99 protein-coding genes, 1 tRNA gene, 2 rRNA genes and 1 pseudogene (2 of these 103 running past the window's edge) are annotated in these 115,343 nt (G+C 63.4%); 53 read left to right on the top strand and 50 right to left on the bottom strand.

The genetic code is table 11. The annotated features are described in order from the left end of the window. The 3 genes in view from SJY40_RS15605 to SJY40_RS15595 are tightly spaced (at most 14 nt apart) and all read right to left on the bottom strand, a layout consistent with a single transcriptional unit that may run on beyond the window. On the bottom strand, positions 1 to 856 hold the 5' portion of the coding sequence (locus tag SJY40_RS15605; protein WP_378948837.1) for a monovalent cation:proton antiporter-2 (CPA2) family protein. The gene continues 989 nt to the left of window position 1, outside the view; 856 of the gene's 1,845 nt are visible here — the first part of the coding sequence; its start codon is at positions 854 to 856; the stop codon falls past the left edge of the window. A 14-nt stretch (positions 857 to 870) separates the two neighbouring features. Beyond that, positions 871 to 4,044, bottom strand: a complete 3,174-nt coding sequence (locus SJY40_RS15600; RefSeq protein ID WP_378948834.1) for an efflux RND transporter permease subunit — start codon at positions 4,042 to 4,044, stop codon at positions 871 to 873. Beyond that, positions 4,041 to 5,174, bottom strand: coding sequence for an efflux RND transporter periplasmic adaptor subunit (locus SJY40_RS15595; protein ID WP_378948831.1), 1,134 nt, complete (start codon positions 5,172 to 5,174; stop codon positions 4,041 to 4,043). The genes SJY40_RS15600 and SJY40_RS15595 overlap by 4 nt, the downstream gene beginning before the upstream one ends. Before the next feature lie 191 nt (positions 5,175 to 5,365). Between SJY40_RS15595 and SJY40_RS15590 the strand changes: the two genes are divergently transcribed. After that, positions 5,366 to 5,839: a DUF421 domain-containing protein gene (locus SJY40_RS15590; protein WP_378948828.1), complete on the top strand. Its 474-nt coding sequence runs from the start codon at positions 5,366 to 5,368 to the stop codon at positions 5,837 to 5,839. Here the strand turns inward: SJY40_RS15590 and SJY40_RS15585 are convergent. The 6 genes from SJY40_RS15585 to SJY40_RS15560 are packed head-to-tail and all read right to left on the bottom strand — an operon-like array spanning position 5,836 to position 12,124. Further along, complete coding sequence (locus tag SJY40_RS15585; protein ID WP_378948825.1) at positions 5,836 to 7,245, bottom strand: amidase; 1,410 nt, start codon at positions 7,243 to 7,245, stop codon at positions 5,836 to 5,838. The two genes, SJY40_RS15590 and SJY40_RS15585, sit on opposite strands and share 4 nt — an antisense overlap. A gap of 27 nt (positions 7,246 to 7,272) precedes the next feature. Continuing rightward, the gene (locus SJY40_RS15580; RefSeq protein WP_378948822.1) at positions 7,273 to 8,076 is read right to left on the bottom strand and encodes an ATP-binding cassette domain-containing protein; all 804 of its coding nucleotides are present in this window, start codon (positions 8,074 to 8,076) and stop codon (positions 7,273 to 7,275) included. Continuing rightward, entirely contained in the window at positions 8,073 to 8,864 is a 792-nt protein-coding gene (locus tag SJY40_RS15575) for an ATP-binding cassette domain-containing protein (protein ID WP_378948819.1), read from the bottom strand. The genes SJY40_RS15580 and SJY40_RS15575 overlap by 4 nt, the downstream gene beginning before the upstream one ends. After that, entirely contained in the window at positions 8,861 to 9,679 is an 819-nt protein-coding gene (locus SJY40_RS15570) for an ABC transporter permease (RefSeq protein ID WP_378948816.1), read from the bottom strand. Before SJY40_RS15570 ends, SJY40_RS15575 begins: the two co-directional genes overlap by 4 nt. Next, positions 9,676 to 10,623: an ABC transporter permease gene (locus tag SJY40_RS15565; protein ID WP_378948813.1), complete on the bottom strand. Its 948-nt coding sequence runs from the start codon at positions 10,621 to 10,623 to the stop codon at positions 9,676 to 9,678. The genes SJY40_RS15570 and SJY40_RS15565 overlap by 4 nt, the downstream gene beginning before the upstream one ends. 7 nt (positions 10,624 to 10,630) lie before the next feature. Continuing rightward, positions 10,631 to 12,124, bottom strand: a complete 1,494-nt coding sequence (locus SJY40_RS15560) for an ABC transporter substrate-binding protein (RefSeq protein WP_378948810.1) — start codon at positions 12,122 to 12,124, stop codon at positions 10,631 to 10,633. A gap of 398 nt (positions 12,125 to 12,522) precedes the next feature. Here SJY40_RS15560 and SJY40_RS15555 point away from each other — a divergent pair, with 398 nt between their 5' ends. Further along, entirely contained in the window at positions 12,523 to 19,503 is a 6,981-nt protein-coding gene (locus SJY40_RS15555; protein ID WP_378948807.1) for an ExeM/NucH family extracellular endonuclease, read from the top strand. A 36-nt stretch (positions 19,504 to 19,539) separates the two neighbouring features. On the opposite strand, the gene SJY40_RS15550 is transcribed toward SJY40_RS15555, so the two are convergent. Continuing rightward, complete coding sequence (locus tag SJY40_RS15550) at positions 19,540 to 20,199, bottom strand: GntR family transcriptional regulator (protein WP_378948804.1); 660 nt, start codon at positions 20,197 to 20,199, stop codon at positions 19,540 to 19,542. A 211-nt stretch (positions 20,200 to 20,410) separates the two neighbouring features. On the opposite strand from SJY40_RS15550, the gene SJY40_RS15545 reads away from it, so the two are divergent. From SJY40_RS15545 to SJY40_RS15520, 6 genes are all read left to right on the top strand, one after another. Next, positions 20,411 to 21,637 (top strand): NRAMP family divalent metal transporter, encoded by a 1,227-nt coding sequence (locus SJY40_RS15545; protein ID WP_378948802.1) that lies wholly within the window; start codon positions 20,411 to 20,413, stop codon positions 21,635 to 21,637. A gap of 12 nt (positions 21,638 to 21,649) precedes the next feature. Continuing rightward, entirely contained in the window at positions 21,650 to 22,417 is a 768-nt protein-coding gene (locus tag SJY40_RS15540; RefSeq protein ID WP_378948799.1) for a LamB/YcsF family protein, read from the top strand. After that, positions 22,414 to 23,184 (top strand): putative hydro-lyase, encoded by a 771-nt coding sequence (locus SJY40_RS15535; RefSeq protein ID WP_378948796.1) that lies wholly within the window; start codon positions 22,414 to 22,416, stop codon positions 23,182 to 23,184. Before SJY40_RS15540 ends, SJY40_RS15535 begins: the two co-directional genes overlap by 4 nt. Beyond that, entirely contained in the window at positions 23,181 to 24,749 is a 1,569-nt protein-coding gene (locus tag SJY40_RS15530; RefSeq protein ID WP_378948793.1) for a carboxyltransferase domain-containing protein, read from the top strand. The genes SJY40_RS15535 and SJY40_RS15530 overlap by 4 nt, the downstream gene beginning before the upstream one ends. Beyond that, positions 24,746 to 26,515, top strand: coding sequence for an acetyl/propionyl/methylcrotonyl-CoA carboxylase subunit alpha (locus SJY40_RS15525; protein ID WP_378948790.1), 1,770 nt, complete (start codon positions 24,746 to 24,748; stop codon positions 26,513 to 26,515). Before SJY40_RS15530 ends, SJY40_RS15525 begins: the two co-directional genes overlap by 4 nt. A gap of 169 nt (positions 26,516 to 26,684) precedes the next feature. Next, a complete protein-coding gene (locus SJY40_RS15520) occupies positions 26,685 to 26,912 on the top strand; it encodes a hypothetical protein (protein WP_378948788.1) in 228 nt (75 codons plus the stop codon). Between the two features lie 3 nt (positions 26,913 to 26,915). On the opposite strand, the gene SJY40_RS15515 is transcribed toward SJY40_RS15520, so the two are convergent. From SJY40_RS15515 to SJY40_RS15485, 7 genes are all read right to left on the bottom strand, one after another. Then, entirely contained in the window at positions 26,916 to 28,385 is a 1,470-nt protein-coding gene (locus SJY40_RS15515) for a mannitol dehydrogenase family protein (RefSeq protein WP_378948785.1), read from the bottom strand. An 81-nt stretch (positions 28,386 to 28,466) separates the two neighbouring features. Then, complete coding sequence (locus SJY40_RS15510) at positions 28,467 to 29,471, bottom strand: ABC transporter ATP-binding protein (RefSeq protein WP_378948782.1); 1,005 nt, start codon at positions 29,469 to 29,471, stop codon at positions 28,467 to 28,469. Positions 29,472 to 29,480: 9 nt separating this feature from the next. Further along, on the bottom strand, positions 29,481 to 30,311 hold the full coding sequence (locus SJY40_RS15505; protein WP_378948779.1) for a carbohydrate ABC transporter permease: 831 nt from the start codon (positions 30,309 to 30,311) through the stop codon (positions 29,481 to 29,483). Positions 30,312 to 30,322: 11 nt separating this feature from the next. Further along, complete coding sequence (locus SJY40_RS15500; protein WP_378948776.1) at positions 30,323 to 31,195, bottom strand: carbohydrate ABC transporter permease; 873 nt, start codon at positions 31,193 to 31,195, stop codon at positions 30,323 to 30,325. 106 nt (positions 31,196 to 31,301) lie between these two features. Then, a complete protein-coding gene (locus tag SJY40_RS15495; protein ID WP_378948773.1) occupies positions 31,302 to 32,621 on the bottom strand; it encodes an ABC transporter substrate-binding protein in 1,320 nt (439 codons plus the stop codon). A 141-nt stretch (positions 32,622 to 32,762) separates the two neighbouring features. Beyond that, positions 32,763 to 33,719, bottom strand: coding sequence for a sugar-binding transcriptional regulator (locus SJY40_RS15490; protein WP_378948771.1), 957 nt, complete (start codon positions 33,717 to 33,719; stop codon positions 32,763 to 32,765). Continuing rightward, entirely contained in the window at positions 33,716 to 34,384 is a 669-nt protein-coding gene (locus SJY40_RS15485; RefSeq protein WP_378948768.1) for an HAD family hydrolase, read from the bottom strand. Before SJY40_RS15485 ends, SJY40_RS15490 begins: the two co-directional genes overlap by 4 nt. A gap of 175 nt (positions 34,385 to 34,559) precedes the next feature. On the opposite strand from SJY40_RS15485, the gene SJY40_RS15480 reads away from it, so the two are divergent. The 9 genes from SJY40_RS15480 (at position 34,560) to SJY40_RS15440 (ending at position 40,055) form a co-directional block, all read left to right on the top strand. Continuing rightward, on the top strand, positions 34,560 to 35,018 hold the full coding sequence (locus SJY40_RS15480) for an RrF2 family transcriptional regulator (RefSeq protein ID WP_378948765.1): 459 nt from the start codon (positions 34,560 to 34,562) through the stop codon (positions 35,016 to 35,018). Between the two features lie 154 nt (positions 35,019 to 35,172). Beyond that, positions 35,173 to 35,370, top strand: a complete 198-nt coding sequence (locus SJY40_RS15475) for a hypothetical protein (protein WP_378948762.1) — start codon at positions 35,173 to 35,175, stop codon at positions 35,368 to 35,370. Positions 35,371 to 35,395: 25 nt separating this feature from the next. Continuing rightward, positions 35,396 to 35,542 (top strand): hypothetical protein, encoded by a 147-nt coding sequence (locus tag SJY40_RS15470; protein ID WP_378948759.1) that lies wholly within the window; start codon positions 35,396 to 35,398, stop codon positions 35,540 to 35,542. Positions 35,543 to 35,563: 21 nt separating this feature from the next. After that, positions 35,564 to 36,544 carry a sulfate ABC transporter substrate-binding protein gene (locus tag SJY40_RS15465; protein ID WP_378948756.1) on the top strand — a complete coding sequence of 327 codons (981 nt, stop codon included), beginning with the start codon at positions 35,564 to 35,566 and terminating at the stop codon, positions 36,542 to 36,544. Then, positions 36,544 to 37,383, top strand: a complete 840-nt coding sequence (gene cysT / locus SJY40_RS15460) for a sulfate ABC transporter permease subunit CysT (protein WP_378948753.1) — start codon at positions 36,544 to 36,546, stop codon at positions 37,381 to 37,383. Before SJY40_RS15465 ends, cysT begins: the two co-directional genes overlap by 1 nt. Beyond that, positions 37,376 to 38,242 carry a sulfate ABC transporter permease subunit CysW gene (cysW, locus tag SJY40_RS15455; protein WP_378948750.1) on the top strand — a complete coding sequence of 289 codons (867 nt, stop codon included), beginning with the start codon at positions 37,376 to 37,378 and terminating at the stop codon, positions 38,240 to 38,242. Before cysT ends, cysW begins: the two co-directional genes overlap by 8 nt. A gap of 9 nt (positions 38,243 to 38,251) precedes the next feature. Beyond that, entirely contained in the window at positions 38,252 to 38,971 is a 720-nt protein-coding gene (locus SJY40_RS15450) for a sulfate/molybdate ABC transporter ATP-binding protein (protein ID WP_378948746.1), read from the top strand. Positions 38,972 to 39,040: 69 nt separating this feature from the next. Continuing rightward, positions 39,041 to 39,496, top strand: a complete 456-nt coding sequence (locus tag SJY40_RS15445) for a GSU2403 family nucleotidyltransferase fold protein (protein ID WP_378948743.1) — start codon at positions 39,041 to 39,043, stop codon at positions 39,494 to 39,496. Continuing rightward, positions 39,441 to 40,055, top strand: a complete 615-nt coding sequence (locus SJY40_RS15440) for a GSU2403 family nucleotidyltransferase fold protein (protein WP_378948741.1) — start codon at positions 39,441 to 39,443, stop codon at positions 40,053 to 40,055. The genes SJY40_RS15445 and SJY40_RS15440 overlap by 56 nt, the downstream gene beginning before the upstream one ends. On the opposite strand, the gene SJY40_RS15435 is transcribed toward SJY40_RS15440, so the two are convergent. Further along, positions 40,052 to 40,813, bottom strand: coding sequence for a DeoR/GlpR family DNA-binding transcription regulator (locus tag SJY40_RS15435; RefSeq protein WP_378948738.1), 762 nt, complete (start codon positions 40,811 to 40,813; stop codon positions 40,052 to 40,054). The two genes, SJY40_RS15440 and SJY40_RS15435, sit on opposite strands and share 4 nt — an antisense overlap. 269 nt (positions 40,814 to 41,082) lie before the next feature. Here SJY40_RS15435 and glpD point away from each other — a divergent pair, with 269 nt between their 5' ends. From glpD to SJY40_RS15390, 9 genes are all read left to right on the top strand, one after another. Continuing rightward, on the top strand, positions 41,083 to 42,678 hold the full coding sequence (gene glpD, locus SJY40_RS15430) for a glycerol-3-phosphate dehydrogenase (RefSeq protein WP_378948735.1): 1,596 nt from the start codon (positions 41,083 to 41,085) through the stop codon (positions 42,676 to 42,678). Positions 42,679 to 42,708: 30 nt separating this feature from the next. Continuing rightward, positions 42,709 to 43,794, top strand: a complete 1,086-nt coding sequence (locus tag SJY40_RS15425; RefSeq protein ID WP_378948732.1) for an ABC transporter ATP-binding protein — start codon at positions 42,709 to 42,711, stop codon at positions 43,792 to 43,794. 13 nt (positions 43,795 to 43,807) lie between these two features. Beyond that, positions 43,808 to 44,878 carry an ABC transporter ATP-binding protein gene (locus SJY40_RS15420; RefSeq protein WP_378948729.1) on the top strand — a complete coding sequence of 357 codons (1,071 nt, stop codon included), beginning with the start codon at positions 43,808 to 43,810 and terminating at the stop codon, positions 44,876 to 44,878. A 26-nt stretch (positions 44,879 to 44,904) separates the two neighbouring features. Continuing rightward, complete coding sequence (locus SJY40_RS15415) at positions 44,905 to 45,771, top strand: carbohydrate ABC transporter permease (RefSeq protein WP_378948726.1); 867 nt, start codon at positions 44,905 to 44,907, stop codon at positions 45,769 to 45,771. A 3-nt stretch (positions 45,772 to 45,774) separates the two neighbouring features. Continuing rightward, entirely contained in the window at positions 45,775 to 46,584 is an 810-nt protein-coding gene (locus tag SJY40_RS15410; protein ID WP_378948723.1) for a carbohydrate ABC transporter permease, read from the top strand. Positions 46,585 to 46,599: 15 nt separating this feature from the next. After that, positions 46,600 to 46,872, top strand: a complete 273-nt coding sequence (locus SJY40_RS15405) for a DUF2160 domain-containing protein (protein ID WP_108502990.1) — start codon at positions 46,600 to 46,602, stop codon at positions 46,870 to 46,872. 73 nt (positions 46,873 to 46,945) lie between these two features. Then, entirely contained in the window at positions 46,946 to 48,649 is a 1,704-nt protein-coding gene (locus tag SJY40_RS15400) for an ABC transporter substrate-binding protein (protein WP_378948719.1), read from the top strand. Between the two features lie 70 nt (positions 48,650 to 48,719). Beyond that, positions 48,720 to 50,198, top strand: coding sequence for a glycerol kinase GlpK (glpK, locus tag SJY40_RS15395; RefSeq protein WP_378948716.1), 1,479 nt, complete (start codon positions 48,720 to 48,722; stop codon positions 50,196 to 50,198). Positions 50,199 to 50,271: 73 nt separating this feature from the next. Continuing rightward, a complete protein-coding gene (locus SJY40_RS15390; RefSeq protein WP_378948713.1) occupies positions 50,272 to 51,348 on the top strand; it encodes an FAD-dependent oxidoreductase in 1,077 nt (358 codons plus the stop codon). On the opposite strand, the gene SJY40_RS15385 is transcribed toward SJY40_RS15390, so the two are convergent. Continuing rightward, entirely contained in the window at positions 51,345 to 52,262 is a 918-nt protein-coding gene (locus SJY40_RS15385) for an endonuclease/exonuclease/phosphatase family protein (RefSeq protein ID WP_378948711.1), read from the bottom strand. The genes SJY40_RS15390 and SJY40_RS15385 overlap by 4 nt on opposite strands. 126 nt (positions 52,263 to 52,388) lie before the next feature. On the opposite strand from SJY40_RS15385, the gene SJY40_RS15380 reads away from it, so the two are divergent. The 5 genes from SJY40_RS15380 (at position 52,389) to SJY40_RS15360 (ending at position 57,133) form a co-directional block, all read left to right on the top strand. Further along, complete coding sequence (locus SJY40_RS15380; protein ID WP_378948709.1) at positions 52,389 to 53,339, top strand: nucleoside hydrolase; 951 nt, start codon at positions 52,389 to 52,391, stop codon at positions 53,337 to 53,339. Positions 53,340 to 53,515: 176 nt separating this feature from the next. Continuing rightward, complete coding sequence (locus tag SJY40_RS15375; RefSeq protein WP_378948707.1) at positions 53,516 to 53,746, top strand: hypothetical protein; 231 nt, start codon at positions 53,516 to 53,518, stop codon at positions 53,744 to 53,746. A 137-nt stretch (positions 53,747 to 53,883) separates the two neighbouring features. Beyond that, positions 53,884 to 54,765, top strand: a complete 882-nt coding sequence (locus tag SJY40_RS15370) for a LysR family transcriptional regulator (protein WP_378948704.1) — start codon at positions 53,884 to 53,886, stop codon at positions 54,763 to 54,765. 84 nt (positions 54,766 to 54,849) lie between these two features. Next, on the top strand, positions 54,850 to 55,773 hold the full coding sequence (locus tag SJY40_RS15365) for an NAD(P)/FAD-dependent oxidoreductase (protein WP_378948701.1): 924 nt from the start codon (positions 54,850 to 54,852) through the stop codon (positions 55,771 to 55,773). Then, complete coding sequence (locus tag SJY40_RS15360; protein WP_378948698.1) at positions 55,766 to 57,133, top strand: ABC1 kinase family protein; 1,368 nt, start codon at positions 55,766 to 55,768, stop codon at positions 57,131 to 57,133. The genes SJY40_RS15365 and SJY40_RS15360 overlap by 8 nt, the downstream gene beginning before the upstream one ends. On the opposite strand, the gene SJY40_RS15355 is transcribed toward SJY40_RS15360, so the two are convergent. Next, positions 57,081 to 57,341: a hypothetical protein gene (locus SJY40_RS15355; RefSeq protein WP_378948695.1), complete on the bottom strand. Its 261-nt coding sequence runs from the start codon at positions 57,339 to 57,341 to the stop codon at positions 57,081 to 57,083. The genes SJY40_RS15360 and SJY40_RS15355 overlap by 53 nt on opposite strands. A 45-nt stretch (positions 57,342 to 57,386) precedes the next feature. Between SJY40_RS15355 and SJY40_RS15350 the strand changes: the two genes are divergently transcribed. After that, complete coding sequence (locus tag SJY40_RS15350) at positions 57,387 to 58,070, top strand: hypothetical protein (RefSeq protein WP_378948693.1); 684 nt, start codon at positions 57,387 to 57,389, stop codon at positions 58,068 to 58,070. Between the two features lie 3 nt (positions 58,071 to 58,073). Here the strand turns inward: SJY40_RS15350 and SJY40_RS15345 are convergent, their stop codons facing one another. Next, the gene (locus tag SJY40_RS15345; protein ID WP_378948691.1) at positions 58,074 to 59,249 is read right to left on the bottom strand and encodes a nucleotide sugar dehydrogenase; all 1,176 of its coding nucleotides are present in this window, start codon (positions 59,247 to 59,249) and stop codon (positions 58,074 to 58,076) included. 93 nt (positions 59,250 to 59,342) lie between these two features. Next, positions 59,343 to 61,484, bottom strand: coding sequence for a malate synthase G (locus tag SJY40_RS15340; protein ID WP_378948687.1), 2,142 nt, complete (start codon positions 61,482 to 61,484; stop codon positions 59,343 to 59,345). A gap of 207 nt (positions 61,485 to 61,691) precedes the next feature. Between SJY40_RS15340 and SJY40_RS15335 the strand changes: the two genes are divergently transcribed. The 4 genes from SJY40_RS15335 (at position 61,692) to SJY40_RS15320 (ending at position 65,916) form a co-directional block, all read left to right on the top strand. After that, positions 61,692 to 62,435: a hypothetical protein gene (locus SJY40_RS15335; RefSeq protein WP_378948684.1), complete on the top strand. Its 744-nt coding sequence runs from the start codon at positions 61,692 to 61,694 to the stop codon at positions 62,433 to 62,435. A gap of 119 nt (positions 62,436 to 62,554) precedes the next feature. Beyond that, positions 62,555 to 63,787: an aromatic ring-hydroxylating dioxygenase subunit alpha gene (locus tag SJY40_RS15330; protein ID WP_378948681.1), complete on the top strand. Its 1,233-nt coding sequence runs from the start codon at positions 62,555 to 62,557 to the stop codon at positions 63,785 to 63,787. A gap of 4 nt (positions 63,788 to 63,791) precedes the next feature. Continuing rightward, positions 63,792 to 64,868 carry a 2Fe-2S iron-sulfur cluster-binding protein gene (locus SJY40_RS15325; protein WP_378948678.1) on the top strand — a complete coding sequence of 359 codons (1,077 nt, stop codon included), beginning with the start codon at positions 63,792 to 63,794 and terminating at the stop codon, positions 64,866 to 64,868. 85 nt (positions 64,869 to 64,953) lie between these two features. Then, positions 64,954 to 65,916 carry a hypothetical protein gene (locus tag SJY40_RS15320; protein ID WP_378948675.1) on the top strand — a complete coding sequence of 321 codons (963 nt, stop codon included), beginning with the start codon at positions 64,954 to 64,956 and terminating at the stop codon, positions 65,914 to 65,916. A 60-nt stretch (positions 65,917 to 65,976) separates the two neighbouring features. Here the strand turns inward: SJY40_RS15320 and SJY40_RS15315 are convergent, their stop codons facing one another. From SJY40_RS15315 to SJY40_RS15240, 16 genes are all read right to left on the bottom strand, one after another. Beyond that, positions 65,977 to 66,741, bottom strand: a complete 765-nt coding sequence (locus tag SJY40_RS15315; RefSeq protein WP_378948672.1) for a calcium-binding protein — start codon at positions 66,739 to 66,741, stop codon at positions 65,977 to 65,979. Positions 66,742 to 67,162: 421 nt separating this feature from the next. Beyond that, positions 67,163 to 68,035, bottom strand: a complete 873-nt coding sequence (rfbA, locus tag SJY40_RS15310) for a glucose-1-phosphate thymidylyltransferase RfbA (RefSeq protein ID WP_378948669.1) — start codon at positions 68,033 to 68,035, stop codon at positions 67,163 to 67,165. Then, on the bottom strand, positions 68,032 to 68,880 hold the full coding sequence (rfbD, locus tag SJY40_RS15305; protein ID WP_378948666.1) for a dTDP-4-dehydrorhamnose reductase: 849 nt from the start codon (positions 68,878 to 68,880) through the stop codon (positions 68,032 to 68,034). The genes rfbA and rfbD overlap by 4 nt, the downstream gene beginning before the upstream one ends. Continuing rightward, positions 68,880 to 69,917: a dTDP-glucose 4,6-dehydratase gene (gene rfbB / locus SJY40_RS15300; protein ID WP_378948663.1), complete on the bottom strand. Its 1,038-nt coding sequence runs from the start codon at positions 69,915 to 69,917 to the stop codon at positions 68,880 to 68,882. The genes rfbD and rfbB overlap by 1 nt, the downstream gene beginning before the upstream one ends. Beyond that, on the bottom strand, positions 69,914 to 70,471 hold the full coding sequence (gene rfbC, locus SJY40_RS15295; RefSeq protein WP_378948661.1) for a dTDP-4-dehydrorhamnose 3,5-epimerase: 558 nt from the start codon (positions 70,469 to 70,471) through the stop codon (positions 69,914 to 69,916). Before rfbC ends, rfbB begins: the two co-directional genes overlap by 4 nt. A gap of 53 nt (positions 70,472 to 70,524) precedes the next feature. Continuing rightward, complete coding sequence (locus SJY40_RS15290; RefSeq protein WP_378948658.1) at positions 70,525 to 72,018, bottom strand: hypothetical protein; 1,494 nt, start codon at positions 72,016 to 72,018, stop codon at positions 70,525 to 70,527. Positions 72,019 to 72,061: 43 nt separating this feature from the next. Then, complete coding sequence (locus SJY40_RS15285; protein WP_378948655.1) at positions 72,062 to 74,287, bottom strand: tetratricopeptide repeat protein; 2,226 nt, start codon at positions 74,285 to 74,287, stop codon at positions 72,062 to 72,064. A 5-nt stretch (positions 74,288 to 74,292) separates the two neighbouring features. Beyond that, complete coding sequence (locus SJY40_RS15280) at positions 74,293 to 75,255, bottom strand: GDP-L-fucose synthase family protein (RefSeq protein ID WP_378948652.1); 963 nt, start codon at positions 75,253 to 75,255, stop codon at positions 74,293 to 74,295. Between the two features lie 8 nt (positions 75,256 to 75,263). Next, entirely contained in the window at positions 75,264 to 76,385 is a 1,122-nt protein-coding gene (gene gmd / locus SJY40_RS15275) for a GDP-mannose 4,6-dehydratase (RefSeq protein WP_378948649.1), read from the bottom strand. 230 nt (positions 76,386 to 76,615) lie between these two features. Next, positions 76,616 to 77,479 carry an SMP-30/gluconolactonase/LRE family protein gene (locus SJY40_RS15270; protein ID WP_378948646.1) on the bottom strand — a complete coding sequence of 288 codons (864 nt, stop codon included), beginning with the start codon at positions 77,477 to 77,479 and terminating at the stop codon, positions 76,616 to 76,618. Beyond that, complete coding sequence (locus SJY40_RS15265; RefSeq protein ID WP_378948643.1) at positions 77,458 to 78,063, bottom strand: 2-dehydro-3-deoxy-6-phosphogalactonate aldolase; 606 nt, start codon at positions 78,061 to 78,063, stop codon at positions 77,458 to 77,460. Before SJY40_RS15265 ends, SJY40_RS15270 begins: the two co-directional genes overlap by 22 nt. Positions 78,064 to 78,078: 15 nt before the next feature. Beyond that, positions 78,079 to 78,966 (bottom strand): 2-dehydro-3-deoxygalactonokinase, encoded by an 888-nt coding sequence (locus tag SJY40_RS15260; RefSeq protein ID WP_378948640.1) that lies wholly within the window; start codon positions 78,964 to 78,966, stop codon positions 78,079 to 78,081. Beyond that, positions 78,963 to 81,011 (bottom strand): alpha-galactosidase, encoded by a 2,049-nt coding sequence (locus tag SJY40_RS15255; RefSeq protein ID WP_378948637.1) that lies wholly within the window; start codon positions 81,009 to 81,011, stop codon positions 78,963 to 78,965. The genes SJY40_RS15260 and SJY40_RS15255 overlap by 4 nt, the downstream gene beginning before the upstream one ends. Further along, a complete protein-coding gene (locus SJY40_RS15250) occupies positions 81,008 to 81,853 on the bottom strand; it encodes a carbohydrate ABC transporter permease (protein WP_378948634.1) in 846 nt (281 codons plus the stop codon). Before SJY40_RS15250 ends, SJY40_RS15255 begins: the two co-directional genes overlap by 4 nt. 4 nt (positions 81,854 to 81,857) lie before the next feature. After that, complete coding sequence (locus tag SJY40_RS15245; protein ID WP_378948632.1) at positions 81,858 to 82,769, bottom strand: carbohydrate ABC transporter permease; 912 nt, start codon at positions 82,767 to 82,769, stop codon at positions 81,858 to 81,860. Positions 82,770 to 82,849: 80 nt separating this feature from the next. Further along, positions 82,850 to 84,082 (bottom strand): ABC transporter substrate-binding protein, encoded by a 1,233-nt coding sequence (locus tag SJY40_RS15240; RefSeq protein ID WP_378948629.1) that lies wholly within the window; start codon positions 84,080 to 84,082, stop codon positions 82,850 to 82,852. A 114-nt stretch (positions 84,083 to 84,196) separates the two neighbouring features. Here SJY40_RS15240 and SJY40_RS15235 point away from each other — a divergent pair, with 114 nt between their 5' ends. From SJY40_RS15235 to SJY40_RS15215, 5 genes are read left to right on the top strand one after another with little or no spacing between them, the layout of a single operon-like run. Beyond that, on the top strand, positions 84,197 to 84,994 hold the full coding sequence (locus SJY40_RS15235) for an IclR family transcriptional regulator (RefSeq protein WP_378948626.1): 798 nt from the start codon (positions 84,197 to 84,199) through the stop codon (positions 84,992 to 84,994). 7 nt (positions 84,995 to 85,001) lie between these two features. Next, the gene (locus tag SJY40_RS15230; protein WP_378948623.1) at positions 85,002 to 86,057 is read left to right on the top strand and encodes an ABC transporter ATP-binding protein; all 1,056 of its coding nucleotides are present in this window, start codon (positions 85,002 to 85,004) and stop codon (positions 86,055 to 86,057) included. Further along, a complete protein-coding gene (locus tag SJY40_RS15225; RefSeq protein WP_378948620.1) occupies positions 86,054 to 86,974 on the top strand; it encodes a Gfo/Idh/MocA family protein in 921 nt (306 codons plus the stop codon). Before SJY40_RS15230 ends, SJY40_RS15225 begins: the two co-directional genes overlap by 4 nt. Before the next feature lie 6 nt (positions 86,975 to 86,980). Continuing rightward, complete coding sequence (gene dgoD / locus SJY40_RS15220) at positions 86,981 to 88,129, top strand: galactonate dehydratase (protein ID WP_378948618.1); 1,149 nt, start codon at positions 86,981 to 86,983, stop codon at positions 88,127 to 88,129. 2 nt (positions 88,130 to 88,131) lie between these two features. Next, positions 88,132 to 90,333 (top strand): glycoside hydrolase family 2 TIM barrel-domain containing protein, encoded by a 2,202-nt coding sequence (locus SJY40_RS15215; protein WP_378948615.1) that lies wholly within the window; start codon positions 88,132 to 88,134, stop codon positions 90,331 to 90,333. Here SJY40_RS15215 and SJY40_RS15210 read toward each other — a convergent pair. The 5 genes from SJY40_RS15210 to SJY40_RS15190 all read right to left on the bottom strand — a co-directional run bounded on the left by SJY40_RS15210 (position 90,330) and on the right by SJY40_RS15190 (position 95,301). Continuing rightward, the gene (locus tag SJY40_RS15210; protein ID WP_378948612.1) at positions 90,330 to 91,088 is read right to left on the bottom strand and encodes a hypothetical protein; all 759 of its coding nucleotides are present in this window, start codon (positions 91,086 to 91,088) and stop codon (positions 90,330 to 90,332) included. The two genes, SJY40_RS15215 and SJY40_RS15210, sit on opposite strands and share 4 nt — an antisense overlap. 15 nt (positions 91,089 to 91,103) lie before the next feature. Continuing rightward, a complete protein-coding gene (locus SJY40_RS15205) occupies positions 91,104 to 92,519 on the bottom strand; it encodes a dihydrolipoyl dehydrogenase (protein ID WP_378948610.1) in 1,416 nt (471 codons plus the stop codon). Then, positions 92,516 to 93,895 (bottom strand): NAD-dependent succinate-semialdehyde dehydrogenase, encoded by a 1,380-nt coding sequence (locus tag SJY40_RS15200; RefSeq protein ID WP_378948607.1) that lies wholly within the window; start codon positions 93,893 to 93,895, stop codon positions 92,516 to 92,518. Before SJY40_RS15200 ends, SJY40_RS15205 begins: the two co-directional genes overlap by 4 nt. Positions 93,896 to 93,991: 96 nt before the next feature. After that, positions 93,992 to 94,741, bottom strand: a complete 750-nt coding sequence (locus tag SJY40_RS15195) for an anti-sigma factor domain-containing protein (RefSeq protein ID WP_378948604.1) — start codon at positions 94,739 to 94,741, stop codon at positions 93,992 to 93,994. Beyond that, positions 94,738 to 95,301, bottom strand: coding sequence for a sigma-70 family RNA polymerase sigma factor (locus tag SJY40_RS15190; RefSeq protein WP_378948601.1), 564 nt, complete (start codon positions 95,299 to 95,301; stop codon positions 94,738 to 94,740). The genes SJY40_RS15195 and SJY40_RS15190 overlap by 4 nt, the downstream gene beginning before the upstream one ends. Positions 95,302 to 95,624: 323 nt before the next feature. On the opposite strand from SJY40_RS15190, the gene SJY40_RS15185 reads away from it, so the two are divergent. The 3 genes from SJY40_RS15185 (at position 95,625) to SJY40_RS15175 (ending at position 98,632) form a co-directional block, all read left to right on the top strand. Beyond that, positions 95,625 to 96,620 carry an ABC transporter substrate-binding protein gene (locus tag SJY40_RS15185; protein ID WP_378948598.1) on the top strand — a complete coding sequence of 332 codons (996 nt, stop codon included), beginning with the start codon at positions 95,625 to 95,627 and terminating at the stop codon, positions 96,618 to 96,620. Between the two features lie 70 nt (positions 96,621 to 96,690). After that, complete coding sequence (locus tag SJY40_RS15180; RefSeq protein WP_378948595.1) at positions 96,691 to 97,575, top strand: ABC transporter permease; 885 nt, start codon at positions 96,691 to 96,693, stop codon at positions 97,573 to 97,575. Further along, complete coding sequence (locus SJY40_RS15175) at positions 97,568 to 98,632, top strand: glycine betaine/L-proline ABC transporter ATP-binding protein (protein WP_378948592.1); 1,065 nt, start codon at positions 97,568 to 97,570, stop codon at positions 98,630 to 98,632. The genes SJY40_RS15180 and SJY40_RS15175 overlap by 8 nt, the downstream gene beginning before the upstream one ends. 74 nt (positions 98,633 to 98,706) lie before the next feature. On the opposite strand, the gene SJY40_RS15170 is transcribed toward SJY40_RS15175, so the two are convergent. Continuing rightward, entirely contained in the window at positions 98,707 to 100,464 is a 1,758-nt protein-coding gene (locus SJY40_RS15170; RefSeq protein WP_378948589.1) for a choice-of-anchor L domain-containing protein, read from the bottom strand. A 316-nt stretch (positions 100,465 to 100,780) separates the two neighbouring features. Next, a complete protein-coding gene (locus SJY40_RS15165; RefSeq protein ID WP_378948587.1) occupies positions 100,781 to 102,358 on the bottom strand; it encodes an FAD-NAD(P)-binding protein in 1,578 nt (525 codons plus the stop codon). Positions 102,359 to 102,512: 154 nt separating this feature from the next. Between SJY40_RS15165 and SJY40_RS15160 the strand changes: the two genes are divergently transcribed. The 7 genes from SJY40_RS15160 to SJY40_RS15130 all read left to right on the top strand — a co-directional run bounded on the left by SJY40_RS15160 (position 102,513) and on the right by SJY40_RS15130 (position 108,079). After that, on the top strand, positions 102,513 to 102,929 hold the full coding sequence (locus SJY40_RS15160; protein ID WP_378948877.1) for a CopG family transcriptional regulator: 417 nt from the start codon (positions 102,513 to 102,515) through the stop codon (positions 102,927 to 102,929). Positions 102,930 to 102,950: 21 nt separating this feature from the next. Then, positions 102,951 to 104,006 carry an alpha/beta hydrolase family esterase gene (locus SJY40_RS15155; RefSeq protein WP_378948585.1) on the top strand — a complete coding sequence of 352 codons (1,056 nt, stop codon included), beginning with the start codon at positions 102,951 to 102,953 and terminating at the stop codon, positions 104,004 to 104,006. A 65-nt stretch (positions 104,007 to 104,071) separates the two neighbouring features. Next, positions 104,072 to 105,133, top strand: coding sequence for an NAD(P)H-dependent flavin oxidoreductase (locus SJY40_RS15150; protein ID WP_378948583.1), 1,062 nt, complete (start codon positions 104,072 to 104,074; stop codon positions 105,131 to 105,133). 105 nt (positions 105,134 to 105,238) lie between these two features. Continuing rightward, a complete protein-coding gene (locus SJY40_RS15145) occupies positions 105,239 to 105,532 on the top strand; it encodes a putative quinol monooxygenase (RefSeq protein ID WP_378948581.1) in 294 nt (97 codons plus the stop codon). A gap of 113 nt (positions 105,533 to 105,645) precedes the next feature. After that, a complete protein-coding gene (locus SJY40_RS15140) occupies positions 105,646 to 106,152 on the top strand; it encodes a cell wall hydrolase (protein WP_378948579.1) in 507 nt (168 codons plus the stop codon). Between the two features lie 71 nt (positions 106,153 to 106,223). Continuing rightward, positions 106,224 to 106,907 (top strand): gamma-glutamylcyclotransferase, encoded by a 684-nt coding sequence (locus tag SJY40_RS15135; RefSeq protein WP_378948576.1) that lies wholly within the window; start codon positions 106,224 to 106,226, stop codon positions 106,905 to 106,907. Between the two features lie 92 nt (positions 106,908 to 106,999). Then, entirely contained in the window at positions 107,000 to 108,079 is a 1,080-nt protein-coding gene (locus SJY40_RS15130) for a Hint domain-containing protein (RefSeq protein ID WP_378948574.1), read from the top strand. Between the two features lie 21 nt (positions 108,080 to 108,100). On the opposite strand, the gene SJY40_RS15125 is transcribed toward SJY40_RS15130, so the two are convergent. Then, a complete protein-coding gene (locus tag SJY40_RS15125) occupies positions 108,101 to 109,171 on the bottom strand; it encodes a DUF475 domain-containing protein (RefSeq protein WP_378948572.1) in 1,071 nt (356 codons plus the stop codon). A 592-nt stretch (positions 109,172 to 109,763) separates the two neighbouring features. On the opposite strand from SJY40_RS15125, the gene SJY40_RS15120 reads away from it, so the two are divergent. Next, positions 109,764 to 111,608, top strand: a complete 1,845-nt coding sequence (locus SJY40_RS15120; RefSeq protein ID WP_378948570.1) for a phosphatase PAP2 family protein — start codon at positions 109,764 to 109,766, stop codon at positions 111,606 to 111,608. A gap of 53 nt (positions 111,609 to 111,661) precedes the next feature. On the opposite strand, the gene SJY40_RS15115 is transcribed toward SJY40_RS15120, so the two are convergent. Further along, positions 111,662 to 112,748 (bottom strand): IS3 family transposase gene (locus SJY40_RS15115; protein ID WP_378946837.1). Its coding sequence is split into 2 segments (ribosomal slippage): positions 111,662 to 112,487 and positions 112,486 to 112,748, totalling 1,089 coding nucleotides; the frame shifts between segments, so codons are not numbered across the junction. 65 nt (positions 112,749 to 112,813) lie between these two features. Here SJY40_RS15115 and SJY40_RS15110 point away from each other — a divergent pair. Next, positions 112,814 to 113,437 (top strand): annotated as a pseudogene (locus SJY40_RS15110) (IS3 family transposase); the annotation flags it as partial. A gap of 81 nt (positions 113,438 to 113,518) precedes the next feature. On the opposite strand, the gene SJY40_RS15105 reads toward SJY40_RS15110, so the two are convergent. The 3 genes from SJY40_RS15105 to SJY40_RS15095 all read right to left on the bottom strand — a co-directional run. Further along, a tRNA-Met gene (locus tag SJY40_RS15105) sits at positions 113,519 to 113,595 on the bottom strand. A 59-nt stretch (positions 113,596 to 113,654) separates the two neighbouring features. Beyond that, positions 113,655 to 113,769 (bottom strand): 5S ribosomal RNA (rrf, locus tag SJY40_RS15100). A gap of 89 nt (positions 113,770 to 113,858) precedes the next feature. Further along, positions 113,859 to 115,343, bottom strand: a 23S ribosomal RNA gene (locus SJY40_RS15095); it runs 1,351 nt beyond the window's last position.

Raw genomic sequence — 115,343 nt, 5'->3', positions numbered from 1 at the left:
CCAGCAGCAGCCCCCGGAAGGGATCGATGTCGCTTTCCAGTTCATGGCGGTATTCGCTGTTGGCCAGCACCACCCCGGCCAGAAATGTCCCAAGCGCGGGCGACAGCCCCACCAGCGACATCAGCAGGGCCGTGCCGATCACGAAGGTCAGGGCGGCAGCGATGAAGATCTCGCGCAGGTTGGCCTGGGCAATGAAGCGGAAGACGGGTCGCGTCAGATAGGTGCCGCCCGCGATCACCAGCCCGATGGCCAGCAGCGTGACGATGCCGGTCTGCCAGCCCTGCAGCCCGTCGACCAGCGACATGCCGCCATCATGGGCATCCGTCTGATGGTGCGATCCGCCCGACATGGCCAGCAGGGGCAGGAAGGCCAGCATCGGAATGACGGCGATGTCCTGAAACAGCAGCACGGAAAACCCGGCCTGCCCGCCGTCGCTTTTCATCAGGCCCTTCTCGGTCAGGGTCTGCAGCACGATCGCGGTCGAGGACAGCGCAAAAATCAACCCGACCGCCACCGCCATTGGCCATGCCAGCCCAAGCGCCAGTGCGCCCGCCGCGATCAACCCGGCGCTGAGCGCGACCTGCAGCCCGCCCAGCCCCAGCAGGCGCATCCGCATGTCCCAGAGCAGCTTGGGCTCCAGTTCAAGACCCACAAGAAACAGCATCATCACCACGCCGAATTCCGCGAAATGCTGGATGGACAGCACATCGACCTTCAGCAGCGCCAGCACCGGGCTGAGGATGATCCCGGCGATCAGATAGCCTAGCACCGATCCCAGCCCAAGGCGTGATGCGATGGGCACGGACACGACACCCGCGATCAGGAACAGGAAAGCCAGCAGCAGGACATCGGTCATCGGTCAGTCCTTCGTCAATGGAAGCTGTCTTGCGACAATCGGGCAGGGCGGCGGGGATTGTCCACCCCCTTGCCGCGCCGCTGCCTGCGGGCACGCCGCCATGCGCCTGCCTGTTCGCCCAGCATCAGCATGGCGGGCGTGACGATCAGCGTCAGCACCGTCGCCACCATCAACCCGCCCGCGATGGCCGCGCTGAGTTCCGTCCACCACTGGGTCGAGGGCGCGCCATAGATGATCTCGCGGCGGAAGAAGTCGATGCTGACGCCGATCACCATCGGCATCAGCCCAAGCGCGGTCGTGACCGACGTCAGGATGACGGGCCGCAGGCGTTGCGCGCCGGTGCGCAGCGCGGCCTCCAGCGGGGGCATGCCCGACTTCTTGAGGTCGTTGTAGGTGTCAATCAGCACGATGTTGTTGTTCACCACGATGCCCGCCAGCGCGATGACCCCGATACCGCCCATAACGATGCCGAAGGGCCGCCCCGTGACCAACAGCCCCAGCAGGACGCCCGCCACCGAAAAGACGATGGCCGTCATGACCACGAAGGCCTGGAAGAAGCTGTTGAACTGCACGACCAGGATCACGATCATCATGCCGATGGCGGCGGCAAAGGCACCCGCCAGAAAGATCATCGCGTCCTGCTGATCCTCGGCCTCGCCCGCGAAGGACCAAGTGACGCCCTCGGGCAGATCCATCTGCGTCAGGGCCGATCGCAGCGCCACGATCTGGTCGTTGACCAGCAGACCCGGCGCGACATTGGCGGCGATGGTGGTCACACGACGTTCATCGACCCGCTTGATGGTGCCGCTGCGCGGGGCGGGGCTGAAGGTGACGAAATTGGTGACCGGCACCAGACCCGAGGTGGTCGGCACGCGCAGGCTCTCCAGTTCCGCCAGCGTGCGGTCGCCCGCCGGGAAACGGACGCGGATGTCAACCGTGCCCTCGGCATCGTCGGGGCGGTATTCGGCCACCGTGATGCCTTGGGTCAGCAGTTGCACCGCCTGTCCCAGCAGGGCGACATCGGCGCCGAAACGCGCGGCCTCGGACCGGTCCAGCGTAATGGCCCATTCGACGCCGGGCAGGGCGCGCGTGTCGGTGACGTCGGTAAAGCCGCCGATGCGGTCCATGCGGTCGCGGATGGCGGTGACCGCCTGCGCCTGCAGGTCACGGTCGCGGGCGGCGATTTCCAGACTGATCGGCTTGCCCGCCGCGGGACCATCCGCTTGGGTCTGGACCTGCACGTCGATGCCGGGGATCTGCGCCATGTCGCGGCGGATCTGGTCGGCGATCTGTTCGGCGGGGGGGCGGGTGTCCCATTCGGTCAATTCCAGCTGGATGGTGCCGATGACCTCCTTGTCGGCCTGCTGGCTGGACCCGCTGCGGGCATAGACGCTGTGGACGGCATCATAGGACAGCAAGCGGTCCTCGACCCGCCGGACCAGCGCATCCTTTTCATAGATCGAGAAATTGTCCCGCGCCCGCACCTCGACCTGCGCGAAATCCGGCTCGATCGAGGGGAAGAAGCTGATGCCGTTGCCGAACTGGCCATAGCCCAGGAACGCCGCGATCAGCAGCATGATCGAAAACAGCAGCGTCCGCCCGGGCCGCAGGATCGCCCATTCCAGCGCCCGGACATAGGCTCCCGCAGCCCCCGTCATGTCGCGCGGATCGCCGGTTTCGGCGGCGGCGATCTGACGCTTCTGGCGGGCCGATTGTGGCTGGCGGCGGCCGATGACGCCGCCGACGACCGGGATGAAGACCAGCGCCATGAACAGCGATGCCGTTAGCGTCAGGATCACCGTGATGGGCAGGAACTTCATGAATTCGCCCACCGTCCCCGACCAGAACAGCAGCGGAAAGAACACGCTGAGCGTCGTCGCGGTGGATGCGATGATCGGCCATGACATGCGCTTGGCGGCGCGGGCATAGGCGTCCTTGGGCGACAGGCCTTCGTGCAGCAGCCGGTCGGCCAGTTCCACGGTGACGATGGCGCCATCGACCAGCATGCCGACCACCAGGATCAGACTGAACAGCACGACGATGTTCATCGTCAGCCCCATGAAATAGAGCGCCGAGACCCCTGCCAGGAAGGCCCCCGGAATGGCCAGCCCCACCAGGATCGAGGATCGCAGTCCAAGTGCCCAGACAATCACGATCATCACCAGCAGCACCGCCGCGATGACGTTGGATTCCAGGTCGGACAGCATCGACTGGACCTGTTCGCTTTCGTCCTGCATGTCGTTGATGCGGACGCTGTCGGGCCAATCGGCCTGCGCCGCCTCGATCTCGGTGCGGATGGCGGCGACGGTCTCGATGATATTGGCACCGACGCGTTTCTTGATCTCCAATGCGAGCGCGGGCTGGCCGTTGATGCGCGCAAAACCTGACGGGTCCTCATAGGTGCGGCGCACGGTGGCCACGTCGGCAAAGGTCACGACCGTGTCGCCGCGCACCTTGACGGGCAGTTCCATCAGGTCGGTCAGATCCTCGATCAGGCCGGGGACCTTCAGCACGATGCGGCCCGCGCCGTTTTCGATGGCCCCCGCCGCGATCAGGCGGTTGTTGCGGTTGATCTGGCCGATCAGCTCGTCGAACGAGATGTCATAGGTCTCGAAGACGGTGGGGTCGATCAGCACCTCCAGCAGTTCGACCCGTTCCCCGCCGATATCGACCTCAAGGACGCCCTGAACCCCCTCCAGCCGGTCCTTCAGATCGTCGGCCAAGGCGTTCAGCGTGCGTTCGGGAACGGGGCCTGACAGGATGGTGGTCAGGATGGGAAAGAGCGCGGTGTTGATTTCCGTGACGACCGGATCGGTCGCATCCTCGGGCAGTTCGTTGCTGGCGCGGTCAACGGCCTCGCGGACCTTGTCCAATGCGGCATCGGCGTCGAAGCCCGGCTCGAATTCCAGTTGCACGCTGGCATAGCCTTCGGCGGCGGTGGCGGTCACGCCCTTCAGACCGGTCAGGGCCGACAGTTCGGTTTCCAGCGGTTCGACCAGCAGGCGTTCGGCGTCCTCGGGGGCGATGCCTTCCAGCGTGGTCGAGACATAGACGGTGGGGATCGGAATCTCGGGCGAGCTTTCCTTGGGGATCGCCACATAGGTTACGGCCCCGACCGTCAGGATCAGGGACAGCACCATGACCACCACGCGCGCGCGGTCGAAGGCGGCGTCGATCAACCCGTTCATTCTGCGGCCCCGGACTGATCCTCGGGGGTGGCGACGACGGGTTCGCCCGCGCCGACAAAGCCTTGGCCGATGGTGATGATGCGCGCCTCGTCGGGCAATCCGCTGACCCAGACACCGTCGGTCTGCGCCTGTTCCACCACGACCGGATGGAAGGCCACCGTGTCGTCGTCCTGAACCGTCTTGACGCCCAGCTGTCCGTCCGTCCCAAGCGACAGGATCGCCGGAGAGATAAAATGCGCCGACATCTGCCCCGTCGGGATCGCCACCGTCACCGACAACCCCGAGGCGATGTCGCCATCCGGGTTCGGCACGGCGATTTCGGCGCGGAAGGTGCGGGTCTGGGTCACGGCGTCCTTGCTGACATATTCGACGGTGCCTTCGATTTGCTGCCCGGTGATGAAGTTGACCGTGGCGCTGCTGCCTTCGCGGATGCGCGACAGGGCCTGCTGGGGCACCTGAATGACGATCTTCAAGGGGTCGATGTCCAGCATGGTGCCGACCTCGGTGCCGGCGGGGACATAGGCGCCCTCTTCAAGGTCCAGCGCGTCCAGCCTGCCGTCGAAGGGCGCGCGGATCACGGCGGCATCGACGCCTTCCTCGGCCTGCGCCAGTTCGGATTGCGCCCGCGCCAGCGCCGCCCGCGCCTGCGACACGCGATCCGTCGTCGCCACCCCCCGCGCCAGCAGCGTTTCGGCATTGTCGAAATCGCGCTGCGCGGCGGCCAGTTCCTGCTGGGCGCGGGCGAAGTCGGCCTCCTGTTCGCGGGTCCCCAGCCTTGCGATGATGTCGCCCTGCGCCAGGTATTGCCCGCGCCGGACCGACAGGACGGCCACGTCGCCGCCGATCTCGGCGCGCAGGACGGTCCGGCGGTCGGGTTGGGCCTGGCCCTCGGCGGTGAAGACCTGTGTGACGTCCTGCGCCTTGCTGTCGCGCACGGCGACGGTGATGGCCTTGACCGGCTCGACCGGGGTGTTGGCGTCTTGGGGCGGGGCGGGCAGGATATAGCCGCTGCCCATCCAGGCGATCAGCACCAGCGCCAGGATGCCCGCGACCCATTTGGACCGGGCCGCGCCGCGTTCATCCGCGAAATGCAGGGCGGCGGGGGAATGCGGATCGCGCAGTTCGTTCATCGGACACGTGGTTCCTGTGGCATGGGGGTCGGTCGTGCCACCTTGCGACATTCCGTCCTGCGGGCCAAGCGCACATGCGTTGCCCGTTCAATCCTTGCGCCAATAGGTCGCGTCGCAACGCCTTTGCAGGGAACGATGGCCCACCCTGTCGGTTGACCCCCGATGGCGAAAACCACAGGAAAGGCCCCGGCATGAGCGATCCGATCTTCTACGATACCTGGTTCGGGCTGTGGCGCGTTCTTGCCGTCGGCACCTTCGGCTATCTTGGTCTGGTGATCATGCTGCGGGTGTCGGGCAAACGCACCCTTAGCAAAATGAACGCCTTTGATCTGGTGGTGACAGTGGCGCTTGGGTCGATCCTGGCGACGGTGCTGCTTAGCGATAACGTCCCGCTGGCCGAAGGAATGCTGGCGCTGGCCCTGCTGATCGGGCTGCAATTCGTCATCACCAGCATCTCGGTTCGGTCCCAGAGGTTCCGTGACCTGATCAAATCCGAACCGACGCTGCTGGTGCATCGCGGTCAATATCTGGAAGACAGCATGCGGCGCCAACGCATCACCCCGGAAGAAATTCAGGCGGCTTTGCGTCAGGCCGGGCATGATGACGAAGCATCGGTGCAGTCCGTTGTTCTGGAAACCGACGGTTCGCTGTCGGTGGTGGCCTAGGCGTCGAAACGCGGCCAATCCGTCATCGGCCCGCGCCATGCCTCATAGGCGCGGGCGAGGGTCATGACGGCAACGTCATGAAAACGTGGTGCGATGATCTGCAACCCGATGGGAATGCCGGACGTTGACATGCCGCAGTTGATCGAGCAGGCAGGTTGTTCGCCCATGTTCCAAGGCACCGTAAAGCAGATGTGTTCGAAGGGCCGCGCGGGATCATTCGTGGGCGAGGCCCATTCCGCCGGATATGACACATCGGGATTGACCGGCGACAGGATGGCATCGACCTGCCGGAAGGCCTCGGCGGTGGCGCGGCGCATGGCGAAGGTCTGGTCAAAGCCCTCCGCGACCTGAAGCGGCGTTGGCTCGGCCCCCTTGGCCGCCCAGTCATGAATATAGGGCAGGATCTGCGCGCGTCTTTCCTTGGGCAAGGGCTGGATCATTGACCAAAAGCGCGCGCGCCATGCGCGATCCAGCCCGTCCAGCATCTGGCGCGTCAGCACTGGCGCGACGGGGATCACCGTCGCACCGTGCTGTTCGAACAGCATCGCCGCACGGGTCACAGCCTCGACCACCTCCGGATCGGCAGGATTGCCGCAACCCGCGTCCAGCATCAGCCCGATCCGCAAGCCGCGCACATCGGCGGGCGGCGCGTCCCAGTCCAGCGGCTGATAGGGCAGCGCCGTCGCGTCCCGCCAGTCGGGCCGCGTGATCGTCCCCATCAGCAGGGCCGCATCATCGACGGTTGGCGTCATCGGCCCCGCGCATCGTCCGGTATAATAGGGGTCGATCGGCACCCGCCCCTGCGTCGGCTTGAAGCCGAACAGCCCCGTCCAGCCCGCGGGCAGGCGCACCGAGCCCCCGATGTCGGTCCCGATATGCAGCGGCCCGTAACCCGCCGCCCCCGCCGAGGCCGCCCCCGCGCTGGACCCGCCGGGGTTCTGCGACAGATCCCACGGATTGCGCGACAGCGGGTGGAATGAGGACAGCCCCGACGACAGCATTCCGTAATCGGGGCAGGTGGTCTTGGCAAAGATGATGGCGCCGTCCTCGTTCAGGCGCGCGGCGGTGGGGGCATCCTGCGGCGCAGGCAGGGGATCGGTGGCGGCGGTGCCCATCGGCACCGGATCGCCCTTGGTGGCGATCAGTTCCTTTACGGTGACCGGCATGCCGTCTAACGGCCCCATCGGCGCGCCCTTGGCATAGCGTTCCTGCGCCGCACGGGCCTGCTGCAGAGCGCGTTCGGGGCGGAACAGGTACAGCGCGCCGACCTTGGGTTCGGATGCCTCGACCCTTGCGATCAGGGCCGTCATGTAGTTGACGGGCGACAGACTGCGGTTGCGGAAATCGGCCAGGATGCTGCGGGCCGGGCGATCCAGGATATGGGAGGTCTTGGCAGGGACGGGCATGGCGCGGACCTTCGTGTCGGGGTTGCTTCAGGTGGGGTGGCGGCGGGGCTTGCGACCGATCACGGCCAGACGCGGCTCGGCCGCCAGCAGGCGTCGGGTATAGTCATGGGCGGGGCTGTTCATGACCTGACGCATGGGGCCGGTCTCGACGATGCGGCCATCCTTCATGACGGCGACGCTGTCGCAGATTTCATCAACGACGCCCAGATTATGGGTGATGAACAGCACGGCGATGCCATGTTCGGCGCGCAGTTTCAGGATCAGGTCCAGGATCTGCCGCTGCACTGTCAGGTCCAGCGCCGAGGTCGCCTCATCCGCGACCAGCAGACGGGGGCGGGTGATCAGCGCCCGAGCGATGGCGATGCGCTGGCGCTGACCGCCGCTGAACTCATGCGGAAAGCGGTCCTGCGCGGCGGGCTCCAGCCCGACATCCTGCAGCAGGCTGCCGATCAGGTCGCGGCGGGCTGCCCCTTTGGGGGCGTCAGGATCCAGATGCAGCGGTTCGGCGATGATCCGACCGACGCGATGACGCGGGTCCAGCGAGCCATAGGGGTCCTGGAACACCATTTGGAAATCGCGCCGCGCCTTGCGCAGATCACGCGCCGAGATGGCAAAGATGTTGCGACCCGCGATGCGGACGCTGCCCGCCGACGGCCGGTCCAGCCCCATGACGATCCGCGCCAAAGTGGATTTGCCCGACCCCGATTCCCCGACGACCCCAAGGATGTGCCCGGCCTCCAGCGTCAGGGAAACCCCGTCCAGCGCCTTGACCACACCCTGACCCAGACCGAAATGCCGCGTCAGCCGATCGACCTGCAACAGGGGCCTCATGGCGCATCCCCCAAGGTTTCCCGCACCCGACGCGGCATCGCGTCCAGCAGGCTGCGGGTATAGTCGTGGCCGGGGCTGCGCAGAATGCGCTCGGTCGGGCCATGTTCGATCATCGTGCCGCGATACATGACCAGCGTGTCATCCGCGATCCGCGCGATCACCCCGGGATCATGCGAGATCAGCATCAACGCGATCCCCAGATCGGTCACCAGATCGTCCAGAATGTCCAGAATGCGCGCTTGAACGGTGACGTCCAGCGCGGTCGTCGGCTCATCCGCGATCAGCAGATCGGGTTTCATGGCCAGCGCCATGGCAATGCCGACACGCTGGCGTTGGCCGCCCGAAAGCTCGTGCGGAAAGCTGTCGATGCGCTCGGTCGCGCGGGCGATGCGGACCATCTGCATCAGCTCCAACGCGCGTTTGCGGGCGTCGCGGCGGGACATGCGCTGATGCAGGATCAACCCCTCGGCGATCTGCGCGCCGATGCGCATGGCGGGGTTCAGCGCGGTCATCGGTTCCTGAAAGATCATGCCGATGCGGTTGCCGCGCAGCCGGCACAGATCGCGTTCCGGCATCGTCAGGATGTCGCGCCCGTCGAAGCCGATGCGCCCCGTGGCCCGTGCGGTGCCGGGCAGCAACCCCATCACCGCCAGCGCCATCACCGATTTGCCCGATCCGGATTCGCCCACGACCCCAAGCGTGCGCCCCCGTGCCAGCGACAGGTCGATGCCATGCAGCACCTGTCGGGTGCCGAAGGTGACGCGCAGATCGCGGATGTCCAGCATCATGCGGGCTGCCCCCGTCTTGGATCGGTCAGGTCGCGCAACCCGTCACCCAACAGGTTCAGCCCCAGCACGGTGATCGCGATGGCCAGCCCCGGCGCCAGCACCAGATGGGGTGCGGTGCCAAGATAGGTCTGGCTTTCCGACAGCATCCGGCCCCAGCTGGGGGTGGGCGGCGACACGCCCATGCCCAGGAAGGACAGCCCCGCCTCGGACAGGATGCCAAGGCCGGTCTGGATGGCCAGCTGCACGATGATTTGCGGCAGGATGTTCGGCAGCACATGTTCCGCCGTGATGCGTGCGTCGGTCTTGCCTGCCATGCGGGCGGCGGCGATATAGTCCCGCGCCCAGATCTGGATGGCGGCCGCGCGGCTGATGCGGGCAAAGACCGGCACCATGAAGACGCCGATGGCGGTGATGGCCGTCACCGCGCCCGGCCCCAGCAGCGCACCCAGTAGGATGGCCGAGAGGATCGGCGGAAAGGCGAAGAGCACGCCGTTCAGAGACATTACCAGACGCTCGGTCCGGCCACCGCGGGCGGCGGCGGTCACCCCCAGCAGCGTGCCCAAGGCCCCGCCGATGGCCGTCGCCACCACCGCGATCCCAAGCGAGGTCCAGGCCCCCGCCATGATGATCGACAGCACGTCCCGTCCGATCTGGTCGGTCCCGAACCAATGCGCCGCGTTCGGTGCCTGCAGGCGGGCCATGATGTCCATGGCCGTCGGATCGGCGGGCGTCCAGATGCGGCTGACCAGCGCCGCCCCCGCCACCAAAACGGTGATCGCCCCGCCTAGGATCAGCGACAGGGGCCAGCGGCTCATGCCCGCCCCCTCAGCCGCGGGTCCAGCCGGGCATAGAGCGCATCGGTCCCCGCATTCACCGCCAGCACGATGACCGCGAACAGCAGGACGACGTTCTGCACCACGATCAGGTCGCGCTGCGACAGCGCCTGATAGGCCAGCGTGCCGATGCCGGGCAGGTTGAAGACGTTCTCTACCAGCACCGCGCCGGAAATCAGGAAGGGGATCTGAAGGCCCAGCATCGTCACCACCGGCAGCAGCGCGTTCGGCACGACATGCCGCCACAGCGCGCGGCGGTGCGACAGGCCCTTGGCGCGGGCGGTGCGGACGAAATCCTCGGATGCGATGTCAAGGACGGCGGCGCGGGTGACGCGGGTCAGGACCGCCGCCTGCGGGATGGCCAGCGCGATGGCGGGCAGAACCAGCGACCCGATTGCGCCGATCCCCGCATCGCCCCAGCCCGGAAAGCCGCCCGTCGGAAACCAGCGCAGCTTCAGCGCAAAGGCAAGGATCAGCAGCAGCCCGATCCAGAAGTTCGGCACCGCGATCCCCATCTGCGCAAAGACCGATGCCAGCCCGTCGCCCGCCCGACCCGGACGCGCCGCGGCCATCACCCCAAGCGGGACCGAGACCACGACAGCCAGCACCGTCGCCATCAGCGTCAGCGGCAGCGTGACCAGCATGCGCTCCGCGATCAGCCCCGCCACTGGCACGCCATAGGTATAGGACTGCCCCAGATCGCCCGTCACGACTCCGCCCAGCCAGGCCGCGTAGCGCACCATCAGCGGTCGATCCAACCCCAGCTGGATGCGCAGCGCAGCCAGCGTGTCGGCCTGCGCCGAGGTGCCCAGCATGATCTCGGCCGGATCGCCGGGGGCGGCCTCGATCAGCAGGAAGATCACCAGCGATGTGATCAGCAGCATCAGAAGCGCGGCTGCCAGCCTGCGCAATCGGGGTGGGATCATTGGCGGCTCACTTGGTCCAGCGGACGTCGGTCATGTCGTTTGCGGGCACCGGCCCGTTTTCCCAGACCCCCTCAAGACCCGCTTTCCAGACGCCCAGCTTGGGATAGGAAAACAGGAACAGCGCCGGCAGGTCGCGGGCCAGCATGTCTTGGGCGGCGCGATAGCCTTCCTGCCGCTCCGCATCGCTCGTCCCGGCGGCGATGGCGGCCATCTGGTCGCGGAAGGCCGGGTTGTCATAGTTGAAGTAATAGGGATCGCGGGCATAGATGCCGATGTCCAGGGGCTCGGCATGGCCGATGATGGTCATGTCGTAATTGGTGTCCTTGAACACATCCTGAATCCAGGCCGCCGGAAAATCCGAGGTCTGGATGTTCGCCGTCACCCCGATCTGCGCGAAGAAGGCCTGCATGATCTGGGCCGAGCGTTGGGCGTAATCGCGGTTCGGCACCTTGAAGTCAAAGCTGAAACCATCGCCGTGCCCTGCCTCGGCCAGCAGGGTGCGCGCCTTGTCGGGGTCATAGGGGAACAGGTCCGTCAGGTCCTGATACAGCGGATTGGCGGGCGAAAAATGCGTGCCGATGGGGGTGCCTTCGCCTGCGCTGACGGCTTCGACCAGGCTGGGGCGGTCGATGGCCATCATCAGCGCCTGCCGCACGCGCAGATCGTCGAAGGGCGGGCGGGCGTTGTTCATGCCGGCCACGACCTCCATCTCGCCTGCGCCTGCGACGGCGGTGAAGCCCAGATCGTCGGTGAATTGCGCGAAAAGCTCGGGCGCACTCAGGTCGCCGACGATATCCACCTGACCCGATTGCAGCGCCGCCGCCTGCGCCTGCGCATCACCGATGAAGCGGGCGGTCACGCCGGAAACCTCAGGGGCCTCGCCCCAATAGCCGTCCCATGCCGACATGATGACCCGGTCGCCCTTGCGCCATTCGTCGACCTTGAAGGGACCGGTGCCCACGGGGCTGGTGCCATTGGTATCGGCCGAGGACGGCTCGACCATGACGGCGGCGGGATAGCCCAGCCAATAGAGCAGATCGGCATTGCGACCCGACAGCTTCAGGACCAGCGTCTGCGGATCGGGGGCCTGCACGTCCGCGATGGCGGTGTAATTGGCCTTCTGGCCGTTGGTCGATCCCTCGGATAGGATGCGGTCGATGGCGAACTTGGCGATGGCGCTGTCGAAGGGGGTGCCGTTCTGAAAGGTGACGCCCTCGCGCAGTGTGAAGCGATAGGTCAGCCCATCGTCCGAGACGGTCCATTCGGTCGCCAGCTGCGGCACGATCTCTCCGTCGCGGTCGATGGCGACCAGGCCTTCGAAGACGTTCTGCCAGGTAACCTGTCCCGCCGCCACGGGTGACGACACGGTCGGGTCAAGGCCCTGAGGTTCGACCGATTGGGCGAATGTCACGCCTTTGGCATTCTGCGCCAAACCCGCCGTGCCGGTCGCCAGCAGGACGGCCAAACAGCCGCCGGCCAGCGAAATAAGGTGTCTGGTCATCATCTTGTCCCCGTCCATGGATGCAGCCATCCCGATCCTTTTGTCCCAATGTGACCGAACTGCGGGTGCTGGCAACCACCTTCTGGCCCGCCATCCTGCAATCGGCAGGCGATCGGCGTCCTGCCTGTCCGCACCTGCCATCCTGATCGCCATTCTGACCTGAGTGATGCAAAAATTGCACGATATGCATGCCGCCTGCAAAATCATCCCCTTGCCACGACAATGGGCAAATGGCCATCATCCCGACATATGGCCGTCAAATTGCCGTTACGAAAACCCGTTAACCATGTTGGCAAAAGCTGGCCGGGCCAGTGCCATCACCATTCCGCACGTGTTTCCGGGGCCTCGCGATCAGGCGCGCCCAAGACATGCCTGCCCAACCAGAGCGAGAGTTTCCGATGACCGCGATCTTCATCAACGAATTCCACTATGACAATGCCGGCGCCGATGAGGGCGAGTTCATCGAGATCGCAGGCCCTGCCGGCACCGATCTGACCGGATGGAGCGTCGTTTTGTACAACGGCAACAACGGTGCCATGTACGACACGCTGGCACTGTCGGGCGTATTGGCCGACATGGGGCAGGGGTATGGTACGCTGTCGCTGCCCGCGCCCGGCATCCAGAACGGATCGCCCGACGCCATCGCGTTGGTTGACGGCGCGGGCGCGGTCGTGCAATTCCTGGGCTACGAAGGGTCGATGACGGCGGTGGACGGGCCTGCAGTCGGCATGACATCGGTCGATGTGGGCGTGGCTGAGGATGGCGGCACCCCTGTCGGCATGTCGCTGCAACTGACCGGATCGGGGTCCGAGGCTGCCGATTTCACTTGGGTCCCTGCATCCGATGCGACCCCGGGTGCCGCCAATACCGGTCAGGATTTCGTCACCGGCCCGGCCGTGACCACCTATGCCATCGCCGATGCGCAGTCGGTCGAGGGCGACGCGGGCAACACCCTGATGACTTTCACCGTTACGCGCAGTGATGCGACGGGCGCGGCCAGCCTTGAATACACCACCGCTGACGGCACAGCCACGGCGGGCAGCGACTATACCGCCACCAATGGCACGGTGGATTTCGCAGATGGCCAGATCAGCGCCCAGATCCAGATCGCCATCAGTGGCGATACCGACCCCGAACTGCCCGAAACCTTCAGCGTCACCCTGATCGACCCGACCGGCACGCTGGCCATCACGCAGGCCACCGCCCAAGGCACGATCCTGAACGACGAAGTCACGCTGATCTCGACCATTCAGGGCAATGCCGAAACGCAGGGTGCGAACCCGGTCGGCGGATATGACAACCGCGATGCCAGTCCGCTGGTCGGGCAGGTCGTCACCATCGATGCGATCGTCGTGGGTGATTTCCAGAACGGCGACGGCGACGAAAGCCGCAGCCTTGGCGGCTTTTACCTGCAGGAACAGGATGCCGACGCCGATGGCGATGCGGGGACATCCGAAGGGATCTATGTCTTCGATGGCAGCTTCGGCACCGATGTCCAGATCGGCGACCGCGTGCGGGTCACCGGCACGGTCGGCGAATATTTCGGCCAGACCCAGATCGGCAGCGTTACCGATATTCAGGTCGTGTCCCAAGGCAATCCTCTGCCGACGGCGGCGGTTCTGCAACTGGGCGGCGACACCTCGCGCGATCAATCGGGGGGTTATCAGGCCGATCTGGAAGCCCACGAAGGGATGCTGGTCACCGTCCCCGACATGCTCACCATCACCGAGCAGTTCCAGCTGGACCGCTTCAACGAGATCACGCTGTTCGACACCAACGGCTTTGAGCAGACTGGTCCGGGCGGCACGACCATCACCGGCGAACGCCCCTTTACCTACAGCCAGTTCAACACCCCCGATGCCGCCGGCAATGACGCCTATCTGCAAGAGGTCGGCAGCCGTCAGGTCATCTATGACGACGGTCTGAACCAGCAGAACCAGCCCATCGACAATCTGGACGGGTTCCAGGGCTATTCGGACGCGACCGCGCCCTCGATGGGCGACACTGTCACGAACCTGACAGGGGTGCTGGATTACCAATGGGCGGGCAGCGCGACTTCGGGGACGACGTGGCGCATTCGCGCGACGCAGGACGGGCAGAACACGTTCGAAGACACCAACCCCCGCCCCGACGCCATCGCCGAGGTGGCAGGTAATATCAAGATCGCCAGCATGAACGTGCTGAATTTCTTTACCTCGATCAACGGGGCAGGCAACGAAGGCGTCGGCCCCGGTCTGGACCAGGACGGTCGCGGTGCCGACAGTGTCGAGGAATACGACCGCCAGCTGGCCAAGCTGACCACAGCCATCGAAGGCACCGGCGCCCATGTCATCGGGCTGGTCGAACTGGAAAACGACTTCCTTGATCCGGGCATGGCCCCCGGCGCGACCGGCGCGCAGGGCGACCGTGGCCTGCCGATCCAGGCGATCGTCACGGCGCTGAACGACAGCGCCGGTGCCGAGATCTGGTCCTGGGTCGATCCGGGCAGCGAATTCGTCGGCGATGATGCCATTGCCGGTGGCATGATCTATCGCGCGGACATGGTGCAGATCGCACCGGGGACCGCGCCCGCCTTCCTGACCGACGCGCAGGTCGATCCGACGCTGCTGGCGCAAAGCACCACGGGCAGCATTTTCGACGGCCCCTCGACCAGCCGCGCGTCCTTGGCAACCACGTTCGAGACGCTGTCGGGCGGCGATCAGATGACCGTCGTCGTCAACCACTTCAAATCCAAGGGCGGCAGCGGTGAAGGCGCCGATGCGGATGCGGGCGACGGGGCTGGCAATTTCAACAACCAGCGCGTTCTGGCCGCGCAGGCGCTGGACACCTGGCTGGACACAAACCCGACCGGATCGGACACGCCGAACCTGCTGCTGCTGGGCGACCTGAATTCTTATGCGTCCGAAGATCCGCTGGCCTATCTGGTCAACACGGCGGGCTTCGTCGATCTGGCCGCCGAATTCGTGGAACTGGGCTATTCCTACCTGTTCGACGCGATGCTGGGGGGGCTGGATTATGCCTTGGCCTCGCTGGAGATGTTCAACCACATCGTCGATGCGATCGAATGGAACATCAACTCGGACGAGGCTGATGCGCTGGATTACAACCTTGATTTCGGGCGCGATCCGTCGGCCTTTGACGGTGATACACCCTATCGCGCGTCCGACCACGACCCGATCGTGGTGGGCATCGATTTCGACAAGGATGACAGCCCCGTCACACCCGACATCTATGACGGTGCCAGCTTCGAGGGTGATTTTGCCCCGACCGGCGCGCTGTCGCTGGACCACAAGGCATCCTTCAGCCTCGAAGGCGCCGAGATTTCGGCCCATGCGGCGGGGCGTCTGTATGTGACCGCATCGACCGGCCTGCAGGTCGTGGACATCACCGACCCCTCGGCCCCGGTGCTGACCAAGGCCATCGACTTTACCGCAGCGGGCTTCGATTTCGCGACGACCGACATCACCTCGGTCGCGACGAATGGCAGCGTTGTCGCGGTGGCCTTGCCCGCCGATCCCAAGACGGACGCGGGGCAGGTGGTCATCCTTGATCTGGACGGCAATCTGGTCACCAGTTTCGATACCGGCGCGCTGCCCGACATGCTGACCTTTACGCCCGACGGCACCAAGCTGCTGGTCGCCAACGAAGGCGGGCCTGTCGATCTGTCGCTGTCGAACCCCAAGGGCGGCGTGACGGTGATCGACCTTGCGGCAGGCACGGTCACCCAAGTGGATTTCACCGCTTTCGACGGGCAGGAAAACGCCCTGCGGCAGGCCGGCGTGCGGATTTTCGACGGCCAAAGCGTGTCCGACGATCTGGAACCGGAATATATCGCCATCTCGGCCGACGGGTTGACCGCTATGGTCACCCTGCAAGAGGCGAACGCCGTCGCCGTTCTTGACCTGACCACCAATACCTTCGACCGCATCGTTCCCCTTGGCGGCAAGGATTTCGCGGGGCTGCTGGCCGATTTCTCGGACCGCGACGCCGGGATCAACCTGACGACCGGCAATCCGGTGATCGGACAGTTCATGCCGGATGCGATCTCGTCCTATACCGGCGCGGATGGGCGCGACTACTATGTCATCGCCAATGAAGGCGACGACCGCGATGATTTCGCCCCGGGTGGCGACAGCACGCGCCTGAAAGACGTGACGCTGGACCCGACGACATTCCCGGATGCCGAAACCCTGCAGGCCGATGAAAATCTGGGCCGCCTGAACGTCTCGGGGTCGTCGCTGCTGGATGGCGATACGGATGGCGACGGCGATATCGACCAGATCCTGACCTATGGGGGGCGGTCCTTCTCGATCCTGGATCAGGACGGGCGGATGGTCTTCGACAGTGGCGATGCGCTGGAACGCATTCTGGCCGAGCAATATCCCGACCTGTGGGATGACGGGCGGTCGGACAACAAGGGGCCGGAACCCGAAGGCGTCACCATCGGACGGATCGGTGACAGCACCTATGCCTTTGTCGGGCTGGAACGCGCCAACACCACGATGATCTTTGACATCACCGACCCCGCCAATGTCAGCTTCGTCACCACCGCCGGACAGGCGGGCGATACCGGCCCCGAAGGCACCCTGTTCATCCCCGCCGAAGACAGCCCGACGGGCGAGGCGCTGTATATCGTCACCAACGAAGGTTCGGCCACCATCGGCATCTATGGGGTCGAAGAAACCCCCGCGCCGGTATCCGAGACCTTCACGCTGGAACTGCTGCACTTCTCGGACCAGGAGGGATCGACCAGTGCGCTGGCCGATGCGCCGAACCTGTCGGCCGTGCTGAACGGGTTGCGCGGTCAGGATCTGGGCGATGACGGCCTTGCCGACAACACGCTGACCCTGTCGTCGGGGGACGCCTTTATCGGGTCGCCCTTTTATGACGCATCGCAGGCGGTCTTCGGGTCCAAGGGCATCGCCGACATCCAGATCCAGAACGAGCTGGGCGTGCAGGCCATGTCGCTTGGCAACCATGAATTCGACTTTGGCACCGCGAACTTGGCCGGGCTGATCAGCGGCGATGCGCCGGGTGACATCCTGGGCGCCGATTTTGCGGGGGCGATGTTCCCCTATCTGTCGGCCAACCTTGATTTTGCGACCGATCCCGCCCTTGCGGGTTTGCAGGTCGCGGGCGGACAGGCCCCGCAGGCGGGCACCGTCACATCATCGGTGGTGATGTCGATGGACAGCGAACAGACCGGCCAGACGGAGCTGGTGGGCATTGTCGGCGCGACCACCCCGACGCTGGCGCGGATTTCGTCGCCGGGTTCGGTGGGTATCACGCCGGGTGCGTTCGACAACGATCCCACCCCCGAACAGCTGGACGCCCTTGCCGCCCAGATCCAGTCCGAGGTGGACGCCCTGCTGGCCGCCAACCCGGGCATGGACAAGGTCATCCTGCTGGCCCACATGCAGGTTCTGGGCATCGAGGAACAGCTGGCCCCGCGCCTGTCGGGCGTCGATGTGATCGTGGCGGGCGGGTCGAACACGCGTCTCTTTGACGAAGATGACCGCTCCCGCGACGGGGACAGCGATCAGGGCCAATACCCGATCTTTACGACCGATGCCGATGGCCACCCGATTGCGGTGGTCAATACCGACGGCAGCTATAAATACGTCGGGCGTCTGGTGGTCGATTTCGACGCCGATGGGCATATCATCCCCGAAAGCTATGACGCCGCGGTCTCGGGGGCCTATGCGACCGACGATCAGGGTGTCGCCGATCTGGGTGCGCAGGACCTGGTCGATCCGGAAATCCAGGCGATCGTGGATCAGCTGGAGGCTGAAATCATCGCCACCCAGTCCAATGTCTTCGGCTATTCGGACGTGTTCCTGAACGGCAACCGCACGGGTACCGATGCAGGCCAGGATGCCGATGGCGTGCGCACGCAGGAAACCAACCTTGGCAACCTGACCGCGATGGCCAATCTGGATTACGCCAAGGGGTATGACGGCAGCGTCATGGTCTCGATCAAGAATGGCGGGGGGATCCGCGCGTCCATCGGGGAAACGGTGGTGCCTGCGGGTGGCACGGCCCCCGTGCGCCTGCCCAATGGCGAATTGGTCGATGCCGACGGCAACATCATCAAGCCCGAGGGGGCGATTTCGCAAAACGACATCGCCTCGGCGCTGGCGTTCAACAACGGGCTGTCGCTGGTCACCATGTCCCCGGCGGAGCTGCTGCAGATTCTGGAACATGCGGCCGCATCTGCGGGTGGTGGCGCGTTCGGGCAATTCGCGGGCATCAGCTTCAGCTTCGATCCCGACCTGCCTGCGGGCGAACGGGTGACGCAGGCCGATATCGTGGACGGGAACGGCGCATCCACTCTGCCGCTGGTCCGCAATGGCGTGATCGTCGCCGACCCCGATCTGGCGATCCGCACGGTGACGCTGAACTTCCTGATCCCGAACGGTGACGGCTATCCCTTCGATCTGGCGAACCCGGACCGTGTGGACCTGTTCGATCTGGACGGCGATGGTGTGGCTGACGGGTTGCGTGACGGCGTAGCCGAATTCGCCGATAACGGCACCGAACAGGATGCCTTTGCGGAATATTTGGCGGCCCATCACGGCACTGCCGCCGCTGGCTATGATCAGGCGGATACGGGGCGCGATCAGGATCTGGGCATCACCAACCTCGGGTTCACCAGCCAGAGCGTGCGGCTGGATGACGCCGGTACCGCCAGCTGGTCGCAGATCACCCAGACCTTCGACGGCGACGGAACACTGCGCGAACGGGTGATCGATGGCGACGACGGCGCGATCACGACGATCCGCTATGCCGCCGATGGCAGCAAGCTGACGGCGACCACCGCCGACAGCGCCGATCTGACGCCCCGCGCCTCCACGACGGATGTCTTCGACGCCGATGGCAACCTGTCCCGGCGCGAGGTTCTGCTGGACGACGGTCGCACCAAGACCGCGATCTATGAAGGCGGTCAGCAGGTCGGCCAGTTGATCGAGGGCACCGACGGGTCGTCGATCGCGCGCAGCTATATGGATGGCGCGCTGACCCAGACCCGTTGGACAGCGGCGGATGGCGATCAGAACGTCCGCGCCGAGGCGGGCGATGATATCGTCTTCGGCGGTGCGGGTGACGATAAGCTGGTGGGCGGCGCGGGTGACGATACCTTCGTCTTCTTAGAGCCGGGCTTCGGGCAGGACCGCATCGCCGATTTCGACCTGGACGGCGACGACCTTCTGGACCTGACGGGGCTGGGCATCCAGTCGCTGGCCGATCTGCAGGCCATCGGCACGATCCAGCAGCAAGGGGCGGATGTGGTCATCCAGATCGACGACGACAGCATCACCCTGTCGGGCAACCAGCTGGCCGATCTGACCGATCAGGACTTCTTCGTGCTGAACATCGGCTGAACCTGTGGCCCGTGGCCCTTCCGGGGCCCGGGCCGGTCATGCCTTGTCGATCCTTGCAAAGGCTGACATCACCACCCGCTCGGATTGGTCCAGATAGGTCGCCAGCCGTTCACTGGCCGCCTGCGGCTGATCCTGCTGCAGCAGCGCGACGATCTGCTGGTTCGCCTCGATGAAGGGCGCGTGCAGCAGTTCGGGCGCATCCATCAGCCCGAAGGCCAGCCGCAGTTCGGCAGTGATCTGCGCAAAGAATCCCGCCAGCCGCGGGCTGTCGGCCAGATCGACGATGGCGGCGTGGAACTCCATGTTCGCGCTGCCCACCGCCAGCCAGTCATCCCTGTCGCGTGCCGCCAAGGCCGATGCGACGGCATCCGCCATGCGCCCCACGGCGGCATGGCGCGGCCAGGCCTGCGCCAGTGCCGGGATCTCGATCAGGCGGCGGATGCGATAGATGTCCAGGATCGTCCCCATCGAGGGCACGGCCACCGACATGCCGCGATTGGGCAGATGGGTCAGCAGCCCTTCACGGGTCAGCAGGCGGAACACCTCGCGCAGGGTATTGCGCGACACGTCCAGTTCCCCCGCAAGCCGCGCTTCGGACAGGCGTTCTCCGGGGCGCAATTCCCCCGAGGTGAGTCTTGCGCGCAATCGGCTGGCGGTTTCCTCGGCCAATCCCGGGGTGGTGGTCTGACGTGTCATCATCGGTCCCTATTCCTGCCCCGAATTGATCGGAATGCCGCCGAATGAACAAGAGCGAAGCCCCCATTGCCTGATTTATCGGCAATATCACGGCGCAACCTTTCCGATTGTTCAACAAAAAACATCGGATCATCACAAAAAAATTGACCGATCGTGGGTCCGTCCGTCAGCTTCGGGTTAATCGAAAATCAAATTCAGGGAGATACCGCCTATGCAAGTCCTCGAACGGCCTGACAACGCAACCCTGCGCGGCGGTCTGATCGCCGCGATTTTCCTGATGGCGACATCGGCCATCGGGCCGGGCTTCATCACGCAGACGGCGACCTTCACCGCGCGAATGGGATCGGCCTTCGCCTTTGCCATCCTCGTGTCGGTCATCATCGACTTCGTGGTCCAGCTGAACATCTGGCGCATCACCGCGCTGACCGGCCGCCGCGCGTCGCAAACGGCGAACATGGCGATCCCGGGGGCGGGCTTCCTTTTGGCGGTGCTGGTCATCATCGGTGGTCTGGCCTTCAACGTCGGCAATATCGCGGGCGCGGGTCTGGGTCTGAACGCGATGCTGGGTCTGGAACCCAAGATCGGCGGCGCGCTGTCGGCGGTGCTGGCGATCGGCATCTTTCTGTCGCGCCGTGCGGGCCTGTTGCTGGACCGGATGATCATCGGGCTGGGGCTGGTGATGATCGTGCTGACGGTCTTTGTCGCGCTGGTATCCAACCCGCCCGTGGGCGAGGCGCTGCGTCAGGCGGTCTTCCCCGACTTCATAGATTTCGCCACCATCACCACCATCGTCGGCGGCACGGTCGGCGGCTATATCACCTATTCCGGCGCGCATCGCCTGCTGGACAAGGGGCTGACCGGTCCGCAGAACCTCGGCGCCGTCACGCGCGCGGCCCTGACCGGCATTGCGGTCACCGGCGTCATGCGCTTCGTGCTGTTCCTCGCCATCCTTGGGGTCGTGGCCTCGGGCGTGACGCTGGACCTGTCGGGTCAGGCGGCCAACCCTGCGGCGCAGGCGTTCTCGGTCGCGGCGGGCGAATGGGGCATGCGTGTCTTTGGCATCGTGCTGTGGGCGGCGGCGCTGACTTCGGTCATCGGGGCGGCTTATACCTCGGTCAGCTTCCTTGACGTTTTCGGCGTCCGGTCTGATCGTGCGCGCAGCATCGCCACCGTGGTCTTCATCGCGTTTTCGCTGCTGGTCTATGTCGCCATGGGCACGGCGCCTGCGGCGATCCTGGTCTTTGTCGGTGGTTTCAACGGCTTGATCCTGCCGATCGGTCTGACGATCTTTACCTACATCGGCTTTGCGCGCAGCGACCTGATGGGCGGGCACCGTTATAACCGACTGCTGCTGTGGGCCAGTGCTGCGACCTGTGCATTGACCTGGTACATGGGGGCCGTTTCGGTCAGCACCATCTTTGCCTTCCTGGGCCAGTAAAGGGGAAACACCATGACGACGATCGATCTGAACAGTGATCTGGGCGAGGGCTATGGCGCTTGGCAAATGGGCGATGATGTCGCGATGCTGGATATCGTCAGTTCTGCCAATGTGGCCTGCGGATTTCACGCGGGCGACCCGCGGGGGCTGATGGCGACGCTGGAACAGGCCGCTGCCCGTGGCGTGGCGGTGGGGGCGCATGTGTCCTATCCCGATCGCGTGGGGTTCGGTCAACGCAACATGGATGTGGCCCCCGACGAGCTGCGTGCCGATGTGATCTACCAGATCGGCGCGTTGCAGGGGCTGGCGCGGGCGGCGGGCACACGCGTCACCTATGTCAAACCGCATGGCGCGCTTTATAACACCATCGCGCAGGATGCGGGGCAGGGGGATGCGGTGATCGCTGCCATTCGGGCCATCGCCCCCGATCTGGTGCTGATGGGTCTGGCGGGCGCCCCCATTCTTGATCGCGCCCGCGCCGCCGGACTGCGCGTCGTGGCCGAGGCTTTTGCCGACCGCGCATACACCCCCGAAGGTGCGCTGGTCTCGCGCCGTCAGGCGGGCGCGGTGCTGCATGATCCGGAAACCGTGGCGGTCCGCATGGTCCAGCTGGCGACCACCGGGGTCATCCAGGCCGTGGACGGGTCGGACCTGCATCTGCAGGCCGACAGCATCTGCGTGCATGGCGACAGCCCGGGCGCGGTGCAGATGGCGGCGCAGATCCGTCAGGCGCTGTTGGCGCGGGGCGTGACCATCGCAGCCTTCGCAGGTGCCGCATGACCCCGGCCGAGGCACGGGCCATCTGCCGCAACGGTCCCCCCCGCCCCACCGCCGGAATGGCGCGCAGGTTTACGCAATGCAACATGATATCGCTGCCGCGCGATTGGGCCTGGGATTTTCTGCTGTTCGCGCAGCGAAACCCCAAGCCCTGTCCCGTCCTGGACGTGACCGACCCCGGCAGCCATGTCACGGCCCTGGCCCCCGATGCCGATCTGCGCAGCGACCTGCCGCTTTACCGCATCTGGCGCGACGGGGTCCTGGCGCAGGAAACGCCCGACGCGACCGCTGCCTGGGCGGAACATCCCGACCTGGTCAGCTTTCTGATCGGCTGTTCCTTCACCTTCGAGGCGGGGCTGCTGGCGGCGGGCATTCCCGTCGCGCATGTCGAACAGGGCTGCAACGTGCCGATGTATCTGACCGACCGCGCATGCCGCCCGGCGGGCCGGCTGTCGGGGCGGATGGTCGTGTCGATGCGACCCATTCCCGCCGATCGCGTGGCCGAGGCTGTGATGATCTCGGGGCGGATGCCGGCGGTGCATGGGGCGCCCGTGCATGTGGGCGACCCCGCCGCACTGGGCATCACCGACCTGTCGCGGCCCGATTTCGGCGATCCGGTGGCGATCGGGCCGGGACAGGTGCCGGTCTTCTGGGCCTGCGGGGTGACGCCACAGGCGGCGGTCATGGCATCGCGCCCGCCTTTTGCCATCACCCATGCGCCGGGGCACATGTTCATCACCGACACGCCCGACACCCGGTGGCAGACATGACCGCGCGCTTCCTGCCCGTCGGCCCCCGCTGCCTGCTGGTCGAGCTGGCGGATCTGGATGCGACGCTGGCCCTGTTCGACGCGCTGCTGGCCGATCCCGTCCCCGGCGTGGCCGAGATCGTCCCCGCCGCCCGCACCCTGATGATCACCACCGATCCGGGCGTGGCCGCCGATGCGGCGCTGGCCGGTGCCATCGCCCGTCGCCAGCCCGCCCCCGGCACAGCCCCTGCGCCGCGCAGCACCGAAACGGTGGAAATCCCCGTCACCTATGATGGCGAGGATCTGCGCGACGTGGCCCACCATATGGGCCTGACCACCGATCAGGTCATCGCCGCCCACCAGGAGGTGCTGTGGCAGGTGGCCTTTTGCGGTTTCGCACCCGGTTTCGCCTATATGACCTGCGACGATGCCCGCTTTGACCTGCCGCGCCGTTCCGCGCCGCGGACCCGCATCCCGGCAGGGTCGGTCGCGCTGGCGGGCCGGTTCTGCGGCGTCTATCCGCAGGAGACGCCCGGTGGCTGGCAGTTGATCGGCCGGACCGAGCTGCCAATGTTCGACCTGACGCGCGACCCTTCGGCCTTGCTGCGTCCCGGTGTGCGGGCGCGCTTTGTCGAAGGGGCCGCCAGGGTTCATGCCGTGGCAACGCCCGCGCCCGCGACGACCTCGACCGGCTTGGCTGTGGTCCAGACCGCCTTTCCGATCCTGGTGCAGGATGCGGGGCGGATGGGGCAGGCAGGGCAGGGGGTCTCGGCCTCGGGGGCGTTGGATCTGGGGGCGTTGCGGCGCGCGAATCGCGCGGTGGGCAATCCCGCAAACGACCCGGCGCTGGAAATCACCCTTGGTCCCGTCCGCCTGCGCGCCGATTGCGCCATGACGCTGGCCCTGGCCGGCGCGGGACAGGCGGTGGTGATCCATCCGCAGGGCCGCACGACCGTCGCGCCGGGCGCGGCCTTTGCGCTGGATGCGGGCGATCAGGTCCAGATCGATCCGCCCGCGCGCGGCATGCGCAGCTATCTGGCGCTGCGCGGTGGGTTCGATGTGGCGCCGGTTCTGGGGTCCGCCGCGACGGACACGCTGGCCCATATCGGACTGCCCGCGCTGACATCCGGCGATGCCATCGCGCCTGCCGGACGTCCCGCAGGCGCGGTGGCAGGTCCACCGCCCGCCCCCACCCTGCCCGCCGGGGATCAGGTCGTCGAATTGCCCGTGACCCTTGGACCCCGCACCGATTGGTTCAGCGCCGAGATGGTCGCACGGTTCCTGGAACAGGACTGGCAAGTGACGGCCCAATCCTCGCGCGTGGGGATACGGCTGTCGGGTGAGGCCCTGAGCCGCGATGCCAGCGAACTGCCGTCCGAGGGCACGGCCACCGGTGCCATCCAGATCCCGCATTCGGGCCAGCCGGTGCTGTTTCTGGCCGATCACCCGCTGACCGGCGGCTATCCCGTCATCGCCACGGTTCAGCCGCAGGCGCTGGATCTGGCCGGTCAGATCCCGCCCGGCGCGCGCATCCGTTTCGTCACCGACACCCCCTTCGCCCCCATCACCCCGGAAGGCCAACCATGACCCTGTTCCATGACAGCGCCGATCTGCGCCCCATCGCCCGCCTGCTGATTGCCAATCGCGGCGAAATCGCCCTGCGGGTGATCCGTGCCTGCCGTGACATGGGCATCGAAACCATCGCGGTCTATGCCGATCCCGACCGCGACGCACCCTTCGTGCGCATGGCCGATCACGCCTATGCACTGGACGGGTTCCGCCCCGGCGACACTTATCTGGACCAGCGCAAGATCCTGGACATCGCTGCGCGTGCAGGTGCCGATACGATCCATCCCGGCTATGGCTTCCTTTCCGAAAACGCCGATTTCGCCCGCGCCGTGCAGGATGCGGGCATCATCTGGGTCGGCCCCGATCCCGATGTTATCGACGCGCTTGGCGACAAGATCCGCGCACGTGAAATCGCGCAGGCGGTCGGCGCACCCTTGGTGGCGGGCAGCCCCGGTCCGGTGGGCAGTGGCGCGGATGCGCTGGCCTTTGCGCGCGAACACGGCCTGCCCATCGCCATCAAGGCGGCGTTCGGCGGCGGTGGTCGCGGCATGAAGGTAGCGTGGGATCTGGATGAGGTCGAAGACCTATTCGACAGCGCCGTCCGCGAAGCGGTCACCGCCTTCGGTCGCGGCGAATGCTTTATCGAACAGTTTCTGGACCGCCCGCGTCACATTGAGGCGCAGGTGCTGGGCGACCGTCACGGCACCGTCAAGGTTCTTGGCACCCGCGACTGTTCCCTGCAGCGCCGCAACCAGAAGCTGGTCGAGGAAGCGCCCGCCCCCTTCCTGACCGACGACCAGCGCGACCGGATCCATCAGTCGGCCAAGGCGATCTGCGCCCATGCCGGCTACAGCGGTGCCGGCACAGTCGAGTTCCTGCTGTCGGCCAATGGCACGATATCTTTCCTCGAGGTGAACACGCGGCTTCAGGTCGAACACCCGGTGACCGAGGAAACCACCGGCGTCGATCTGGTGACCGCCATGATCCGCGTGGCCCAAGGCGCGGCCATCGCCGATGACAGCGTGCCGACCCCGCGCGGCCACGCCATCGAATTCCGCATCAACGCCGAGGATCCGGGCCGCGGCTTCCTGCCCACCCCCGGTCCCATCGATCTGTGGCAACCGCCCGGCGGTCCCGGCATCCGGCTGGACAGCGGCGTCGAACAGGGTGGTCAGGTCGCGGGCAGCTTCGACAGCATGATGGCCAAGCTGATCGTGACGGGGCAGGACCGCGAACAGGCGCTGGCGCGTGCCGCCCGCGCGCTGGACGAATTCCGCATCGAAGGCGTGGCCTCGGTCCTGCCGTTCCATCGCGCCGTCCTGACCACGCCCGAGTTCCGCGCCGAGGGTGGCGATTTCGGCGTCCATTGTCGCTGGATCGAGACGGATTTCGCCGACCGCCTTGCCGCCGCGGTCACCCCTGCCGCCCGTGTGACCCCCGTGACCGAAGCGCCGATGATGCGGCTGTCGATCGAGATCGATGGCAAGCGCCATGATCTGGCCTTGCCGCAGGGGATGTTGTCGATGGGGTCCATGGCCACACCGACGACCGACACCATCGAAGCCGCGGAACCCGGTGACATCACCGCCCCTGTTGCCGGGACATTGTCGCTGTGGCAGGCCGAAGACGGTGATGATGTTGCTGAAGGTCAGGTCATTGCCGTCATCGAGGCGATGAAGATGGAAACGCGAATCGAAGCCCATTGCGCCGGTCGCCTGACCCGCAAGGTCGAACAGGGCCAGACCCTGGCCCATGGTGCCCTGATCGCCGTTATCACAACCTGAGGCCGTCGTGCCCCCCGGTCTGATCGCGGATCGGGGGCATGCATCCGTTAAAATCGGCAAAACATTGCACAAAACGCTGTCGGCGACCTGTCGGGCACCATAGATCAGTGGCCTGATCCGTTTTCTGTTGCTAGCATTTGTTTGTTAAACGTTGCGATTTTACGAGGCCATGATGAAGCAGACCATCGACATGATGGGTCGTGATCCCCCACAGCTGGTGGGCAGGGCGGAATTCACGCTGGACATGATCCGAAACCTGCTTGTCGTGGCCGAAGCCACAGCCGAGGGCAGACCAGTGATGGTCGAGTTCCGCAGCTTCGGAGTCTGGGCCCTGACGCCCGAAGGCCACAGGTTGTTCGTCGGTCACGTCGAAAGCACCGACCCCGAAGACAGCTGAACTTCAGCCCGACACATATCCCGCCAGCGTGGCGGCGACGTCCCTGTCGTGCAGCTGGCGCAGCTGTGTGGCGAATGCGTGCTGCAGCGTGGCATCCTGCGCCAGGTCGCCGAAGATTGCCTCATTCGCCAGGAAGGCGGCGGGATCGGCGCGGGCCGCCAGCGCGCTGGTCTTCAGCTGGGCGTGTTGCGCATCATTCGGCGGGATCGGCGTGCCATCCTGCGTGGTGCCTTCGCAATAGCGGCACCACAGGGCCAGTTCCAACGCCAGCCCGTCAATGGTGCCACCCGTTGCTAGTCTGTCGCGCAAGGTTGGCAGGATGAACTTGGGCTGGCGGTTCGATCCGTCCAGACAGAGGCGCGGGATGGTGTCGCCGATGCGGGGGTTGGCGAAGCGCTGCAGGATGACCTGCAGGTAATCGGCAAAGCTGACGTCCGGGATCGGCTGAAGGGTCGGGATCACCTCGCGGGTTTCCAAGGCGGTCAGCCAGTCAACGATGCGGGGATCGGCCATGGCATCATGGACGAAATGATGCCCCAGCAGCGCGCCGGCATAGGCGATGGCCGCATGGCCGCCGTTCAGGATGCGCAGCTTCATCAGCTCGTGCCGGGCGACGTCCTGCACGAATTCGGCGCCGACGGTCTCCAACGCGGGGCGGCCTTGGGGGAAGTTGTCCTCCAGCACCCACTGGCGGAAAGGTTCGCAGACGACGGGGGCCGCGTCGATGATGCCGAACTGGTCGCGCACCAGATCGCGTTCCCGGTCCGAGGTCGCGGGCGTGATGCAATCCACCATCGAGTTCGGGAAGGCGATGTTCTTACCGATCCAATCGGCCAGCGCCGGGTCCGACAGTGCCGCCAACCCGCGCAGAGTCCGCGCGCAGACATGGCCGTTTTCCGGCAGGTTGTCGCAGGACAGCACAGTGAAGGGCGCATGACCCGCGTCACGTCGGGTGCGGATCGCGGCCAGCATCATGCCGAAGACGGTGCGCGGGCTGTCGGGGTTGGCGGCATCATGCGCCATGTCGGGGTGGGTCGCGTCAAAGCCGTCGGTCTTGGCATCGACGTAATAGCCGCCCTCGGTGATGGTCAGCGACACGATGCGGATGGCGGGGTCGGACATGCCCGAAATGACGGCTTGCGGATCGACGGGCAGGAAATCGACCATCGGCCCAAGGACGCGGGCCGAGAGCCCCTCGGGGTCCAGCTCGACCAGCGTGCTTAGCCAATCCTGATCGGCCAGACGGTCGCGCATCTCCGCATCGCCCGGACGCACGCCCGCGCCGACCAGCGCCCAGTCATGGTCGCGCCCCGAGGCGAACAGCCGGTCCAGATACCATGCCATATGCGCGCGGTGGAAGTTGCCCACCCCCACATGCAGGATGCCCGCCCGCAGGGCGCTGCGGTCATAGTCGGGCCGACCGACGTCCGGGGAGAGCGCGGCAAGGGCGGTTTGGGTTAGGGCAGTGGTCATGATCGGACCTTTCGTCAAGGCGACCCCTGCCGCGACGCGTGATGCGCGCGCGGGGTCGTTCGGATCGGGGTGAAGCGGGGGTCAGGCGATGCGGTCGCCTTGGGCGTCGAAGCGGTGGATCTTGGTGGGGTCGGGGGTCAGCCAGACCGTGTCGCCGTGATAGAGGTCGATCTCGCCCCCGGCGCGCACGGTGATGGTTTCGGCCAGCCCCGTATCCTCGACATAGAAGAAGGTGTCGCTGCCAAGGTGTTCGCTGACGCCGATACGGCCACGCCATTTGCCCTCGGTCGCGGAAACCTGGATGTGTTCGGGGCGCACGCCGATGGTGGTGGCGTCATGTTCCGCTGCCGCAGGGCCGTCGATCAGGTTCATCTTGGGGCTGCCGATAAAGCCCGCGACGAAGAGGTTCTTGGGTGCGCGATAAAGATCCATCGGGCTGCCGACCTGTTCGATGCGACCGGCATGCAGCACGACGATCTTGTCGGCCATGGTCATCGCCTCGACCTGGTCATGGGTCACATAGACCATGGTGGTCTTCAGGCGCTGGTGCAGTTCCGAAATCTCCAGCCGCATGCCGACGCGCAGGGCGGCATCAAGGTTCGACAGGGGTTCGTCGAACAAAAAGGCCGAGGGTTCGCGCACGATGGCCCGCCCGATGGCGACGCGCTGGCGCTGGCCACCCGACAGCTGGCCCGGACGGCGTTCCAGATAATCCGTCAGGTTCAGCGCCGCCGCGGCCGAGGCGATGCGCCGGTCCTGTTCGGCCTGATCGACATTCGCCATCCGCATCGGGAAGGCAATGTTCTTGCGGACCGACATATGCGGGTAAAGCGCATAGGACTGGAACACCATTGCCAGCCCGCGACGGGCGGGGGGTGTGGATGTGGCGTCATTGCCGTCGATCAGGATCTGGCCACCGCTGGTGTCTTCCAGCCCTGCGATCAGGCGCAGCAGGGTGGATTTCCCGCAGCCCGAGGGGCCGACGAAGACCACGAACTCGCCGTCCTCGATGTCCAGGTTCAGCGGCGGAATGACTTCGACCTCGCCAAAGCGTTTGGTCACGTTCTCAAGTGTGATGCGTCCCATGGTCGTCTCCTATTTCACGGCGCCGAAAGTCAGGCCGCGGACGAGTTGTTTCTGGCTGAACCAGCCCAGGATCAGGATCGGCGCGATGGCCATGGTCGAGGCCGCCGAAAGTTTGGCGTAAAACAGCCCTTCGGGGCTGGAATAGCTGGCGATGAAGGCGGTCAGCGGTGCTGCCTTGGCGGCGGTCAGGTTCAGCGTCCAGAACGCCTCGTTCCATGCAAGGATGATGTTCAGCAGCATGGTCGAGGCGATCCCCGGCACCGCCATCGGCGTCAGCACATAGAGGATTTCCGACTTCAGACCGGCACCGTCCATCCGCGCGGCTTCCAGGATCTCGCCCGGAATCTCGCGGAAATAGGTGTAAAGCATCCAGATGATGATCGGCAGGTTGATCAGCATCAGCACGGTGACCAGCGCGATGCGCGTGTCCAGAAGGCCGGTGTCGCGGAAAATCAGATACATCGGCACCAGCACGCCCACGGGGGGCAGCATCTTGGTGGACAGCATCCACATCAGCACATCCTTGGTGCGCTTGCCGGGCACGAAGGCCATGGCCCAAGCGGCAGGGATGGCGATGGCCAGACCGATCAGCGTCGAGCCGACCGAGATGACCACCGAATTCCAGAAGTGCCGGAAGTAGTTCGAGCGTTCCTGAACCGCGACATAGTTTTCCAGCGTCCAGTCAAAGTTGAAGAACTTCGGCGGGATGGCGATGGCGTCGGATTCGGATTTGAAGCTGGTCAGGACGGTCCACATGATCGGGAAGAAGATCAGCAGACCGACCGTCCAGGCGATGACAGTGACGATTGCCTTGCGGCGGTTGGTGACGGCACGGGACATGATATCGCTCCTTACGCGTCGAGGTTTTTGCCGATCATCCGCATCAGGAAGATCGCAACAATATTGGCCAAAATGATCGCCACCACGCCGCCTGCGGACCCAAGGCCGACATCGAACTGCAGCAGAGATTGCATGTAGACAAGGAAGGTCAGGTTGGTGCTGGCCGTGCCCGGACCGCCATTTGTGGTCACAAGAATCTCGGCAAAGACCGACAGCAGGAAGATGGTCTGGATCAGGATCACCACGGTGATGGCGCGCGACAGATGCGGCAAGGTGATGAACCAGAACCGCTTCAAGGGTGATGCGCCGTCCATTTCGGCGGCCTCCATCTGTTCGCCGTCCAGCGATTGCAGCGCGGTCAGCAGGATCAGCGCGGCAAAGGGCAGCCATTGCCAAGCCACGATGCCGATGATCGACATCAGCGGCGCTTGGGTCAGGAAATCATAAGGTTGCAGGCCCATGACCTTGGCCAACCAGGCAAAGATGCCGTTGACCGGGTTCATGAACATGTTCTTCCAGACCAGCGCCGAGACGGTCGGCATGACGAAGAACGGCGCCAGCACCAGCAGGCGCACGATGCCTTGTCCCCAGAAGGGTTGGTCCAGTAGCAGCGCGACCAGAACGCCGCCGATGACGGTGATCAGCAGCACTCCGCCCACAAGGGCAAGGGTGTTGAACAGAGCCGACGAAAAGGCCGGATCGGTCAGGAAATAGCGATAATTGTCCAAACCCGCCCAGCTTTCCATGCCGGGCATCAACAGGTTGTAACGCAGGACCGAGAAATACAGCGTCATCGACAGCGGGACGATCATCCAGGCCAGCAGCACAAGCACCGCCGGTGTGATCATCAGCCGGGCCGCGGTCCGGGATGCCTTGGTAGACATGGGGTCACCTTTCATCAATCGGCGCGCGGCTGGCGCGTCCGGCTTTGGGGTGGCGGGGAGAGATGGGATCGGGGGGCGAAGTCCGCCCCCCTAGGGCCTTACCGGCTTACTTGATGTAACCGGCGCGGGTCATTTCGCGCGTGGTCAGGGCCTGCGCGCTTTGCAGCGCCTGTTCGGCCGTGGTCTGCCCTGCAAGTGCAGCCGCCAGCTGCTGGCCGACCGCGGTGCCAAGGCCCTGGAATTCAGGGATCGCGACGAACTGGACGCCCGTATAGGGGACCGGATCGACCGTCGGGTTCTTGGGATCGGCGGCGTTGATGCTGTCCAGCGTCATCTTGGCAAAGGGCAGCTTCTGGTATTCGGCATTGTCATAGAGCGACTGACGAGTGCCCGGGGGGACGTTGGCCCAACCCTCTTTTTCCGCGACCATAGCGGTATATTCCTTGGACGTTGCCCAAGCGATGAATTCCTTGGCGGCATCGACATTCTGGCTGCCTGCGGGAACGGCCAGCGACCATGCCCACAACCAGTTGCCGCGCTTGCCCAGACCGTTATCGGGCGCCAGCGCGAAGCCGACCTGATCGGCCACGGTGGAATTGTCGGGGTTGGTCACAAAGCTGGCGGCGACGGTGGCGTCGATCCACATGCCGCATTTGCCCTGCTGGAACAGCGCCAGGTTTTCGTTGAACCCGTTGTTCGCCGCACCCGGAGGCCCGTATTCGTTCAGCATCATCAGATAATCGTCCAGCGTGGCTTTCCATGCCTCGCTGTCGAATTGCGGGTTCCATTCCTCATCGAACCAGCGCGCGCCGTAGCTGTTGGACATGGCGGTCAGGAAGGCCATGTTTTCGCCCCAGCCCGCTTTGCCGCGCAGACAGATGCCATAGATTTCGCCGTCCTTGTCGGTCATGCCGGCGGCGGCTTCCTTGATGAAGTCCCAGGTGGGCGCATCGGGCATTTCCAGCCCGGCCTTCTCCATCAGGTCCTTGCGATACATCACCATCGAGCTTTCGCCATAGAAGGGGGCCGCATAAAGCGAACCTTCGATGGTCAGGCCGTCACGAATGGCGGGCAGCAGATCGTCCACGTCATATTCGGCAGGCAGGTCGTCCAATGCGACCAGCCAGTCCTGCGCGCCCCAGATCGGAACCTCGTAGGTGCCGATGGTCATCACGTCATACTGGCCGCCTTTGGTGGCGATGTCGGTGGTGACGCGCTGGCGCAGGATGTTTTCTTCCAGCGTCACCCAGTCCAGTTCGATATCCGGATGCTTTTCGGTGAAATCAGCTGCCAGCGCCTGCATGCGGACCATGTCGCCGTTGTTCACGGTGGCGATGGTCAGCGTCGTCTTGTCCTGTGCAATGGCGGCACCGCCGATGGCACATAGGGCCGAAGCGCCCAGAAGGGCGCGCAATGTGGTGTTCATGAAGTCCTCCCTTGCCGGATGGGCAATTGCCCGACCGATGGGCATATGTTCGGTTCAAAGGGGGATTCTGTCAAGGATACATATGAAAAAGGCCTGCAAATTCTTGCAAGCCTTTGCCGATGCGGGAAATTTGAAGGTGATTCAGGCCAGCAGACGTTCGGCCGTGACCTCGGATGTGATCAGACCGCTGATCAGACGACCCTGCAAGGCCGCCCGGATCGCCGGCAGCTTGGCGGTCCCCGATGCAAGTGCCACCACCGGCTTTTCGGGGTTTGCGGGCAGCGGGGCCGAGGCGACGCGGCGGTTGAAGGCGCAATCCATGATCCGGCCGTCGGTGTCATAGATCCAACTTGTGATCTCGCCCGCAGCACCTTGGGCGATCAGGTCGCGGATTTCGGGTTCGGGCAGGAAGCCGTCGATGTGCAGGGGGGCGGTCATGTCCATCTGGCCGATGCCCACCAGTGAAATATCGGCCTGAGCGCACAGGTTCAGCGTGTTGCGGACGCCAAGCTGCTGCTGCATGGCGCGCAGTTCCTGCGGGTCAGGTGCCAGAACCGGCAGCGGATAAGGGTAATGCGGCGCACCCACGCGTTCGGCCAGCCGGATCGTGGCGTTATAGGGGGTGGCCGAGCCGTCCTCCATCATGTTGCCAAGGCGCGAGACGATGACATGTTGGGGGCAGGACATGCGCGGCAGCTGTTCGACCAGCGCGCGCAGGGCACGTCCGGTGCCAAGGCTGATGATGCGCCTTTCGGGCGATTTCAGTACACGTTCCAACTCCGCGGCAGCGGCGATGGCAATACCGGTCAGCAGATCCGGCGCATCAGGGTCCGAGGGCGCGACTTCGCAGATCTGCAGGTCGAAACGGTCACGCAGGGCCGCGGCAAGGTCCATGCAACGCCCGATGGGATGGTCCAGCCGCACCTTGACCAGCCCCTCGGCCACGGCCATCGCCACCAGACGTTGCGCCGACTGGCGGCTGACCCCCAGCTTGCGCGCGATCTCGTCCTGGGTGTTGCCTGCGACGTAATACAGCCAGCCCGCGCGGGCGGCGTCGTCAAGGCGGGTGGATTCAGGGCTGAAGCGTCCGTGGCTCATCCGTGATCCCCCGGGGTCTGCAGGCGGGCGATCAGGTCGGGCAGCCGTGACCAGTCGTCAAGCCGGGCGACGCCCGCATGGGGGGGCTGGTCGCGCAGATGCGCCCCGCCGGTGTAATGCAGCACGCGGATGTCGGCGGCCTGCGCGGCCTGAATCCCGGGAACGCTGTCCTCGATCACCAGCGCACGGTCCGTGGCACAGCCCATCTGGCGGGCCGCGAACAGGAACAGGTCGGGCGCGGGCTTGCCACGTCCGACCTGACTGGCGGTGAAGACATGCGGGCCGAAGCGTTCGGACAGGCCCAGCACCTGCAGCGTATGCGCCACCCGCGGCGGGCTGGAGGAGGTCGCAACGCAGATCCGGCGGTCACCGATGGACGACAGCATCGCATCGAACCCCGGCGTGGGCTTCAGTTCGGCGTCGAAGCGTTCCAGCAGGCGGGCGCGATAGGTCGCCTCGAAATCGTCGGGAAGGGTGCGGTCGAAACGGTGGCGGATGGTGGCGGCCACGGTCGGAAAACTGCGGCCCAGAAAGTCGCGGCGCACGTCCTGCATGGTGATCGCGATGCCCAGCTGCGCCAGTTGGGCGATCAGCACGCTTGCGGACAGAACCTCGCTGTCGGCAATGACCCCGTCACAGTCGAAGATGATCAGATCGACCTGCATGTGGCCTTTTCCTTCCTTGATTTCCGCAGGAATAGTCAAAAAACCCCTTGCGGGAAATAGCGGAACGGCCCCGACCGGCTGCGGCCCATTGCGCCCCGCCACGGCGCGCATTTATCAGCACCCCTGCGTCGAACGGCTTTACACCCCGCCCCCCAGCTTGCAAACCAGAGACACGATGATCACGCAAAAGATGAAATATGCGCTGAAGGCGTTGCTGGTTCTGGGCGACGAGGCCCGCAGCCCCGCCCCCCAGCCCCTGACGATCGAGATGATCGCCAAGCGTTCGGGCGCGCCCAAGCGGTTTCTGGAGCAGATCCTGCTGGAAATCCGCAATGCCGGTCTGGTCGCTTCTGTGCGTGGTCGGGCAGGGGGATACAGTCTGATCAAGCCCGCGTCCGACATCTCGATTTCCGAACTGCTGCGTCTGATCGACGGCCCCATAGCGCCGCTGCCCTGCCTGTCGCGCCGTGCCTATCAGCGCTGCGACGATTGCACCGATGAGGCGACCTGTCGTCTGCGCAAGGTCTTTGCCGAGGTGTTCTGGTCCTATCTGATTCTGATCGAATCACTAAGTCTGGCGGACATGCTGGAGTCCGATCAGGTTGCCGCAAGCATCACGGGCGGCGATTCCTGATGTCGTCAATTCACTGATTTTCAATGCTTATTCCTGAAATTTAAAACACGACCTTTCAGGTGTATATTTTTATCTTGCTATAGACGACTTTGTCTGTCGTTATTTAGGTATTGGCTGCAGCGACAGCCGGACCCGGACCAGCAAGGATGCGACGATGACCCGACATTTCCGCCCAAGCGATCTACCCCCGCGGCCCTTCCGCGCGGTGACGCTGATCGAACGCCGCGATGCCGCGTTCCACGGTCCGGCGCATCTGCTGACGGCCATGCAGGGGCGTCACCGCTGCCGTCCGGCGGGCCAGTCCTGCATCGCAAGGCAGGGCGGCCAAGCAACCCTGCCCGCCATCCTCTGACCCAGATCCTTTCAGGAGAATTGCCATGATCGTCACCATCAAGACCGGCAAATACAGCAGCGCCCAAGGCCCGCGGGTCGCGCAGCACAGCGATGGCCGCGTCACCATCACCACCGGCCGCGCCCAGTTGACCGGCTTTCCCGTCGGACGGCTGACGCCGGCCGGCATCTGAGCGCAGCAAAGGACGCGTCCCATGACCATCCGCCCCGCCTTCCTGACCCTTGCCCTGCTGGCCGTGGCGCCGCAGGCCCGTGCGCAGGATCTGCTGAACGTCAGCTATGACCCCACGCGCGAGCTGTATCGTGCCGTGAATACGGCCTTTGCCAAAGAATGGTCCGATCAGGGCCATGACGCGGCCCGGCTGGAAACCAGCCATGGCGGGTCCGGCGCACAGGCCCGCGCCGTGATCGAGGGCTTGGACGCGCAGGTCGTCACCCTTGCCCTTGCCAGCGACATCGACAAGATCGCGCAGGCCGGAAAGCTACCCGCCGATTGGCAGGCGCGTCTGCCGCACAACTCCAGCCCCTATACTTCGACTATCGTGTTCCTGGTGCGGGCAGGCAACCCCAAGGGCATCAGCGATTGGGGCGATCTGCTGAAGGACGGGGTCGAGGTGATCACCCCGAACCCAAAGACCAGCGGCGGTGCGCGCTGGAACTATCTGGCGGCATGGGCATGGGCGCAGGCTAACGACCGCGACCCCAAGGAATTCGTCCACGATCTGTTTGCCCATGTCCCGGTGCTGGATACCGGCGCGCGCGGCGCCACCACGACCTTCGCGCAGCGCGGCATCGGCGATGTCCTGCTGGCTTGGGAAAACGAGGCCTGGCTGGCGCAGCAGGAGCTGGGCAGCGATCAGTTCCAGATCGTCACGCCCTCGGTCAGCGTCCTGGCCGAACCGCCGGTTGCGATGGTCGATGCCAACATCAAGGACGATGCGCAGCGCGAACTGGCGAAGGCCTATCTGGAATACCTTTATACTCCGCAGGCGCAGGCGATGGCCTTCGCACATTACTATCGCGCATGGGATGACAGCCAGGCCGACCCCGAAAACGTCGCCCGCTTCCCCCAGATGAACCTTGTCACGATCGAGGATCTGGGCGGTTGGGCCAGGCTGCAGCCCGAACATTTCGGTGACGGCGGCATCTTCGACCAGATCTACGCGGGTCCGTGATGACCGCGCGCGGATGGATCGCCCGCAGCCCCATGCCGGGGCGGGGCCTTTCGGCGGGGATCACCCTGTCGATGCTGTCGGCGGTGGTGCTTCTGCCCATCGGCGCGCTGATCTGGCAGGGGGCGCAATTCGGCCCCTTTGGCCTCTGGGATGTTATCAACCGTCCCCGTGTCTGGGCGGCGCTATGGCTGTCCTTCCGGCTGGCCTTTCTGGCGGCGGCGTTCAATCTGGTCTTCGGCACGCTGCTGGCCTGGGTGCTGGTGCGCTATCGCTTTGCGGGCCGCAGGCTGGTCGATGCGGCGGTCGATCTGCCCTTCGCGCTACCGACCGCTGTGGCGGGGATCGCGCTGACGACGCTTTACGCGCCGAACGGCATGCTGGGGGGGCTGGCCGCGCAGATCGGCTGGAAGATCGCCTATACGCAATGGGGCATCTTCCTGGCACTGGTCTTCGTCGGCCTGCCCTTCGTCACCCGCACCGTCCAGCCCGTGATCGAGGAAATCGACACCGAGGTCGAGGAGGCCTCGGCCACGCTTGGGGCGTCGCGCATCCACACGATCCGCCGCGTCATCCTGCCCATGCTGACGCCCGCCGCCCTGACCGGCTTTGCACTGTCGATGGCGCGCGGGGTGGGGGAATACGGCTCGGTCATCTTCATCGCCGGCAACATCCCCCTGAAGACCGAGATCGCCCCCCTGCTGATCGTCATCCAGCTGGAGGAATACAATTACGACGCCGCCGGTGCGATCGGCCTGGCGATGCTGGCGATTTCCTTCGTCATGCTGCTGGCGATCAACCTTGTCCAGATCTGGTCCCGCAGGAGGATTGGTCATGTCTGATGCCGTCTTTATACCCCGCTTCCGCCGTGCCAGCGACGACAGCCCCCTGATGCGGCTGGTTCTGATCGCAGTGGCGCTTGGCGGTCTGGCGTTGCTGGTGTTGATGCCCCTGGTGGTCGTCATCGGACAGGCGCTGGCGCAGGGCTGGGGCGCGGCCATCGCATCCCTTGCCAGCCATGACGCGTGGTCGGCGATCCGGCTGACGCTGCTGATCACCGCCATCGCGGTACCCTTGAACGCGGCCTTCGGCATCGCCGCCGCCTGGTTCATCACCAAGTTCGACTTTCGCGGCAAGGCCTTCCTGATCACGCTGATCGACCTGCCGTTTTCCGTCAGTCCCGTTGTTGCGGGCCTGTGTATCGTGCTGCTGTTCGGGGCGAATTCCACCCTTGGCGGCATGCTGATCGCGCATGGCCATCCGGTGGTCTTCGCGGTGCCGGGCATCGTGCTGGCCACGGTCTTCGTCACTTTCTCCTTCGTCGCCCGCGAACTGATCCCGGTAATGATCGAACAGGGCCGGGCCGAGGAAGAGGCCGCCCTGACCCTTGGCGCATCCGGCTGGCGGGTCTTTGCCACCGTCACCCTGCCCAACATCCGGTGGGCGCTGCTTTACGGCACGCTGCTCTGCACCGCCCGTGCCATGGGGGAATTCGGGGCCGTGGCGGTCGTATCCGGCAAGATCCGCGGCCAGACCGCCACCATGCCGATCACGATCGAGATGCTGTACAACGAATACCTCTCGGTCGCGGCCTTTTCCATGGCGGGGCTGCTGACCTGCCTGGCCCTGATCACCCTGACCCTGAAAACCGGGCTGGAGCTGCGCCACGCGGACGCCCTTGCCGCAACCCGTCGCCACTGAGGACAGATCATGCATATCCAGATCGACCAGATCGCCAAGACCTTCGGCACCACCTCGGCGCTGCATCCGGTGTCGCTGTCCATCCCGCAAGGCGCGCTGGTGGCGCTGCTGGGGCCTTCGGGGTCGGGCAAGACCACCCTGCTGCGCATCCTTGGCGGGTTGGAGTATCCGACCGCGGGCCGCGTCTTGTTCGACGGTCAGGACGCCACGAACATGTCGGTGCAGGATCGCCGCGCGGGCTTCGTGTTCCAAAGCTATGCGCTGTTCCGGCACATGACGGTCTTCGACAACATCGCCTATGGCCTGCGGGCCCGCCCCCGCGCGTCCCGCCCTGCACCGGCGCAGATCGCGCAGCAGGTGACGCGCCTGCTGGACCTGATCCAGCTGCCCGATATCGGCAGCCGCTTTCCGACCCAACTGTCGGGCGGGCAGCGACAGCGGGTGGCCCTGGCGCGCGCCTTGGCTATCCAGCCCCGCATGTTGCTGCTGGATGAACCCTTCGGCGCGCTTGACGCCAAGGTCCGCAAAGAGCTGCGTCAGGGGCTGCGCGATATCCACGACGAAACCGGCCTGACCTCGATCTTCGTCACCCATGACCAGGACGAGGCGATGGAGCTAGCCGACATGGTCGTCGTCATGTCCATGGGCCGGATCGAGCAGATCGGCACCCCGGCCCAGATCCGCCAGACGCCTGCGACCAGCTTCGTGCGGGATTTCATTGCGGCATGACGCGCATGTTCAACACTCTTGATGACTGTTGAACATCTCTGTATTCAACAGTCGAAGGGATTGTTGAACATGACGCCGAAACTGCATTCCGCCTTGGCTCATGCGGCCTATCACGACCTGCTGCGGTCGCTTCGCGACGAAGGGCTGCGCGACTTGCGCGGCACGCCGACGCTGGTGACGCGGAACGGGCGCGGATACTGGTATGACAGCTTCCGCGTCGGGGCCGATGTCCGCAAGCGCTATATTGGTGAGGATGCGCCCGACCTTGCTGCCCGCATGGCCCGCGCCCGCGAAGATCGCGTCCCCGCCGACCAGCGCCGCCGGGACCGGGCGCGTCTTGTTCGCCTGTTGCGGGCCGAAGGGTTCCTCGGCCTCGACCCGACCACCGGCAGCCTGATGGCGGCGCTTGCGGGGGCGGGGGTGTTCCGGCTTGGTGGCACGGTGGTCGGCACCCATGCATTCCGCCTCTATGAGGGAGAAGCTGAACCTGCGCCTCGGGCTGGATCAGGTGGCGCAGACCGATGATCTGGACATCGCCAGCTTCGAACGCCTGTCGCTGGCGCTGGAGGATGCCGCCGCGCCCCCCGTGCAGCAGGTGCTGGCCGATTTCGATTTCGACCCCGCGCCCAGTCTGGAGCCCGGTCGCGCTTGGCGCTGGCGGCAGACGGCGGGCAATGCGCTGGTGGAATTCCTGACCCCTGCCTTCGATCAGGAAGGTCTGCGCGATCTGCCCGCGCTTGGCGTGCAGGCGCAGGCGCTGCGGCATCTGAACTATCTGATCGCGGAACCCATCCACGCCGCCATCCCCTATCGTAGCGGCGTGCTGGTGCAGATCCCCCGACCCGAGCGCTATGCCATCCACAAGCTGATCGTGGCCGACCGCAGGCGCGATCAGGACCGGCTGAAATCGGCCAAGGATCGCGCACAGGCGGCGCTGCTGATCGCAACGCTGGCCCATGACCGCCCCGACGATCTGGCCGAGGCGTATCAGGATGCCCTGTCCCGCGGACCACGCTGGCGCGATCGCATCAATGCCAGCCTGTCGCGTATGCCGGATACCGCGGCGCTGCTGGCTGCGCTTTAACCCGCGACGACGATACGGGTCTGCCAATCCTGACAGGCGCGCGACAGATCGCGCGGCAGATCCTGATCGGTGAACAGGCAATCGACCTGCGATAGGCTGGCGATCCGCGCAGGTGCGCTGCGGGTCAGCTTGGAATGGTCGGCCACCAGAAATGTCCGGCGCGACTGGCGCAGGATGGTCTGGCTGACGCCGACCTCTTGGATGTCGAAATCCAGCATGTCGCCGTCCGGGTCCAAGGCCGAACAGCCGATCACCGCCAGATCGAACTTGAACTGCTGAATGGTCTGCGCCGCCAGCGAGCCCACCAACCCGCCATCCGCGCGTCGCAGGCTGCCGCCGGTGACGATCACATCGCAATCGGGGTTGGCCGCCAGGATATTGGCCACGTTGATGTTGTTCGTCACCACCAGCATGTTGCGATGGCCAAGCAATTCGCGGGCCACGGCCTCGGTGCTGGTGCCGATGTTCAGGAAAAGCGAGATGTTCTCGGGCACCTCGGCGGCGCAGGCGCGGGCGATGCTGGTCTTGGCATCCTGATGCAGCGCACGGCGATCCTCATACCCGATATTGGCCACGCCTGACGACAGGATCGCGCCGCCATGCACGCGCTCCAACCGGCCGGTGTCGGCAAGTTCGGAGAGATCGCGGCGGATGGTCTGCAGGGTGACGCCAAAGTGGTCGGCCAGACCTTCGACCGTGACCTTGCCGTCGCGGCGGGCAATCTCGAGGATCTGGGGGTGGCGGAAGGTCTGCGACATCGGGCGTCCTTTTCGCCAGATGTGCCACGCAAAAACCGTTCAGGCAAGATGTTCGTTTCGTTGCGCTTTATGCAAGATCTGGCAACAGATGGGCTCGATTGCGCGCGAAATCGGTGCGGAAAAGTGGCGCGCATGATGACTTAACTTCCATAGATGCATGAATTTATTGGAAAATAACAAAATGAACAAAAACGAAAATTAGGGGCTTTCTTTTCTGCGCGTTCGGGTCCAGAAATTGGACCAACGCATGACGTGGAAAGGAACGGCCCTTGTCCGACAGCAGCACCCCGGATCTTGTCGATCTGTTCGTGGTCGGTGGCGGCATCAATGGCTGCGGCATCGCGCGTGACGCGGTCGGTCGCGGTCTTTCGGTGACCCTGGCCGAGATGGGCGATCTGGCGCAGGCCACGTCGTCATCCTCGACCAAGCTGTTCCACGGCGGGCTGCGCTATCTGGAATATTTCGAATTCCGCCTTGTCCGCGAGGCGTTGATCGAGCGTGAAGTCCTGTTGCAGGCCATGCCGCATATCAGCTGGCCGATGCGCTTCGTGCTGCCCTATCACCCGGACATGCGGTTCGAATCCGACACGCCGACCTCGAAACTGCTGGGTCTGGTCATGCCTTGGATGAAGGGCCGCCGTCCGGCATGGCTGATCCGCTTGGGGCTGTTCATGTACGACAATCTGGGCGGTCGCAAGATTTTGCCCGGCACGCGGACGCTGTCGCTGGATGGCACCCCCGAAGGCGCGCCTTTGCAGGAACGTTTCCACTACGCCTATGAATATTCCGATTGCTGGGTCGAGGATTCACGTCTGGTCGTCCTGAACGCCCGCGATGCCGAGGCGCGCGGCGCCAACATCATGACGCGCACCAAGGTTGTCTCGGCCGATCGCCACGCCGATCATTGGGTTGTCACCGTGCAGGGCCCCGACGGGCAGCAGCAGAGCCATCATGCACGCATGCTGATCAACGCGGGCGGCCCTTGGGTGGGCGACATCATCCAGGGCAAGATACGCCTGAATTCGACCGAGGGCGTGCGTCTTGTGCGCGGGTCGCATATCGTGACGCGCAAGCTCTATGATCACGACAAATGCTATTTCTTCCAAGGCACGGACGGGCGGATCATCTTTTCGATCCCGTACGAGACCGACTTCACCCTGATCGGCACCACCGATGCGGAACATCAGGACCCCTCGGTCAAGCCCGAATGCACACCGGAAGAACGCGATTACCTGCTGAATTTTGCCAACCAGTATTTCCGCCAGCAGCTGTCGGCGGATGACGTGGTCTGGTCCTATTCCGGCGTGCGTCCGCTTTATGACGATGGCGCGCAAAGCGCGACGGCGGCAACGCGGGATTACACGCTGAAGGTGGACAGCGATGGCGGTGCGCCGGTGCTGAACGTCTTTGGCGGCAAGATCACGACCTATCGCCGGTTGGCGGAATCGGCGCTGGAAAAGATCGGCGTGCATTTCGATGCATTGCCCGGATCCTGGACCAAGGGAGTCGCGCTGCCGGGTGGGGATTTCCCCGTCAACGGGGTCGCCGCGCTTGTCGAAGGGCTGCGCAAGGCGCATCCTTTCCTGACCGAGCGTTGGGCGCTGCGCCTTGTGCGCGCCTATGGTGCCGAAGCGTCCGAAGTGATGGGCAATGCCGTCATGCCTGCGGATCTGGGCGTCGATTTCGGCGCCACTTTGACCGAGGCTGAGGTGATCTGGCTGATGGATCGCGAATATGCCACCTGCGCCGCTGACGTGATCTGGCGCCGCAGCAAGCTGGGTCTGCATCTGGATGATGATCAGATCCGCGCATTGGATGAATGGATGCAGGCCCGGATGGGCCGCGCGGGTGCCGCCGCAGGATAAGCGGCGCAACCTTGGGAGGGGATCGAACACATGACTTTGGAACTGAAAGGCGTCAGCAAGATCGTCGAGGGGCAGGTGCATATCCACCCCACCGATCTGACGCTGGAACGCGGAACGATGAACGTGCTGCTGGGGCCGACGCTGTCGGGCAAGACCTCGCTGATGCGGCTGATGGCGGGGCTGGACAAGCCCGCCGAGGGCCGGATCATCTGGAACGGCAAGGACGTCACCGGAATGCGGGTTCAGGACCGGCAGGTGGCGATGGTCTATCAGCAATTCGTCAACTATCCGGCGATGACGGTCTTTGACAACATCGCCTCGCCCCTGCGGCTGATGGGTGTCGATGCGGCCGAGATCGATGCCCGGGTCCGCGAAACCGCCGATATGATGAAGCTGTCCCCGATGCTACAGCGCAAGCCGCTGGAACTGTCGGGTGGCCAGCAACAGCGCTGCGCCCTTGCGCGGGCGCTGGTCAAGAACGCCGGTCTGGTCCTGCTGGACGAACCGCTGGCGAACTTGGACTACAAGCTGCGCGAAGAGCTGCGCGTCGAGATCCCCCGCATCTTCGAAGCTTCGGGCGCGATCTTCGTCTATGCCACCACCGAACCCGAAGAGGCGCTGCTGCTGGGCGGCAACACGGCCACCCTGTGGGAAGGCCGCGTGACGCAATTCGGGCTGACGCCGCATGTTTATCGCCAGCCGGCCTCGGCCACGACGGCGCGGGTGTTTTCCGATCCTCCGATGAATTTCGTCGGCATGGAGAAGCGCGGCGACCGCCTGTCCTTCGACGGCGGGCAGGGCGGTGATGCGGGCCTGTTGGCCACGCTGCCCGACGGGCGGTATCAGGCGGGATTCCGGCCCAACCACTTGCATCTGTCGCAGCCCGCGCCCGATGCGCTGCGTTTCGACGCCGCCCTGGTCGTGACCGAGCTGACCGGGTCCGAGACCTTCGTCCACATGGACCATCACGGACAGCGTTGGGTCGGACTGATCCACGGCGTCCACGACCTGCCGCTTGGTCAGACCCTGCCGGTCTGGCTGGAACCGCGCCACGTCTATGTCTTTGCCGAGGATGGCCGCCTGGTCACCCCCGCAGCATATGCAACGGCAGCCTGAGGGGGACGCGACAATGGCAAAGATCACACTGGAAAACCTGGCGCATTCCTATCTGCCGAACCCGAAATCGGAAGATGATTATGCGCTGAAGCAGCTGGACCATGACTGGGACGACGGGGCGGCCTATGCGCTGTTGGGGTCGTCGGGTTGCGGGAAATCGACGCTGCTGAACATCATCTCGGGTCTGCTGATCCCGTCGCAGGGCCGCATCCTGTTCGACGGGCAGGACGTGACCCGCGCGCCCACGGCAGAACGCAACATCGCACAGGTGTTCCAGTTCCCGGTCGTCTACGACACCATGACCGTGCGCGACAACCTGGCCTTCCCGCTGCGCAACCGTGGCCGGGACGAGGCTTACGTCGCCGAACGCGTTAACGAGATCGCGCGCATGATCGGCATGGAACATATGCTGTCGCGCAAGGCCCAAGGGCTGACGGCCGATGCCAAACAGAAGATCAGCCTTGGCCGCGGCATGGTCCGAAAGGACGTGAACGCGCTTTTGTTCGACGAACCGCTGACGGTGATCGACCCGCACATGAAGTGGGAATTGCGCACGCAGCTGAAGAAGTTGCACCATGATTTCGGTCACACGATGATCTATGTGACCCATGACCAGACCGAGGCGCTGACCTTCGCCGACAAGGTCGTGGTCATGTATGATGGTCGCGTCGTCCAGATCGGCACGCCCGAAGAACTGTTCGCACGTCCCGAACATACATTCGTCGGCTATTTCATCGGCTCGCCGGGGATGAACCTGCTGCCCGCCAAGATCGACGGCAATCAGGCGCTGGTGCCGGGCGGCACCACACCCTTGGCGCATTCATACGGTCCCGTGTCGGGCAATGTGCAGATCGGCATCCGTCCCGAACACGTGCGCCTGTCCGCGGACCAGGGCCTGCCCGTCACCATCCGCCGGATCGAGGATGTGGGCCGCCACAAGATCATCCGCGCCGATCTGATGGGCCATGACATCAACATCATCGCACCCGAGGATCAGTCGATCGGGTCGGACATGACCCGCGCGGTCTTCGATCCGGCGCATGTCAACGTCTATGCCGACGACTGGCGCGTCGCGCCCCGTTAAGGGCCGGCAAGGGGAGGGGAAAGAATATGGACAAGACAGTCAACAACAAGGCGTGGTTCCTGGTCCTGCCGGTGCTGGTTCTGGTCGCGTTCTCGGCGGTGATCCCGCTGATGACGGTGGTCAACTACTCGGTTCAGGACACCTTCGGGAACAACGTCTTCTTCTGGGCGGGGCTGGAGTGGTTCCAGGACCTTCTGGCATCCGACCGGATGTGGAACGCATTGGGCCGCCAGCTGGCGTTTTCCGCCATCATCATCGCGATCGAGATCCCGCTTGGCATCTTCGTCGCGCTGCACATGCCCAAGCGCGGCTTCTGGGCCAGCGTGGTGCTGGTGCTGATGTCGCTGCCGCTGCTGATCCCGTGGAACGTGGTCGGCACCATCTGGCAGATCTTCGGCCGCGTCGATATCGGGCTGCTGGGCTATACGCTGGATGCCCTTGGCATCGACTACAACTATACCCAGAACACCGTTCATGCCTGGGCCACGGTCATCGTGATGGATGTCTGGCACTGGACGTCGCTAGTGGCGCTGCTGGCCTATGCCGGTCTGCAATCCATCCCCGACGCCTATTATCAGGCCGCCAAGATCGATCAGGCGTCGCGTTGGAAGGTCTTCCGCTATATCGAGCTGCCGAAAATGGCGGGCGTGCTGATGATCGCCATCCTGCTGCGCTTTATGGACAGCTTCATGATCTATACCGAGCCTTTCGTCGTCACCGGCGGTGGTCCCGGCAACGCCACGACCTTCCTGTCCATCGATCTGGTGAAGATGGCTTTGGGACAGTTCGACCTTGGACCTGCGGCGGCCTTCTCGCTGATGTATTTCCTGGTCATCCTGTTGATTTCATGGGTGTTCTACACCGTCATGACCAATCTTGACAAAAGGGGCTGATCCATGAGCAAGCGCATCAACGGCAGCGCCGTCGTCATGATCCTCTATCTTCTGTTCCTGATGCTGCCGATCTATTGGCTGATCAACATGAGCCTGAAGACCAACGCCGAGATCACCGGCACCTTCAGCCTGTGGCCGCGCGATCTGACGTTCCGCAATTACGTCACCATCCTGACCGATCCCAGCTGGTACATGGGTTACGTCAACAGCCTGATCTATGTGGTGATGAACACGGTGATTTCCGTGGGTGTGGCGCTGCCGGCAGCCTATGCCTTCAGCCGCTATCACTTCATGGGCGACAAGCATCTGTTCTTCTGGCTGCTGACCAACCGCATGGCACCGCCCGCCGTCTTTGCGCTGCCATTCTTCCAGCTTTATTCGTCGGTCGGGCTGTTCGATACGCATATCGCTGTGGCCTTGGCGCATTGCCTGTTCAACGTGCCGCTGGCCGTCTGGATTTTGGAAGGCTTCATGCGCGGCGTCCCGAAGGAGATCGATGAAACCGCCTATATCGATGGCTACAGCTTCGGCCGCTTCTTCATCAAGATCTTCATGCCGCTGATTTCGTCGGGCATCGGGGTTGCCGCATTCTTCTGCTTCATGTTCAGCTGGGTCGAGCTGCTGCTGTCGCGCACGCTGACCTCGGTGGCGGCCAAGCCTATTGCCGCGACGATGACACGGACGCAAGGTGCGTCAGGGGTGGATTGGGGCGTACTGGCCGCGGCCGGCGTGTTGACCATCGTGCCGGGTGCCTTGGTCATCTGGTTCGTACGAAACTATATCGCCAAGGGCTTTGCCCTGGGCCGCGTGTAAGGGGGGAATTGCATCATGTCCTGGATGGCTTGGACCATGCCGACGGCGCTTTTCTTCGCCACCATCGCGGTGTTGCTGATCATCTTCTCGATCCTTGCGATCCGCTTTCCCGAAACGCCGCGCACCGGCGTTCTGGGGATCGAGACGACACGCGGCGACCGCCTTTTCATCACGCTTCTGGGCTCGGCCTTCATCAACCTGGCATGGCTGGGTCTGGTGGGGCTGGCGCAGCCCTGGGCGTTGCTGGTCTGCCTGATCTACGCCGCTGCCGTTTTCCGGTGGGTGTGATCGCGCGGGGCCTGCGGACGTAAGGAACCCGCGGGCCAAAAAGAAACGGAATAATCCCAAGGGAGGGAAACACATGAACAGAAGATTGCTGTCCACCACTGCGGTGCTGATGGCGCTGACCGGACCCGCATTTGCGGATATGGCGGCCGCCACCAAGTTCCTGGACGAGGAGATCGGCGACCAGTCGGTCCTGTCGCGAGAGGATCAGGAAGCCGAGATGCAGTGGTTCGTCGATGCGGCAGAGCCCCTGAAGGGCATGTCCATCAACGTGGTCTCGGAAACGATCACCACGCATGAATATGAAAGCCGCGTCTTGGCGCCCGCCTTCACCGCCATCACCGGCATCGAGGTCACTCACGACCTGATCGGCGAGGGCGACGTCGTCGAAAAGCTGCAGACCCAGATGCAGACCGGCGAAAACGTCTATGACATGTATATCAACGATGCCGACCTGATCGGGACGCATTGGCGGTATCAGCAGGCCCGCAACATCACCGACTGGATGGCCGAAGAGGGCGCCGATTTCACCAACCCCGATCTGGATCTGGACGATTTCATCGGCCTGGCATCCGCGACCGGTCCCGACGACAAGCTGTACCAGCTGCCCGTTCAGCAGTTCGCGAACCTCTACTGGTTCCGCCACGATTGGTTCACCGACCCCGACATCATGGCCGAGTTCCGCGCCGAATACGGCTATGATCTGGGCGTTCCGGTCAACTGGTCGGCTTACGAAGATATCGCCAAGTTCTTTACCGGTCGCGAGATCGACGGTCAGGAAATCTTCGGCAACATGGATTACGGCAAGAAGGACCCCTCGCTCGGCTGGCGCTTCACCGATGCATGGATGTCCATGGCCGGCATGGGTGACAAGGGTGAACCCAACGGCTTCCCGGTTGATGAATGGGGCATCCGCGTCAACGAAGACTATCAGCCTGTGGGATCCTGCATGGCGCGTGGCGGTGCCACGAACAGCCCCGCTGCCGTCTATGCCATCGAGAAATACATCGACTGGCTGAAGAACTATACGCCCCCCGCGGCAGCAGGCATGACCTTCAGCGAGGCTGGCCCCGTTCCCGCACAAGGCAACATCGCCCAGCAGATGTTCTGGTACACCGCCTTCACCGCCGACATGGTCAAGGAAGGCCTGCCCGTCATGAACGAGGACGGCACGCCGAAATGGCGCATGGCCCCGTCGCCATACGGTGCCTATTGGGAAGAGGGCATGAAGGTCGGCTATCAGGATGTGGGTGCCGCCACGCTGATGAAATCGACGCCTGTGGACCGCGCGCAGGCCGCATGGCTTTATGCACAGTTCATCGTCTCCAAGACCGTCGACACCAAGAAAAGCCATGTCGGTCTGACCTTCGTGCGTGACAGCACCGTCCGCCACGAGAGCTTTACCGAACGTGCGCCGGAACTGGGCGGTCTGGTCGAATTCTATCGCTCGCCCGACCGGACCCGTTGGTCGGACACCGGCCTGAACGTGCCGGATTATCCGCGCCTGGCGCAGCTGTGGTGGCAGAACATCGGCGATGCATCCTCGGGTGCCAAGACCGCGCAGGAAGCCCTGGACGCGCTTTGCGAACAGCAGGAATCCGTGCTTGAGCGTCTGGAACGTTCCGGCGTCCAGGGCGACCTTGGCCCCAAGATGAACGAGCCGCAGGACCCGCAGGTCTGGCTGGATCAGGAAGGTGCGCCCAAGCCCAAGCTGGAGAACGAAAAGCCCGCTCCGGTCACCATCGCCTATGAAGACCTGATCAAGCGCTGGCAGGAATAAGCCTGCGCCATGCGAACGGGGGGCGCGGTCAGCCGCGCCCCCTTCGACACCTCTGACAAGACGGATTGCCATGACCCATATCCTTGCCATCGATCAGGGCACGACCTCGTCCCGCGCCATCGTCTTTGACGGCAAGATGGCGATTGTCGCCACCGCGCAGGAAGAATTTCCCCAGCATTTTCCGCAATCGGGTTGGGTGGAACATGACCCCGCCGATCTGTGGGCCAGCGTTGCCGCCACCTGCCGCGCCGCGATCGAAAAGGCGGGCAATCCCACCATTGCCGCCATCGGCATCACCAACCAGCGCGAAACCACGCTGGTCTGGGACCGCAAGACCGGCAAACCCATTCATAATGCCATCGTCTGGCAGGACCGCCGCACCGCAGATTTCTGTCGCGAACTGGATGCATCGGGCCATGCGCCGATGATTACCAAACGCACCGGCCTGCTGGTGGACCCTTATTTCTCGGCCACCAAGCTGAAATGGATATTGGACCATGTCGACGGAGCCCGCGACCGCGCCGAAGCGGGCGAGCTGCTGTTCGGCACTGTCAACAGCTGGCTGATCTGGAACCTGACCGGCGGCAAGGTCCACGCCACCGATGCGACAAATGCCGCCCGCACCATGCTATATGACATCCACAAAGGCCGTTGGAGCCGCACGATCAGCGATCTGTTCGGCATCCCGCTGAAGATGCTGCCCGAGGTCCATGATTGTTCATCCGATTTCGGCACCACGCGACCCGATCTGTTCGGGCGTCCCATTCCCATCACCGGCCTTGCAGGCGATCAGCAGGCCGCAACCGTGGGGCAGGCATGCTTCAAGCCGGGGATGATGAAATCGACCTATGGCACCGGCTGCTTTGCGCTGTTGAACACTGGCGATACGCCGGTCACATCATCGAAACGGCTGCTGACGACCATCGCCTATCAGCTGGACGGCAAGCCGACCTATGCGTTGGAGGGGTCGATCTTTATCGCGGGTGCCGTGGTCCAATGGCTGCGTGACGGGCTGCAGATCATTCGCAATGCCGCCGAAACCCAGCCATTGGCGGAAAAGGCCGATCCGGGGCAGCAGGTGATCCTTGTGCCGGCCTTCACCGGCCTTGGCGCGCCCTATTGGCAGCCCGATTGCCGTGGCGCGATCTATGGTCTGACCCGCAATTCGGGGCCTGCCGAACTGGCGAAAGCCGCCTTGGAAAGCGTCGGCTTCCAGACCCGTGACCTGCTGGAGGCGATGAAGGCCGACTGGCAGGCCAAGGGCGAAACCGCCCTGCGTGTCGATGGCGGGATGAGTGCATCCGATTGGGCCATGCAGTTCCTGTCCGACATCCTTGGCGCGCAGGTCGACCGCCCGCGCGTCACCGAAACCACGGCCCTTGGCGCCGCTTGGTTGGCGGGACGGAAATGCGGGATCTATCCCGACGCGCAGGGCTTTGCCGACGAATGGCGCCTTGATCGCAGCTTTACCCCGCAGATGGACGATGACGACCGCGATGCGCGCTATGCGGCGTGGGGGCGGGCAGTCAAGGCGACGATGACGATCTAGGCGCATCGTCGCGCTTGCCAAAGGGGGCTTTCAGGGGCAACCCTTGCGCATGTGACAGATAGGCAGGCCCTTGATGCAGGATGCACCCCGGATATTGCTGATCGGCGCGGGCCATGCGCATCTGGTGGCCCTGCCCGAGATCAGGCGTCGCCTGCCCGATGCCCAGATCACCCTGATTGACCCATCGCCTTTTGCGGCCTATTCGGGGATGCTGCCGGGCGTTGTCGCGGGACATTACCGGGCGGATCAGGCGCGGTTCGACCTGTCCCATATCGCCCAGCTGCATGGTGTCAGGCTGGTCACGGGCAAGGTGGACGGCATCGATCCTGACCTGCGGCAGGCGACGACAACGGCGGGGCGGATGGGGTTCGACATCGCCTCGGTCGATATCGGCATTCAGGGCGATCTGCGCCAGATTCCGGGCTTTGCCGATCATGGCGTGGCGGTCAAACCGCTGTCCGGCTTTGCCGACCGATGGGCGCGGTTTCTGGACAGCCCCGGTCCCGTGGCCATTATCGGTGGCGGCGTGGCGGGGGTGGAACTGGCGCTGGCTGCCGCCCATTGCATCGGCCCGCATGTCACGCTGATCGAATCCGGCCCGCGCATCCTGTCCGAGCTGCCACCCGCCCCGCGGCGCCTGCTGCTGGAGGCTTTGGCCGACCGTCGTGTCACCGTGCATATCAAGTCCACCGTCGCCTGCATCCTGCCCGAGGACGTGATCCTGACCGACCGCACCCGCATTGCCAGCGACCTGACCATCGCCGCGGCAGGCGGGCGGCCCGCCCCTTGGCTGGCGCGCTGCCTGCCATGTGACCCGCAGGGGCATGTGACCGTCGGGGCGGACCTGCAGGTCACGGACTGCCCCGGCATCTTTGCCGTCGGCGACTGCGCGGTCATCGTCGATGCGCCTCGACCCAAGGCCGGCGTCCATGCCGTCCGGCAAGGGCCGGTACTGGCGCGCAACATCGTGGCATCGGTGCAGGGCAGGGCGACGGTCGCGCATAAACCGCAGCGCCATCACCTGAAGATCGTCTCGCTTGGTGGAAAGTCCGGTTTGGCCATCTGGCGGGGGGCGCATGTCGCGGGGTCGTGGGTCTGGCGGTGGAAGGACCGCATCGACCGGCGCTTCATGGCGCGTACCGGTCGTTAGGAACCGCAACTGCCCGCGCCGGGGGTGATCTGGGCAAGGATCGGATAGTGATCGCTTGGCCATTCCCCATCAAAGCGCTGGCGGATGGCCACCGGGGGTCCCTGCATGGCGGTGCCGCAATCCAGCAGGACGTGATCGATGGCGCCGAAGAGGTTCAGCCCCCGGTTCAGGTGATAGGTGGATCCCTTGACCGGCGACAGGCTCAGCCCGGCCTGCTTCAGGATGTCAACCGTGTCCGACCCCGCCATCGCATTCAGATCGCCGACCAGCACCACATGTTCGCCCGAGGTCGTCCACTCCGCCACGCGGTCGCGCACCAGCTGCGCCGAACGCAGCCGGTTCTCACCGCTGCCATAGTCGAAATGCACGTTCACAACCCGCAGGTCCTGCCCGCTGCGCAGGTCGTGAAATTCGGCCCATGATGCAAAGGCAGGATAGGATCCGTTGAAGGTCCGCGAATAGATCACATCCGGCGTTTGGGAAAAGAAGAACCATCCCTGATCCAACAGCTTCAGCCGGGTATGGCGATAAAAGATCGGCTGCGTGGTCGGGAAACTGCGCCAGTCCCCCGTGGCGGCGGCGCGGTAATCCGGCATCGCCTGCAACAGCGCATCGCGGGCCAGATTGACGCTGCCATCATCGCCACGGCGAAAACTCTCCATTTCCTGAAAGGCGATGATGTCGGCGCCAAGCGTCGTCACCGCCTGTGTCATCGCGGGTCGGCGACGGTCCCAATCCGCGACGGACCATGCGCCCTTGGGTTTGTCCAGGATGATATAATGGACGTTGAAGCTGGCCAGCCGCAGGTCCTGCGGAGAGGCGGCACCAAGCGCCTGCGCCCCCGCGCCGCGTCCGTTCCACAGGTGCACCACCCCCACGGCCAGCACCAGCAGCAGTGCGAATGCGCCGATCAACTTTGAAATTCGACGTGCCATGGGCATTCTTCCGTCCCTGATCGGGCCTTGTGGGGGCATGGGTGGTTGACGCTGCCGGGCAGCAAGGTAAAGCAGCCGCTCTTTCATGATAGGCAGGAACGACACATGGGCAAGCATAAGGTCATCTTCGACACCGACCCCGGCGTGGACGACGCGCTTGCGCTGTATTACCTGATCCGCCATCCGCAGATCCAGCTTCTGGGCGTCACGACGGTCTTCGGCAATGCCTCGGTCGCGGATACGACCCGCAATGCGCGGTTCCTGCTGCGGTCATGGGACGTGTCGGTGCCCGTGCATGCCGGTGCCGCCGAGGCACTGACCCCCGATATGCCGTCCGAGGATTTCCCCGTGCATATCCACGGCGCGAACGGCCTTGGCAATATCGCCATCCCGGACACAGCAGTAGATGAGGCCGATACCGCCGCCCAGTTCGTGATCGACCAGATCCGCGCCAACCCCGGTCAGATCCGCATTCTGGCGGTGGGCCGTATGACGAACCTTGCCCGCGCGCTGCAGATGGCGCCTGATATCGCAGACCTGGTGGGCGACGTGGTGATCATGGGCGGTGCCTTCCGCGTGCCCGGCAACATCACCCCCGCGGCCGAGGCCAACATCTGGGGCGATCCGCTGGCCGCCGACATGGTCTTTGGCGCCGATTGGCATGTCACCGCGATCCCGCTGGACCTGACCACCCGCACGCTGATCAATCGCCGCGAATTGCAATCCATTGCCGACAAGGGCGGGGCGGGGATGCAGTTGGTGGCCGATCTGTCCCAAGATTACATCTCGTTCTATGGGCAGGCTGGGTTCGACGGCATGGTCATCCACGATTGCTGCGCCGCGGTCTTCCTGACCGACCCCGACCTGTTCCGCCTGACGCATGGACAGGTGCGCGTGCTGTGGCAGGGCATCGGGCTGGGGCTGACCATCATGAACCCCCGCGACCGCAAGGGTCCGAACGCCGAATGGGACGGGCTGCCCCTGCAGGCCTATTCCCACGACGGAGATGTTGATGCGATCGTTTCCCGAATTGCGCAGGTCTGCGGCGGCGAATAATACCTTATGTGTGAACGATGGCGCGCGATTATACCGCTGTATCGAACACAGAAGGCGAAATTTCATGACTAATCAATGACGGTCCGTCCTCTTATCTGTCAGTCATCGAAACGGCGCAGTCGTTTCCCTGACATTCAAATTCGGAGACTGAAACCATGAAAACCATCATGATCGCAATGACCGCCCTGACCCTGGCAACCGGCGCAGCCGGTGCAGCAACCAGCGCACGCAACGAACGCCCCGACGCCATCAACACCACCGCAGCCGTCGAAACCATGCAGGTTCGTGCAAACTCGGTGATGACCTCGGCCGAACTGGCCCGTGCCGACATGGACGCCGGCGAGATGCTGACCGTCACTGCCTTCCCCTCGACCACGCAAGTTGCCAACAGCAACCAGGACCGTTAATGGTTCACCAGCTGGAAGGTTCCGTGATGGACCCCTCCGACCGTCATGCCCAGACCGGGTATGGCGGTCTTTCTTTATCTGGCACCGGCCCTCGGGGCGTTTTGGCTGAACGCGACAGGCCCCTGTTGGACATCGGAATGGATATCAAGGTCCTCCGCAGTTTTGCGGCCATTATCGACGAAGGAAGCTTTGCCAATGCCGCGCGCAAGGTTGGCATTTCGAAAAGCATGTGCAGCAAGCTGATCTCGGATCTGGAAGCGGATCTGGGAACGCGGTTGCTGACGCGCACCACGCGGGCGGTCAAGCCCACGGCCATCGGCCTCAGCTTCTATGCCGAGGTCAGCGACATCCTGTCCCGCCTCGATGCCGCGACCGAGGCGGTGCGCGCGGCGTCGCAACGCCCGTCAGGCCCGCTGAAGCTGGGCAGTCCGGTGCAATACACGCTGAAGGTCTTTCAGCCGCATCTGGTCCGTTTCATGGAGGAACATCCCGACATCCAGCTGGACGTGACGCTGGACGACGGACGATCAGACATGACGCGCGACGGCTTCGACGCGGTGATCCGCATCGGCAATCTGGAAGACAGCACCCTGCATGCGCGCAAACTGCATGACGCGCGGATCATGCTGGTCGCCTCGCCCGCATATATCGCCGAAAAAGGCAGCCCCGACAGCCCGGCCCAACTGCGCGACCACCATTGCCTGCATTACACCAACCTGCGCGGCCCCAGCACCTGGCCGCTGCGGCATGAAAACGAGGTGATCTATCAAAAGATCACCCCGGTGTTTTCGTCGAACAACGGTGAATTGCTGCGGTCGTTGGCTGTGGCGGGCAAGGGCATCGCGCTGGCGCCGGAATTTCAGGTGGCCGACGATCTGGCGCAGGGTCGGTTGGTGCCGGTGATGGCCGATTACGCGCTGCCGGGGGTGCCGGTGCATGTGCTTTATTCCAGCCGCAAGCTGGTGACGGCGGCGCTGGCCAGTTTCCTTGATTTCGTGGGTGGCCTTAACCTCGACTGACAGCTTGGTGACAAATCGCCGCCTTGCGCCCCGCGCCGCGACCTGCCCTGATGGGGGCAGGGCACAATGGCAAAGGGGCCAACCATGACCGATCAGGTGACCATCATCGGCGCGGGAATCACCGGCATTGCCTGTGCACGACATCTGCATCGGGCGGGTCTGAAGGTGCGCGTCATTGACAAGGGGCGCAACATCGGCGGTCGCATGTCCACCCGCCGCACGCGGCAAGGTCTGCAATTCGACCATGGCGCGCAGGATCTGGCGACAACTGACCCCGACTTCGCGCAAATGCTGCGGGGATTGGGCGGTGCGGTTGCCCCTTGGGCCGATCGCGGCCCGGTGGGCAGTCCGGGCATGTCCGATGTCGTGCGCGCCATGGCCCGCGATCTTGACGTCACGCAGGGTGCGATGGTGGCCGGATTGCGTCGCGGCGATGCAGGCTGGCAGATCGCCATCGACGACATATGGCAGGACGCGGGCCGTGTGGCTCTGGCGATCCCGGCACCGCAGGCGCGCGACCTGCTGGGCGCGGATCACCCCTTTGCCGAACCGCTTGCAAAGGTGGCGTATGACCCCTGCGTGACACTGATGGCGGGGCTGTCGCCAGATGCGCCGCAGCCGTTTCGCTGGAAATCGGGAACAGGCGCCGCGGCCTGGATCGCCCATGATGGCAGCAAGCCGGATCGACAGGGCCAGCCGCTGGCAACCTGGGTCATGCAGGCCGATCCGGACTTCAGCGCGCAACATATCGACGTGGGCTTCGACCAACTTGCCTGCATGATGGCCCCCGTTCTGTTGGACCAACTGGGCGCCGCCTCTGATCATCTGCAGTATGCATCCGCCCATCGCTGGCTGTATTCGCGCGTGTCGCGGCCACTTGGACAACCGTTTCTGGCCGATGACGGCAATGGTCTGCTGGCGGGGGGTGATTGGGCGCTTGGGCCGACGGCGCGGGATGGCTGGGCAAGCGGCACCGCGATGGCCGCGCATCTGCTGGCCGATGGATGATCGCCGTCCAAAGGCGCGGGCGGTTCCGTCAGGGCGATTGACGCGGCTGATGCAGATCGGCGGGCTTGCCACGAACATCGGTGGGCGGGCCATCGCGCAGGGGTTGGGCCAATTGGCCACGGGCCGCCGTCTGGATGCGCGCGATCTGCTGCTGACGCCCGCCAATGCCGCACGTCTGGCCTTACAGCTGTCGCGGATGCGCGGTGCGGCGATGAAGGTCGGCCAGTTGATCTCGATGGAAAGCGGGCAGTTTCTGCCGCCGCAACTGGCACAGATGCTGCAAGGCCTGCAGGCCGAGGCCGACCACATGCCCGAACGCCAGTTGCAACGCGTGTTGGCGCAAGCATGGGGAACCGACTGGCGCAGAGGTTTTGCCGATTTTCAGGTCAGGCCGATTGCTGCGGCCTCGATCGGGCAGGTGCATCGGGCGGTGACACATGACGGGCGGGTGCTGGCGGTCAAGGTGCAATACCCCGGCGTGCGTGCCAGCATCGACAGCGACGTTGACAACCTCGGCCTGCTGCTGCGCATATCCGGACTGCTGCCCCCCGGAACCGACATCGCGCCGTTGCTGGAAGAAACGCGCCTGCAACTGCACGCCGAGGCCGATTATCTGGCCGAGGCCGCCAAGATGACCGCCTATGCCCGCGCGCTTGGCGACCGTGAGGGCGTCATCATGCCCACGCCTGATCCGGACCTGACTACCAGTCATGTCCTTGCGATGCAGTTCATCGACAGCCAGCCGATCGACAGTCTGATCCATGCGCCCGCTGCCACGCGCAACAAGGTTGCGCAGGATCTGATCGACCTGACACTGGACGAATTGTTCCATTTCAACCTGATGCAGACCGATCCGAATTTTGCGAACTATCGCTGGCAGCCCCAGACGGGTCGCGTCGTATTGCTGGATTTCGGGGCGCTGCGCAGCTTTTCGTCCGAACTGGCGCCGACATATCTGCAGCTTCTGCGCGCGGGGTTGGCGGATGACCGCGATGCCGTCCGACAGGCGGCAATCGACATCGGCTATCTGGCATCCGATGCCGATGCCGGTCATCAGGCCGCGGTCATGCAGATGATCGAACTGGCCCTGTCGCCTTTGCGCCGCGGCGAGGACTTCGATGCCGCCGCCACGACCATCCCCCAACAGATCGCCGATATCGCCCTGAGCCTCTCACAATCGCGGCGGGTGGCGCATGTCCCCCCGCCGCAGATCATGTTCCTGCACCGTAAGCTGGGAGGGCTGTTCCTGCTGCTGTCGCGGCTGCAGGCCCGGATCGACCTTGACCGCCTGCTGCACAGGCTGGGGGTCAGCGGTCCTGATCGGACAGCGTATCACCCGCCAGAATTGCCACGCGGCTGAATTCGTCGGCCATGGCCAGTTCTAATGCGCTGCCTTCTGCGGGGACGGCGCCGGGGTCTTCCTGCCCGTCGCGCATGACCTCGCGGTTGGATATCCAATCCAGCAACTGGGTGCGATCCTGTTCCGGCAGGGATGCGATCAGGCGGGACAGGATGCGACGGTGAGCCAGCATGCGACCCTCGATGGCGCTTGGGGTGGGTTCGGTCATGGCATTTTCCTTTTGCGGATCAAGGTCTGAACCCGCAGGCGGGCAGTGAAGTTCCTGTCATGGAACAACACCGTCATGCAGGTGTTGTGGCGCGCAATCGACGTGGGGGATTGGGGCATGTGGACTTGGGTGTCTGACAACAGCGGGATCGTTCAGGCAGGGCTGTCGGCCATCACGGCGCTGGTCTGGATGGTCTATCTGCACATCATCGTCTCGGGGCTGCGCCGCCAGCGCCGGACCGAGATTTTAGTGCATTTGGGTGGCGCACGCGATCTGTCCGCCCGCATCCTCGTCAGCAACCTCGGGTTCGAGCCGATCTACGTGCTCGAGATCATGCTGTCGGTGCGCACCACGCAGGGGGAACGGGTGTCGTCGGTCGCGGACCGCACCGAGATCGCGCGCGAACAGCACAAGACCCCGCGTGAGGCGACGCTGCAGGGGCCGCTGAAGTCGGGCAACTCGGTGGATATCGGCAGCGTCACCGACCTTCTGGACCGCGCCCGCCACAACAGTTTCGAGAATATCGATCTGGAGGACATCACCGAGGTCGAGGTGACCGTCGCCGCCCTGACCGCCGCCGACAGCCGCATTGCCGCAGCAACGCGTCGCTTCTTGCTGAAACACAATGACGGCTCGATCTGCATCGTGCCGAAGAACCTCTATGCGAAACAGATCAGATCCCGCTGGAGGCGCCGCCAGATCGAGCAGCGCCTGCGTCAGCTGTTGTGACGATCAATCCGCGCCGAACAGGTCGCGGGTGTAGATGCGGTCGCGAACATCGTACAGATCCTCGGTGACGCGATTGGCGACGATCACATCGGCGCGCGCCTTGAAGGCGTCCAGATCCCTGACCACGTCCGACCCGAAGAAGCTGTTGTCGGGCATGGCGGGTTCATAGACGATGACCTCCAACCCCTTGGCCTTCAGCCGCTTCATGATGCCCTGCACCGCACTTTGCCGGAAGTTGTCGGACCCGGCTTTCATCACAAGGCGATAGATGCCCACGACCCGCGGGCCCCGCGCAAGGATCGCTTCGGCGATGGTGTCCTTGCGGGTACGGTTGGCATCGACGACGGCAGCGATCAGGTTCTGTGGCACGTCCTGATAATTGGCCAGCAACTGCTTGCTGTCCTTGGGCAGGCAATAGCCGCCATAGCCGAACGACGGATTGTTGTAATGCGTGCCGATGCGCGGATCGAGGCCCACGCCCTCGATGATCTGGCGGCTGTCCAGCCCTTGGGCCATGGCATAGCTGTCCAATTCGTTGAAATAGGCGACGCGCAGCGCAAGATAGGTGTTGGCGAACAGCTTGATCGCTTCGGCTTCGGTCGATCCGGTCAGCAGGATCGGCACGCCGTCGTCCAACGCCGCCTCGGCCAGCAGGTCGGCAAAGGCGCGGCCGCGGGGGCTGTCCTCGCCTACGACGATGCGGGATGGGTGCAGATTGTCGTGCAGCGCCAGACCTTCGCGCAGGAATTCCGGGCTGAAGATGACCTGATCGGTCTGCATCTTGTCGCGCACCTGACGGGTGAAGCCCACCGGCACGGTCGATTTCACCACGATCAGCGCCTGAGGTGCCAGCCGGATGACATCCGCGATCACCGCCTCGACGCTGGAGGTGTCAAAGTAATTCGTCACCGGGTCGTAATTCGTCGGCGTGGCCACGATGACCACCTCGGCATCGCGATAGGCGACGGCAGGATCGGTGGTCGCCGTCAGGTCCAGCTTGCGATGCTTCAGATGGTCCGAGATGTCGTCGTCGACGATGGGGCATTGCCGCCCGTTCAGCATCGCCACGCGGGTTTCGTCGACGTCCAGCGCGCGAACGCTGTTGCGCTCGGCCAGCAGGACGGCATTGGACAGCCCGACATAGCCGATGCCGGCCACCGCAATTCGTTTTCCCGCCATATGTCGCCGAAGCCTCGCTGATTTGTGCCGCACCAGCTTAACAGGCGGTGCAGGCGCCGCAATGGCACCCGCATTCACCTTTCGGAGGATGGCTCAGGCCGTTTGCTTGGCCTTGGCCCGCCATGCGTGCAATGCCGGTTCGGTATAGCCCGAGGGCTGCTGCGTTCCGGTCAGGATCAACTCGCGCGCGGCATTGAAGGCGGGGCCGTCGAAGCCCGGCGCCATCGGGCGATAGGCGGGATCGCCCGCGTTCTGCGCGTCGACCTTGGCGGCCATGCGGCGCAGGGCCTCCTCGACCTGATCGCGGGTGATCAGCCCGTGTTCCAGCCAGTTGGCCAGGTATTGCGCGCTGATCCGGCAGGTGGCGCGGTCCTCCATCAGCTGCACGTCGTCGATGTCGGGCACCTTGGAACAGCCGATGCCCTGATCGACCCACCGCACGACATAGCCCAGGATCCCCTGCGCGCTGTTGTCCAATTCACGCATCACCTGACCCTGCGGGATCGGGCCGTCGGCCAGCGCAGGCGTCAGCAGCAGGTCCAGACCGGGCAGGGGCTGGTCCTTCAGTTCATCCTGACGGGCGGCGACATCGACCTGGTGATAGTGCAGCGCATGCAGGACTGCGGCGGTGGGGCTGGGCACCCATGCGGTCGTAGCACCCGATTTCGGGTGGCCGATCTTGACCTCCAGCATCTCGGCCATAGCATCGGGCTTGGCCCACATGCCCTTGCCGATCTGGCCGCGCCCCTTCATGCCCGCGGCAAGCCCGATCAGCACGTTGCGATCCTCATAGGCCTTCAGCCAGGTCGAGGTCTTCATGCCGTCGCGCCCGACAAACGGACCGGCCTGCATCGAGGTGTGGATCTCGTCGCCCGTGCGATCAAGGAAGCCGGTGTTGATGAAGACGATACGGTGCCGGATCGCGTGGATGCAGGCGGCCAGATTGGCGCTGGTGCGGCGTTCCTCGTCCATCAGGCCCAGCTTGACGGTGTTCGGCGCAAGACCCAGTACCTTTTCGACATGGGTGAAGACGGCATCGGCAAAGGCCGCCTCTTCGGGGCCGTGCATCTTGGGTTTGACGATATAGATCGCACCTTTGCGGCTGTTACCCAGACCCTGCGTGCGCTTCAGGTCGTGGATGGCACAGGCCGTGGTGACCATCGCGTCCATCAGGCCTTCGGGGGTCGGCTGGCCGTCTAGCATCACGGCGTCGGTGGTCATCAGGTGACCGACATTGCGCACCAGCAGCAGCGCGCGACCGGGCAGGGTCAGGGTGCTGCCGTCGGGGCGGCTGATCTGGCGGTCATCAGCCAGACGGCGGGTCATGGTCTTGCCGCCCTTGTCGAAGCTGTCGGTCAGATCGCCCTTCATCAGGCCCAGCCAGTTGCCATAGACGGCTACCTTGTCGGCGGCATCGACGGCGGCGACGCTGTCCTCGCAGTCCTGGATGGCGGTCAGGGCCGCCTCGACCACGATGTCACGCAGCCCGCTGGCCGAAGCCGCACCGATGGGATGATCGGGGTTCAGCACCAGTTCGACATGCAGCCCGTGATGGCGCAGGATCAGCGCGGTGTCACCGCCGTCCTTGCGCGTGCCGACGAAAGCGGAAGGATCGGCCAGCGCGACCTGCTGGCCGTCGACCGTGGCGCTCAGGCCCGTAGCATCGGCGGTATAGGCCGTGACGTTGGCATGGCTGCCCTGCGCCAAGGGGAAGCTGTCATCAAGGAATTGCACCGCCCGCGCAACGACCGCATCGCGCCGCGCCGTGTCGAACCCACCCGTGGGCACCGGCCCCATGACGTCCGATCCGTACATCGCATCGTAAAGCGATCCCCACCGCGCATTCGCCGCATTCAACGCGAAGCGGGCGTTGCTGACCGGCACGACGAGCTGCGGACCGGCGAGGGTGGCGATCTCGGGGTCGACATCGCCGTTGTCCACGGCAAAGGGCGCGGGCTCGGGTACCAGATAACCGATCTTGGTCAGGAAATCGCGATAGGCGGCGGGGTCCATCTGGGGGTTCGCCCGATGCCAGTCGTCGATCTTGCCCTGCAGATCGGCGCGGCGGTCCAACAGTGCGCGGTTCTGGTCGCCAAATTCCGCCAGCATCGCGGCATAGCCCTTCCAGAAGTCGTCCGACTGAACCCCGGTGCCCGGCAGCACCTGCGTGTCGATAAAATCTGCAAGCTGGCCGTCGATCTGAAGGCCGTGGCGATGGGTGGTGCTGGCGGTCATGCTGTTCCTCCGGATCGCGGTGGAATCGGCGGCCACCGCGTGTTGCGTCAGCCTGACATACGACAACAGGGCGCCTTTGCCAAGCATTTTGAAAAAACCTTCCATTAATGGATTTAAACTGGTCGCGGTTCGGGCAAGACGCCGTTTGACACGTCCACTGTGCGGCGGGCATCGTGGCAGAAAACCATGACACGGCAGGGCTGACCCATGATCCGCGCCCATCTGGCGACTTTTCCCCCGCGCGCGGGGATCTTGATGCAGACCGTCGCCTCGATCCTGCCGCAGGTGGACCGGCTGTGCATTTGCCTGAACGGGTATGACCGCATTCCCGACGCGCTGGCGGGCGACGACCGGATCGAAGTGCTAATCCCCGATCGGAACCTGAAGGACGCAGGCAAGTTCGCTTTTCTGCCCGACGATGATGACATCGTCTTCACCATCGACGACGACATCGTCTATCCGCCCGATTACGTCACCCGGACGGTCGCCTTCTTCAAGACGCTGCCCGCCGATCGCCATGTGTTGGGGTATCTGGGCAATGCCTGGGTAGCCAAGGATGACAGCGGCCGTCGCGGCTGGAAGAACTGGATGTTCCACAAGCGTGCACCGCATATGGTCAAGGTCAACATCCTTGGCAGCGGCACCACCTGCCAGTTGGGCCGTAACCTGCCACGGCTTGAACAGATCGAGGATGCCAAGGGCTTCGTCGATCTGCGCCACGCCCGCCTCCATACGCAGGCGGGTCGCTGGATGTGGGTCGTCCCACGCGAAAACGCCTGCCTGACCAGCATGATGACCGAGGATCTTGAGGCGACGGGCCTGTTCCATACCGTCAATCTTGCCCGCCCGCCCGAACTGGTCGCCGAACTGCGTGCCCTCATCGACGAGATCGGCCCGCATTCCGGCGAACAGCTGGCGCGACTGCGTGCTGCGGGACACCTTCCGTCGTAAATCGCCCTGCGTGTCTGTTTCCGCGACCCGAATGTCGCAAATCTGCCAAGTCGGCGCGACATCGGCTTTAACCTTGCAGGGGAATGCCACCGCCAAGCGCCTTGGGAACGATCCGCGCCATGACATACGCACCCTCGACTGCACAGCTGATTGCCGATCGCCTGCCCGACCATGCCCTGCCGCGCGACCTCTATTGCGGGCAGCAGGCCTATCGCGACGATCTGGACCTGATCTGGTACCGCGAATGGCTGTTCGCGGGACCGTCCTGCGAATTGCCCAAGGCCGGCAGTTTCACCACCCTGCAGGTGGGTGAAGCGCCGGTGGTGATCACCCGCGGCGACGATGGCCGGCTACGGGCCTTTCACAACGTCTGCCGCCACCGCGGCCAGCGCCTTTGTGCCAAGGCCAGCGGCAGCAACCCCAAGCTGGTCTGCCCCTATCACCAATGGACCTATGACCTGACGGGCAAACTGGTCTTTGCGCGCGACATGGGGCCTGATTTCGATGCCTCGAAATACGGATTGAAGCCGGTGCATTGCGTCGAACTGGCGGGGATGGTCTTCATCTGCCTTGCGCAGGTGCCGCCCCCGATCAGCGATTTCGCGCAGAACATGATGCGCTATGCCGGTCCGTCGGGACTGACGAATGCCAAGATCGCCCATTCCAGCACCATCGTCGAAAACGGCAACTGGAAGCTGGTCTTGGAAAACAACCGTGAATGCTATCACTGCGGGGGATCGCATCCGTCGCTGTGCCGCACCTATTCCGACGACCCGCTGATGACCGTGATGGAGGGGCCGAACGCTGCCAGTCCGGAAATTCTGGACCATTGGGCGCGATGCGACGCCGCCAATCTGCCGTCGCGCTTCGTCAACGACCCGCAGATGCAATGGCGCATGGCCCGCGTGCCGCTGATGGACGATCAGGAAAGCTTTACCATGTCGGGCAAGGCCGCCGTCACCCGGCGCATGGGCAGCATTCCGTGGAACGACGCGGGCAGCCTGATGCTGTACCACTTCCCGTCCAGCTGGAACCACTTCCTGCCCGATCACGCCATCGTCTTCCGGATCCTGCCGATCAGCCCGACCGAAACGCAGGTGACCACCAATTGGCTGGTCCATAAGGACGCGGTCGAGGGTGTGGATTACGACATCGAAACCCTGACCCGCGTCTGGCTGAACACCAATGACGAAGACCGTCAGGTGGTCGAGGAAAACCAGAAGGGCATCCTGTCGCCCGCCTATCAGCCCGGCCCCTATTCCCCCACGCAAGAGGCCGGCGTCATCCACTTCGTCGATTGGTACTGCGGTCTGATGTCCGCCCGCCTTGGAATGCAGCACGCCGCAGAGTGACCTGATGAAAAAACCCCGCCTGAACTGGAATGCCGAACCCTGGTCCGACGACGAGCATCTGGAATGCGTCATGGTCGTCCCCGAAACCCGCGACACGGCCACCTTCATCTTCCGTGCGCCCTCGGGGGCCTGGTTCGATTACCAGCCCGGACAGTTCGTGACGCTGGACCTGCCGGTGCCGGGTGGCAACGTGCAGCGGACCTATACGATCTCGTCCTCGCCTTCGCGGCCCTTGTCGATCTCGGTGACGGTCAAGGCGCAGGCGACGTCGATCGGGACGCGCTGGATGCTGGATCACCTGAAGCCGGGCATGCGGCTGAAGGCCTTTGGTCCGGGCGGGATCTTCAGCTTCCACCGCCATCCCGCGCAGAAATACCTGTTCATCTCGGCGGGGTCGGGGGTGACGCCGATGATGTCGATGACCACCTGGGCCTGGGATCAGGCGCAGAACGCCGACATCACCTTCGTCCATGCCGCAAGGCGCCCGTCCGACATCATCTTCCGCGAACGGCTGGAACAATTCGCCGCCCGCGTTCCGGGCGTCCAGCTGCGCTTCACCATCGAAGAGCCCGAACCATATATCACCTGGACAGGATATCAGGGCCGGTTGAACCAGTTGATGTTGGGCCTGATGGCCCCCGACTATCTTGAGCGCGAGGTCTTCTGCTGCGGTCCCGAACCCTTCATGCAAGCGGTGCGCGACATGCTGACCGCGCTTGGCTATGACATGGACCGCTATCATCAGGAAAGCTTCGGCGCGCCCATCGAAACCGAGGCCGAGGCACCGGTCATCGACGACGTCGCCCCGGACGAGGACGCCCGCGCGCAGGTCACCTTTGCCTCCAGTGGCGTCACGGCTGCCTGCGCGGAAACCGACACCGTGCTGGCGGTGGCCAAGCGGGCAGGGTTGAACATCCCCTCGGGCTGCACCTTCGGGCTGTGCGGGACCTGTAAGGTCCGCAAGACGGCGGGCGATGTGCATATGGTCCACAACGGCGGCATCAGCGACGACGACATCGCCGAGGGCTGGATCCTGGCCTGTTGTTCGAACCCGATGGGACGTGTCTCGGTCGAGGTCTAGGCGCCCGCGAATGTGAAGAGCAGACATCTGGACGCGGGCAGAACCCTGTGTCACCGAAGTGGCAGGACCTTTCGGGAACGGCCATATGGACGACCTCAAATCCGCGGGCGACCGGCTGCAGATCATTTATGACGGTGCCGATATCCGCGTCGTCATGCGCGGCGCGGAACGGTCCCGGATGCTGGTGGCGTTTTCCCATTGGGCCGCCCGCCCGCCGCACAAGCCCGTCCTGCCCACGATGGCCGCGGATTTCGGCATGGGCTATGCCTGTTTTCTGGCCAAGCGGAACCACTGGTGGCAGACCCGCGATTTTCCCGCCGCCTGCGCCGCCCTTGCGGAAAAGCTGACCCTGGATATTGCGCTGGAGGGTTTCGGTGCCTCGATGGGCGGGGCGGGGGCGATGCTGGCCGCGCAATATCTGCCGATGCAGCGCCTACTGGCAGCCGTGCCGCTGATCTATGTCGATCCGGCATGGGCCCCTTGGGAGACCCGTTTTCAGCAGGTGGTCGAGGATTGCCGTGTCATCCATCCCCTGGCGCCGGCACTGAATGCGGGAATGGTGCATCACGTGATCTACGACCCGTTCTTTGCCGCCGATACCGCGCATCTGCCGCAGGTTCGCGCGACGGGGCGCAACCTGATCCGCTGGCCGCTGCCCTTCGCCGGTCACACGCCGCTGCTGCACATGAAGGACAGTGGCAGGCTGCGCGATTTCTTCGATGCCTACTTCAGGCGGCAGGATTTTACGGCCGCGCGGGCCATCATCCGAAATTGCCGCAACGATCACGGCCAGATGGGGCTGGGCTGGCTGAAGATTCAGCGCGGACGTACGGATCCGCTGTCAGATGCAGGCTATCTGCGTGGACTGACGGCGATCGAGGCACGTTTCGGACCGAACGAAGCCCTGCTGGAGGCCAAGTTCGACGCCTGTCTGCAACTGCGCCAATACCAACAGGCCGATCAGATCATCACCCTGCTGGAGCGGGACTTTCTGGCGCAACGTCCGGCAAAGATCGCCCGCATGCGTCACCTGCTGGGCAGGGCGTGACGGCAAACGGGCGGCACCTTGCGATGCCGCCCGTCCCGTACCATTCCGATCGCGTGGCGATCAGATGAACTCGATATGCCCGGCCAGGTTCGACAGGTCGGTCATGTTCTGGAAGATGATCATGTCGCCATCGCCAAAGTCCAGCGCAGCCATGCCGTCGACCATCGTGCCGTACATGTCGATGACGTCTTCGGCGCTCATCGGGGCATCGAACAGCTTGTTGCTCAGCTGCAGGGTGTCGCTTGCGCCGCCGGTGGTGAAGTCGACGAAGGTGTCGCGTCCGCCGCCATCGTGGAAGACGAAGGTATCCGCGCCTGCACCGCCGGTCAGAATGTCGGCACCCGCGCCGCCGTCAAGGACGTCCTTGCCCTGACCGCCGTCCAGAATGTCGCCGCCGCCGCCGCCGTACAGCTTGTCGTTGCCTGCGCCGCCATCAAGACGGTCAGCTCCGTCGCCGCCGTACATCTTGTCGTTGCCTGCGCCGCCGAACAGCTTGTCGTTGCCCTGACCGCCGTACAACCAGTCATTGCCATTGCCGCCGTCGACAACGTCATTGCCGACGCCGCCGGACAGATTGTCGTTGCCGTCATTGCCGCGCACGGTGTCGTCGCCCGAACCGCCCGTGACAGTATCGCGGCCTTCGCCGCCCTCGACCAGATCGCCGCCCGGACCACCCGAGATGACGTCGTCGCCGGCGTCACCCTTCAGATGGTCGCTGCCGCCACCGCCCTGGATGACGTCATTGCCGTCGCCGCCCTTGATGGTATCGGCGCTGCCGGTGCCCGTCAGGTCGTCGTCGTTCGCAGTTCCAATAATCTCAGCCATGTCTTCCCCCATCGGAAAAAAAGAACTCTTTGAAAAGCCGGACCGACATGGACCGGCGTCCAGGGAACCCGCCCACATGGACGGGAGCATTATCGTCAGGTCAGAAATGAGATCGTTGGCGCAAGACCATCACATAAGCCGGACAAAATCTCTGCCGCAGCCCCAGACGGGTCCGTTGTAAACATTATCAATATTTCTGACTGTGTGCCGGCCCTCGGGTCGAACACCCTGACCGGAGCCCAAGGGGACCCGGTCTTGCAGGGAACAAGGTGAACAGCCTTGGGCCTCTGCATATAATATTACTAGTTAGTTAAAATTATAATGACAACGAAAAAGATGATTGCGGGACATTTAATTAAGTTGTTATTTAAATGCCCGACTATCCTTTAAGTTGTTTGAATGCGTATTCAATTAATATGTATCAATCCAGCAATTTGAATAAATAGTCGCCATAGCCTGTTTTCCCGAAAATCCGTGCGCGGACGGCCAAATCTTCGCGGGTGATCCAGCCCGATTCGAACGCGATCTCCTCGGGGCAGCCCGATTGCAGGCCTTGGCGGTTTTCCAGGGTCCGAACAAAGTTTCCGGCGTCCAGCAGGCTTTCGTGCGTGCCAGTATCCAGCCATGCAAAACCGCGGCCCATGCGGTCGACGCTCAGCTGTCCCTGATCCAGATAGGACTGCAGCAGCGAGGTGATCTCCAGCTCTCCGCGGGCCGAAGGGGTGACCTGCGCTGCGCGATCAGGCGCGGTCCCGTCCAGAAAATACAGCCCGGTGACCGCAAAGGAAGACGGCGCAACCTGCGGCTTTTCGATGATGGCTCGCACACCGCCCTGCGGATCGAAATCGATCACCCCATAGCGCTCGGGATCGCGCACGTGATAGCCGAAGACCGTCGCACCGGTCTTGCGCCGGTCCGCAGCCAGCAGCATCGGTGGCAGTCCATGCCCGAAGAAGATGTTGTCGCCCAGCACCATCGCCGAGGGTGCGCCGTCCAGAAAATCGGCCGCCAGCAGATAGGCCTGCGCCAGACCTTCGGGGCGGGGCTGCACGATATAGGTGAAGCGCAGCCCCCATTGTCCGCCATCCCCCAGCAGACGCTGGAACTGCGCCTGATCCTCGGGGGTGGTGATGATGGCGATGTCGCGGATGCCCGACAGCATCAGAACCGTGATCGGGTAATAGATCATCGGCTTGTCATAAAGCGGCAGCAGCTGCTTGGACACGGCCAGCGTGATCGGATAGAGACGCGTGCCGCTGCCTCCGGCCAGGATGATGCCCTTGCGGTCGGTCATATCTGTCTTTCACGATCAAGGATGCGGGCGACGGCCTGACGCCAGTCGGGACGCTCGATGCCGAAAGCCTGTTGTATGCGGTGACAATCCAGCCGCGAATTCAACGGGCGGCGGGCAGGGGTGGGATAATCGGATGTCGGGATCGGATCGACGCGACAGGCCAATCCCGCCTGCGCAAAGATGCTGGCCGCAAAGCCGGCCCATGACACGTCGGGCGCGCCCGACAGGTGAAAGATGCCAGTCTTGGTCGGATCGTCCCGCATGACGCCGGCCATCCGCAGCAGGGCTGCGGCGATATCGCTGGCCGGGGTTGGGCCACCGATCTGGTCATCGACGATTGCCAGACTGTCACGTTGGGCCCCCAAGGCCAGCATGGTCGTCAGGAAGTTCCGCCCATGCCGTGAAAACACCCATGACGTGCGCAGGATGGCCGACTGCCCGCCAGTTTCCATGACCGCATCTTCGCCAGCCAGCTTGGATGCACCATAGATATTTAATGGCCCGGTCGGGGCATCTTCGTCACGGGCTGCGCTGCCTTCGCCGGAAAAGACATAGTCCGATGACACATGCAGGAACGGGATCCCCCGCGCACGGCAGGCCATCGCCATGGCAGCCGGGGCATCGGCGTTGATCCGATGGGCCAGTTCCGGGTCGGATTCCGCCTGATCGACGGCGGTATAGGCAGCGGAGTTGATGACCGCTTGCGCCCCGCCGACGGCATCCGCGCAGGCCTGCGGGTCGGACAGATCGGCCTGATCGCGTCCAAGAAACCTCGCCTCGGGGGCCAAGCGGGCCAATTCGCGCGCCACCTGACCCGTGCGCCCAAAGACCAGCAGATCGCGCATCACACCGTCCCCAATCGCTGCCCGACGCCGTTCCGGTCCAGCAAAGGCAGCCACCAATCGCGGTTCTGCAGATACCATTCCACCGTCCGCCGCAGCCCCTGATCCAGCGTGACCGACGGACGCCAGCCAAGCTCGGACCGCATCCGCGTCGGATCGATCGCATAGCGCCGGTCGTGGCCGGGTCTGTCGGGCACGAAATGGATCAGTCTGGCATGCGGTGTACCACCGGGGTTCAAGGCATCCATATGCGCGCAGATCATCCGGACCAGGTCGATGTTACGAACCTCGGCCTCGCCTCCGATATTATAGCTGCGACCGGTGCGGCCCTTTTCCAGCACGGTCAGCAAAGCCTCGGCGTGATCCTCGACAAAAAGCCAGTCGCGGATGTTGCCGCCATCGCCATAAACCGGGATCGGGCGCCCTGCCAGCGCGTTCAGGATAACAACGGGGACCAGCTTTTCGGGGAAATGATAAGGCCCGTAATTGTTGGAACAATTGCTGAGAACGACGGGCAGGCCATAGGTTTCATGCCACGCCCGCACCAGATGATCCGAAGCCGCCTTGCTGGCGGAATAGGGGCTGCGCGGGTCATAGGCGGTGGTTTCGGTGAACTGCCCCGCCGGTCCCAGACTGCCGAAAACCTCATCGGTCGAGACATGGTGGAACCGGAACCCCTCCGGCCGCCCCGACGCCACCCAATAGGCACGCGCGGCCTGCAGCAGATTGAAACTGCCCATGATGTTGGTCTGCATGAAGGTGGCGGGACCGTCGATGGACCTGTCAACATGGCTTTCGGCGGCCAGATGCATCACCGCATCGGGCCGATGCTGCGCCAGAATGCGGTCCAGCGCATCGGGGTCACGGATGTCCGCCCGTTCGAAGACATAACCGGGATCGCTGGCAACCGAAGCGACATTTTCAAGGTTCGCAGCATAGGTCAGCGCATCCAGATTCACCACCTGATGCCCGCGCGCGATCGCCAGCCGCACCACGGCCGAGCCGATGAAGCCTGCGCCCCCTGTGACCAGCAGCTTCATGCCGCCTGCCAATCAAAGGGCGACTGCCAGTCGGCAAAGGACGGCGCAGCGCGATCCTTGTCGGACACGATAGGGTCGTCGATGCCCCAATCGATGCCAACCGAGTTCCATGCCACGGCACCGTCGCAGACGGGATCATAATGATCGGTGCATTTATAGACGACCTCGGTGTCATCCTGACGTGTCACGAAGCCATGCAGGAAGCCCGCCGGGATCCACAGCTGGCGCCCGTTCTCGAAACTCAGCTCTGCGCCGACCCATTGCCCCCAAGTTGGACTGCCCCGCCGCGCATCGACGGCCACGTCGAACAACGCGCCCCGCCCGCAGCGCACCAGCTTACCCTGCGCATGGGGCGGCGATTGATAATGCAGCCCGCGTAGCGTGCCCGCATGGCGCGACAGCGAATGATTGTCCTGAACGAATTCGGGCAGATGCAACCCCGCCGCGTCAAGACTGCGCCGGTTCCAGCTTTCGCTGAAGAAGCCGCGCGTATCGCCATGCCGCGCGGGCGTGATGATCACCACGCCCGGCAAGGCTGTCGTCTGGATCTGCATGATCACCTCTGGCCCGTCATGGGGATAGGGTTAGCGACCGCGACCACCTCCCGTCAATGACCGCCAGTCTGGGGTTCGTCGGGCGACGGGTCGGTGATGGTCGATGCGGGAACATGATCCACCAGCATCCAGTCCATCAACCGGCGCGAGACCTCCTCGCCAAGGGCCTTGTCCTTGCCCTCGACCTCGACCGGGATCGGCATGAAGTCCAGTTCGTCCAGAAGCGCGACGAAGCGTTCCATTGCAAGGCTGCCCTTGGTCGATTTGACGTTCTTGTGGGCCGACTTGAAGATCGCGCGTGCATCGTCACTGAACAGCGTCCAGACAAAGCCCGACATCACCTTGCGACGCAGGTCGGGCATCTGTGTCTCGGCGTCGCGCAGTGCTGTCACCGCCAGGGTCGGGACATCTTCCATGGTGGGTTCGCGCCCTTCGGCATGGACAGCCGCGGCGCGATCGCGGAACGCCTTGATCGCCAGATCCCAGAAGAAAGGCGCTTCCTCAAGATACTTGTTCAGCACATGCAAGCGCGAATTGGTGATGCGATTGTCGGCTACGGCCAATTGCAGGTGATCGCGGCACAGCGTCGGCTGCGGGTTCTTCAGCAACTCCTCCAATTCGGCGGCCAGCACGGGCTGGGGCACCTTGTCGGGATGGACAGGGATAGGTTCGCCCGGCGTCAGGTTGCGCAGCAGATGCGTCAGTTCGGACAGGTCTGGTTCGTCGCGGACAAGGAAATCATCGGGCATCGCGCGGCCCGCGATCAGCGATACGTAGCCGATGTGGGTCTGCAGACGTGGAACATGGCGGTTGCGTTGACGCGTGTCTTCCGACGCCCCGAAGGCACCGCTTTCGGAAAAATCGAAATAATGCGCGCCGGTCTTATGTGCCAGGATCGAGCCGACCGATTGATCGTGGCGGTGATCGCGGAACACCTCATGCGTGGGGCCGGTTTCATCCGGTTGATCGGTCAGGATGCGGGGGTCCTTGCAGTATTCCAGCCATTGTTCCAGAAAATCGAAGCTGGCCTGCGACGGCATGAACAGCAGCGGCCCCGCACAGATCTGCGCGGCCAGACGCTGTTCGTGGGTATCGGCGTCCATCAGCACAAAGGCATCACGCTTGGTGTAATGCCCTTGGATCTGCCAGTTCGAGATGAACCCGTGAATGAAGCGCTTGGGCGTCAGGGCGCACAGTTCGACCGCGGCGTGGGGGAAGGACGGGAACTGCTGGAAGCTGCCCGCGCCATATCGGCCCGCGTCGTTATAGATGACGATGTCGTCCGGCCCGACCTCGCGCAGTTTCTGCAAGATGATCCACGGTTTCCACAGCCAGTAGCCCGCCCCGCGTTCCTGTTCCAGAATGAAGCGGTTCTCGTCCCAGAAGGGCGTCTGCTTCAGGTCGTCCTCGGTCACGTGACGCGCACTGTCGAAGCCGACCTTCAGCGCCGAGGCGCAGTAATCATCGGCATTTCTGGCAAAGGGATCGACCCCGTTGGAATAGACCAGGAAATGCGCCTGACCGACCCTGCTGTAACCACGTCTCATAACTTACTCTCCTGACCGGGTGACAATCGGACCACCTGAGCCCTTACAACTTTGCCAGTTTCTTGTGCCGCCGCATATATTGCTTCTTGTCCGGATAGCGGGCCATCAGCCGTTCCAGAAAGGCGCGTGCTTCGTCAACCTGACCCGCCTGAACCAGCAGATCGGATTTCAGCATCACCAGCGGGGGGTGATCGTCCGCCCATTGCAGCGCCCAGTCAAGGATGGCCCCGGCCCCTTCGGTGTCGCCCAGCTGGGCCTTCATTTCGGCCAGCGCATGTTGACGGCGCCAGTTCAGCGGTGCCAGTGACAGACCGCGCTGCAGAATGCGGGCCGCATCTTCGATCCGTCCGGCATCCTGTGCGGCATCCGCCGCCAGGAAATAGACCGACGGGAATTGCAACTGCTCCTCGTCCACGATCCCTACCAGCAGATCCGCCGCGCCCGCCGCGTCGCCCGCGCGCCATTGGAACAGCCCCCGCATGGCACGAAAGATCGTCACGCCCGGGTCCAGCGCGATCGCCTGATCCATCGCGGCCAAAGCCTCGGGGTGGCGGTCCTGTTCGTGGCGCAATTCGGCCAGACGCTTATGGAACAGGGCAATCTCGGGCTTGGCCTCGATGGCACGCAGCATCAGGTCTTCGGCAAGGTCCAGATTGCCTTCGCGCAGGGCAATCATGCCGGTGAAGCTGTCGAAATGCGGCTTGATGCCCGTTGACCAGCTGCGCCGTTCCAGAATCCGCAGGATGGACCGGAAATGCCCGCGGAATTTGTAGTGGCTGCGCAGGTCCGACCGCGTGAAATCCGGCCATTCCCAGACCATCACCCGATTGGTGGGAATCATCTTGTCGAACGTCAGGATGCCCGCCTCGACCGGCGCGGTATAGAAATTGCGGATGTGATCGACAATGAATCGGTTCGGGAACAGCTGTTCGATATGGGTATCCGTGACCCAGAAATTGCCGTCGTGATAATCGCCCTGACTGCGCAAAAGGCCCGCAAGGGCGTTGATCTCGCCCTCGACCGGTTCGTGCCAGAACGCCGAGGTGATCTGCTCCATTGCCTCGGACTTACGGCCCAGCATCAGCAGGGCCAGCCCGTGATACAGCACGATCTGCGCATAGCTGCGCTGGAATGTGACAAAGCCCCGGTCCACGGCCGGGCGCAGATCGCAGATGGCCTGATACCGGCCATCGAAGAACATCTCACGGAAGGCCATGGCATAGATGAAGGCGATGTTCAGACCGTCCTCGATATGCTGGCGGGCCAGATCGACGAATTCCGCGCGGCGTCCGGTGCTGGTCAGATGTTCGCAGGCATAGACCAGATATTGGCCGATCTCGCCTTCGTTAGCGAACAACTGTGGTTGGTCCTTCAAGCGGCTGGCCAGCAAATCCAGCGCATCGTGACGGGCATCCGGAGTGATCTGGGATTCAACATCGCGGAAATCACCACCGCCGATAGTCTTGGCGGTCGAACTGAAGGCCGATGACGGCGGCGCCACGATCAGGTCCGACAACGCCATGGCGAACAGTTCCAGCGCATCGCGCTGCAGATCGGTCAGGGCGCTGGTGTCGGCGATCTTCGAGAATGTCAGCAGACCCGGGAACATGCCGGTATAGCGGTCCAGCACGCTTTGATTGTCGCTGAACAGGACGGTCCGGGCACCGCCACCTTCATCGTCAACGTCCAGATTGGCGCGAATATGCGCCTCGAAGAATTCGTCGGGGACGAATTTGTTCGGCCAGGCGCGGTTCATGGCCCGCAGGTCGCTGGTCAGATCGCCGCGCCGGATGTGATAGGCAACGGTCCGCCGCCCGTCATCACGCAGCTTGGCGCGCAAGTCCCGCAGGTGCCGGGCCAGAACCGGGTTCAGCGGCAGGCTGTCCACGACCTGCCGGAAGGTGCGGTTGACCTCGGCTTCATCCTCGAAGGGCATCTTCAGGACATCGAAGGGCGGGTCCAGCAGGACGTGCATGCCGCCGCGCAGGTTGTCCATGAACTGGTCGTGCGTTGCGCTTTGGATGACGGTGCCGATGGCCGTCGCATTGCGCTTCATGTCCTGATAGGTCGGCTTGTCGATGAAATGGTCGCGGACGAAATCCTTGTCGAACAGCTCGGTCCCGTCACCAAGCCCGTCGCTGTCGCGCCAATGGACCACGAAGGGCAGATCGAAGCTGCGTGCGAACCGCATGGTGTTCAGCAGCGCGATCAGCCGCCCCCCCATCCGGTCGGCACGAAAGGCGATCAGTTTGCCGTGCGCATCCGCCATCGCCATCAACCCGCGCGGTTTTCAAGAAACCATTGATAGGTTTCCGCGACACCGCGTTCCAGATCGACCTGCGGCTTCCACCCCATCGCCATCAGCTTGTCCGAGGACATCAGCTTGCGCATCGTGCCGTCAGGGCGCGTCAGGTCGTTTTCGATGCGACCTTGATATCCCGTCACACGGGCCACCAGCTGCGCCAGTTCGCCGATGGCGATATCGGTGCCGCTGCCGACGTTCAGATGCGACAGCATCGGATCGGTATGGACCTGATAGGTCTGGCGATCCATATCAAAGACGAACAGCGAGGCGCGCGCCATATCGTTGACATGCAGGAATTCGCGGCGCGGCGTGCCCGTGCCCCACATGACGACCTGATCCAGCCCATCGCGCGCGGCTTCGTGGAAACGGCGGATCAGGGCCGGCATGACATGGCTGTTTTCAGGATCGAAATTATCGCCCGGACCATAGAGGTTCGAGGGCATGACGGACCGGAAATCGGTACCATATTGCCTGTTGTAGCTTTCGCACAGCTTGATCCCCGCGATCTTGGCGATCGCATAGGGCTCGTTTGTCGGTTCCAGAATGCCGGTCAGCAGGGCGTCTTCGCGGATGGGCTGCGGCGCCTCGCGCGGATAGATGCAGCTAGAGCCCAGCTGCAGCAAGCGCGTCACCCCGGCGGCATAGGCCTCGTGGATGACATTGCATTCGATCATCAGGTTCTTGTGGATGAATTCGGCCGGATAGGTGTTGTTGGCATGGATGCCGCCGACCTTGGCCGCCGCAAGAATGACGGCATCAGGACGCGTTGACGCCATGAAGTCGCGCACCGCCGCCTGTTCGGTCAGATCCAGTTCGCCACTGGTGCGGGTGATCAGCTCCAGCGGTTCACCCGCGTCGCGCCGTGCCTGCAACTGGCGCAGGATGGCGCTGCCGACCATGCCGCGATGACCTGCCACGAAAATCCGTGTCATGTCGAACCTCAGCTTTCCTGATAGAGCGGGATGTCATAGCCATGCGTCTTCAACAGGGCATGACGACGGGCGGCCTTCAGATCTTCGGCCACCATCTCATGGCACATTTCCTGGGTGGTGATCTCGGGCGTCCAACCCAGTTTTTCGCGCGCCTTGGTGGGATCGCCCAACAGGGTCTCGACCTCGGTCGGGCGGAAATAGCGCGGATCGACCCGCACGATCACCTGACCGGCAGTGACGCCGGGGGCATCGTCACCCACGACGGAATCGACGATACCGACCTCGGCCTCGTTCTGGCCATCAAACCGCAGGGTGATGCCGACCTGCGCCGCCGACCATTCGATGAACTGGCGCACCGAATACTGAACGCCCGTCGCGATGACGAAATCTTCGGGTTCGTCCTGCTGCAGCATCATCCACTGCATCCGGACGTAATCCTTGGCGTGGCCCCAATCGCGCAGCGCATCCATGTTGCCCATGTAGAGGCAATCCTCCAACCCTTGGGCGATATTGGCGATGCCGCGGGTGATCTTGCGGGTCACGAAGGTCTCGCCGCGGCGGGGGGATTCGTGATTGAACAGGATGCCGTTGCAGGCATAGATCCCATAAGCCTCGCGATAGTTCACCGCGATCCAATAGGCGTACATCTTGGCCACCGCATAGGGCGAACGCGGATAGAAGGGCGTGGTTTCGCGCTGCGGGATTTCCTGCACCTTACCATAGAGTTCCGAGGTCGAGGCCTGATAGAACTTGGTCTTGTCTTCCAGCTTCAGAAACCGGATCGCCTCGAGGATGCGCAGGGTGCCAAGCGCATCGACGTTGGCGGTATATTCCGGGGTCTCGAAGCTGACGGCGACATGGGATTGGGCGCCGAGGTTGTAAACCTCGTCGGGGCGGACGGCCTCCATGATGCGCATGACCGAGGATGTGTCGCCCAGATCCCCATAGTGCAGGAACATCCGGGCATTTTCCGCATGCGGGTCCTGATAGATGTGGTCGATGCGCTGCGTGTTCAGCGACGATGACCGGCGCTTGATGCCATGGACTTCATAGCCCTTTTCCATCAACAGTTCCGCCAGATAGGAACCGTCCTGACCGGTGATCCCGGTGATAAGCGCCCGTTTTGTCATCGAAATACCCTCATTCGCACACACATACTCGTCATCGCGGACAAGGCTGCCCGTTCCTCCGGTTTACGTCACGTCCTGCCGGTTGTCCAAGGCCCAAGTGCACCGCTTTTGCACGATCCGCCATGTCGCCCGCATATCCTGGACAGATCATCAAACCACGACGGGGCGGTGACAACTTAAACGGCAGCAACTTGTCGCCATTGGGGCATGCGGGAAGTTCTGGGCGGGGGTCAGCCCAGAATCACCCGGTGTTCCGGCTGACCCTTGCCGCCCAGAGGCACGGCAAATGTGCAGCCATCATGGGGGCCGGGGGCGTCCAGACCCTGCGTGGCCGAGGTCGCAAACAGCGTGTCCAGCCCGACACCGCCGATGGCGGGGCATGAAACATGCGCTGCCGGCAGCATAACCGCGCGGTCGAAACGCCCCCTCGCGTCATAGCGCGCGACACGGCTTGCGCCCCATTGCGCCGACCACAGGCCGCCCTCGGCGTCCATCACCGCGCCATCAGGGTTCAGCCCTTCGGCCCGCAAGTCGATGAAGGGTTCGGGGTCGCCAAGCGGCCAGCCGTCCGCATCCAGCGCCACGCGCATAATCACGCCATTGGCCGTATCGGTGAAACAGGCTGCATCGCCCGAGGGCGCAAAGCAGATGGCATTGGTGATGGTGATATCGGTGAACAGCTGGCGCAGCTGGCCCCGGTAAAAGCGCCAGATGGACCCCGCGCCCTTTTCGGCATTCAGCCCCATCGTCCCGATCCAGAAGCCACCCTGAGGATCGGCCCGCCCGTCGTTGGAACGGGTGAGGGGGTTGTCGGCCTCCAAATCCGTCAAGGTGCTGCGGCTGCCGTCGCGCAGGTCGAACAGCATCAGCGCCCGCGACGACGCCACGATCAGCCGGTCCGCATCCACGATTCCCGCCGCCGAGACATGATCGTCGAAATCCCAATGCTGGCGCATGCCGCCTACGGGTTTGATATACATGCGTTTGGACAGGATATCGAACCACACCAGCGCATTGCGGTCTGAATGCCACAGCGCGCCTTCGCCCAAGGTACAGGGGGTGTCGTCGAAGATCATGCCGCGATCCCGTCCCATGCCGCGACCATGGCGCGGGCCTTGGCCGTCACTGCCGCCGCATCATCGCCCGGCTTGTACAGCGACGATCCGATGCCAAAGCCCGCGGCGCCCGCCTGACGCCATTCGCCCATGTTGTCCGCAGAAACGCCGCCGACGGCCCACATCGCGGTGCCTGCAGGAAGGATCGCCCGCATCGCGCGCAGCCCTTTGGGGCCGATCAATTCGCCCGGAAACAGCTTCAACCCCGAGGCGCCGGCGTTCAACGCCACGAAAGCCTCGGACGGGGTCATGATGCCCGGAAAGCTGTCCATGCCTGCCGCCCGCGTGGCCCGGATGACATCCGCGTCGCAATTGGGCGACAGCACCATCCGCCCGCCCGCATCGGACACCGACTGCACCTGCGCAGGCGTCAGCACCGTGCCCGCACCGATGGTCGCAAGCCCGCCGAAATCGCGCGCCAGAATGGCGATGCTGTCCAGCGGGTCGGGGGAATTCAGCGGCACCTCGATGCGGGTGATGCCCGCCTCGATCAGGGCATTGGCGATGGCGGGGGCTTCGGGCGGGGTCAGGCCACGCAGGATGGCGATCAGAGGGCGGGACATGGCGGGGCCTTTCGGTCAGGTTGTCTTGAAGTGCTGATATGCGGCGGCAAGACCGGCAAGGGTCGCGTCCTCGACCGACATCATGGCGGCTGGCACGCCCTGCGCCCTCAGCGCCTGTTCATAGAGCGAGGACAGCGCAGGCGCGCCGATGATGGTCACATCGCAGCCCAGCCACCAAGGCTTGGCTGCGGCCAGTTCCCATCCGATCAGCGTGCCCGACAGGCGACCGCGCGCGACCGCAGGCTCCAACCCATGCAGCAGCAATTCCGCGCGCAGCTGGAACAGACCGCCATAGCCACGCTCGGGGCGCGCCATCGCGTCGGACAGGGCGGTCATGAAGGCATCGTGGTCGCAGTCATCGCCGCCGACCGAATGGCGCAGCACCGATTGGTCGGCGATCAGGGCAAACAGTTCGCCCGTCATCAGGCTTTTGAAATTGCAGATCTCGCCTGCCGAGATGCGGACCCATTTCGTATGGGTGCCGGGCAGGCAGGCGATGCCGTCGAAATCGGGAGTCATGGCCAGCAGACCGGCGATCTGGGTTTCCTCGCCGCGCATCACGTCGGCGGGGTTGTCCTGCCGGATGCCGCAGACGATGCGCACGGGGCGGCCGCCCGGATCGCCGGGGACGGCGACCATGCGGGGCGTGGCCGCGCAGGGGACGGGGGCATAGGGTGCCTCGACCCAGCCCTGGCGCGATCCGACCATGCCGCTGGCGATGACGGGCACGGCGGGCCAGCCTGCGGTCGCCTCGGCCAGCGCGGGGCCAAAGTCATCGGGTGCCAGCACGCCCATTCCCTTGTCCAAGCTATGTCGTTCCACCACCTTGCGGCCCGACATGGCCCAGAGGCGCAGATTCGTCGTGCCCCAATCGGCGGCGATCCAGTCTATATCGGCAGTCACAGTCGCATTCCTTCAATAACGGCGACGGTCTGCGGGAAGGCAGGCGGCAGGGCAACCCCCTGCGCCATCAGCGCCGCGCCGGTCAGCGTCACCTCCCCACGGCTGATGGCCGTATGGGACGTATGGTGCCCAAGCGGCTTTTCGATCATCCGCAGCCGGTAGCGCGCCGTTGGGTCAAGCCCCGTCAGGCGCAGCGCAGGCGGCTGGACGGCGACGGGGCTTTCCAAGGTCGCCGCAAAGATCACCAGCCGCGACCCATCCGCCGCCATCTGCATCTCGGCCAACGCGCCATCGGGACGGTCCAGCCGCCAGATGTCGCCCGCCAGCATCCAGTCGCGGTTGGCCTTCCACCACGTCGTGACGCGGGTCAGGGTTTCGGCCTCGGGCTCGGTCAATTCGCGCGGGTCCATCTCGAAACCCAGATGGCGTTGGGCGGCGGTCCAGGCGCGCAGCGCCATCGGCAGCACCCTTCCCGAGGTGTGGCAGTCGCGCGGCCCCACGTGGCTGCCGGTGGCCACCGCTGGCAGGAAGGCCGCCGCCTGATGCTGGATGCGCAGACGTTCCAGCGCATCGTTGCTGTCGGACAGCCAGACGCGCGGACAGCGGGTCAGAATGCCCGCATCGATACGCCCGCCGCCCGAGGCGCAGCTCTCGATCTCGACCGCCGGATGGGCCGCGCGCAAACGGTCCAGCAGGTCATAGACGCCGCGCGTCTGACCCGCATCGGGGAAGGGCGTCAGGCGGTTGTGGTCCCATTTGACGTAATCGATGTCCCAATCGCGCAGGATCGCGTCCAGCCGCGTGAACAGATGGTCGCGCACATCCGTCCGCGTCATGTCCAGATGCAGCTGGTTGCGGCCCCTGATCTGGTCGGCAGGACCCAGCACCCAATCGGGATGGGCGCGGAACAGGTCGCTGTCCTCGTTGATCATCTCGGGCTCGACCCACAGACCAAAGCGCATGCCCAGTTCCTGCACGCGGTCGATCAGCGGCTGGAAGCCATGCGGATGCTTGCGCGGGTCGATTTGCCAGTCGCCAAGCGAGGTGGTGTCATCGTCGCGCCGCCCGAACCAGCCATCGTCCAGTACGAAACGCTCGGCCCCAAGGGCCGCTGCGCGGGCGGCGATTTCGGACAGTTCCTCGGCATAGTGGCGGAAATAGATCGCCTCCCACCCGTTGTAATGGACGGGGCGGGGTTGGCGTGCATGGGGCAGTCGGTCGCGGATGGCACGCTGGAAGGGAATGGATACGCTGTTCAGACCGGCATCGCCGCGCGCCAGCAGCATCTCGGCGCTGTCGAAACGGGTGGCGGCGGCGCGTTCGGACCCCGAGGCGTGGCCCAGCTGGATCTGCCGGCGACCCTCGGGCAACGCCTCGACCACCATGCGGTGACCGCCGGACCAGCCGTAGTGCAGGGCCATCACCTCGCCGCGCATATGGGTTGTGCCAGCGGTTGCCAGCCACAGATGTGGCGGGTTTTCATGCCCCGACCGGCCGGTGCGGGCATCGCGGATACGTCCGCCGTGGTCCAGATCGCTGGTCACGGGCTGGAATTCGCGCGTCCACCGTCCGGCCAATTCGGTCAGCTGATCCATATGCGGCGGAACGGGCAGGGCTGCGGCGGCCATCCAATGCAGACGGATGGGGCGATCGGCGGTCAGGCTGGCGGTTATGGCGACCAGACCGTGCGGTTGCGGTCGGATGCGGTGGGTCAGTGTCAGGCCGTCGGCGGCGTGAACCAGCGTCAGGCCATCATCCTGATCGGCGGATTGCAGCGCCCATGCCGGTTCCAAGGGGGTGCCGTCAGTGTCATAGGCGACCAGCCCCGGCTGACCCGGGAAACTGCGCCGTGCCTCGGGCAGCAGGGACAAGGGCGGCAGCTGGTCCAGCATCCCGCCGGTGATGCCGCCTGTGCCAGCCGCGACCAGATCGGCCAGACCCTGATCGGCGGGCAGGGGCGCACCCCAATAATGGCAGCATGCCATCCCACCATCGCTGCCCAGAACCAATGTCTGGGCGTTGGTGTCGATGCGCCAGAACCTCATTTCACCGCGCCCAAGGTGAGACCGGCGATGAAGTGCCGCTGCATCAGGAAGAACATCAGGACCGGAGGCATCGCCGCCAGAATCGACCCCGCAGACACCAGATGCCATGCCGCGACCCATTGGCCGTTCAGGCTGTTCAGGCCCGCCGTGATGGGCTGCGTTTCAGCTCCGGTGGTCAGCACCATCGCCCAGAAATAATCGTTCCAGATGAAGGTGAAGACCAGCACCGACAGCGCCGCGATGGCCGGGCGGACCAGCGGCAGAACGATATGCCAGAAGATCTGCCATTCGTTCACGCCCTCGACACGGGCCGCCTCGATCAATTCGCGCGGCAGGGCCTTGATGAAGTTGCGCATGAACAGCGTGCAGAACCCCGTCTGGAAGGCGATGTGGAACAGCGCCAGACCGGTGACGGTGTTATAAAGGCCCATGTTCACCGTCAGGTCGCGCACCGGCACCATCAGGATCTGGAAGGGCACGAAATTGCCCGCCACGAACATGAAGAACACCACCAGCGACAGCCGGAACTTATAGACGGCCAGCGCATAGCCTGTCAGGCAGGACAGCCCGACCGCGCCGATCACCGTGGGGATGGTGATGCGGAAACTGTTCAGCAGGTATTGCGCGATGGGTGAATTGCGGAAGACATCGATGTAATTTTCATACGCAATCCGCGATGGCATGCCGAAGTAGTTGCCCGCCGCCAGATCGCCGGATGGCCGCAGCGATGTCAGCGCCACCCCCAGCAAGGGCAGCAGCCACAGGATCAGCATGATCGGCAGCGCGATCTTGTAGCCGCGCTGGAAGCCGGGGGACATGGTTTGGATGGGACGCGGGAACATTGGATTACAGCCCTCTCTCGTCGCGCCACATCTTCCAGATGAAGCCCGTAATGAAGATCATCATGATGGCGAACAGCACCACGGCGATGGCCGCGCCATAGCCCATGCGATAGCCGTATTCCGACAGCGCCTGTTCATACATGTAATAGGACAGCACGCGGCTGGACCCGAACGGCCCGCCCGAAGTCATGATGCTGACCAGATCGAAACTGCGCAGCGCACCGATGACGGTGACGACCACGGCAATGAAGGTCGCGGGACGCAATTGCGGGATGACCACATGCCACAGCATCCGCCAGCCCTTGGCACCGTCAAGACGCGCGGCCTCGATCTGGTCGGGGGCGACGGCGTTCAGACCGGTCAAATACAGGATCATGCAATAGGCGATCTGCGGCCAGAGGCCAGCCGCAATGATGCCATAGGTCACGTAACGCTCGTCCGCCAGAATGGCGACACCGGTTCCGGTGATCCATTCGATCAGCACATAGAACAGCCCGAAGCCCGGGGCATAGAACCACGAAAAGATCAGGCCGACGACGACCTGACTGATTACGAAGGGGAAGAAGAACAGCGATTTGTAGATGCGGATGCCCCGGACCGTCTGGTTCAGGAACAGCGCGATCAGCAACCCAAGCGGCACCGCCAGCAGATAGAGCGCCAGCCAGAGGACGTTGTTCTTCAGGCTGGTATAGAAAGCGTCGTCCCACCACAGCTCGGAATAATTGGCCAGACCGATCCAGCGCATCGGCCCCAAGCCGTCCCAATCGTGGAAGGAAACCCAGACCGACTGGAAGATCGGGATCAGCACATAGACGGCGAACATGAGCATGCCCGGTGCGAGGAAAAGCCATGGGGTCAGGCTGTTCCGGCGGCGGGCGCGCGCCTTGGGCGGATGGATGTCGGGAAGGGCGGTCATGCGGGACCTCCGGGCACTGGCGGGAAACGGGGGGCAGCGGGGAACACGGGGGCGGGCCGGCCCGCCCCCGTGCGGATGGCTTACTGGGCGTTGCGTTGACGCATGCGCTCCAGCCGCTCAAGGATAGTGTCCAGACGTTCGGGACGAACCATGAATTCCTGGAAGCCCTCCATGCCCGCCTTGGCCATCTCGGGGGATGCGTCGCGGTCGAAGAACTGCGCGATGCCGCCTTCGGCCGTTGACAGCAGCTCGAACCCGGCCTGCAGATAGGGATCGTCGCCCACGGTGCTGTCGGCGTTGATCGGCAGCTGGCCAAGCGTCTCGTTCATCTTGGTCTGCACATCGGCGCGGGCCAGGAAGGCAAGGAACAGCTTGGCGTCTTCGGGGTTCTTGGCACCGGCCGGAATGTGGATCGTATCGGTCGGGGCCTCTTCGGCGCGCGGGATATCCGCGTTGATCGTCGGGAACTGGATGAAGCCAAGGTTGTCATTGGTCATCCCGCCGTCCTTGAAGGTCGCAGCGGCAAAATTGCCCATGACGTAATTGGCGGCCTTGCCCTGCACGACATTCGACACGGCATCCTGCCAGTCGATCGCGGCGTGGTTCTTGGAGGTATAGGGCAGCAGCTTTTCCCATTCGGCGAAGACCGCCTTGACCTTGTCGTCGGTCCAAGGGATCTCACCGCGCGTCAGCTGCATGTGCCAGTCATAACCGTTGGTGCGCAAAGACAGGTAATCGAAGATCCCCGCGATGGGCCACAGCGCCTTGGAGCCGGTGGTGACGCAGTCGATACCGGCCTCTTGGAACTTCGCGCAATTGGCCAGAAATTCTTCCCAGTTGTCAGTGGGTTCGACGCCGACCTGTTCGTAGACGTCCTTGTTATAATAGATGCCCCACTGGTAATAGGTATAGGGGATGCCCCACTGCTTACCGTCGATGGTCATCGCGGATGCAGCCGAATGCAGGCTTTCATTCAGGCCGTTTTCTTCCCAGACATCCGAGACATCCAGAAACTGGTTCGCCGCAACGAAGGGCGCCATGCGGTTGCCTGCATACCAGTTGGCCAGATCAGGCGCATCGGCGGTCAGGAAGTTCCGGATCGCGGTCTTGTATCCTTCGTGGTCGAAGACGTTCACCTTGACGGTGATGTCGGGATACTCGGCCTCGAAATCCGCGATCAGCTGTTCGAATGCAGCTTTGGGCGCGGGGTCTGATGCGTCGGTGTTCATCACCAACTCGCGGGCCTGTGCAAAAGCGGGTGCCGTGGTGGCCAGCAGTGCGGCCAGCAGCAGCCCTCGTTTCGTATGGACCATGGTCTCCTCCCCATTAGGTTCCAAATAGTGAAACTCAGTTTTGAATATTGAAACTATGCTGCGAATTGATTAGCCTTGTCAACAACGGCAATGCTGCGGAGAGGAGGCCATGGCATGACGACCCCGCAACGCGACACGTCCGACGGCACCGTGGGCCGCACCTTGGCCGTGCTGGATCTGGTGGCCGAATTCGGACGCCCCGTCCGCTTTGCCGAGATCATGCTGAAGGCCGGTTTGCCCAAGGCGACACTGTACCGTTTCCTGCAGACGCTGGCCCGGCAGGACATGCTGGCCTTTGACGACACCCGCCAGACCTATGCCCCCGGCATGCGTCTGGTGCGGCTGGCGCATTCGGCCTGGGCGCAATCAAGTCTGGCACCTATCGCACAGGACGTCATGGACCGGCTGGCCCGCGATCTGGGGCAGACGGTGCATCTGGCCCAACTGGACAATGGCGCGGTTCTTTATGTTGACAAGCGCAATGCCCGCCAGCCAGTCGAGATGTTCGCCCAATCCGGCAAGGTCGGCCCCGCCTATTGCACCGGCGTCGGCAAGGCGATGCTGGCGCATCTGCCCGAAGACCGGCTGGCGCAGGCGATCTCGCGCCAGTCGTTCCATGCCCATACCGACCGCACCCTGACCACGCCTGATGCGCTGCGCGACGAACTGGCCCGCATCCGCGACCGGGGCTACGCGCTTGACGATGAGGAGCATGAGATCGGCATCGCCTGCATCGCCGCCCCCATTCTGTCGGGCAATGGCCGCGTCATCGGCGCCATCTCGGTCACCACCACCACCGACACCACCAGCCGCGACCAGCTGTTGGCGATGTCCGGCCCCGTGAAAGAAGCCGCGGCGCAGATCGCCGCAGCCGCCGATACATGGCGGTTCCCCGAACACAAGCAAGCATGAGGTTGCCATGTCCGGCGTCCAGTTGACCCGCGTCACCAAGGATTTCGGCCCCGTCCGGGTCATCCACGGCGTCGATCTTGATATCCGGCAGGGCGAGTTCTGCGTCTTTGTCGGCCCTTCGGGCTGCGGCAAATCCACGCTTTTGCGGATGATCGCCGGGCTTGAGGAAACCACCGACGGGCAGGTTCACATCGAGGGCGATGACGTCACCCATGCCGAACCCGCCGATCGGGGCGTCGCGATGGTGTTCCAGACCTATGCGCTTTATCCCCACATGACGGTCGCGCAGAACATGGGCTTCGGCCTGAAGATGAACCGCCACCCCAAGGCGGAAATCGCTGCCAAGGTGACTGAGGCGTCGCGCATCCTGAAGCTGGACCCGCTGCTGGATCGCAAACCCGCGGCCCTTTCGGGCGGTCAGCGCCAGCGCGTGGCCATCGGTCGGGCCATCGTGCGCGGTCCCAAGGTCTTTCTGTTCGATGAACCGCTGTCGAACCTGGACGCCGAACTGCGCGTGGAAATGCGCGCCGAGATCGCCCGCCTGCACCGCGAGATCAAGGCGACGATGATCTATGTGACCCATGATCAGGTCGAGGCGATGACCATGGCCGACAAGATCGTCGTCCTGCGTGCGGGCCGGATCGAACAGGTCGGCACGCCGATGGACCTGTACGACGACCCCGACAACCGCTTTGTTGCGGGCTTCATCGGCAGTCCGGCGATGAATTTCGTGGCGGGGCAGGTGCAGGGCGGTCAGGTCGTTACCCCCGCCTTCGATACGCCGCTGGACCGCCAGTCCCCCAACCTGATGGACGGTCGCAAGGTCGAGATCGGTCTGCGCCCCGACACGCTGCAACTGACCGATCACGGCAATTTCCGTGTCGATCTGGCCGAGAATCTGGGCGGCGTCACCTATGCCCATCTGACGGCGCCCTCGGGTGAAAAGCTGGTGGTCCAGACCACGCGCCGGCTTGATCCGGCGGGCGGCGGCATGGTCGGCGTGACGCTGGACCCCGCGCAGGCGTATTTCTTCGACGCCGAAACCGGAATGCGCCTGAGATGAGCGATATCGACCTTGCCCTGGTGGGTCTGGGCACCATCGCCCGCGCCCAGCATCTGCCCGCCATCGCCGCGACATCGGGCATGACCCTGACCGCCATCGCCAGCCGCAACGCGCGGCTGGACGGGGTGGCGAATTTCACCGACATCCAGACGCTGCTGGACGAATTGCACGACGTTCAGGCGGTCTCGCTCTGCACGCCGCCGCAGGGGCGGTTCGAACAGGCCATGGCGGTGCTGCGTGCCGATTGCCACCTGATGTTGGAAAAACCCCCTGGCGCCACCCTGTCGGAACTGGAACTGCTGGCCGCCGAAGCGCAATCCCGCAGCCTGACCATCTTCGCCACATGGCACTCGCGCGAAGCCGCCGCCGTCGATCAGGCGCGCGACTGGCTGGCCGATCGCGCCATCCACGCCACCCATATCGACTGGTGCGAGGATGTCCGCAAATGGCATCCCGGTCAGGACTGGATCTGGCAGCCGGGCGGGCTTGGCGTCTTCGATCCGGGCATCAACGCGCTGTCGATCCTGACTGCCGTCCTGCCCGATCCGGTGCGCCTGACCGGTGCTGATCTGCATATCCCCGAAAACCGCCAGACCCCCATCGCCGCCGAGTTGACAATGGATGCGGGCCACCCGGTGACCGCCCGTCTGGACTGGTGCCAGAAAGGTGCCGATCTGTGGCAGATCCGTTTTGAAACCGACGCCGGTACAGCGCTTCTGGATCAGGGCGGCGCCCGTTTCACCGTCGATGGCAAAACCATCGCACAGGGCGAGAACTCCGAATACGCCCGCCTTTACGCCCGCTTCCGTGACCTGATCGCCACCGGCGACAGCGATCTGGACCTGTCGCCCCTGCGCCTTGTCGCGGATGCCTTTCTGACCGGCCGCCACCACGCGGCCCCTGCATTTCAGGACTGAGACCTCATGAAGATCACCCAAGTCGAAACCTTCATCGTTCCTCCGCGCTGGTGCTTCGTGAAGATCAGCACCGACGAAGGCATCAGCGGATGGGGCGAACCGGTCCTTGAAGGCCGCGCCGCCACCGTCGCCACCTGTGTCGAGGAACTGTCCGATTACCTGATCGGTCGCGACCCCGGGCTGATCCAGGACCACTGGACGGTCATGTATCGCGCCGGCTTCTATCGTGGAGGTGGCATTCATATGTCGGCCATCGCGGGCATCGATCAGGCGCTGTGGGACATCAAGGGCAAGGCGCTTGGCGTTCCGGTCCACAGCCTTCTGGGCGGCCAACTGCGCGACCGCATCCGCGTCTACAGCTGGATCGGCGGCGACCGTCCGGGCGACACGGCCCGAATGGCGCGCGACTGCGGCGACCGTGGCTTCACCGCAGTCAAGATGAACGGGACCGAGGAGATGCAGTTCGTCGACAGCCACGCCAAGGTCGATCAGGTGTTGGCCCGCGTACAGGCCATCCGCGAAGAGATGGGCCCCGATTTCGGCATCGGCATCGACTTCCACGGTCGCGTGCATCGCCCCATGGCCAAGGTGCTGGCCAAGGAGCTGGAACCCTTCCGCCTGATGTTCATCGAGGAGCCGGTCCTGTCCGAACACGCCGAGGCGCTGCGCGAGATCGCCAACCATTGCTCGACCCCCATCGCGCTTGGCGAACGGCTTTACACGCGGTGGGACTTCAAGGCGATCCTGCAGAACGGCTTTGCCGACATCATCCAGCCTGACCCCAGCCATTCGGGCGGCATCACCGAAACCTATCGCATCGCGGCCATGGCCGAGTCCTATGACGTGGCGCTGGCACTGCACTGCCCGCTTGGTCCCATTGCGCTGGCGGCGAACCTGCAACTGGATGCCGTCTGCTATAACGCGTTCATCCAGGAACAATCGCTTGGCATCCATTACAACCAGGGCAGCGATCTGCTGGATTATCTGGTCGATCCGACCGTGTTCAAATACGAAAACGGCTTCGTTGCCATCCCGCAAGGTCCCGGCCTTGGCATCGAGGTTGATGAGGCCAAGGTCCGCCAGATGGCCTCTGAGGGCCATCGCTGGCGCAACCCCGTCTGGCGCCATGCCGACGGCAGCTTTGCAGAGTGGTGATCATGCGACAGGTTCTGAAACTCAACGACGGCTGGATCTTCTCGGACGGCTTCGACGAAGGCCATATCGGTGCCGCGCGCGAGGGCGAAACTGTCACCTTGCCGCATAATGCCGTCGATCTGCCATTAAGCTATTTCGACGAGACCAGCTATCAGCGGCCCTTCACCTATCAGCGCCACCTGACGTGGGATGATGCTTGGGCGGGCAAGCGGGTGCAGCTGCAGTTCGACGGCGCAATGGCCGACAGCGTGGTCTGGGTGAACGGTACGCAGGTCGTGGCGCATGCCGATGGCTATACGCCCTTCTGGGCCGATCTAACCGACCACCTGCGCCCCGGCGACAACCTGATCACGGTGCGCGTGGACGGGTCGGAAAACCCCTCAATCCCGCCCTTCGGCGCGCAAATCGACTATCTGACCTATGCGGGCATTTATCGCGACGTCTGGCTGCGGGTGCTGCCGGAACGCTATCTGGTCAATGCGCGGGTGCTGACGCCCGATGCGCTGGCCGATGCCAAGACCGTGGTGATCCGCCCCGAAACCACCGCGCCGGGTCCGGTGCGCGCGCGGCTGCTGGACGGCGACCGAGAGATTGCCGCCACCGAGGGCGAGGTTGAATTGACCCTGTCGGGCCTGACCGGCCTGCGCCTGTGGACAATGGAAGATCCGGCGCTCTACACGGTCGAACTGAGCCTGCCCGACAGCGGCGATGTCACCACCCATCGCTTTGGTTTCCGCACCGCCGAATGGACGCCCGAAGGCTTTCTGCTGAACGGCCAGCCGGTCAAGCTGCGCGGGCTGAACCGCCATCAGAGCTTCCCCCATGCGGGCTATGCCGCAGGTCGCCACGCGCAGGAACGCGACGCCGAGATCCTGAAGCGGGATCTGGGCTGCAACATGGTCCGCACCTCGCATTATCCGCAAAGCCCGTGGTTCCTTGACCGCTGCGACGAGCTTGGCCTGTTGGTCTTCGAGGAAATTCCCGGCTGGCAGCATATCGGCGACAAGGCGTGGCAGGATCGCAGCGTGGAAAACGTCCGCGCCATGATCCGTCGCGACTGGAACCATCCCAGCATCGTCATCTGGGGCGTGCGCATCAACGAAAGCCCCGACGATCACGACTTCTATGTCCGCACCAACGCCGCGGCGCGGGAACTGGACCCAACGCGGGCCACCGGTGGCGTCCGCTGCATTCCCGACAGCGAACTGCTGGAAGACGTCTATACGATGAACGACTTCATCCTGGACGAATCCGAGCTGCCGTTGATCCAGCGTCCGCGCACGCCCCTGCGCCCGCGCGAGGAGGTGACGGGCCTGAAGACGCCCGTTCCCTATCTGGTGACGGAATACAACGGCCACATGTTCCCCACCAAGGCGCAGGACCCCGAGCCACGCCAGATCGAGCACGTCCTGCGGCATCTGGACGTGCTGAACGCAGCGCACGGCGATCCGCAGGTGTCGGGTTCGATCGGATGGTGCATGTTCGATTACAATACCCACAAGGACTTCGGTGCAGGCGACCGCATCTGCCACCACGGCGTCATGGACATCTGGCGAGAGCCCAAGTTCGCCGCCTATGCCTATGGCAGCCAGAAACCGCCATCCGAGGGCGTGGTGATGCAACCGGTTACCTTCTGGGCGCGCGGCGAACGCAACATTGGCGGCGTCCTGCCCCTGATTGTGCTGACCAACTGCGATGAGGTCGAGTTCGAATGCGCGGGCGTCACCCGCCGCGTCGGTCCGGACCGCGAGCGCTTTCCGCATCTGCCCCATCCGCCCGTCATCATCGACCACCGCCACATTAGTGCAGCAGAGCTGGGCGAATGGGGCATGAGCTGGCATCCGGGCAGCATCACCGGATATCTGGACGGCAAGCCGGTCGCCCGGCGGGACTTCGTGGCCGATCCGCTGCCGACCAGGTTGCAGATCGATCCGGACATGGACCGTGTGCCAGCCGATCCCGACATCGACCTGCGGGTCATGCTGCGGGCGCTGGATCAGGTGGGTAACCGCTTGCCCTTCCTTGACGGGGCGGTGCAAGTTCAGGTCGAAGGTCCGGCCAAGTTGATCGGACCTTCGCTGCGGATGCTGCAGGGGGGGACGACGGGCATGTGGCTGCGTCTGACGGGACAGGCAGGGCCGGTGACCATCACCGCGCGTCTGGATCAGTTCCCAACGGCGACGGCCACGATCAGCGTCGGCTAGGCCTTGGCCAGCTTGCCCTCGACCCGGCGGAAGGCGGCCTGTAATTCGCGGCTGAATTCGCCGGGCTCGAACCGGCGGAGTCCCGAATGGGCGGCACAAAGGTGGCGCAGGTCATGGCACTGCGTCGCCAGTTCCTGGATCCATGTGCGCAGGTCGTCCAACGCATGGGGTTCGGGCTTTATCGCCTTCGACATGGTCGGATGCAGGAAGACCCGTTGTTTCGGGAAAAAGCGCTTCAGCAAACGCGGCACCGGCAGCAGGTTGATCGTGTCATCGACATGCAACGTGCGGCTGGCCATGTGCCACGCCAGCAGCGATCCGGCATGCACCTTGTCGTTGCCGTCTATATATTCGATCCCCTTCGGCATCGAAAATTGCAGGTCATCGGCAAACATGGCCGCGACCTCGGCGGATTCGACGGGCTGGGGCTGCCAGTCCAGCTTGGGGTGCTTTTCCCAATGGCGGCGCGACCCATAGAGCTTGGCGTCGGGGAAATCCTGCGCGATCCCGGCGCAATGCAGGGTGTGATGCGGGTGCAGGTTCAACACGGCCCGCACGGCGCGCCCCTGATCGGTCAGCTGCATCACACGGTCACGGATCTTGCCCGTCAACGGATAGCTGTCCAGCATGGCAAAGCTGCCGTCCGACAGGCGCACCAAGCCTGCTTGCGTGCCGACATTCAGCACGCCGCCCAGCATCAGATCGCCGCGGATGGTCCAGAAGCCCTGTCCCAGATCATGGATCGCCTCGGTCATGGTCGTCCTTTCGGTTTATGCGCCCGGCGGGCAGGCGCTGTCCTGATTGGCAGGCTGGTTCTGACCTGCCTGGGCGCAGATGTCGCGTAGGGCGGGCTTCATGCCCTCCTCAAGCGTCGGGTGATAGAAGGGCAGGGACAGCAGATCCATGGCGGTCAGACCGCGCTCGATGGCCCAGACCAGCAGATGCGACAGATGCTCGGCCCCCGGCGCACAGAATTCGGCCCCCAGCAGGCGGCCTTGCGGGTCGGCATGCACCACCATGCAACCCATGGCGCGGGCCTCGGCACGGGCACGCCCCTGATTGGAATAATCCGCCCGCCCGATCAGCGCGCCCGACGGAGCGATCCCGACCGAAGCATGCGGCGGATCAGTGAAGATCATCGAGAATGCCGTCTTGCGCTGATCCGGCGTCACCACCGGATATTGCGCGGCGTTGCTGCCTGCGATCGCGCCTTCGTCGGATGCTTCGTGCAGCAAGGGCACATCGGCATTCGCATCCCCGGCCATGAAGACCGGTGCATCGCCACATTGCAGCGTCTGTCGATTGAACAGCGGGGTGCCGTGATCATCCAAGGCCAACCCCGATTGATCCAACCCCAGCCCGTCCAGATTTGGCGGACGCCCCACCGCGATCAGCACATGCGAGAAGACCGCCTGGCCGCTGTCGTCGCCCGACCATTCGACGATGACGCCCCCATCCACGGGCCGGGCCGAGGTGTCGCAACCAAAGCGCAGGGTCATGTCGTCTTCGACCGCCTGCTGCAAAGCCTTTGCGACCTGCGGATCGCGGGCCTTGCCCAAGGTCCGGGATTTGTCGAACAGGGTTACGGCGACGCCAAGCCGCCCCATCGCCTGCGCCAGCTCCAGCCCGATGGGACCTCCGCCGATGACCGCCAGGCTTTCAGGCAGGTCGGACAGTTCGAAGATGGTTTCATTCGTCAGGGCACGATCGCCCAGCCCCTGAAGCGGCGGCGGGATCATCGTGGTCGAACCTGTTGCGATAACGATGGCTTTGGCCGCGATCTGGCGGCCATCGTCCAAGATCAGCGTATTGGGTCCGGTGAATTTCGCGCGCGACCGGATGGCCACGCCTTCGGGCAGCTTGTCAAAGCTTTCGCGCGTGGCGGCGACGAAATGGTCACGTTCGTCGCGCACACGTTTCATCACCACCTTGCCGTCGATGCGCAGACCTTCGGCATGAACCCCAAAGACCGGCGCGCGACGGATGTCATGGGCGGCATGGGCCGCCGCCAACAACAGCTTCGAGGGCATGCACCCCGTGTTTGCGCAGAGCGTACCCCGGAACTCGGGGTCGATCAGCAGGGTGCGGGCACCCTGCTTGCGCGCTGCGGCCTCGGCGGCGATGCCGGCGGTGCCGGCACCGATGATCGCCACATCACAGGTCAGCCTGCCCTGATCGCCGCTCATTTCAAGGTCACCGCCTTGATGTTGACGAACTCCATCATACCGAACCCACCGTGTTCACGGCCATAACCGGAATTCTTGACGCCGCCGAAGGGCATCGAGGGTTTGGCCACGTCGAAGCCGTTGATAAAGACCATGCCGGTGTCGAAATACTTGCTGGCAAGTTCGACGGCGCGATCTTCGTCCTTCGAAAAGATGCCGCCACCAAGGCCAAACTCGCTGTCGTTCGCGATGCGCATGGCGTCGTCGTCATCCTTGGCACGGATGACCGAGGCGACGGGGCCGAACAGTTCCTCCTCATAGGCAGGCTGGCCGGGCTGGACGTTTTCCAAAACCGTCGCGGGATAGAAATACCCCTGACGATCGGGGATTTCACCGCCGCAAAGCAGCTTGGCGCCCTTGTCGATGCTGTCCTGCACCTGCTTGTGCAATCCGTCGCGCAGATCCTTGCGGGCCATCGGGCCCAGATCGGTCGCCTCATCTTCGGGATCGCCAAGGGTAATGTCCTTCATCGCCTTGGTATAGCCTTCGATGAACTGGTCATAAACGGCATCGACCACGACGAAACGCTTGGCGTTCACACAGGTCTGGCCATTGTTGTACAGGCGACCCGTAACGCAGGTCTTGACCGCCAGATCGATGTCGGCGTCCGACAGCACAAGATAGGCGTCATTCGAACCCAGTTCCATCACGGTCTTCTTCAGCGCTTTGCCGGCCTGCGCCGCCACGATGCGCCCAGCAGCCGAACTACCGGTCAGGGTCACGCCGCGCACCAACTTGTGCTCGATCACCTTTTCCGAGGTGTCGTGATCGATCAGCAGGACCGTGAACAGGTTCTTGGGCAGGCCCGCGCGTTCGATGATGTCGCGCAGCATGATACCGCTGCCGGTGACATTGGCCGCATGTTTCAGCAGAACGCCGTTGCCGGCCATCAGATTGGCGATGGTATAGCGCGCTGCCTGATACAGCGGGAAATTCCATGGCTGGATGCCATAGATGACGCCGGTCGGCGCATAGGTGACAATGCCCTTGCGGCTGCCCATGACTTCGCGGGTTTCATCAGCCAGATGGTCGGGGCCGTTGTCGGCGGTCCAGTCGCAAATGGCGGCGCACAGTTCGACCTCGCCACGGGCGTCTTCAAGACGCTTGCCCATTTCGGCGGTCATCAAACGGGCGTATTCTTCCTTGCTGTTGCGCAGTTCGCGACCGATGGCGCGGATCTTTTCGGCGCGATCCTTCAGCGAAACCAGACGCCAATCCAGAAACGCCTCGTGGCAGGCCTCGACCTTTTCCAAGGCGCGATCAACGCCTTCGATGGGATAGGTGGTCAGCTTGGCCTCGGTATAGGGATTGACGGTGGTGATGTTGGCTTCGGTCATGTGATGCTCCGATATTCTCATTTCGGAGCATCAACGGGGCCCGCCGCCGGGCTGTTCCATGGCCGCGTCACACAGCTGCGTGACGAGTTGACGCGGTCAGACGCCCGACTGCGCCGCGGCAAGCCCCTTGGCGATGATCGGACCGGTCGGACGTCCAGTGGGCGATCCGCCTTCGGGTTCCAGCGTGATCTCATACAGCTGGTTGTCGCCGGGAGCTGGCAGATCGGCGGCGTGCAGGACGGTTGCCTGCGGCCCGTCCAAAACCCCAAGCGACTGCGGCCCCATCTGCGCCGAGGGCAGCGTCCAGGTTTGCAGGCTGAAGCCCTGCGGCACATCGATGTCCGCGACGAAGCGGATCTGGGCGGTGTCATTGCCAAAATCGCTGACGACGGCGCGCGGCTCGCCCTCGGGGCCCAGCAGGACGGCCATCACGACAGGCTCGGGGGCGGGACGTTGCAGCGCGCCGCCGAAGCCAAGCGCCACACCCAGGACAAGGGCTGCGGCAACACCCGCCATCCAGCGGCGCACCGGCGCGGCGGGCAGGTTGGCAGCGGTCGGCGCGACGGTCGGGTCGCTGCCCAGCATGGGGGCGGGCAGGGCGACGGGGGCGTCCTGCGGGATGCCTGCCACATGGTCGTGCAGGCGGGCCGCGAACCCTTGGGGCAGGTCCTGCGGGGTCGCGGTCAGGTCCAGGGGCATCAGCGCATCGCGGATATGGGCGACGCGTTCGGCCAGCGCCGGGTCCTTGGCCATCACCGCCTCGAACAGGTCGGCGGCGGCGGGGGACATCAGCCCAAGCGCATAATCATCGGCAAAGCCGGTCAGATCGTCCTGAAATCCGTTCATGACAGGCATTCCTTCAACGAGGCTAGGCCCCGGCGTATCCAGGATTTGGCAGTCCCGAGCGGCACACCCTGACGCGCCGAGATCTCTCCGTGACTGAAACCGCCGACATGGGCAAGCAGGATGGCCCGGCGCGCCGGATCGTCCAGCGCATCAAGACAATCGCCAAGCCGCGACGATCCCGCCAGCATCTGCCAGCCCTCTTCGGGGACGATCTGGTCGCGGGCATCCTGCATGCGGGTCAGTTCGTCGGGTGACATGCTGGACAGGCGGCGCCCGTCGCGCAAGATGGTCAGGCAGCGGTTGCGCAGGATCGCATAGATCCAGCCGCGCGCAGAGCCTGCCGGACCGCGTTGCTGGGGTGACTTGCGCCAGATCAGCACCATCGCGTCCTGCACGGCTTCCTCGGCCAGATCGTGACGGGTCAGGATGCGCAGGGCGACACCGAACAACTGCGCGCCCTCGATTTCCAGAATGGCATCAATGCCTTCGGGGTGACCATCCGCGCAGGCCTGAACTGCCTGTTCCAGCCTGCGACTGCGTTGCCTGCCAAGATCTTCCATCAAATACGCTCCACCCCTAATGACCGCATCCTGACGCGATTTGCGGGCGTCGTGCAACCATTGTCCCGCGATGCAAACCACCCTGCCGATGAAGTCTGCGTCATCTGGCCATCCGTCTGCTTCCCTTGCGTCACATTGCCGCCAGAGCGCAATAAACGGCACGTTTTGCGGGCGTTTTCCTTGCAACCTTGCGGGAATATGGCTTTGATACACGCATGTTTGATCAAAACCAGACCGGAAAACACGCCCCTTTGGCCTTGCTTGGCCACCGGGCGGCGGCGTCATGCTGACGCCTGACCGGGACTGGATCGAAAGGATTACAGATGACATCCCTGAAAGCAGTTCTGGCCGTCACCGGCCTGGTGATCGCAGCGCCTGCCGCCTATGCCGCCGATGAATGCGGCAGCCTGACCATCGCGGAAATGAACTGGGCGTCGGCCGGGCTGGCGGCTTGGGTTGACAAGGTGATCCTGGAAGAGGGCTATGGCTGCGACGTCGGTCTGGTGACCGGCGACACGGTGCCGACCTTCACCTCGATGAATGAAAAGGGCGAACCCGATATCGCGCCGGAACTGTGGGTCAACGCCGTCAAGGTGCCGCTGGAAGCCGCGCAGAAGGAAGGCCGCATCGTCGTCGCCTCGGAAATCCTGTCGGATGGCGGGGTCGAGGGCTTCTGGATCCCGACCAAGATCGCCAAGGAAAACGACATCACCACCATCGAGGATGCCATGGCGCATCCCGAACTGTTCCCCGGTGCCGAGGACAGCAGCAAGGGCGCCTTCTTCAACTGCCCCTCGGGTTGGGCCTGCCAGATCATCACGGCCAACCAGTTCCGCGCGCTCGGCGCCGAGGAAAAAGGCTTCGAACTGGTCGACAGCGGCTCGGCCGCGGGTCTTGACGGGTCGATCGGCCGCGCCTTCAACCGCGAAGAAGGCTGGCTGGGCTATTACTGGGCGCCGACCGCGATCCTGGGCAAATACGACATGACCCGCCTTGAGCTGGGCGTCGATCATGAACAGGAAAGCTGGGACAATTGCACGGTCGTGGCCGATTGCCCCGATCCCCAGCTGAACGATTGGGCCGCAGCCGAGGTCTTTACCGCCGTCACCAAGGACTTTGCGGATGAAAACGCGATGACCATGGAATATCTGGGTCAGCGCAGCTGGTCGAACGACACCGTGAACACGCTGCTGGCATGGATGGGCGACAATCAGGCCACCAACGAAGACGGCGCCTATTACTTCCTGGAAAACTTCCCCGACGTCTGGACCGCTTGGGTTTCCGACGAGGTCGCCGAAAAGATCAAGGACGCGATCTGACGCTGTTGACGGGGGCCAGGTGCCCCCGTTTTCCAAACGCCCGGATACGTCCCAAAGAAAAGAATAACACATGGATTTTGTAGATTTCCCAGAGATGAGCCGAGGCGATCTGCGTGATCTGCGCATCGCCATCGACACGGCCTTTCGCGGCTTCACCCGCGCCTATGGCGAAACACTGGAACAGATTTTTCACCCCATTCAGGTCCTGCTGATCTTCATCGAGAACATCCTGATCAACAGCCCCTGGGTTGTGGTTCTGGCCGGTCTTGCCCTGATGATCTGGGCCCTCAGCCGCAGCCCCAAGATCGTGGCCGGCACCATCATCGCCCTGCTGCTGATCGGTTATTTCGGCATGTGGGAAGACACGATGCGCACCATCGCCATGGTCGCCGTCTGCACGATGATCGCAGTGGCGATTGGCATTCCGACAGGCATCCTGATGGCGCGTTCGGATCGGGCCAACCAGATCGTGACGCCTATTCTGGACATGATGCAGACGATGCCCAGCTTCGTCTATCTGATCCCCGTTGTGATGATCTTCGGCCTTGGCAAGGTGCCGGGCGTCATCGCGGTCGTGATCTATGCCGTCCCGCCGATCATCCGTTTGACAAACCTCGGCATCCGCCAGGTCCCCTCCGACGTGCTGGAAGCCGCCGCCGCCTTCGGGTCCAGCAACGGGCAGATGCTGAAGGACGTGCAGCTGCCCTTGGCGCTGCCCACCATCATGGCTGGCGTGAACCAGACCATCATGATGTCGCTGGCGATGGTCGTCGTCGCATCGATGATCGGTGTGCGCGGATTGGGACAACCGGTCCTGCAGGCGATCAACAACCAGTACTTCACCCTTGGCGTGATGAACGGTCTGGCCATCGTCGCCATCGCCATCATCTTCGACCGCGCCACGCAGGCCTATGGCAAGCGTCTTCAAAAGCATCTGGAGGCCGTTCATGGATGAAGCCACCCACGACATCGAAATCCGCAATCTCTACAAGATCTTCGGCCCCAATGCCGCGGCGCATATCGAAAGCGTCAAGAACGGCATGTCGAAAGAGGAGTTGAACGCCAAACACAACCACGTGCTTGGCCTCGAGGATATCAACCTGACCATTCCGGCGGGGCGCATCCAGGTGGTCATGGGGCTGTCGGGGTCGGGGAAATCCACCCTGATCCGCCACATCAACCGCCTGATCGACCCCACCGCCGGCGAGGTGATTTTCGACAACCGCGATGTCGTTCAGATGTCGCAAAAGGAGTTGCGCGATTTCCGTCGTCAGAAGACGGCGATGGTCTTTCAGAAGTTCGCGCTGTTCCCCCACCGCACGGTGCTGGAAAACACCACCTACGGCCTGCAGGTCCGGGGCGTCTCGGCCAAGGAATGCGAAGAAAAGGCGCGGCGCTGGATCAGCCGCGTCGGGTTGGACGGTTTCGAGGACAATTATCCCAACCAGCTGTCGGGCGGCATGCAGCAGCGCGTGGGTCTGGCCCGCGCCCTGACCAACGACCCCGAGATCCTGCTGATGGATGAGGCGTTTTCCGCACTCGACCCGCTGATCCGCACCGACATGCAGTCGGTGCTGCTGGACCTGCAATCCGAGCTGCGCAAGACCATTGTCTTCATCACCCACGATCTGGACGAAGCACTGCGCCTTGGCGACAAGATCGCCATCCTGCGCGACGGTCGGATCATCCAGCAGGGGACAGGCGAACAGATCGTTCTGCGCCCGGCCGACGATTACATCAGCAGCTTCGTCCATGATGTCAAACGCGGGCATGTGATCACGGTCCGCACAATCACCCGCAAGGGTCAGCACGCCGATACGCCGATCACGCTGCCCTCGAACACCCTGTTGGAAGAAGCGGCCCGTGCGATGACCAACGCCGAGGTCAACCGCGCCAATGTCACCGACGGTTCGGGCGCGCATCTGGGCATGATCACCCTGTCCAAGACCGTGGCAGAAATGATCGCGCCCGACACCAGCGACGATGACGCGCTGGAGGCTGCCGTCGGCTGATCCGCCATCAGCGTTTCAACACGACAAAGGGGCCGCGCTAAGACGCGGCCCCTTTTCAGTTTCAATCGCCCGCTTCAGACGAAGTCGATCTGACTGACCAATCCGTTCAGATCGGTCAGATTGGCAAAGACGATCATGTCGCCGCCGCCAAAGTCCAGCGCGGCCTGTCCGTCGACCATCGTGCCAAAGGTATCCAGCACGCCTTGGGCATCCAGACCGCCGCCGACCGACCCCGACAGGACCAACCGGTCGTTCTGATCGACCTTGAAGTCGGTAAAGACATCCATGTCATCACCAAGGTCGAAGACAAAGCTGTCGGCGCCGCCGCCGCCCGAGACGATGTCATTGCCCGCACCGCCGTCGAGCCTGTCCTTGCCGTTGCCGCCCTTCAGAACGTCATCGCCGCCGCCGCCGAACATCCGGTCATTGCCCTGTCCGCCCAGCAAGACGTCCGCACCGATCCCACCGTCCAGCACGTCTTCGCCCGAACCGCCCGACAGCGTGTCGGCACCCGCACCACCGCGCAGTTTGTCATCACCCGCCTGTCCGACGATCAGATCGTTCCCGGCCAGCCCTTCCAGCAGATCCTTGCCGCCGCCGCCCAGCATGACGTCATCCGCTGTGCTGCCCTTGATCTTGTCCGCACCCGAGCTGCCGATGATGGCCAAGCCCGGATCGGTCGGGTCCGTGGGATCCGTAGGATCGGTCGGATCCAGCGGGATGATCTTGACAGCGGTATTGTTGCCTTGGTTTTGAACGGCCAGGCCGGTGACCTCGCCCGTGACGGTGACGAAGGTGTCGGCAACGCCATCGCCATCGGTGTCGATCTCGATCACGCCATCATCCAAAGTGGCATCATCCTGGTCGAACGTCGTGTTTTCAAAAACCAGTTCGTCGTCATCATCCATGTTGACGACGACATCGCCGTTGAACTCTTGCGGCGTGCCCGAGGCGGTATTGGGTTGGCCCGGCGTCATCTGCAATTCCTCGGGCAGAAGCGATGGCGACAGGGTGCCCGACCCATCCGGCACCACGGGGGTCAGCACACCGCCGCCACTGCCGCTGCCACCACTGCTGACTAGGGTCATGCCATCGATGAACATCGCGCTGTCCAGAATGTAGTCGCCGGTATCGGCCACCCCCAGCATCACAGTGTTCATCCCCGTCGTCAGCGGCGCGCGGATGATCAGCTTGTTGCTGAACCCGTCCCATTCGACGCCATAGGCTCCGGCCGTGTTGTCGATAAAGTTCGTCGATCCATCCGACAACGGGTTAACATTGGCACTGATGACGCTGAGCGGAGTTGTCGGATCATTGTTGAACAGCGCATAATTCACACCGTTCACGATGATCGCACCCACATCGACGAACGAGCTGTCGGAATATTCGGGGTATTCGTCCGAACCGAAGACGATCTCGACCCGCAGGGTGTCGATGGAACTGCCCTCGCTGACCATCAGATCGAAGTTCAGGACCGAGGCATCATTCGTCGTGCCCGCCCCGGAAAATGCCGCAGCCGCGACGGTCGTCAGATCCGAATTGCCGATCTGCCCATGGTTGACCGTAAATCCGGACTGATCGTTCAGATCGTCCACGAAGCCGCCGCTGGACAGCATCAAACCGTCCGAATAGGTGACTGAAACCGTACCCGGTGCCAGCCCCGCGATGTCGAAGCTGTCAACATCAAAGATGGCATCCGTGCTGCCGCTGTAACTGACATTCGACGCGGCGCTGCCAAGTTGGGATTGCACGAAGTCCGCTGCCAGATCGTCGGCGGTCGTTCCGGACGGTGCTGACGCCAGCAGATCGGTATAGGATTGATAAACGCTCATCTTAGCCTCCTCGGGCTTAGAGATTACTGGTTAAACAACATTTGGCAGATTCAGACCCAATCGGAGTTTCCGATTGGGTCATGCAGGACCGCCATGCAATAGATTAAGATGATACTTAAATTTTTATCAACAGTTAATATAACACTTTCGGAATCATTATGTGCAATGTTAAAATATCTAATAAGTAAACCAAGTTAGTCATCCACTTAGATTACATTCCGACATTAGTATTTTAAATTGTTCTGCCGATAGCGCCAATCGCTTGCCCGTCATTCAACTTGAAATTGAATTGCCGTATTTCAATACACGTTTCAAATTACGAAACCCGACGTCTTTTACGTCCCGTCGTAATACCGCGGGCGATCGCCGTCGCAATTTCGGCGCAGGCTGTGATACCTTGAACAAAGGGACGGTCGTGCATCAGATATGGGATCGAACCGAAAGAAATGCGGCCTGCGTATCCGGGGGTGTCGGTCAGGCTGTAATCCTCGGCCACCTCGGGAAATTCATGGCCGGCCTGCTGCAGGGCGCGACGCAGACTTGGGAAGGGGATGTCGTCACTGCCCAAGGGCTTCTGGCCACGCGCGTCGATGAAAACGGCGAAGCGATGGGTCTGATCGCCGACCTTGATATGCGTGTGATCGGACTGGCGGGTCATGTCGTAATCCGGGCCAAGTGCCATGATCGACAGCACCCCCACGTCGCGAAGTGCCAGAATGCGGCGAATGGATTCTGACGGAACTGCCGCGTAATTGTCGACAAAGACTTTCTTAAGCCCACCGTCGAACCGTTCGCGGTCATCCTCCGAGAGGTCGGGGACGATGTCCTCGACAACCTCATGCATCCGCAGCAGGGCATAGCGCCATGCGACAGTGACCTTGGCGGCCTTGTTCCGCTCGACCTCTTGCAGGTTTTCGCGCGCCCACCGGAAGGGATCGGCGGCTTCGCGTTCGGCGAAATAGGCGTCGGCAAAGCTGTCTGCGTCCAGACCACCTAAGCCGATCCGAAGGGCATAGGCGGGATCGGCCTGTTTCAACTCGGACCGGATCAGGTCGAACAGGCTGTCAAGCGGCGCTACGGTTTCCGCGCACGCCGCCACGGCCTTTTCAGTCAGGACCGACAGCGGCTGATAGGGAATTGGGCAGTAAAAATCCGCCTCGGGCAGCAGACCGCTGCGTGACATCAGCGTGATCTTCAGGTCGGGGCTGTCCAGATCGAAGTGCAGGTCGTCACCTTCGCGCCGGAACCGTCCGTGCTGGTTCGCCACTGCCATCGCCGCATCGATCGAGCTGAGCGAGGTTCCCATGATGCCCACCCGGGTGGCGGGAATGGCAGCTTCGATCAGGCCGGACCAAGGGCTGGGGAAATAGCTGCGGCTGGCTTCGTCTTCGTCGGGAAACTGATGGCCGGTCGCCAGGATCACCTTGTCGAATTGGCCATGAAAGCCGCCCTCGGTCGTCACGGTCAGGATATCACCGTCGGACCGAATGTCGTCGACCTGCGCGTTTTCGTGGATCTCGATCCGATGCCCGGATTGCTGTGCCGTCGCAACCAACGACAGAAGCTGGTCGCGGAAGTATTCGCCCAACAGCAACCGCGGCGTAAACTGACGGTCATGCAGCCCGTTCGGGTCCAGACCATAGCTGCCCAGCTTGTCTTTTGGCTGGGTGCCGAGCCATTCCAGATAGGTGTTGACCACGGGCGGGATCTCGATGCTGGCGATGTTGGCAAGCATGGCCTTATTCGCGCTGTCCGGCGAATAGGGCATGCCGATGCCAGCACGCGGTCCCTTTTCGAACAGCGCAACCGCGACCGGATCACCAGATCGCACCAGTTGTTGCAGCGAGTAGATCCCCATCGGACCGGTGCCGACGATTGCGATACGCTTGGTCATGATGGCCCCCATGAATACGCAAAAAAACGCGGGCCGGTTGGCACAGTTCCTGACGTGGAAGGTTGATAAATGTGTGAAACGGCGCCGAAAGGACGGTCGGGGTTGATCACGACGATTTAACATCCATATACCATCCATACAGATGGAGAAAACGATGGGACAGGTCAGCCAGCTTCGCCCGAAGCAACCCGATAACGAAAAGATCACCCTCAACCTAGGGTTCGTGGACCTTGGTCGGATCGATTTGTTGGTTCAGGAGGGGTTCTATTCCAACCGCAGCGATTTCATCCGCACGGCGATCCGCAACCAGTTGGACAGCCATGCGCAGGCGGTCGATCAGTCGATCGAGCGTCATGTGATGGACCTGGGCCTGCGGGATTATGACCGTGCGGCGTTGCAGGCCGTTCGTGATGCCAATGAGATCCTGCACGTCAAGGTCGTTGGCCTTGCACGCATCGCGGCCGATGTGCCGGTGGAACTTGCTTTGGCCACGATCGGTTCGATTACCGTATTGGGCGCGTTCCAAGCGCCCGCAGATGTCCGGGCGGCCCTTGCCGACCGGATCAAATAGCGCCTTTGAAAGGACGACCCCATGAATGAATTTCTTAAAGGTGTCCTGCGTCATGCCGGTGGTGGATCGCAGATGTCGGCGGCCAGCGATCTGGTCAACCGCACCCTTGCACGGCACGGTCTGACGGGTGGCAGCGCATCTTCGGACGGGGGCGAAAGCGCGCTGTCGCAGATGATGGCGCGGCTGCACCCCAAGACGTCCGGCGCGGCGCTGACCACCCCCGAAGGCGCATTGCTACAAGACGACAGTTTCACCTGCGCGGCGGGCACGCGGCGGTTCCTGACCTATGTCCCGGCCTCGGTCGCGGCGCAAGGAGGTTCCGTGGAAGGGATGGTCGTGATGCTGCACGGCTGCACCCAGACCCCCGAGGATTTTGCCATCGGCACCGGCATGAACGCCCTGGCCGAAGAGAACCGTCTGGTTCTGGTCTATCCGCAGCAATCACGCGGCGATAACGCCCAATCCTGTTGGAACTGGTTCAGTCGGGGCGATCAACAGCGCGACCGGGGCGAACCATCGATCATCGCGGGGATGACCCGTCAGGTCGCGGCCCAGCATCATGTTCCCAAGGGGCAGATATTCGTCGCGGGCCTGTCAGCGGGGGGCGCGATGGCGGCCATTCTGGGGCAGGCCTATCCGGACCTGTTTTCCGCAGTGGGCGTGCACTCGGGCCTGCCGGTGGGGGCCGCCAAAGACGTGGCCTCGGCTTTTGCAGCGATGGCGGGGCAGGGGTCGGATGGCGACCTGAAGGCGCAGAAAATGCGTGCCATCATCTTCCACGGTAGTACGGATGCCACGGTCCATCCCGCAAATGGTGATGCGCTGGCGCAGCTGGCGCTGGATCCGGCCGAGGCGCAAAGCCTGCAGGCCGATGAGCATGGCCAGCAGAATGGCCGGAACTTCCAGCGGCGCACGACCTATGCGCCCGACGGCAGCGCAGCGGTGGAATACTGGACGGTCGAAGGGTTGGGCCATGCGTGGTCAGGCGGGAAGGCAGCGGGCAGCTATGCCGACCCCAAGGGGCCTGATGCAAGCGCCGAAATGGTGCGTTTCTTCCTGTCCCGCCCTGCACGCTGAGGGGTCGGGCATCGCTTGTCAGCATGGCGCCGGTTCTGCCATGCTGACGGCCGGGAGTGATTTTCATGACACAGACGAACCGATTGCTGGACCTTCTGGGGATTGATCTGCCGATCCTGCAGGCGCCGATGGCGGGCGTCGCCACGCCGCAGATGGCCGCCGAGGTATCCGGCGCGGGCGGTCTGGGGGCTTTGGGACTGGGGGCAAGCAATGCGGCTTTGGCCCGAAATTCGATTAAGCAGCTGCAACAATTGACGTCGAAACCCTTCAATATCAACTTCTTCTGCCACGCCGATCCGATCCGTGATCCTGCGATCGAAGCGGCATGGATCGCACGGGCGGCCCCGCTGTTCGAACGTTTCGCCAGCAAATTACCAAGAAAGCTCGACCAGATCTATGACAGCTTCCGTCATGGTGACGCGATGCTGAATCTGGTGCTGGAGGTGCGGCCCACGGTCGTCAGCTTTCATTTCGGTCTACCCCGCCCCGATCAGATGCGGCGACTGCGCGATGCCGGGGTGGTGACGATGGCCTCGGCGACCTCGGAGTCAGAAGCCATCGCAGTGCAGGATGCCGGCTGTCACGCGGTCATCGCCCAAGGGTGGGAGGCGGGGGGTCATCGCGGCATCTTCGATCCCGATGCAGCGGACGCGCAGCTGACAACTTATAAGCTGCTGCCTCAGATCGTGCGGGCCGTCGATCTGCCGGTCGTGGCGGCAGGTGGGGTGATGACCGGGCAGGATATCGCACAGGCCATCGGACTTGGGGCGGCGGGCGCGCAATTGGGGACGGCCTTCATCGGCTGCCCCGAAAGCGCGGCGGACGACGCCTATCGCGACCGCTTGGCGCTTGGTGGCGAAACCGTGATGACGGCGGCAATCTCGGGTCGTCCGGCGCGATGCCTTGGGAATGCCATGACGGAATGGGCCGCGAATGCCCCTGCCGACACGATCCCTGCCTATCCCTGTGCCTATGACCTTGCCAAGGCGATGACCCAAGCGGCGCGTACGCAAGGGGCCACCGCATATGCCGCCCAATGGGCCGGTTCGGCGGTCGATCAGGCGCGCGTGATGCCAGCAGCCCAACTGGTCGAGACGCTGGCAGCAGAACTGGCCGCAGCGCTGTGATGGACGTGTCGTGATCAATGCGCCATTGCAACTTTTGCGACAGGGTGCAAAGCCCGGCGCAAGATCAGAATGCCGGATATCACGGCACCAATGCAGGAGTTGAAATTGACCATCACCGTTGTCGCATCGATCCGTCCCGCCGCAGGTCAGGCGGAATATCTGGCCAAACTGCTTGAACAGCTGATCCTGGATGTCCGGGCCGAGCCGGGGAACATCTGCTTCGACACCTATGTCGAAACCGACGGCAGCAAGATCGTGATCTTTGAACAGTACCGCGATGAAGCCGCCTTCAAGGCCCATATCGACATGCCGCATACGACTGCATTCAACGCCATCCTGACCGACATCGCCGAAGGCGGTGCCTCGCAGGTGGATATCCTCAAGCCCTTCGGCGCCTGATCGCCGTGTCTGTCCGCAGCGCCTTGTCAACCGCAGGGCATTGATGCGGCGCTGCCTGTGCTGCTAACCTGCGGGTCGAAACAGACCGTATGAAGCGGCGGAACGGGGCAGGCATGATTTCACGAACCAAGGTGCAGGTGGCCATCGCGCTTGCCGCGACGATGGCATTGACCGCATGCGGCGGCGGCGCATTTCGCCGCCAAAGCGCCCTGAGCTGCATGGAGCGGGCGATGTATTTCGAATCCAACCGCTCCAGCCGCGACGGGATGATCGCGGTGGGCAGCGTGGTGATGAACCGTGTGGCGTCGGCGAAATACCCCAATACCGTCTGCGGCGTGGTCGGGCAAAAGAACCAGTTCGCCCCCGGCGTGCTGAGCCGCAAAATGAACAGCCGCTCGGCCCCGATGATCCGCGAAGCCGCGATCTCGGTCCTGCGGGGGGAACGCCATCCCTATATCGCGCAGGCGCAGTTCTTCCACACGGCGACATATCGCGCCAACTACAACAACATGCATTACGTCCTGACCACGGGCGGCAATGCCTTCTACGAACGTCGCCGCCCCGAAATGGTCACCCGCCCGACCCCCATGCCCGCCATCGAGGGCATCACCGGGCGCTGATCACGGGATTGACGCCGCGGTCGCGGGTTGGGACACAGGGGCCCGACCGCACCCATCGCCGAGGTATCCGCATGACCCAGCACTGCCCGATCCTTCTGACCGACGAACACGTCGCGCGCGTGGCGCTGGTCGATGGGCCGCTGCACAACCCGGACTGGCGCCTGCTGGAGGATGACGATCTGGACCGGATCGCGGACTGTTTGACCGCAGGGCGTCACGGGCCGATCCCGATATTCGCCTATGGGTCGCTGATCTGGAACCCCGGCTTCGAGGTTCAGGCACAGCGCCGCGCCACGGCATTGGGGTGGCACCGCAGCTTTTCGATCTCGCTGGATCATTTTCGCGGGTCGCCCGAACAGCCGGGGCTGATGCTGGCCCTTGCCTCGGGGGGCAGCTGCGACGGGCTGTTGCTGGACATCCGCCAAGGGACCGAGCGGGACTCGATGCGCGCCATCCTGCGCCGCGAGTTGGTCGCCCATGAACTGACCGCCAATGCCTGCTGGATCAGGGTCCAGACCGAGGCCGGGCAACAGGACGCCCTGACCTTCTATGCCGATCCCGTCGATACGCCCACCGCCGACCTGTCGATCCGGGATCAGGCCCGCCGCCTAGCACGCGCTGCCGGGGCGGCGGGGTCGGGGGCCGAGTATCTGCTGCGCACGGTGCGGGGGCTGGAACAGCTGGGCATCCACGATCCCTACATCTGGCAGCTGCAACAGCTGGTCGCCGAACAGATCGAGGCGGATACCGCCTGACACCCCACCCGCCGCCAAGTGACTGGACTTGCTGCATTTTGCCCGCTAGCTTGTGATATGTACGAACAACTTGGCCATTAGCGGGTGAATTCATGCTGACAACCAATTACGAAATGTATTCCGCCAGTGACCTTGTCATCAGTGGGAATACGCTGACCTTGGTTGACGGCTATGACGGGTCGAACGATGTTCTTCTGACCGTCAACGATGATGACGACATCTTCGAGGGCGATCTGGATGTCGACGACGATGGCAATGATACGAACCAGTTCGGAACGGCCACGCTGGCCGACGGCACGGTCATCGGCGGCCCGACGACCACCGTCTATTCCGAGAGCCAGATCTTGCTGACCGCACCGGACGGAACAACGATCACCCTGCAGGTCATCGAGATCGACTCGGACCCGAATTCGAATATCGGGGCAGGGATCTTCGTGGGCTATCTGCCATCGGTCCCTTTGGAAAAAGGCGTGATCTATACCGGCGTCGGCAGCAACACGATCCCCGGCAACTCACTGGAGTACGGCGCCATCGAAGGCGCCGTCTGCTTTACCCGTGGCACGCTGATCACCACGCCGGACGGGCCCGTTCCGGTCGAGGATCTGGCCGCCGGAATGATGGTTGAAACCCGCAACGGACCACACCCGATCCGCTGGATCGGCGCGCGACATTATGATGCCACGGCATTGGCTGCGAATGACAGGCTGTATCCCGTCCGCATCCGGCAAGGCAGTCTGGGCCTGAACCTGCCGCATCGCGATCTGCTGGTATCGCGCCAGCATCGCATGCTGGTCAGTTCACCCATTGCCGAGCGGATGTTCGGGTCGCGCGATGCGCTGGTTGCGGCGATCCGGCTGACCAAGCTGCCGGGTATCGATCTTGATGATACGGTATCGGATGTCGAATATTTCCACATCCTCTTTGACGAACACCAAGTGATCCTGGCCGAAGGCGCCCCGAGCGAGAGCCTTTTCACCGGCCCCGAGGCGTTGAAGACGCTGGAACCCGAGATGCTGGAGGAGATCATGACCATCTTTCCGCAGATGGCCGATGACAACCTGCATTTCTCACCCGCCTGCACGGTCCCAAGCCGGGCGTCCCAGCAGCGACTGGTGATGCGTCATCGCAAAAACAACCGCGATCTGCTGACTGAAGGGTCGGCGACCGTCTGACAACGGCCGCCGACCGGTGCTTCAGCTCGTTCCAACGCGCGCTTCATTTCTGTTGGACCTGATCGAAGACCACAGCGACAGGCCGATCAGGCCTGCTCCGCCAAGTCCGGTGATCACTTCGGGGATATGGGCGATCGTCTGGACAAACATGATGACGGACAGGGCAATGATCGCCCAGAATGCGCCATGTTCCAGATAGCGGTATTCGGCCAAAGTGCCCTTTTCGACCAGCATGATGGTCATCGAACGTACATACATCGCGCCGATCCCCAAACCGATCGCGATGATGAACAGGTTTTGAGACAGGGCGAATGCCCCTATGACCCCGTCGAAGCTGAACGAGGCGTCCAGCACTTCCAGATAGAGGAAGGCCCCGACACCGCCTTGTGCGCCGGCCTTCACCATCTGCTGAGAGCGGTCGAGGAACCCGCCCAGAACCTCGACCAGCAAGAAGGTCAGCAGGCCCCAGATGGCGGCATGCAGGAAAGTTTCGCTGTCAACCGGGCCCAACAGCCGTGAGAACCCAAGAACGGCCCCAAGGGCAATCGCGACTTCGACGCCGCGGATTGTTGCATATTCCTGCATCCGACGTTCAAGCCAGCGGACCCAATGCACGTCCTTTTCGTGGTCGAAGAAGAAATTCAGCCCGACCATCATCAGGAATGTCCCGCCGAAGGCCGCGATGGGCAGATGTGCGTCATGCATGATGCGCGCATATTCGGCAGGCCGGGCTGCGGCCATGACAATCGCCTGCCACGGCCCGACACCTGCCGCGATCACGACGATCAGCAGTGGGAAGACAATGCGCATGCCAAAGACCGCAATCAGGATGCCCCAAGTCAGAAAACGCTGCTGCCAGATCGGCGACATGGTTTTCAGCTTGTTGGCGTTGACGATGGCATTGTCGAACGAGAGCGAAATCTCGAGCACGGCCAAGACCGCGCAGATAAAGAAGACACTGGCCGTTCCACTTATGGTGCCCGTCGTCTGCCAGCCCAGAAAGGCCCCCATCAGAAGGCCAACGACCGTGGCGATCAGTGCCCACCGGAAATAGCGCGCCATCCCGCGCGCCGTCGAAGATACTTGTGTCATGACATGAATGTCCTGCGGCGTGTCTCGAATTGGTGCCGACATCACGAATGCGCCGCCACATTCGCCAGAGGGGCCCGGTCACCAGAGATCAGGCACAGTGGATGCTGTGCCTATCGTGAGCATGAAGTGGAATTAATGACTGTTCAAGTCGGATCTTGAAGTAAATGTTCCATAATCATGTTTATTGGCTAGGGTATGATGCCGACGTTTATTTTCTCAAGCACACCGCCACCATTTGCGGATGTGTCGATGAGTGCCATTCACACACCGACACAAAAGCATCTTCCCATATGCCCCCGAAAATACTGCCCTAAGGCCGCTCAGCGTTCATCGCGTTCCCTGAGCGGGCAGTCGAACAGAGCCTGTGGACGCAAGCTCCGGCACCTGACTGTCTTTTTGCGTGGGCACTGATGAACGCGGTCTTGGAACCATCCGTACCAAAATAGTCTTCCTGTAACTGATTGTTGCTACTGTGACTCTGACCGCCTAAAACCGCGGCGGGCTATTGCCCATTCTAACCGCCCCAAGGCACCCGATACACGGTGCCAAAATCCAACATCTGCCTGAAAGCATACCCTGCATGAACGATCCAATGTCCAATATCTTACCGGTGCTAGATGCATTGGAGGTGGGATCGTACTGGATCATCGGCCTTTTCGCATTGCTCGAGGGCTGGTGGGTCACCGGCATCGTTGTGCCCGGCACGCTGGTAGTGGACGCCGGCGGCATGCTGGTCCAGCTTGGGCATCTGGGGTTTGGCACCTTGGTTTTCTTTGTCGCATTCGGGGCCATCCTCGGCGGCGAGGCAAGCTGGCACAGCAGCAGATGGTTGGGCGGGCACGTCAACCTGCCCCGGGGCCGAATTTTGAAAGGCACGCAGACCCTGCTCCGTCAGCATAATGTTGTAGCGTTGATCATCGGTCGCCTTTTGGGTCCGATGACAGGGCTGGCGATAATGGCAGCTGCGGTATCCGGCATGAGTCGGCGCCGCTTCGTTCTTTGGAACGTCGTCAGCGGTTTGGTCTATGCAATCGTTCATGTCAGCATCGGCTTCTTCGTCGGCGATTTGCTGATTACAGTCATTCCCTACCTGCCCCGTTTGGCACTGCCGGTATTGGCGCTGATACTGCTGGTGATCATCACTTGGCTTGTGACCCGTCAGATCCGACAAAGTGGCCCTGTCGCAGTGGAGACATTTGATCAGATCCGCCAACGCCTGGCCAATTGGCCCCTCACTCTGCAATTGATCCAAAGATATCCTAGAGTTTCGGGGTTCCTTGCCCGCCGATTGAATCCCCGCCACGGTGGCGGACTGATGGCGACGGCTATCCTTTGCCTGACTGTCTATCTGATCGGCGTTTTCGTCGATAACGCTCTTGATCTGACATTCCTGCCGCAGACCGCCGCACTGGATGACCGCGTGTCGAACCTTGCGCATGCCTATTGGTCCCCAGCAGGACTGTGGCTGGCAGGTTGGTTGACGCAATTGGGGCATGTTCCGGTTGCGACGATCGTGGCGTTTGGCGCGGCCGCTGCCTTGGCCTTATGGGGCCGTCGCGCAGCCGCAGTCGGTCTGATAGTCGCCGTTGTCGGCGACGCCATTGTAGTGACACTCCTCAAGTTAGCATTCGGCCGTGCGCGTCCTCAATTGGGATATTTTCTGGAAAGTTCACACAGTTTCCCGTCCGGCCATGCGGCAATTTCAGTTGCTCTATACGGCTGCCTGTTCCTGATCCTGTGGCGCGAACGCTTGATCGGTCCCACTTTGGCGCTGATCGCTGGTGTGGGAACGGCAGCAACGATCGGCCTGACGCGCATCTATCTGATCGAGCATTACCTGTCAGACGTCCTGAACGGTTGGATCATCGGCGCCATATGGATGGTTATTGGCTATGCCGTGGCCGAGGCCTTGCGCGGTCGTCCGATGAACAACCAAGCCCCATACCGGATCGCAACTGGCTTGGCTGTTGTCGCGACCCTGGCAGGTGGAGGATGGTTCGCCGTCAATCATCGCCCCGTGCAGCGGGAAGTTACCGATGATGCCGCAACGATCTATCCCGACATGGCCGCCGCACTGGAGGCCGGTCAGGTCCCGCTGAAGGTCGTATCGCTGACCGGAGAAGAACTGCCCCCAGTCACCATGATCGCCGTTGGCCAATCCCCGCAAGAAGTTGCTGATATATTGATCGACAAAGGCTGGACCCCGGTCCCACGCCCCGATCTTGGATCGATCATCGCAGCAGTTCGAAACAAGATCACAGATGACAGCCCTATCATCGCGACGGCACCTTTGGCCTTCCGCTCCGCCCTGCCCGCGGAAGTCACCCTCCGTGACCCAACCAGCCGAACCCTTCTTCGCCTTTGGGGCGCCGGACAAACTGACACCGGACGCAAAAACGCGGCAGGATCTATCGCGTCAGCAGGTAAATCAGATTGAACTGCCACTCCGGCGGTAATCCCCCCATTTTTACGGGGGCTTGGTCGTAGAATTTACGCGGCCATCTTCAGTTTCTGGGCGGGTGTCATCCCGCCATTGCCCATGTTGGGGCGTTCGTGGTTGTAGGACCAGAGCCACTCGGTGGCAATCTGCTGAACCTCCTCGATGCTTTCGAAAATGTACAGATCCAGCCATTCGTGTCTGACCGTTCGATTGTAGCGCTCGACATAGGCGTTCTGCTGGGGCTTGCCGGGCTGGATGTGGGCCAAGGTGATGCCCCTGTTCTTAGCCCATTCCATGAGGGTGCCGCTGATATATTCCGGGCCGTTATCGACTCGAATTGTTCCAGGAGCACCGCGCCATTCGATAATTTGATTAAGGGCCCGGACGACGCGTTCGGCGGGCAGAGAGAAGTCGATCTCGATGCCCAGGCCCTCGCGGTTGAAATCGTCCAGGACATTCAGCAGCCGAAACTGGCGACCGTCGCCGAGGCGATCCGCCATGAAATCCATCGACCAGACCTCGTTCGGTGCGTCCGGCACAGCAAGCTCGTCCGGTTTGTCCCGCTTCAACCGTTTGCGCGGCTTGATCCTGAGGTTCAACTCCAGTTCGCGGTAGATCCGGTAGACTCGCTTATGGTTCCAGCCATGACCTTGGACATTCCTCACGTACAGGAAGCATAGGCCGAAGCCCCAGGTCTTCTTCGCTGCTGTCAGCCCCAGCAGCAGAGCCGCGATCTGCTCATTCTCGTCATCGAGCTTCGGGCTGTATCGGTAGCAGGTCTCGCTGACATCAAACGCCCGGCACGCCAGCGCGATGCTGACGCCTTTCATCGCCACCGTTTTCACGGCCAGCTCTCGGCGTTGAGTTGGCCGGACATTTTTTTCCGAGCGCTTCCTTCAGCAGGTCGTTCTGCATGCTGACATCCGCATACATGCGCTTCAGCCGCCGGTTCTCCTCGGCCATCACCTTCATCTCGGAAATCAGGCTCGCATCCATGCCGCCATACTTCGCGCGCCATTTGTACAGCGTGGCGCTGCTAATGCCATGTTCGCGGCAAAGTTCGGCAGCTGGAACGCCGCCTTCCATCTGTCGTAGCACGCCCATGATCTGGGCTTCTGTGAAACGTGTCTTCTTCATTGGAATCTCCTCGTTCATCCTGCCGAGAAAATTCTACTTCCGCATCCCCTTAAGATCGGGGGGGATTACCCAGCCTTGCAGGCATTCTGGCCCAGGTCAGCTACAAGCGCCGTCCTGGGCGGTATGGCGGAAGGCCTGCTGTTTTCGTGTCCAACAGGCTGGACCGGCAGTTCGAGGTAGATGCGTCCGACAAAGTCTGGGTGACCGACATCACCTGCATCAAGACCCATGAGGGTTGGCTATATCTGTCTGTGGTCATTGATCTGTTCTCGCGGCGCGTGCTCGGCTGGTCCGCACAGTCCCGCATGACAACCGACCTTGCGCTGCAGGCCCTGCTTGCAGCCGTCTGGCGGCGCAAACCCAATGCCAGGGTGATGATCCATTCAGACCAGGGATCGCAGTTCACCAGCCGCGAGTGGCAGCTGTTCCTCGGCCAGCACAATCTGGAGGCCAGCATGAGCCGCCGCGGGAACTGCCATGATAATGCGGTTGCGGAAAGCTTCTTCCAGCTCCCGAAACGGGAACGTATCCGCCGCCGCACATACAAGACCCGCGAAGAAGGAAGACAGGACATGTTCGACTACATCGAGATGTTCTACAACCCGAAGCGCAAGCACACCAACAACTGCATACTGTCACCCGTTGACTTCGAAGCCAGGCAGCAAAAACTGAACAAGGCAAACGTCTAGGAAACTAGGAGGTATTTACTTAGCGCGGAACGTCAGGAAGCCCCGCTTTTCGAGCGGGGCATTGTAACTTCGGTATATTTTTGGTTGCGGGGGCAGGATTTGAACCTGCGACCTTCAGGTTATGAGCCTGACGAGCTACCGGGCTGCTCTACCCCGCGCCAAGTTTGTCCTGATCGTGTTTTTTCATCGTTTCAGAGGGATATGCGTCTCTTTCCAGGTCTGGCGGTGACCTACTCTCCCACGTCTTGAGACGCAGTACCATCGGCGCAGCGGCACTTAACGGCCGAGTTCGGGATGGGATCGGGTGTTTTGCTCGCGCTAGGGCCACCAGACCAGGAAAGAGACGCTCAGCGTGGGCTATTGCCCATGTTGTCCAAGGATGCATTTGGAGGAAGACTTTGAAGTCTGTCTTCTTCCGGATCAAATCAAGCCTATCGAGCCATTAGTACCGGTCAACTGAATGCATTGCTGCACTTACATCTCCGGCCTATCGACGTGGTGGTCTTCCACGGCTCTCAAGGGAGACCTTGTTTTGAGGGGGGCTTCACGCTTAGATGCCTTCAGCGTTTATCCTGTCCGAACATAGCTACCCAGCACTGCCGTTGGCACGACAACTGGTCCACCAGTGGTTCGTCCACCCCGGTCCTCTCGTACTAGGGGCAGCTCCTCTCAAGTCTCCAACACCCACGGCAGATAGGGACCGAACTGTCTCACGACGTTCTAAACCCAGCTCACGTACCTCTTTAAACGGCGAACAGCCGTACCCTTGGGACCTGCTCCAGCCCCAGGATGAGATGAGCCGACATCGAGGTGCCAAACGATGCCGTCGATATGGACTCTTGGGCATCATCAGCCTGTTATCCCCAGCGTACCTTTTATCCGTTGAGCGATGGCCCTTCCACTCGGGACCACCGGATCACTATGGCCGACTTTCGTCTCTGCTCGACTTGTCAGTCTTGCAGTCAGGCTGGCTTCTGCCATTGCACTCAACGACCGATTTCCGACCGGTCTGAGCCAACCTTCGCGCGCCTCCGTTACTGTTTGGGAGGCGACCGCCCCAGTCAAACTACCCACCACGCAGGGTCCCGGACCCGGATAACGGGCCGCGGTTAGACATCAAGAGTGCGAAGGGCGGTATCTCAAGGATGGCTCCACGAGAACTAGCGTTCCCGCTTCAAAGCCTACCGCCTATCCTGCACATCGCAATCCTGATGCCAGTGCGAAGTTGTAGTAAAGGTGCATGGGGTCTTTCCGTCTAACCGCGGGAAGTCTGCATCTTCACAGACAATTCAATTTCGCTGAGTCCACATTTGAGACAGCGGGGAAGTCGTTACGCCATTCGTGCAGGTCGGAACTTACCCGACAAGGAATTTCGCTACCTTAGGACCGTTATAGTTACGGCCGCCGTTTACCGGGGCTTCAATTCAATGCTTGCACATCTCCTTTTAACCTTCCGGCACCGGGCAGGCGTCAGACCCTATACGTCGTCTTACGACTTCGCAGAGCCCTGTGTTTTTAGTAAACAGTCGCCACCCCCTGGTTTGTGCCCCCGGCCTCTACTTGCGTAAAAACCGGGCCTCCTTCTCGCGAACTTACGGAGGTATTTTGCCGAGTTCCTTAAATGTGGTTCTCTCAAGCGCCTTGGTATTCTCTACCAGTCCACCTGTGTCGGTTTAGGGTACGGTCTCATGGAGGGCTATTTCCAGGGACCCCTAAGCAGCCCGATCAATCCGTTAAGATCGAACTACCCTCGGGATCCGTCACCATCTCCTGGCCCAGGAATATTAACCTGGTTCCCATCGACTACGCCTTTCGGCCTCGCCTTAGGGGCCGGCTTACCCTGCTCAGATTAGCTTTAAGCAGGAACCCTTGGACTTTCGGCGACAGGGTCTCTCACCCTGTTTGT

Origin of the sequence: Paracoccus sp. R86501, assembly GCF_042466435.1 — a bacterium.
Classification (GTDB): Bacteria; Pseudomonadota; Alphaproteobacteria; order Rhodobacterales; family Rhodobacteraceae; genus Paracoccus.
This window is presented reverse-complemented; position numbering and strand designations above follow the sequence as displayed.

What these genes read in the sequence shown, in the direction of transcription:
- SJY40_RS15600 (WP_378948834.1), bottom strand. Translation starts at nt 4,044, where the DNA reads ATGAACGGGTTGATCGACGCCGCCTTCGACCGCGCGCGCGTGGTGGTC.
- SJY40_RS15595 (WP_378948831.1), bottom strand. Translation starts at nt 5,174, where the DNA reads ATGAACGAACTGCGCGATCCGCATTCCCCCGCCGCCCTGCATTTCGCG.
- SJY40_RS15590 (WP_378948828.1), top strand. Translation starts at nt 5,366, where the DNA reads ATGAGCGATCCGATCTTCTACGATACCTGGTTCGGGCTGTGGCGCGTT.
- SJY40_RS15585 (WP_378948825.1), bottom strand. Translation starts at nt 7,245, where the DNA reads ATGCCCGTCCCTGCCAAGACCTCCCATATCCTGGATCGCCCGGCCCGC.
- SJY40_RS15580 (WP_378948822.1), bottom strand. Translation starts at nt 8,076, where the DNA reads ATGAGGCCCCTGTTGCAGGTCGATCGGCTGACGCGGCATTTCGGTCTG.
- SJY40_RS15575 (WP_378948819.1), bottom strand. Translation starts at nt 8,864, where the DNA reads ATGATGCTGGACATCCGCGATCTGCGCGTCACCTTCGGCACCCGACAG.
- SJY40_RS15570 (WP_378948816.1), bottom strand. Translation starts at nt 9,679, where the DNA reads ATGAGCCGCTGGCCCCTGTCGCTGATCCTAGGCGGGGCGATCACCGTT.
- SJY40_RS15565 (WP_378948813.1), bottom strand. Translation starts at nt 10,623, where the DNA reads ATGATCCCACCCCGATTGCGCAGGCTGGCAGCCGCGCTTCTGATGCTG.
- SJY40_RS15560 (WP_378948810.1), bottom strand. Translation starts at nt 12,124, where the DNA reads ATGACCAGACACCTTATTTCGCTGGCCGGCGGCTGTTTGGCCGTCCTG.
- SJY40_RS15555 (WP_378948807.1), top strand. Translation starts at nt 12,523, where the DNA reads ATGACCGCGATCTTCATCAACGAATTCCACTATGACAATGCCGGCGCC.
- SJY40_RS15550 (WP_378948804.1), bottom strand. Translation starts at nt 20,199, where the DNA reads ATGACACGTCAGACCACCACCCCGGGATTGGCCGAGGAAACCGCCAGC.
- SJY40_RS15545 (WP_378948802.1), top strand. Translation starts at nt 20,411, where the DNA reads ATGCAAGTCCTCGAACGGCCTGACAACGCAACCCTGCGCGGCGGTCTG.
- SJY40_RS15540 (WP_378948799.1), top strand. Translation starts at nt 21,650, where the DNA reads ATGACGACGATCGATCTGAACAGTGATCTGGGCGAGGGCTATGGCGCT.
- SJY40_RS15535 (WP_378948796.1), top strand. Translation starts at nt 22,414, where the DNA reads ATGACCCCGGCCGAGGCACGGGCCATCTGCCGCAACGGTCCCCCCCGC.
- SJY40_RS15530 (WP_378948793.1), top strand. Translation starts at nt 23,181, where the DNA reads ATGACCGCGCGCTTCCTGCCCGTCGGCCCCCGCTGCCTGCTGGTCGAG.
- SJY40_RS15525 (WP_378948790.1), top strand. Translation starts at nt 24,746, where the DNA reads ATGACCCTGTTCCATGACAGCGCCGATCTGCGCCCCATCGCCCGCCTG.
- SJY40_RS15520 (WP_378948788.1), top strand. Translation starts at nt 26,685, where the DNA reads ATGATGAAGCAGACCATCGACATGATGGGTCGTGATCCCCCACAGCTG.
- SJY40_RS15515 (WP_378948785.1), bottom strand. Translation starts at nt 28,385, where the DNA reads ATGACCACTGCCCTAACCCAAACCGCCCTTGCCGCGCTCTCCCCGGAC.
- SJY40_RS15510 (WP_378948782.1), bottom strand. Translation starts at nt 29,471, where the DNA reads ATGGGACGCATCACACTTGAGAACGTGACCAAACGCTTTGGCGAGGTC.
- SJY40_RS15505 (WP_378948779.1), bottom strand. Translation starts at nt 30,311, where the DNA reads ATGTCCCGTGCCGTCACCAACCGCCGCAAGGCAATCGTCACTGTCATC.
- SJY40_RS15500 (WP_378948776.1), bottom strand. Translation starts at nt 31,195, where the DNA reads ATGTCTACCAAGGCATCCCGGACCGCGGCCCGGCTGATGATCACACCG.
- SJY40_RS15495 (WP_378948773.1), bottom strand. Translation starts at nt 32,621, where the DNA reads ATGAACACCACATTGCGCGCCCTTCTGGGCGCTTCGGCCCTATGTGCC.
- SJY40_RS15490 (WP_378948771.1), bottom strand. Translation starts at nt 33,719, where the DNA reads ATGAGCCACGGACGCTTCAGCCCTGAATCCACCCGCCTTGACGACGCC.
- SJY40_RS15485 (WP_378948768.1), bottom strand. Translation starts at nt 34,384, where the DNA reads ATGCAGGTCGATCTGATCATCTTCGACTGTGACGGGGTCATTGCCGAC.
- SJY40_RS15480 (WP_378948765.1), top strand. Translation starts at nt 34,560, where the DNA reads ATGATCACGCAAAAGATGAAATATGCGCTGAAGGCGTTGCTGGTTCTG.
- SJY40_RS15475 (WP_378948762.1), top strand. Translation starts at nt 35,173, where the DNA reads ATGACCCGACATTTCCGCCCAAGCGATCTACCCCCGCGGCCCTTCCGC.
- SJY40_RS15470 (WP_378948759.1), top strand. Translation starts at nt 35,396, where the DNA reads ATGATCGTCACCATCAAGACCGGCAAATACAGCAGCGCCCAAGGCCCG.
- SJY40_RS15465 (WP_378948756.1), top strand. Translation starts at nt 35,564, where the DNA reads ATGACCATCCGCCCCGCCTTCCTGACCCTTGCCCTGCTGGCCGTGGCG.
- cysT (WP_378948753.1), top strand. Translation starts at nt 36,544, where the DNA reads ATGACCGCGCGCGGATGGATCGCCCGCAGCCCCATGCCGGGGCGGGGC.
- cysW (WP_378948750.1), top strand. Translation starts at nt 37,376, where the DNA reads ATGTCTGATGCCGTCTTTATACCCCGCTTCCGCCGTGCCAGCGACGAC.
- SJY40_RS15450 (WP_378948746.1), top strand. Translation starts at nt 38,252, where the DNA reads ATGCATATCCAGATCGACCAGATCGCCAAGACCTTCGGCACCACCTCG.
- SJY40_RS15445 (WP_378948743.1), top strand. Translation starts at nt 39,041, where the DNA reads ATGACGCCGAAACTGCATTCCGCCTTGGCTCATGCGGCCTATCACGAC.
- SJY40_RS15440 (WP_378948741.1), top strand. Translation starts at nt 39,441, where the DNA reads ATGAGGGAGAAGCTGAACCTGCGCCTCGGGCTGGATCAGGTGGCGCAG.
- SJY40_RS15435 (WP_378948738.1), bottom strand. Translation starts at nt 40,813, where the DNA reads ATGTCGCAGACCTTCCGCCACCCCCAGATCCTCGAGATTGCCCGCCGC.
- SJY40_RS15425 (WP_378948732.1), top strand. Translation starts at nt 42,709, where the DNA reads ATGACTTTGGAACTGAAAGGCGTCAGCAAGATCGTCGAGGGGCAGGTG.
- SJY40_RS15420 (WP_378948729.1), top strand. Translation starts at nt 43,808, where the DNA reads ATGGCAAAGATCACACTGGAAAACCTGGCGCATTCCTATCTGCCGAAC.
- SJY40_RS15415 (WP_378948726.1), top strand. Translation starts at nt 44,905, where the DNA reads ATGGACAAGACAGTCAACAACAAGGCGTGGTTCCTGGTCCTGCCGGTG.
- SJY40_RS15410 (WP_378948723.1), top strand. Translation starts at nt 45,775, where the DNA reads ATGAGCAAGCGCATCAACGGCAGCGCCGTCGTCATGATCCTCTATCTT.
- SJY40_RS15405 (WP_108502990.1), top strand. Translation starts at nt 46,600, where the DNA reads ATGTCCTGGATGGCTTGGACCATGCCGACGGCGCTTTTCTTCGCCACC.
- SJY40_RS15400 (WP_378948719.1), top strand. Translation starts at nt 46,946, where the DNA reads ATGAACAGAAGATTGCTGTCCACCACTGCGGTGCTGATGGCGCTGACC.
- glpK (WP_378948716.1), top strand. Translation starts at nt 48,720, where the DNA reads ATGACCCATATCCTTGCCATCGATCAGGGCACGACCTCGTCCCGCGCC.
- SJY40_RS15390 (WP_378948713.1), top strand. Translation starts at nt 50,272, where the DNA reads ATGCAGGATGCACCCCGGATATTGCTGATCGGCGCGGGCCATGCGCAT.
- SJY40_RS15380 (WP_378948709.1), top strand. Translation starts at nt 52,389, where the DNA reads ATGGGCAAGCATAAGGTCATCTTCGACACCGACCCCGGCGTGGACGAC.
- SJY40_RS15375 (WP_378948707.1), top strand. Translation starts at nt 53,516, where the DNA reads ATGACCGCCCTGACCCTGGCAACCGGCGCAGCCGGTGCAGCAACCAGC.
- SJY40_RS15370 (WP_378948704.1), top strand. Translation starts at nt 53,884, where the DNA reads ATGGATATCAAGGTCCTCCGCAGTTTTGCGGCCATTATCGACGAAGGA.
- SJY40_RS15365 (WP_378948701.1), top strand. Translation starts at nt 54,850, where the DNA reads ATGACCGATCAGGTGACCATCATCGGCGCGGGAATCACCGGCATTGCC.
- SJY40_RS15360 (WP_378948698.1), top strand. Translation starts at nt 55,766, where the DNA reads ATGGATGATCGCCGTCCAAAGGCGCGGGCGGTTCCGTCAGGGCGATTG.
- SJY40_RS15355 (WP_378948695.1), bottom strand. Translation starts at nt 57,341, where the DNA reads ATGACCGAACCCACCCCAAGCGCCATCGAGGGTCGCATGCTGGCTCAC.
- SJY40_RS15345 (WP_378948691.1), bottom strand. Translation starts at nt 59,249, where the DNA reads ATGGCGGGAAAACGAATTGCGGTGGCCGGCATCGGCTATGTCGGGCTG.
- SJY40_RS15340 (WP_378948687.1), bottom strand. Translation starts at nt 61,484, where the DNA reads ATGACCGCCAGCACCACCCATCGCCACGGCCTTCAGATCGACGGCCAG.
- SJY40_RS15335 (WP_378948684.1), top strand. Translation starts at nt 61,692, where the DNA reads ATGATCCGCGCCCATCTGGCGACTTTTCCCCCGCGCGCGGGGATCTTG.
- SJY40_RS15330 (WP_378948681.1), top strand. Translation starts at nt 62,555, where the DNA reads ATGACATACGCACCCTCGACTGCACAGCTGATTGCCGATCGCCTGCCC.
- SJY40_RS15325 (WP_378948678.1), top strand. Translation starts at nt 63,792, where the DNA reads ATGAAAAAACCCCGCCTGAACTGGAATGCCGAACCCTGGTCCGACGAC.
- SJY40_RS15320 (WP_378948675.1), top strand. Translation starts at nt 64,954, where the DNA reads ATGGACGACCTCAAATCCGCGGGCGACCGGCTGCAGATCATTTATGAC.
- SJY40_RS15315 (WP_378948672.1), bottom strand. Translation starts at nt 66,741, where the DNA reads ATGGCTGAGATTATTGGAACTGCGAACGACGACGACCTGACGGGCACC.
- rfbA (WP_378948669.1), bottom strand. Translation starts at nt 68,035, where the DNA reads ATGACCGACCGCAAGGGCATCATCCTGGCCGGAGGCAGCGGCACGCGT.
- rfbD (WP_378948666.1), bottom strand. Translation starts at nt 68,880, where the DNA reads ATGCGCGATCTGCTGGTCTTTGGGCGCACGGGTCAGGTGGCGCGCGAA.
- rfbB (WP_378948663.1), bottom strand. Translation starts at nt 69,917, where the DNA reads ATGAAGCTGCTGGTCACAGGGGGCGCAGGCTTCATCGGCTCGGCCGTG.
- rfbC (WP_378948661.1), bottom strand. Translation starts at nt 70,471, where the DNA reads ATGCAGATCCAGACGACAGCCTTGCCGGGCGTGGTGATCATCACGCCC.
- SJY40_RS15290 (WP_378948658.1), bottom strand. Translation starts at nt 72,018, where the DNA reads ATGAGACGTGGTTACAGCAGGGTCGGTCAGGCGCATTTCCTGGTCTAT.
- SJY40_RS15285 (WP_378948655.1), bottom strand. Translation starts at nt 74,287, where the DNA reads ATGGCGGATGCGCACGGCAAACTGATCGCCTTTCGTGCCGACCGGATG.
- SJY40_RS15280 (WP_378948652.1), bottom strand. Translation starts at nt 75,255, where the DNA reads ATGACACGGATTTTCGTGGCAGGTCATCGCGGCATGGTCGGCAGCGCC.
- gmd (WP_378948649.1), bottom strand. Translation starts at nt 76,385, where the DNA reads ATGACAAAACGGGCGCTTATCACCGGGATCACCGGTCAGGACGGTTCC.
- SJY40_RS15270 (WP_378948646.1), bottom strand. Translation starts at nt 77,479, where the DNA reads ATGGGACGGGATCGCGGCATGATCTTCGACGACACCCCCTGTACCTTG.
- SJY40_RS15265 (WP_378948643.1), bottom strand. Translation starts at nt 78,063, where the DNA reads ATGTCCCGCCCTCTGATCGCCATCCTGCGTGGCCTGACCCCGCCCGAA.
- SJY40_RS15255 (WP_378948637.1), bottom strand. Translation starts at nt 81,011, where the DNA reads ATGAGGTTCTGGCGCATCGACACCAACGCCCAGACATTGGTTCTGGGC.
- SJY40_RS15250 (WP_378948634.1), bottom strand. Translation starts at nt 81,853, where the DNA reads ATGTTCCCGCGTCCCATCCAAACCATGTCCCCCGGCTTCCAGCGCGGC.
- SJY40_RS15245 (WP_378948632.1), bottom strand. Translation starts at nt 82,769, where the DNA reads ATGACCGCCCTTCCCGACATCCATCCGCCCAAGGCGCGCGCCCGCCGC.
- SJY40_RS15240 (WP_378948629.1), bottom strand. Translation starts at nt 84,082, where the DNA reads ATGGTCCATACGAAACGAGGGCTGCTGCTGGCCGCACTGCTGGCCACC.
- SJY40_RS15235 (WP_378948626.1), top strand. Translation starts at nt 84,197, where the DNA reads ATGACGACCCCGCAACGCGACACGTCCGACGGCACCGTGGGCCGCACC.
- SJY40_RS15230 (WP_378948623.1), top strand. Translation starts at nt 85,002, where the DNA reads ATGTCCGGCGTCCAGTTGACCCGCGTCACCAAGGATTTCGGCCCCGTC.
- SJY40_RS15225 (WP_378948620.1), top strand. Translation starts at nt 86,054, where the DNA reads ATGAGCGATATCGACCTTGCCCTGGTGGGTCTGGGCACCATCGCCCGC.
- dgoD (WP_378948618.1), top strand. Translation starts at nt 86,981, where the DNA reads ATGAAGATCACCCAAGTCGAAACCTTCATCGTTCCTCCGCGCTGGTGC.
- SJY40_RS15215 (WP_378948615.1), top strand. Translation starts at nt 88,132, where the DNA reads ATGCGACAGGTTCTGAAACTCAACGACGGCTGGATCTTCTCGGACGGC.
- SJY40_RS15210 (WP_378948612.1), bottom strand. Translation starts at nt 91,088, where the DNA reads ATGACCGAGGCGATCCATGATCTGGGACAGGGCTTCTGGACCATCCGC.
- SJY40_RS15205 (WP_378948610.1), bottom strand. Translation starts at nt 92,519, where the DNA reads ATGAGCGGCGATCAGGGCAGGCTGACCTGTGATGTGGCGATCATCGGT.
- SJY40_RS15200 (WP_378948607.1), bottom strand. Translation starts at nt 93,895, where the DNA reads ATGACCGAAGCCAACATCACCACCGTCAATCCCTATACCGAGGCCAAG.
- SJY40_RS15195 (WP_378948604.1), bottom strand. Translation starts at nt 94,741, where the DNA reads ATGAACGGATTTCAGGACGATCTGACCGGCTTTGCCGATGATTATGCG.
- SJY40_RS15190 (WP_378948601.1), bottom strand. Translation starts at nt 95,301, where the DNA reads ATGGAAGATCTTGGCAGGCAACGCAGTCGCAGGCTGGAACAGGCAGTT.
- SJY40_RS15185 (WP_378948598.1), top strand. Translation starts at nt 95,625, where the DNA reads ATGACATCCCTGAAAGCAGTTCTGGCCGTCACCGGCCTGGTGATCGCA.
- SJY40_RS15180 (WP_378948595.1), top strand. Translation starts at nt 96,691, where the DNA reads ATGGATTTTGTAGATTTCCCAGAGATGAGCCGAGGCGATCTGCGTGAT.
- SJY40_RS15175 (WP_378948592.1), top strand. Translation starts at nt 97,568, where the DNA reads ATGGATGAAGCCACCCACGACATCGAAATCCGCAATCTCTACAAGATC.
- SJY40_RS15170 (WP_378948589.1), bottom strand. Translation starts at nt 100,464, where the DNA reads ATGAGCGTTTATCAATCCTATACCGATCTGCTGGCGTCAGCACCGTCC.
- SJY40_RS15165 (WP_378948587.1), bottom strand. Translation starts at nt 102,358, where the DNA reads ATGACCAAGCGTATCGCAATCGTCGGCACCGGTCCGATGGGGATCTAC.
- SJY40_RS15160 (WP_378948877.1), top strand. Translation starts at nt 102,513, where the DNA reads ATGGGACAGGTCAGCCAGCTTCGCCCGAAGCAACCCGATAACGAAAAG.
- SJY40_RS15155 (WP_378948585.1), top strand. Translation starts at nt 102,951, where the DNA reads ATGAATGAATTTCTTAAAGGTGTCCTGCGTCATGCCGGTGGTGGATCG.
- SJY40_RS15150 (WP_378948583.1), top strand. Translation starts at nt 104,072, where the DNA reads ATGACACAGACGAACCGATTGCTGGACCTTCTGGGGATTGATCTGCCG.
- SJY40_RS15140 (WP_378948579.1), top strand. Translation starts at nt 105,646, where the DNA reads ATGATTTCACGAACCAAGGTGCAGGTGGCCATCGCGCTTGCCGCGACG.
- SJY40_RS15135 (WP_378948576.1), top strand. Translation starts at nt 106,224, where the DNA reads ATGACCCAGCACTGCCCGATCCTTCTGACCGACGAACACGTCGCGCGC.
- SJY40_RS15130 (WP_378948574.1), top strand. Translation starts at nt 107,000, where the DNA reads ATGCTGACAACCAATTACGAAATGTATTCCGCCAGTGACCTTGTCATC.
- SJY40_RS15125 (WP_378948572.1), bottom strand. Translation starts at nt 109,171, where the DNA reads ATGACACAAGTATCTTCGACGGCGCGCGGGATGGCGCGCTATTTCCGG.
- SJY40_RS15120 (WP_378948570.1), top strand. Translation starts at nt 109,764, where the DNA reads ATGTCCAATATCTTACCGGTGCTAGATGCATTGGAGGTGGGATCGTAC.